Origin of the sequence: Heliobacterium mobile (assembly GCF_009720735.1) — a bacterium.
In the GTDB taxonomy this organism is placed as follows: Bacteria; Bacillota; Desulfitobacteriia; order Heliobacteriales; family Heliobacteriaceae; genus Heliobacterium; species Heliobacterium mobile.
This window is the reverse complement of sequence record NZ_WNKU01000002.1, coordinates 228,638-343,289: the sequence shown is the minus strand read 5'-3', so window position 1 is coordinate 343,289 and position 114,652 is coordinate 228,638. Positions and strand designations below refer to the sequence as shown.

Here is a 114,652-nt window from a genome sequence, read left to right as displayed (position 1 = left end):
AATGATTTGGAATGGGCGGTGGCTCTTCAACAACTTTGGTCGATTATTGATGATGTCGTTAAAAACTGCAACAAGAAGTTAGCCGCTTTGATTAAAAGTCAACTCCAGAAATGGATTGGCTCTTTACCCAACTATATCAAGGCTTACTTGCCTATTTCTGTGTGCGAAACTTGAGTACTTTATTTTTTTCATTTCAGATTATGCCTTATGAGGTTTCTTCCATAGTCTATTGCAAAGAGAGGGAACTGTTCGTCGTACCTATTCGTCATAGAATTAGAAGGGAGTCGTTCAAAGAAAGGTGGATATCATCATGAAAAAACTTTTGACCTCAAAGGGATGGTTAACAGGCATCCTCGCGTTAACCTTATTTAGCGCGGGTTGTATCTCATCGGTCGGGGCATCGGCCACGGCTGCCGACACACAGAAGGAACTCTCTGTCGTCGGGTCTTATGCAAACCTGAAAAAGCTGGTGGAAAAGGCGCGGACGGAAAACGATTTGACCTTGTACGGGGGGGTTCGAAGGGACCGTCTGTTCACGACAGCCGCCCCGACGCAAGCACCCAAAGCAGAAGCATCTAAATCGGCTGCTGCTGACGGTTCAGCTTTGGCTTCAGGCGATTATTCCAAGACCAACGTTCAGGTGGACGGCGTCGACGAAGCGGATATTGTTAAAACGGACGGACGATATATTTACCAGGTCAATAAGCAGCGCGTTGTAATCGCCGAAGCCTATCCCCCGGAAGAGATGAAGCTGGCTGCCACAATCAATCTGGAAGATCAACCCCTTTCACCACGAGAAATTTACGTGGATAAGGATTATCTCGTTGTCATTGGGGACAGCCGTTACGATACACCGGTGCTTGTTCCAGAAATAGGAGCCCAATCGAAAATGCTCCCCGGATGGAGAAGGCCGCCATATCATCCCTATCCCCTTTATGGCTCTGTGAAAGCTCTCATCTACGATATTCGAGATAAGGGAAATATTCGTAAGACACGGGAGGTTGAATTGGAAGGGAATTATGTATCGTCCCGGAAGATCGATGCTTCCTTATATCTGGTGACCGACCGTCAACTGGGGTACTACTTACCGGAGACGGAAGATCCGACCATTTTGCCTTGGTATAAGGATTCGGTGAGCGGAACCGAAAAGATCCTCATGAGCTATGACAAAATCCGTTGTTTTCCCGATTTTGTTCAACCGAATTACCTCTTAGTAGCCGGATTCGATGTGACGGATACTAGCAGAAAGGTTAACGTCTCCACTTATTTAGGTTCAGGTCAAGAGGTCTATGCGTCACTTCAGAACTTGTATGTCGCTGTGACACACTACCAAAGGCAGGCACACAGCGGCATTACCGTACCTTATGGGGGTCAGGCAGCAGAAAAAACCCGACTCTACAAGTTCCGGCTTAATCAAGCCAACATTAGCTATCAAGAGCAGGGAGAAGTGCCCGGACGGATTCTCAATCAGTTTTCCATGGATGAATCGGGCGATTACTTCCGGGTGGCTACAACTGTCGGCAGCCCCTGGGAACAGGGCGAAGGGACATCGAAAAACAACTTGTATATCCTCAATAGCCATTTGACGCAAGTCGGTAAATTGGAAGGAATAGCCCCAGGCGAACAGATTTATTCCGTTCGTTTCATGGGAGAACGGGCCTATGTGGTCACTTTCCGCACGGTCGATCCTCTATTCGTCATCGATCTGAAAGTTCCCCAGACACCGAAAATTCTCGGAGCTTTGAAGATCCCCGGCTACAGCAACTATCTTCACCCCTATGATGAAAATCACATCATCGGATTTGGCAAAGACACGGTCGAGCAGGTGCAAAAAGATAGCCAGGGGAACGAGGTAGGTGTCAGTGCTTTTTATCTCGGCATGAAAATGGCCATTTTTGACGTGACCGATGTCAATCACCCTGTGGAGCAATTCACCGCCAACATCGGAGATCGCGGCACAGACTCGGATTTGCTGCACAACCATAAAGCCATGCTCTTTGATAAGCAGAAAAATCTGCTGGCTTTCCCAGTTCGGGTGATGGTCGTGGACAGCAATCATCAAGAACAGAGTGGAATCCCGGAATACGGCACCTTTACTTTCCAAGGCGCTTATGTGTACCGCGTCGACTTGGAAAAGGGCTTTGAGTTGAAAGGGAAGATCACTCATTTAACCCAAGAGGATTACGATAAAGCCGGTATGTACTGGTATAACAGCGATAACGATATTCAACGGATCCTCTACGTAGGCGATACACTCTATACCCTGTCGAACAATAAGATCAAAGCCAATGCTATTGTCGATTTAAAAGACCAGGGGACGCTCACGATCAAATAATCGGGAAAAAAGTCCTAACCAAAAAGGATGCATAAGGCAGAGATCCTCCCCGGATACTAATTCCGGGAGGTGTCCTGATTTGATTAAAGATGTCGATCGCTATGAAGCACCGAGCAAGGAGTTAAATAAGCTGCCTGGTGTGCGGGACGGTCAGACGCCGGGGCTCATCTCGTCGGGAACAGTCGGTTTTAGCGGTGAGGGGAACTTCGGTGTCGGCATCCCGGGCATCAATGGAGCCATACCCGGGCAGGATGGGGAAGGACCGACGACGGACCAAGCCCTATCAAACCTGGAAGCTCGGGCAGGGGAAGATCTGCGCCATGATTCTCTCGGTAAAGCACGAGCGAATCTGGAAAAGATACCGGCTCAAAAAAGCGACTTGGAGACCTTTAACGCCACCGTCAAGAACCATGAGACCGAAGAAGGCTTTCACAACCGCATCACTGTCGATGGGATGGGAAATAAAGACCGGTATAAATAAAAACACAAAAAAGATCGCCCTTGCCCGTACATCGGTCAGGGCGTTTTTTTTGTAGCTCAGGCACGTCCACCGAGGATTTGACGGCAGCGAGTCAGCCGGTGGCGATAATACTTGATGACCTCAAGATTGGGATCCGGTTTCCGAATCTCTTCATCGAGCATCCGTTGGTAGTTCTTCATACTGTTCATGGCTTGAATTTTTTCAAAGGCCGAATATACCGGGTTGTAGCGCATTCCCATTCTCTCCTTCTGGTGCGTTGGCTCTGTGAGCCTAGTTTTCCCTACGGGACCATCTTTTTAAACCGTCACCGCATGACGCCTTTTCTCACACCCGCCCCTTTGGTACAATAAAGATTATGTTGGATGGCGTCGATAAAGGGGGACTACCGTTTGCCTAAAGACTTTTTGGGATCCTTGAATCCCGTACAGCGTGAGGCCGTCCTGCATCAGGAGGGGCCTCTTTTGATCCTCGCCGGCGCTGGTTCCGGAAAGACCCGGGTGCTGACCCACCGCATCGCCCATATGATTGAACAATCGCGCATTAGCCCGTTTCATATACTGGCGATCACCTTTACTAACAAGGCGGCCGGAGAGATGAAAGAGCGTCTCGGTCATCTGATCGGGCCGCGGGCCAAAGATGTGTGGATGTCCACTTTTCATTCTGCATGCATGCGTATTTTGCGGCGGGAAGGGGAAAAGATCGGCTATGATCGCAACTTCGTCATCTATGACAGCGATGATCAGCAGCGACTGATCAAGGAATGCTTGAAAGAATTGAATCTGGACGATAAGCGATTTAAACCTCAAGCCATCAGCGCCGGGATTAGTTCGGCCAAGAACATCCTTATGGATCCCATCGGATATGAACGACAGGCTTATGATTATTTTGCGCAAATCACTGCCAAAGTGTACCATGTTTACCAAAGAAAATTAAAATCAAACATGGCCGTCGATTTTGACGATTTACTCATGCTGACGGTTCGCCTGTTTCGAGAGTATCCCCAGGTTCTTGATTATTATCAGGATCGTTTTCAATACATTCATGTCGATGAGTATCAAGATACGAACCATGCTCAGTACACTTGGGTGAAATTGTTGGCCGAAAAGTATCGCAACCTCTGCGTCGTCGGGGACGATGATCAGAGCATCTACGGCTGGCGCGGGGCCGATATACAAAACATCCTTGACTTCGAGCGCGATTACCCGGAAGCAATGGTCCTCAAGTTGGAGCAAAACTACCGCTCCACCGCCAAGATCTTAGAGGCGGCCAACAGCGTTGTCGGCAATAACCGGGGGAGAAAAACCAAACGCCTTTGGACGGAAAACCAGGACGGGCAGCCGCTCGTTTCCTTTCAAGGAGATACGGAACACGACGAAGCTCGCTATATCATCCATAATGTCCGTAACCTTTCTGAGACCGATGGTCGTCCCTACCGGGATTTTGCCGTTCTCTACCGTACGAACGCTCAATCGCGAGTATTGGAAGAACATTTTATGTACGCCGGTATTCCCTACCGCATCTTCGGAGGTCTGCGCTTCTACGAGCGTAAAGAGATCAAAGACATCGTCGCGTACCTGCGCTTCATCTCCAATCCGGCTGATGAGATCAGTTTTCGCCGTATCGTCAACACGCCGAAGCGGGGTATCGGCGACGCCACTGTACAAAAGCTCCTTGATTACGGTGCGGAGAAGGGTTTGACGGCTCAAGAATGCCTCGAACGGGTCTCCGAAGTGCCAGGCATCTCGCGGGGAATCAAAGCTTTAAAAAGCTTTGCCCTTTTGATCGAGGAACTGCGCCGGGATGTGGCCAAATCACTGGTCACCAGCATTGTGGAGCAAGTCATCGATTTGACTGGCTACGTGCGGGAATTAGAGTCGGAGCATAGTGAAGAAGCGAAGAGCCGCATTGAAAACATCAAAGAATTCCTCTCGGTCACACAGGAGTTTGATCGCAACGCCGATGAAAAGACATTAGAGGAGTTCTTAGCCGGAGTCTCGCTCATCTCAGATATGGACAACTACAACGAAGCGGAAGATGCTGTCGTTCTTATGACCATGCACGCCGCCAAAGGGCTCGAATTCCCCGTCGTCTTTGTCGCTGGAATGGAAGAAGGCGTATTTCCCCACAGCCGTGTTCAGTTTGAACAATCGGAAGTGGAAGAAGAACGCCGCCTCTGTTATGTCGCTATTACCCGGGCACGGGAACGGCTCTTCCTGACGCGCGCATGGCAGCGAACAATTTTCGGCAATACTGTATATAATCAGCCTTCTCGCTTTTTAGAGGAGATTCCGACAGAACTTCTTCTCGAAGAGGATGATCGGCGTCCTTCAACTGGTTTTGCTACCAGAAACAGGTATGATCGAGGCTCAGATGGGTCGTCCCTTCAAAGCGCTTTTTCTACCTCTTCATCGCAGGGAGACGCGGCAAATGCTGATAGTTTCGACCTAAACAAAAGCTTCTTTACACCGTCCCAAAGGAAGTCGGCACCTTCAGACACAGAGGCGACTGGTGGACACTTTACCGTCGGTGACAAAGTTCAGCACGGCAAGTTTGGCACCGGTGTCGTTGTAAAGGTCAGTGGGGAAGGGGAGAACCAAGAAGTTCACGTAGCCTTTCCCCAGCAGGGAATTAAAAAATTGCTCCGTAAGTTTGCACCGTTGAAAAGAATCTAGGAGGTGTCTGCCCTCATGGTATCGCCGGATCTGCCGAAAAACCGGGTCGAGGCGGAAGTGCGTGTCAAGGAACTGCGCGAGATCATCCGCCATCACGAGTACCGTTATTATGTCCTGGATGCGCCCGAAATCACCGATGCAGACTATGATGCCCTGATGAGGGAACTGCAAGCGATTGAAGATACCTATCCTGAACTGGTCGAAGCCGATTCGCCGACTCGGCGAGTCGGTGGACAGCCGTTGGCTGCCTTCAATTCGGTGCGGCACCGGGTTCCCTTACTGTCTCTCGCGAACGCCTTTGACGAGCATGATCTGCGTGAATTTGACCGGCGGGCCCGGGAACGGGCCGGCCGCGACCTTACATATGTGGTGGAACCGAAGATCGACGGGCTGACGGTCGTCTTGACCTATGAACAAGGGCGATTCGTCCGCGGCGCAACACGAGGTGACGGTGAAACCGGTGAAGACATCACGGAGAACTTGAAGACGATCCGGACTATCCCCCTTCGCTTGAAGACAGACCTCCCGGTCTTAGACGTTCGAGGCGAGGCCTATCTGCCCAAAGGAGCCTTTGCGACTCTCAATGAAGAACGAGAAGAGCGGGGAGAGCCTGTCTTCGCCAATCCCCGTAACGCTGCCGCCGGCTCCCTTCGTCAATTGGATCCCAAAGTGACAGCTTCTCGTCCCTTACGGGCCTTTTTCTATAACATTCTTCTTCTGGAAGGTGCAGAAGCTCAGGAGCAACGGCAAGCCTTGGAACTGATCGAGCAGTGGGGGCTGCCTGTCAACAAAGAGCGGAAGTTCTGTCTTTCCATTGAAGAAGTGATCGCCTATTGCCGCTATTGGACGGAACACCGTCACGATCTTCCTTTTGAGATCGACGGCATGGTCGTCAAGGTCAACGAACTGGATGAGTATGAGCGGCTGGGAGTTACTTCGAAAAGCCCCCGTTATGCCATCGCATTTAAATTCCCGGCAGAGCAGGCCGTCACTCAGGTACGGAGCATCACCGTAAAAGTGGGGCGCACCGGTGTCATCACGCCCACGGCCGAATTGGAACCGGTCCGCGTGGCTGGTACGACTGTCAGCAGGGCTACCTTACACAATGAAGACATCATCCGTGAAAAGGACATCCATGTCGGCGATTATGTGATTATCCAAAAAGCCGGCGACATCATTCCAGAGGTCGTTTCCGTGCTCAAGGAGCGACGCACTGGGGAAGAGCAGCCCTTTAGCATGCCCCAAGCCTGTCCCGAATGCGGCAGCCCGGCAAGCCGGCTTGAGGGAGAAGTTGCCCTGCGCTGCACCTCATCGACCTGCCCCGCCCAGGCGAAAGAAGGACTGATTCATTACGCCTCTCGGGACGCGATGAACATTGAAGGACTCGGCCCGGCCATCGTCAACTTGCTCTGGGACACCGGTCTCGTCCACAATCCGGCAGACCTTTACGATCTAACGGTCGACCAGGTGGCCCCGCTGGAACGAATGGGGAAAAAATCGGCGGCAAACCTGATCGCCGCTATCGAACAGAGCAAATCCAGGGGACTGGCGGCCTTCACCTTTGCCTTGGGCTTACGCTTGGTCGGTCAGACGGCAGCCAAGACCTTGGCCAGTCATTTTGGATCCATGGAAAAATTGATGGCAGCGACCCAGGAGGAGCTACAAGCGATCCCAGAAATCGGTCCGAAGATGGCCGATTCCCTAAAAAACTATTTTTCCATCCCTGCCAACGTTGAAATGATCCTCCGGCTGGTTGAAAAAGGGGTACAAATGAATGCCCAGCAAAGTACAGTCGATTCGCCTCAAACCTTAGCCGGTAAGATGATCGTCCTCACAGGAACGTTGCAGTCCATGGATCGCCGGGAAGCCCAGCGGCTTTTAGAAGCGCGAGGTGCCAAGATATCCTCCTCTGTCAGTAAGAAAACGAGCATGGTCATTGCCGGTGAGGAAGCGGGCTCAAAATTAGAAAAAGCGCTAGAATTAAAGGTTCCTGTTCTCAGGGAGGAAGATTTTTTAAAACTCATCGACCATCACTAGCAGGGACGAGTCTACCGGCGGCGAAAAGAATAAAGATACACCTTTTTTGCTAAACCCATATCATGGAAATAAATGATGTTTAAGAAAGAAAGGTAGGCCTTCAACGTGAAGGTTGTTCCAATGTTTCGGTTTCACGCAAAAGCGGCACCATTTCGCCTGCAAGGAGTCATCTCCCTGATCCTCATTTGGGAGACACGGCGTATCGGCGCACAAGGCCTTTACGTCCACTTCGTTGTGGCCAATCCAGTGGAATCTCAAATCGACTGGCTCGATGGTGCTCCTTTCGGCCAAGGGGATCGCCTTCTGAATGGACTGCCCGACCATGACATAGAACTCTCTTACCGTGAAGCTTTTTACTTATTTGATTTTATACTTAAGGAATTGGAACGGGCCGAAGTGGAAGTGGCCCCTGAGATTGTCAGTCAGATTCAGTTGTTTCAAAAACCGGATCCGTTAAATCGCCATGAGTGGAACTCGATGATGATTCGACTCTTCGATCGCCCTCTCAAACCGAGGGAAGTGGTCCATGCCTATTTCCAAGCCAGGGCTGTCGAAGATTGGTCCCTCGTCTACCTGCTTCTTCCACACAAGGCTCAGGAGCGGTACGTCGATGGGGAAGACTATGGGCAGCGGATGAAGAAAAAACACCAAGGAGAAAGCCTGCTCCGAGGTGTCGTCGTCGAAGAAATCCTGAATAAAAGAGGGGTTCACTTAATCGCAGAGGTGTTGCTCGGCGAGGAACAGTATCTGCTGACCTATCGCTCTCATTTTTATCTGGTGGAAGAAGATGACCGGTGGGTGATCACCAGCATCCGGCAGGAGTCGTCGTCGAAAGTCCCCTTTGGTCAGGATCCCTTTTTTCAAGGCTTTTGGTACTGGCGCGTCTTTCCGACCCGCAATACCGATTTGATCCTAGAGACGTTGCGCCAAGAAGAGGGATGCCATGTCGAAGACGGTGAGCGCGGAACGGCTATCGTCTACTTGAGCCATGTCAACGACTCCATCGAAATGGGTCTCGATATCGCACGGGATGCCCGTGGGCAAGTCTGGGTCGGCCGCCGGGAAATCGTCGTGGGGACAGTCAGTGAAGAACGGCTCGTCCAACTGGTTCGAGAACTGCGCCGCAACAAACTCATCGGCCATAATCCGGGGCGCGGCCCTTACCGGCTTCCTGAAATCGCCAATTACGCTTTCAGGGAAGGAACCTACGCGAACTTTGAGGAGCTATTAGACGCCTGGGAAGTAAAGTTGGAAAATCCGCTCCTCGGACCGGAGGGATGGGGGCAAGACACGGAAGATGACCCTGTCGCGCGGACTGTTGCCGAGACATCCCAGATCGGTTCGCTGCTCACCCAATTTATCCATTGGCGTTTTGCGGAGCAATGGAAGCGGGAATGGAGCCACTTTGCCCGCCACACCGACGAGCCGGATACTCCCTTTACCGATCACCCGATGAGCTCACTTTTCTGGGAGTGGTTCGTTTTTGACCGCCGCCTGCGAGGGGGAACGACGACACTAGAAGCTTTCGAACAGGAAGTATCGAGTCACTTGCCGCCGTCCCTGCGCGAAGGCATCAAGCGATGGATGGAAAACCGTCCTGGTTTTTATGTGATCCACTCTCTAGAAGAAAAAGGTTACTCGGTGCGGGATCTCTTTGGAGATAACATTTTTTTTATTCGCGATCCTGAGTATAATCCAGAAAAGCCCCCTTATGAGGTGGGATATATTCTCTTTTGCCGGCTCATGCCCTGGGAAGGGGCCTACCGCTACGGCGGCATCGCCTTTTTTTTCCCGCCCTGGTACCGCTCCGACATCGTTACCTATGTTCGAGAGCTTGGACTGAACTCGGGCAGCGAAATCCCTCTCGATTGGCTCGATCTGTGGACACGGAAGTCCCGCCTGATCGTCAATTTCATCATGGAACTTCGCAAAAAGCTGATCCAACCGAAGCTGGTCACTGCCGAAGGCCACCGGGCCGGTGTCTGCCGTGCCGTCTACAAGGTCAATGATTTTCTTGGGCTCACAAGCGCCATCGAAAAGCTCCCCGAATTGGAGATCACCGATCGCGAAAAGCGTAAAGGCCAAGGAGAGATCATCCGGTATCTTTGGATGGAAGATGCCTTAACAGGTCAACTCATGGACGCCTTGCGATCCGGTGAATTGGAAGTTGTCGCGGAGGGGATTCCTCTGACAGACATCTTCCATGAGACCCAGCGAGGCGAAAACCTGCGCCAGATCGGCAACTTGACCATCACCCGGCAATACACCGTCATCGACACCATCTCCAAAGAGCGCCTTGATGTCTTAAAACGCGTTTTCGTCAAATACTGTGGTTTCTTCATCACCCACGAAGAGGACATTTTTGAAGAACCAGAGAATTTAATTCCGAATACGGCAAAGAAATCTTGATTCCAACAAGGCAGGTGAACAAAAGATGTCTCTTACAAAAGACGAAGTCCAACACGTAGCCATGCTGGCTCGCCTCGAACTGTCCGACAAAGAGGTCGAAAAATATACGACCCAGCTGAACGACATCCTCGGTTACGCCCAACGGCTGCAAGCCCTGGACACCGCGAATGTACCTCCGACAGCTCATGTCTTTCCCCTTCAGAACGTCATGCGCGACGATTGTGTCGATCCGTCCATGGCTCGGGAGAAGATCCTGGCTAATGCCCCCGATGAGGAAGATGGTTTCTTCCGCGTTCCTAAGATTGTCTAGTATTTCGACCCGAATGGAGGATCCCTGTGAAGCTGTATACAAAAAAGGCTCATGAACTGCATGACCTGTTGGTGAACAAAGAGATCAGCGCTGCCGAACTGGTCCGGGCCCAGGCTGAGCGAATTGAAGCTGCCGAGCCGAAAGTGCAAGCCTTCATCACCCGGACTTTAGATGATGCCATGGCTCAAGCGGCGAAGGTAGATGCCAAAATCGCCGCCGGCGAAGCGATCGGTCCCCTGGAAGGGATCCCTATGGCTTTAAAAGACAACATGTGCACTGATGGGGTACGCACCACCTGTGCATCAAAGATTCTGCACAATTTCGTACCGCCCTATGACGCTACGGTGGTGACGAAGCTGAAAGAAGCCGGCGCCATTCTCATGGGAAAATGCAATATGGATGAATTCGCCATGGGCTCGTCGACGGAAAACTCCCGCTTCTTCGCGACGCGCAACCCCTGGGATATCGAACGGGTACCCGGCGGGTCCTCCGGCGGTTCGGCCGCCGCTGTGGCCGCTGGACAAGCGGTCTTTACCTTAGGCTCTGATACGGGCGGGTCGATCCGGCAGCCGGCCGCTTTTTGCGGTGTTGTCGGCATGAAGCCGACCTATGGCGCTGTATCGCGTTTCGGACTCGTCGCCTTTGCGTCGTCGTTGGATCAAATCGGACCCTTTACCCGTGACGTTCGTGACAACGCCCGGGTCATGAACGCTATCGCCGGTTATGACCTGAAAGACTCCACTTCCGCCCCGGTCGATTATCCTGACTATGAGGCTCTCCTCGGACAATCGGTCAAAGGCTGGCGGATCGGTCTGCCAAAGGAGTACTTTGGCGAAGGCATTGATCCAGAAGTGAAAGCAGTCATCGAAAAAGCTGTGAAAGTGTTAGAAGGCCTCGGCGCAGAGATCGGCGAGTGTTCCCTGCCTCATACTGAATACGCCCTTCCGGTCTATTATCTGATCGCTCCGGCGGAAGCCTCCTCCAACTTAGCCCGCTATGACGGAGTTCGTTACGGCTACCGTTCCGAAGAAGCGCCTGATTTGATCACCATGTTTAAAAAGACTCGTGCCGAAGGCTTTGGGGAAGAAGTGAAACGGCGCATCATGCTGGGAACTTACGCCCTCAGCTCCGGCTATTATGACGCTTACTACCTAAAAGCCCAAAAGGTCCGCACCCTGATCAAAGGTGACTTTGATCAAGCTTATGAAAAATTTGATGTGCTCCTTTCGCCGACATCACCGACAGTAGCCTTTAAATTTGGCGATCGCACGGACAACCCCCTGCAAATGTACTTATCGGACATCTGTACCTTGTCGGTGAACCTGGCAGGTATCCCGGCCCTGAATATCAACGCCGGTTTTGCCAATGGCTTGCCCGTAGGTCTGCAGTTGATGGGCAAAGCCTTCGACGAGGCCAAGCTGCTGCAGTTGGCCTATGCCTATGAGCAGGCTACCGGATGCCACAGTCAGACGCCGGATCTGGGGGTGTAACAAATGAACAATGAGACCATGCAAATGGAACGTGATTTTGACTTTGAAATCGTCATGGGCTTAGAAGTCCATGTGGAACTGCATACGAAGAGCAAGATTTTTTGCGGCTGCACGACCGAGTTCGGCGGTGACCAGAATACGCATGTCTGTCCCGTCTGCTTAGGCTTGCCAGGGGTGCTGCCGGTCTTGAACAAGCAAGTCGTCGATTACGCCATGAAGGCTGGCTTGGCCTTGAACTGTGAAATCGCTGAATTCTCCAAGTTCGATCGCAAGAACTATTTCTATCCCGATTTGCCTAAGGCATATCAGGTTTCCCAATACGATCTTCCTATCGCTAAGGATGGCTATCTCGACATCGAAGTGGGCGGAAACCCAAAACGTATTGGCATCACCCGTGTACACATGGAGGAAGACGCCGGCAAACTGGTCCACGGCGGTGCGGCGAACCTGGCTGGCGCTGAATACTCTATGGCCGACTACAACCGCACCGGTGTTCCTTTAATTGAGATCGTTTCAGAACCGGACATCCGTTCGATTGAAGAGGCTGTTGCCTATTTGGAACGGTTGAAAGCGATTCTGGAATATACGGAAGTGTCCGACTGTAAGATGGAGCAAGGGAGCTTGCGCTGTGATGCCAACGTGTCCTTGCGTCCTTGGGGTCAAAAAGAGTTTGGCACGAAGGCCGAACTGAAAAATATGAACTCCTTCAAAGCGTTACAACGGGCTTTGGAATATGAGGTAGAACGTCAAGCCGAGATCCTCCGCGATGGCGGTAAGATCCTCCAGGAGACACGAATGTGGGACGAAGCGAAAGGCATGACAATCTCCCTGCGCAGCAAGGAAGAAGCTCATGACTATCGGTACTTCCCTGAACCGGATTTGGTACCACTGGTCATCTCCCGCGAATGGGTTGACCGGGTAAAAGCTACCTTGCCCGAAATGCCTCATGTCCGCAAGGAGCGCCTCGTTCACACCTACGGATTACCTGCCTACGATGCAGGAATCATTACCGGTTCCAAGGCGATGGCTGATTACTTTGACAGCGCCTGTAAGGCCTTTGGGGTAGATACTCCTTCTGGAGTCGAAGCCGATGATAAGGCGAAAGAGCGAGCTAAGCAGATTTCCAACTATATGATGGGCGAGCTCACCCGTCTGCTCAACGCTTCCGAATTTGGCTACTTGAACAGTCCCGTCACGCCGGAAAACCTCGTCGGACTCCTGCAATTGCTCGAAGCAGGAACGATCTCCACAAAAATCGCCAAAACGGTTTTTGAGGACATGTTTGCGACAGGCAAACCGGCGAAGGCGATCGTTGAAGAAAAAGGTCTTGTCCAGATTTCTGATGAAGGGGCTATCGCATCCATCGTTAGAGACATCTTGACAGCGAACCCAAGCGTAGTCGCTGATTTCAAGGCTGGCAAGGAAAAAGCTATGGGCTTCCTCGTCGGTCAGGCCATGAAGGCGACGAAAGGAAAAGCCAATCCCGGACTCGTCAACAAGCTGCTGAAAGAGGAACTGGAAAAACTGTAATCAAAATCAAGCGAAGGCGACCGTATACTGAGAAGTACGGCGCCTTTTTTCTTTAAAAAAGAAGGATATTGTATTACATAGAGCTGAAAAAATTTCCTTACCCCATATATCAAAGAATAAAACTATTTACACTGAGTTTATATACTCAATCGATATAAGTAATAAAAATAAAAATGTTGATATTATTGGGGTTTGGAATTATTATATATAGAAGGAAAGAGATGGGTTAAAATGCTTTATTAAGTATATACGTGCGAATACGTAGGGGGTAACCTCATGCGCTTAAACTCGTTAAAACACAAAATTATATGGCCAATCATGATCGTATTCGGTGTAGTCATCGTAGCTATGGCCACTTTTATCTACAACCAGACGGCACGCAACTTGCATATGCAAGGATTGGCCATGACGGAGACGGTCCGTTTAGGCATCGAAAACGCCACAGCAGCCCGTAAGATAACCGAAGAAGTGTTGGAGAAGGAGATGGTCGGGCAAGCCAGTATATTATCCTTGTTGCTAAGCAAAGGCACCAACTACGAACAACTGGTTGAATTATCCAAACGCTCTGGACTCGATGAGTTTTGGGTGACCGACAGTCAGGGACAAGTGCAATTGACGAGTATTGGGACAAATGTAAATTTTAACTTTGGCAGCGATCCAAAGGGACAGGCTTATGAATTTATGGACTTGATCACCGGAAAACGTCAGGTCGTCGCCCAACCGGCGCAAAAGCGGACAATTGATCCTGAAGTGTATAAATATGTCGGTGTGTCAGGATGGGACAGTCCACGGATCGTCCAAATCGGACGGAACGGAAAAAAACTGGTTGAACTGGATGAACAGTTGGGAGCTCCGTCCTTTATTCGACAGATGAGCGGTCAATTGCGTGAGGAGGTTCTCTTTACGGCTCTGGTTGATTCGAATGGACAAATTCTCGTAGGCAGCGATGCTAATATCGATACACTCTACCCTGAAATGAAACTCGGTCTGGCTAATGCGATAAAATTAGACGAGATCACATTTCAAAGCGGCAGCTTTGGAAGCATTAAAGCGACTCATTACATTGCACCCTTGTCAAACGGAAGATATTTGGTATTGACTTTATCGAATCACATCTTGACGAACATCCGTAACATCACTGTTGCCGCTGCATTGCTTGGCTTTGTCGTGACTGCTTTCGTGCTCCCTTATGTGGTCAACCGACAGATGAGCCGGCTCAATGATCTTGAACATGCCTTGATGACCATCAGCCGCGGTGAAGGCGACTTGACCCAACGCATTCCTGTTTCATCGGACGATGAGATCGGAAGCCTATCCAAAGCGGCGAACGGCATGTTGGAGTCGTTACAACAGACCATTACGAAGGTGGATGAAGCCGTTGAACGATTCCAGAAGGCTTCTTTTGGATTAAAGGAAATAACGGCGCAACTGACCGTAGCAAATCATCAAGTCTCAGAAGAGACTCAAAAAGTCTCTCAAGAAGCACGAGAATCGGATCAACAGTTAGAGCGAATGGAGCAATTAGTGGCAGAGATCGCGGCGTCCATCGAAGAGATGACTAGTTCAGCCCAAGAATCGGCCCGTTCGACCGAGGTTGCTTCTCGAACCGTTGATGACGGACGGAAGGTCGTCGACGGTGCGAGAGAAAAGATGCTTGAGATTCAGACCACGACCGACTCGAACAATCAAATCATCGACCAACTAGCGATGAAGTCTCAACAGATCGAGCAGATCTTGCAGATGATAGATCAGATTGCAAACCAGACGAATCTATTATCTCTTAACGCGGCTATTGAAGCTGCGAGAGCCGGCGAAGCCGGGAGAGGTTTTGCCGTTGTGGCTGGAGAGATCCGCAAGCTTGCTGAAAACTCGGTACAAGCGGCCAAAGATATTTCTGCGATTGTCGATAGCATCAAAGCAGAAATACAAAATGTCGTCTCCAACCGGGAGCAGCATAATCAAGGTCTGCAAGCCGGTATGAACGCCTTTAATCTCGTCGATAAAGTCTTTAATGAAATTACGACAGCCAGCAGGCAAGTGGTGGTCAGCATCGAGACGATTATCGATCAGAATCAATTGTTAGCTCAAGAGTGGAAGAACTTGAAGAGTGGGATTCACGTTGTCCGTCAGGGTTCGATGCGTAGTGTAGATAACTCGGAGACCATCGCTGCAGCAACGGAACAACAAGTTGCTTCGATGGAGGATATCGCGAATTCTGCAGCGATGCTGGCAAAGACATCAGAGGAATTGCAGCAGACCCTAGCGGGATATCGAGTATAAAAGTTCTTCTCATGTACTAGAAAATATCGATAATAATCCCTGGATAGAAAAGCGTCGCCCACTTGGCCGACGCTTTTTTTATGCGAAATATCATAAAAGCTGATAAAATGAAATTGAATACGATCAGAAGCAAGGGGAGGCGCAGATACTGATCTCATGAGATATATTAGAGGAGTATTTATTCCGATCATTGCTTTGTGCTTGTGGTGCAACTTATCCTTAATGGCACTGGCAAACTCCAGTACATATTTGGCTTCGAACAATGAGACAACTTCTGTAGAGAAACCTACAGAAAAACTAATTCAGGGAGAGCACCGGGTGACCATCAACGGTGCGACCCTCACCTATTATGTATCTGGGAACGGGCCTGTCTGTCTCGCCCATCCGGGCGGTCCCGGATTCGGGGGGGCCTATTTGAAGATGCCGGAAGTAGAAAAAGAATTCACTATGGTCTACCTTGATCCGGTAGGAACCGGAAAATCGGAACGACTGAAGAATTTAGCCGACTACAATTTCTCCCGGTATGTGGACGATATGGAAAAGCTTCGACAGTACCTTCAGTTGGACAAGTTTTATTTGCTTGGCCACTCCCACGGGGGAATGGTGGCCCAATTGTATGCGATTCAATATTCTGCTCATCTCAACGGTCTCATCTTGTACGGGACGACGCCGACTACAGATGACGCCTATAAGCGTGATGTTTCCGCGAATCTCTTCTGGTTCATCGATCGACCCTGGTTCTGGCAGGCTTTGATGGGGTTCCGGGAATCTACATTGGCGACTACTGATGAGCAAGCGGCTTCAGCTTTTCAAAAATGTGTAGGATTCTATTTTGCCGATTATGATAACCATAAAGGCGAAATCGACCCGGTCTTGAAACAGATACATTTCTCACTAGGGCCAAATAAAGGTTTCTATCAGAACATGGGCGTCTTTGATACCCGTGATCGCCTCTCTTTGATCGGAGTTCCCACATTGATTCTCACTGGTGTTAAGGATTTCGTCTGTCCCGTCAAGTACGCCGAGGAAATGCAACAACGAATTCCTGGTTCCAAACTGGTGCTATTTCAAAATAGTGGCCATATGCCCCATTTTGAAGAGCCTAGGAATTTTGCCAAAGCTATCGGTGAATTTCTATCTGACAAAAGCAATCATAGAATCAAATAAAGGAGGCTGTCTATGCGCATCGCAGTCATTGGAATGGGTGGCGTTGGAGGGTTTTTTGGTGGGAAATTGGCTTACGCCTTTGCTGATTCGAAAGAAAATGACGTGTTTTTTATTGCCCGGGGTGATCATTTAAAAGCGATGCAAGAGCAAGGGCTGACCGTGAAAAGCAGTGAAGAAAAGTTTGTCGCTTATCCAACAGAGGCGGTTCAAGACCCTAGCGAAATTGGAATGGTCGACTTCGTTCTCTTTTGTGTGAAGACCTATGATTTGGAGACAGCAGCCCAACAAATCGTCCCGCTATTGAAGCGGGAAACACTGGTACTTCCGCTTCTCAATGGCGTTGACCATGCAGAACGACTACGAGCGTTATTGCCGCAAGGAAAAGTTCTCAACGGTTGTTGTTATATTTTCTCGAAAATCGAATCACCTGGTGTAATCAGCCAAGGGGGAGGAGTACCTCGCATCGTTTTCGGGGCTGATAAAGGTGTCGGCCTTCCGGAAATCTCCCAAGATCAACTGGACTTGCTCGCTAATCTTTTTCGAGAAGCTGATATTTCAGCAAAATTTGTAGCTGATGCGGAAGTGGCAGTATGGTCGAAGTATCTCTTGATCTGCTCCTTAGGCGGGATTACGTCCTTCTTTCAAAAACCGGTAGGAGCCGTTGCGTCGAACCCGGAACAACGGGCCATGCTTTTGACTACGATGGAGGAAGTCTACGCTGTCGCCAAGGCTAAAGGAGTCCAACTTGATGAGGCCATTGTGAAAAAGACGATGGCGTCGGTAGATACATTCGCTCCCGAGAGCACCACATCGATGCAACGAGATTTTGAAAAAGGATCGAGAACAGAACTGGAAGCCTTCTCGGGCTATATTGTCCGAACGGGAAGAGGATTAGGGGTGCCGACGCCAGCCCATGAAAAGGTCTATGAGCAACTAAAACCATTGTCAAAGTAAATCGAAAAAACCTGCCCTGGAGCTGAGCTTCCGGCAGGTTTTTTTATTCGATTACATAATTTAGAATTTTTTAAAGAGGAAAATATTTGTCTACGGCGAATTAACTTTTAAACAGAATTAAACATTTTTAATAATTTAAGGAGTGGAAATGATGGGTATACGGGAAGAGATGGCTCAGTTAGCTCATTATGCATCCATTATGAAATCGATTTTGCCATATGATTGCGTCATCATGGTGACCGATAGACATAAGTATCTCAGTTGTGAAGCGAGCACATCGATCCATACTCGAATCCATCCAGGTGACCCGATCAAACCAGGCGATCCCCTTGAGCAAACGATGTCTTCTGGACAACCGATGACGAAAGTATTGACGAAAGAAGAGTACGGATTTCCAGTCAAACTGGTCACTTGGCCCATATCAGACGAGCAGGGTCAAGTCATCGGCGCGATCGCCTTCGCTCAAAACTTAGCCAATAATCTAGAAATGCAGGATGTATCGCAAACGGTGGCTTCATCGACAGAGGAAGTCACCGCGACGACGCAGGAAGTGGCTGCCAATGCCGGGAATCTGGCTAAACAGTTATCTGATTTGAAAGGTTCCAGCCAAACTGTATTGCAGCATCTCAAGAAAACCGATGATATCTTAAAGTTTATTACCGGCATCGCCTCAAGAACCAACTTACTAGGATTAAACGCGTCCATTGAATCAGCGCGGGCTGGTGAACATGGTCGAGGATTTTCCGTCGTGGCTGGTGAAATCCGGAAAATGTCACTCGACAGCGAGAAATCAGTCAAAGAAATCAAAGATATTCTACAGACAATTGCCGGTGAAATTCTCCATATGGTCGATAAGATCAACCACGCTGAGGGGCTTAGTTCTGCCCAAGCCCTGGCGACGCAACAGATTTCTGAAGCGATGGAACAACTGGCTACGGCAGCTGAGACGATACAAACGGTTTCGAAAGAGATATAACCTCCATTGTACCCGCGAACTCCTGTTTTCAATAGGAATGTTCATAGGCTGCCAGTTGTTATTCCCTTTTTGTGAAAAGTCTATTACGTCATAGCCTGTGATCCAATGGGTCATGAACCTTTTGTTTAAAAGATGAGGCAGTCTCCTCTGGACCTGTTTTTGTTATAATGATGGAATGAAGGAGGAGACAATATGGTCCTATCTACAGAAAAACAACGAGCCGGACGTAACCGCACAGTTACATTATCAGAAGCGGAATACATACAGTACGCCAGCCGGTTGGTAAGGGCACCCTTCAACAGCGAAAGCGTTTTATTGAATAGAATCGTCCATGGAGATATCATCGATGTCATCGACACTGTTCCCCGGAATTCGGTCGATTTACTTTTTCTCGATCCACCCTATAACCTGAGCAAAGACTTTCATGGTTTGACCTTTAACGGCACTGACGTGGATTCCTATACCCTATGGTTTGATTCATGGTTTGGTCGTTTAATGCCCACATTAAAACCAAATGCCTCGGTCTATGTCTGCGGCGACTGGAAGACGTCAATATCGATTCACACTGTTTTATCAAAATATCTGATCATCCAAAATCGAATTACCTGGGAGCGGGAAAAAGGACGAGGTGCCAAGGCGAACTGGAAGAATTCCTGTGAAGATATCTGGTTTGCCACAAAGAGCAAACAGTACACCTTTAATCCGGATGCTGTAAAGCTAAAACGGCGCGTCATCGCTCCCTACCGTGAAGATGGAAAACCAAAGGATTGGGAAGAGACCAAGGGCGGCAATTTTAGGGAGACTTATCCGTCGAACCTTTGGACCGATATCAGCGTTCCTTTCTGGTCGATGCCTGAAAATACGGACCATCCCACCCAGAAACCGGAGAAACTGGTGGCCAAAATCATTTTAGCCAGCACGAATGAAGGGGATGTGGTCTTCGATCCCTTTGTCGGTTCCGGCACAACAGCCGTGGTAGCTAAAAAACTCAACCGGAACTTCATTGCCGTCGACTGTAACGAAGGATACGGATGCCTAGCTCTGAAACGACTAGAGATGGCCGAAACAGACAAAAGCATTCAAGGTTATACTGACGGGGTCTTCTGGGAGAGAAACACCTTGGCCTTTCAAAAACAAAAAGAGAAAAAGGGTGAAGAATCGAATGAAGCATCGATTTTTTCGCTATAAACCCATGTTGACTGAAGTCTGGAAAGGCTGCTCAAAAATGTTTTTGAGCAGCCTTTTTTCTTGACGGGGACTATCGTCTACCGCCGAAAGGGAACGTAGGAAAGACATAACACTGAATTCCTTCAAAGACATAGCCGGAACGTCCGGGGCCGAGTTCATTGTAGTTCGTCGTATAGAAGTGATCGCCTAAAGCGGCATTCCAATAGCGGTAAAGAGGGACCGTTCGAGGTCTCTGCGTCGGGTACACATAACATTGGATTCCCTCGAAGATATAGCCAGATCCGCCAGCACCGAGCTCTCCGTAGTTGGTCGTATAAAAATGGTCGCCGATTGTAGGGTTCCAGTAACGGTAGAGCGGTACCGTTCCGCCCCGTTGCCTAGCTAGGACATAGCAGGCGATTCCTTCGAAGTTATAACCGTTCCGTCCGCGACCGAGTTCGCCGAAGTTGGTCGTATAGAAATGATCGGTGATGGTTGGATTATAGTAGCGGTACAAAGGAACAGTTCCCCCTTGACCAAATAGGTCCGGTCCTGGAGGGGGGACTTGTGTCACATAATAGTCGTCTTCATACATGAGGGGACACACTCTCCTTCATCTACCTTAGATTAAATGGTTTGCCATAGACTATGCGTGAACCTCGGCAAAGGTTAACAAAATTTGCCATGAATAAATCTTGTAAAAACGTCACCACTCGGATGAGACAGAACTATTTCATGGGAACTCGTTTGCCTTGGACATTGGCAGACCGTGACATCTGGGCAAAAACCCATCATCTAGGCGGCCGTATTTTCGTAGCCAGTGGTTTTGGGATGATCGCCATCGGTATGCTGACCCCATTTATTTCTGAAACGCTGGGTATGGCCTTATTCTTGACGGTAATTCTGTCTCTTCTATTGGTGCCGGCCATTTACGCATGGTGGATCTTCCAAAAAAGAGGCAAGGGTCAGCTAAACTAGCCAAAGTGGGTGTTTTCCAAAGTTCAATATGGAAGGCTGACTTGAAACCGAAAGATACCTCTAATCCCGCCGGTTCCTTTGATGGATACGGTGGGATTTTTTATTTCCCCTGTAAACAAGGGAAATAGAGATAAAGATTTTTATTTACTTTTGCTGAACTATCGAGTAAAATACGTAAGGTTTGTTACCAAGATAGTAGGGAGCGAGGGGATTCATATGACAACCAAGTTTGATGTAGCCATTATAGGAAGTGGACCTTCCGGTATTTTTGCAGCCTACGAGTTGATTTCCAAAAACGAGAACGTCAATGTCGTGATGATCGAAGAAGGTAGAGACATTTACACTCGAAAATGCCCCATCGCTGAAAAAAAAGTAAATCACTGCATAAAATGCAATCCTTGCGGAATTATGCGCGGTTTCGGTGGAGCCGGTGCATTTTCCGATGGAAAATATAATTTTACGACTGAATTTGGCGGTTGGCTCAGTGACTACATTGCTGACCAAGAAGTGCTCGAACTGATCGCATATGTAGATCAGATTAATATGAGCTACGGAGCACCGTCGGAACTCTTTAGCACAAAAAACAGCGGCCTCCGCAAACAAGCCCTGGCCTACGACTTGCATCTGCTGGACGCGCAAGTGCGCCACCTGGGAACAGAAAATAATCTTGAGATTTTAAAAAGCATCTATGAATTTCTGAAAGAGAAAGTCAAGATTATATTCAATACTCGTGTTCAGAAGATCCGTAAAGAGGGAGACCGATTCCGCCTCGATATCGGACAACCCGAATGGATCGACTGTGATTACCTCATCGCCGCCCCGGGACGGGCTGGTTCTGAATTGTTTGCAAACCAATGTAAAGAGTTGGGCCTCGGGCTTTACAATAATCAGGTTGATGTAGGTGTCCGCGTAGAAATTCCGGCAGAAGTGTTCCAGCATATCACCGATGAGGTATATGAAGCCAAACTTGTCTACCGTACAAAACAGTATGGGGACTTGGTCCGCACCTTCTGCATGAACCCCAAAGGATATGTCGTAGCCGAGAACACCGACGGCATTGTTACCGTCAACGGCCATAGTTACCGTGACGAAAAGCTGCACAGCAAGAACACAAACTTTGCCTTGTTAGTGAGCAACCGCTTTACCGAACCCTTCAATGAGCCGCATCAGTATGGCAAGCGAATCGCTTCCTTCTCGAATCTGCTCAGCGGTGGCGTTTTGGTCCAACGCTTCGGCGATCTAGTCAAAGGACGAAGAACGAATGAACACCGCCTGTCCCAAAGCTTTACCAAGCCAACCTTAAAAGCGACTCCAGGAGATTTGAGCTTGGTACTGCCGAAACGGCACTTGGACAACATCGTAGAGATGATCTACGCCCTCGATAAAATTGCCCCAGGCGTGGCCAACAACGACACACTGTTGTACGGGGTAGAAGTGAAATTTTATAGTTCCCGGTTAAAATTGACGAAACAACTGGAGACAGAAATTCCGAACATGTTTGCTGTCGGTGATGGCGCTGGTGTCACTCGCGGTCTCTCCCAAGCGAGTGCGAGCGGTGTCCATGTGGCGAGAATTATCTCGGAACGGCGAAAATAGAGACTGCCCTTTATGGCGCCCGGTATATCCGGGCGTTTTTTTCGTTCTGTTCCGGTTTCTCTGCAGGTAGTTACTAGAAAAATAAAAAGGGAAAATATGGGATAATATCTTAGTTTATCGAATAAATAATAACCAGTAACTGGAAAACGGAGGTAATTAATCGTGAATGCCGACGACAACGATATACTTCGACAAATCCAGGTAAAACGCAAGGAAGCACTTCGCCACATGTTGGCTCGACGACCCCAGAAGGCTGTGGCCATATCTCGCGAAGTCGACCGGTTGTTAAACGAATATTACCGAACGAAGACAAAGGGTCTTGTTCCTACCATACAAGAAGAACATCGACCACCATGGAAAAGCGGTGAAAAGGAAGGAAAATAACTGTAATTGGCGAAATAATTCTTATTTACAAATTTCATTGCTATCCGAAAGGAGTACCGATCTAATGGCATACCAAGTCAACGCCGATGGTTGTGTCGCTTGTGGCGCTTGTCAATTTGTCTGCCCTGCATCATGTGTTTCTGAGGTAGATGGCGGTATTCGAATCATCGACGAACCTGCCTGTACCGACTGCGGTTCTTGTGTAGACGCTTGTCCGGCTAACTGTATTTTTCAAGTCTGAAAAACTGGATATGCTACCCCTTAGGGGGTGGTAGCTTTTTTTGAACGATGGCGGAAACCTCGGGAACAACGCGAAACCAAGTCAATAGGGAATTCGCCCAAAGAGTTTTGTGATTTATTGGATCGCGTCATCATCTCCGGGTTCGATGTCCCCATTGAAGTCCATCAGATAGCAGCTGCCGATATGGGTGATTCAAAAGCCATGGTTCAAGTCAGCTTTCAGTGACCTCCGACAGCAAGGGCGAGGATATGTTGCCTCGCCCTTGCATTTTTAAAAGAAAAATATCGTCAACGATCTCGCCTTTTGCGGGATCGTTATTTTTTTGAAAAAGGGTAGTAAAGGAGGAGCCGATTCATATACATGAGGTAACAAGGGACAGGCAGACCAGGGGTAAAAAGGAGGAAAGGATTATGGTCATAGCAAGCTTGCAGCCCCGCTTTAAGGTGAAAAAGGATTTCCAACTGCTTTTTGAACAGATGGAAGAAGCCAAAAAAGAGTATAATCTTGCTGTTGAACGTCTTGAACATGCTGGTGAACGGTACCGGGAAATTGCTGCAGCTCAGGTAATGATTTGCCAAGACCAGCTTAACAGTCTGATTCAAGAAATCAAGGAGAATTATACAGAGGAAGCCTATTGGTCTATGTTTCGAGAACCGGAAAAAAATAAGTGGGAAAAGATGATCCAGCAATTACATAATCTTCTGATATACGGTCATTGGGACCGACTGATCGATGGTCCCTATTAAATAAAAGATGGTATCTGTAGACAGAATACGACTCTTTTCGACATAGGTGTCATGGTAATATGGTATAAACTATTCTTTTGGTATAGAACGTAGTATATACGGACCAGGTGATGCAGTTGTCCCATAAAATAACTTTTGATGGCAATGACGTATATGTAAAACTTGTCGGGAATATCACATTGATCAAAGCCAGAAAATTCAAAGAAGTGATCTTGGAATTTATTGATCAGGGAAAATTTAATGTGCATATCGATTTGAGCAGTGTTGACTTAATTGATAGTATGGCCATCAGTGCCTTGATTGCCCTGTTAAAGCGTACCCACGAATATGGAGGACAGTTGTATTTGAACAACCCTAATCGATTCGTGCTTCAAGTATTTAAGATTACCCGCCTGAACGAAGTATTTACGATACAATAAGTTAATTCATAGGCAATTGTATAGTAAGAACAAAAGCGTATATTTGTAGCAGGTATACGCTTTCGTGATCTATAAAAAGATCGAATAGCTCCTATAACATATTCCTCTTTGCCAAAAGAGCAGAAAATTTAGTAAAATAAGTGTCAGAGAACCGATTCCGAACATGACTAGGCAAACACCTTTTTAATCCCATTGAATATCGTCCTTCTCGCCCCTCCTTGGCAGGAGAGACCGTACCGTCTGCCAAGGGGGTTTTTTTATGTCATCACAAATATCGCTTATTTTATCAGACGGAAAATAAAAGGGTAGCGATAATGCTTTCCGTCGTTTACTTGTTCTGATGCGATGATAGTCAGGATTGCTTGAAGACTTGAACAAATCAAATTAATTTGATATATTAGATTTAGGAGTTGATCACTTATGGACACTGTCAAAGTGGCGAAGGCTCTCTCAGATCCATTGCGCTGGCAGATCCTTTTGCGCATCGCCAATCGAGAACAGTATTTTTTAGAAACCCATAAACCAGGGGTCTGTGTCTGTGATCTCGTGGAAGGGATGGGCTTGCTGCAATCGAAAGTCTCCTACCATATCAAAGAATTGAAGGAAGCCGGCTTGATCTCTGAAGTGGCTGAAGGAAAATGGAACTATTACTCTGTGAACCGAGATACCTTACGGAGCTATCTGTGCTCGGTTCAACAAGCTTTCCAGCTATAATATTTTTTTAGTCTCTTATATCAAAAAAAGTTGATTATAATGCCTGCTAATCGTCGTTACATAGGAAAAGGGGGATGATCGTAGTGTTTGCCTGGATCGCCGATATGATCGTCTATCGTTGGATGAATCTATCTCATGGAGAACACCTGACGGAAGCACTGCATTTTTTCATTTATGATGTACAGAAGATTCTTTTCTTGCTTGCGGTCATCATCTATGCCGTTTCTTTTATCCGCAGTTTTTTTCCACCGGAGCGGACAAAGAAGATGCTCTCCCATAAACGGGAATTCATCGGGAATATCGTCGCTGCTTTGTTAGGTGTGGTAACTCCCTTTTGCTCCTGTTCCGCCGTTCCCCTGTTCATCGGTTTTGTTGAATCGGGAGTACCCTTGGGCGTAACCTTTTCGTTCTTGATCGCTTCGCCTATGGTCAACGAAGTAGCCTTAGTGCTGCTCTTCGGTCTTTTTGGTTGGAAGATCGCCGCCATCTATATGGGCACAGGTTTGGCTGTCGCCGTCGCCGGGGGGATGATGATCGGCCGGGCGAAGATGGAAGATCAGGTGGCCGACTATGTCTATCAGATCAAGATGCCTGAGGTGGAGATCGCCTCTCTATCGTGGCGGCAACGTCATGACTATGCCTGGCAATATACCCAGGACATCATCAAGAAAGTCTGGATCTATGTGATTGTGGCCATCGGAATCGGCGGTCTGATCCATGGATACGCTCCGGAAGACTTTCTCGTGCGCTATGCCGGCAAGGACAACCTTTTTGCGGTTCCTTTGGCCGTTCTGATCGGCATCCCTTTATACTCTAACGCCGCTGGAACGATACCCATCGTCCATGCCCTGATGGAAAAAGGGATGGCTATGGGAACGGTGTTAGCTTTTATGATGGCCGTAACAGCCTTGTCATTGCCAGAGATCATCATCTTAAAACAAGTGTTGAAACCGAAACTCATCGGACTTTTCGTGGGAATTAACGCATTGACGATCACCTTTGTCGGCTACTTATTCAACGCTATTTTATAACCGAATCTGCTGATTTCGGTCTATGTAAAGCGGTGAAGGGAGGTGACGAAATGGAAGTCAAGGTTCTTGGCGCCGGATGTGCCAAATGCAATCAACTGGAAACGCTCGTCAAACAAACGCTCCAAGAACTCGGAAAAGAGGTGAAGGTGGACAAGGTCACCGATTTTCCGACGATTATGTCCTACGGTGTCATGTCAACGCCCGCACTGGTCGTAGATGGGACGGTGAAAGTGTCGGGCCGAATCCCTTCGGTGAGCGAATTAAAAATCATGCTAAGCTGAGCAAATGAAAAACAATTAAAGAAGAGAACAGCCCGGATGATATGTCTTGGGCTGTTTTCTTATTCTGGAAATAAGTTGAAAGGCTATTTGATGCCAAAGGAATTTCTCGCACAGTTGCAGAATTAGTTCTTTAATCACCGGGACCTTGGACCTCTTGGGAAAAAGTGAAGGAGTTGACTCCGTGCAACCTATCAAGCCCCAAAAACCTCGTATCTGGTTAAAAGACCTGAAAGCGGGCCAGGGAATAGACGATTTTTTTGTCGTTCGACGTTTTTCGCTGATGCCTTACCGGGATCCCTCGAAAGGTCATTACTTGACGGCTGTGCTGGAAGACCGTACCGGTAAGATGGAAGCCCGTGCCTGGGATCGGGGAGAGCAGTTTGCTCAAGTACTAAAGGAAGAGACGGTCTTTCGCATCCGAGGGCAGGCTACCGAGTATCAGGGAGTCGTCCAGTTACATATCCATGCCGTGGAGCCGGTCCATCCGCAGGATGTCGATTGGGAAGCCTTTCTACCTGTGACGCCGATGGACCGAAGTGCCTTGGAACAGGAACTGGACCAAGCTGTTTCTCGGATCGAGAATCCCTATATACGTACGCTCTTAACCACCCTGTTCGCCGATGGCCAGATTCGCCGCGCCTATGTGACAGCGCCGGCAGCGATGAGTCACCACCAAGCGTACATTGGCGGTTTGTTGGAACATTCGCTGGGCGTGTTAAAAACGGCCCTTCACTTGGCTGATAATGTGCCCGAAGCCAACCGAGACTTGCTCACTGCTGGGGCCATCCTCCATGACATCGGCAAGATTGCCGAACTTCAATACGATACGGTCATCGGTTATACGACAGAAGGAAACCTCCTCGGTCATATCGTCATCGGTATCAATTTATTAGACCGCTGGATGGAAGAGGTCGAAGGATTCCCCAAAGCGTTGCGCATAAAAATTGAACATCTCATCGCCAGTCACCATGGCGAGTATGAGTGGCAGTCGCCGAAGCGTCCTCAAATGGTGGAAGCCGTCATTCTACACTATGCGGATCGCTTTGACGCTGACATGTTTAAGATACGGCAAGCCCTAGCCGAGGCTAAAGATGGCTGGACCCCTTATCTCAAGAGTTTGGAGCGCCGATTTTATATCGGAGAGGGAGGCGACGAGCGGTGAGCCTTCGCTTCATCCTGGGCAGGGCTGGCGTCGGTAAAACGGAGACCTGCTTGCAGGAAATCACTCGAGAAATCAAAGGATCTCCCCAAGGTTCACCCCTTATTTTTTTAGTGCCGGAACAGGCCACCTTTCAAACGGAGCGATCCCTTTCGGCGATGCCGGAACTGGGCGGCATGATCCGCGCACAGGTGTTCAGCTTTCGCCGCCTCGCCTACCGGGTTCTCCAAGAGGTAGGGGGGAGTGCGCGCATTCCCATCGGTGAACTAGGCAAGCGCATGATTTTGCGCCAGTTGTTAGAGTCACATAAAGATGAATTGCGTCTTTTTCATCGCTCTGCCGGCCAGCCCGGGTTTGCCGATGCCTTAGCAGGAGCCCTGTCCGAGTTAAAAATATATAATATTGACATCGACCATCTGGAACGTTGTCAGTCCGAGTTGACGGCAGGGCAGGGCGGGAGCTTGTTGACAGACAAGCTTCACGACTTGGCATTGCTCAATAAAGCCTTAAATGCGTTTTTAGAAGGCAAGTATACCGATCCTGATGACTATTTGCACTTGCTGGCAGAACGGATTCCCCAGTCAGCGATGCTCTCGGAGGCGGAGATCTGGATCGACGGTTTTTCCGGTTTTACCCCGCAGGAATTGTCTGTCGTCGGGGCTCTCATGAAGACCTGCCGCCGGGTCCACATGGCTCTCTGCCTGGATCCGACTCAGTTGGATCTTCCGTGTGATCTGACCGATCCTTTTTTTCGCACTCGTGAGACTCAGGAAAAACTCCTGCAATTAGCGAAGGACCACCAAGTTTCGATAGAAAAGGCGCTCCATCTTACACCGGACGTAGCGCCACGTTTTCGGCAGGCGCCGGAGCTGCAGCATCTAGAATCCTGTTACTTCCGCCGGCCGGGTGTCCTCTGGGCGGTTGATTCACCGGGCCTGCAAATCTGTGCCGCCGTCAATCGCCGCAGCGAAGTGGAAGGGGCAGCGAGAGAGATGATCCGTCTTTGCCGGGATCAAGGCTATCGCTGGCGGGACATGGCTCTCTTCCTTCGTGATTTGGAGTCTTATCAGGAACTGCTTGCCTCCGTCTTTCAGGACTTCGGCATCCCCTTTTTCATGGACCGAAAACGACCTGTAGCTCATCATCCTTTGGTAGAGCTCGTTCGCTCGGCCCTAGAAACGGTGATCAAAGACTGGTCCTATGAGCCCGTTTTTCGCTATTTGAAGACTGATCTGGTGCCAATTAGCCGGGATGAAGTGGACCAGTTGGAAAACTACGTACTTTCCCATGGCATCCGCAGTTGGCGCTGGTGGGACAGTCAACCATGGATGTTTCGCCGCCGGCTCACCTTAGGGGACGATGACAGGGAATTCAACGATGCCGAATTGGCTCAATTGGCCGCCATCAACGACGCTCGAGATCGGGCTCGGAAAGGGTTATTGAACTTCCAAAAAGCTGTCCAAGGTTTAGCAGAGGTACGGTCTGTTACGGCGAGTCTTTACCAGTTGCTGGTGGAACTGAACGTGCCGGAGCAACTGGGCCAGTGGATAACAGCTTGTGAAGAAGAGGGACGACTGGAGGAGGCTCGGGCCCATCGTCAGGTCTGGTCGGCGATTATGGACCTTTTTGATCAAATCGTCGAATCGCTGGGAGAAAAGCCGATCGATCTAGCCACCTACGCCGTCGTCATGGAGGCTGGCCTCGACAGTTTGCGCCTCGGCCTTATCCCGCCGGAACTCGATCAGGTGCTCATCGGCACGCTCGATCGATCTCGCAGCCCAGAAGTGAAAGCCGCCTTTGTCCTGGGCGTCTCCGAGGGAGTGCTTCCGGCTCGGCCCAAAGATGACGGCATCTTTGACGATCGGGAACGGGAACGTATCCAGGAACAGACGGGACTGGAACTTGCTCCAGGGAGCCGCCGCCGCCTTTTCGACGAGGAATATCATGTCTATGTAGCTATGACACGAGCGCAGGAACGGTGTTATCTCTCTTTTCCCTTAGCCGATGAGGAGGGCCGTGCCCAACTGCCGTCGCCGGTCATCGCCCGGGTGCGGGAGATTTTCCCTAACCTTCAGGAAAAAGCTTGGAGCCTTGAACCCGGACTGGTTTCTACAGCCGGGACACAGGAATTGCGCAGCTTTGAAGAGGAACTGGCCTGGGAATACATCTGCCATAGCGGACGAAGCCTTTCCTATCTAATCCCCCAATTCCGGGAAGCCTTGACGGGCCGAGCGATCCCCCTAGTCTGGTGGGAGACCTATTCCTGGATGGCGGCACGCTCGGAATGGCGCGAACGGATGGGTCCAGTGCTCAGCGGCCTTTGGCATAAAAACCAGGAGCACTTTTTGCCAAAGCCCGTCAGCCGCCGTTTATATGGTGCACCATTAAAAGCCAGCGTCTCCCGAGTGGAGAATTTCCTGGCCTGTCCCTTCGCGCACTTCGTCTCCTATGGATTGCGCTTGAAAGAGCGCCCTGTTTTTCGTCTTCAAGCGCCCGATTTAGGCCAATTTTTCCATGCGGCCTTAAAACAGTTTGGAGACCGCCTTCGCCAGGAGAATCTTCATTGGGGCGCCCTGTCACAGGATCAGATGGTGAAGATGACAAAAGAGGTCGTCTCTGCGCTGGCACCGCAGCTGCAAAACGAGATCCTCCTCAGTACGGCCCGCTACCGCTATTTGACGGGACGGCTTCAGCAAACCCTATCTCAAGCCGTCCATGTGCTCGGTGAGCATGCCCGGCGAGGAGACTTTCAACCGCTAGGGTTGGAGATCGGTTTCGGTCCCGGTGAACTGTTGCCACCGGTACGAGTTCCCTTGACCGGGGGCCATTACATGGATCTGGTCGGCCGCATTGACCGCATTGACGGGGTGATCGCCCAGGAAAAGCCTTGGCTGCGAGTGATCGACTACAAATCCAGCCGAGCTGATGTGAAGCTTGCCGATATGGTCCATGGATTAAAGCTGCAACTGCTCACTTACCTTGACGTAGCCCTGCAGCACGGAAATAAGCTCATTCAACCGTTAATGAGTGGACGGCCATCACCCCTTACGCCCTGCCAGCCAGGCGGGATGCTCTATTTTGGCGTGCGCAATCCCCTCCTATCGTCAGGAGGTCCCCTCGGACCGGACGAAGCGGCTCAGGCTCTATTAAAAGAACTGAAAATGCGCGGCCATGTCCTAGCCGATCCCGAATTGGTCGCCCTCATGGATAAGGAAACGTCCAGCGGGTACTCGCCGCTCATTCCAGTAGGATTGAAAAAAGACGGTTCTTTCTACAGCGCCTCTTCGGTGCTCACTTTGGAACAGTTCAGCATGCTTAGAGGATATTTACAAAAAGTCTTTTCGCGGGTCGGCGATGCCATCATGGAGGGTTTTGTCGCTATCGAGCCTTACCGACGGGATGACCGCCTCGCTTGCAGTTTTTGCCCCTATAAACCGGTCTGCCAGTTTGACCGGCTTTTGCAAGATAACGGCTATCGCACACTCATCGATGAGGCGCCGGAGATCCTCTGGCAAAAAGTCGGCGACGGCTCCATTCCGATTCTACAGGGGGTGATCCGGTGATACGCGATCCCAAATGGACTGATGAACAGTGGCAGGCCGTGACAGCCCGGGGCAGTGACCTCCTAGTGGCAGCGGCGGCCGGCTCCGGCAAGACGGCTGTACTCGTAGAGCGGATCATCGGCATCCTCAAAGAAGGCGTCGACGTGGACCGGCTGCTCGTCGTCACCTTCACCAATGCAGCAGCTGCGGAGATGCGTGAGCGCATTGGAGCCGCCCTCACCAAAGAACTGGCGGCTCATCCTGAGCAGAAGCACTTGCGCCATCAACTGGTTCTCTTAAATCGAGCGCCCATCACGACACTGCATTCCTTCTGCCTCGATCTGGTGCGCCGTCATTATTACCGCCTCGACATCGATCCGGCTTTCCGAGTAGCCGACGAGACGGAAATCGCCTTGCTCCGGCAAGACGTGCTCGACGATGTCTTTGAAAGCCTCTATGAGCAGGCTGGCGAAATGTCTAGCGAAAACAGCCTTACCATAGAGGCGTCAGGCAACGATGGAACTGCCAAAAAAGCCTTTACGGTCCTGGCGGACGCCTATGGCGGTGATCGGGACGACATGGCCCTGCAGGAGATGGTCCTCCAACTTTACGACAAAGCGATGAGCCAGCCCTGGCCGGAACAGTGGCTTCAGGACATCCTGCAAGTGCTCCGGGAAGCGGTTCAAAGCCCAGCCTGGGAAGACTTGCCCTGGTTTGCCGCTTTGCGCCGGGAATTGTCCATCGATCTGGCCGAAGTAGAAGGAATGCTGATCCGGGCCTTGGCCTTGTGTCGGCTACCTGGCGGTCCGGCTCCTTATGCCGACGGACTGAATGCCGACATTCAGATGGTGCAGGACATGATGATGGCGGCCAAACACTCTTGGGGCCGGCTACATGAGCTCTTTAAGGACATGGCCTTCGCCCGGGCTAAAGCTGTACGGGGCCCCGTTGACGAAGGTTTGAAGGAAGAAGTGACACGCCGTCGCAATCAAGCCAAGAAAAAACTGACTGCGATCACAGAGAAATACTTTAACCGCAGTCCTCAAGATCTGCTTGCTGACTTGCAACTGGCTTTGCCGGCGATGGAGGCACTCGTTGAGGTGGTGCTCACCTTTCAACAGGAGTTTAGAAAAGCAAAGCTAGAAAAGCGCCTGGTGGACTTTAACGACTTGGAACATTTTTGCCTGCGCCTTCTGCTGGAGCCGGCATCGGAACGGTCCAATCCATCTGCCTCTTCCTTGGCATTCGATCTCAAAGACCATTTTCATGAAGTCTTGACCGACGAATACCAAGACACGAACATGGTGCAAGAAACCATGTTGCGACTCCTCGCGAATCAGAACCGTTTTATGGTAGGCGATGTGAAGCAGAGCATTTATCGCTTCCGTTTAGCTGAACCGGGGCTGTTTTTAGAAAAGTACCGAAGCTACAGTACCTATGGGGAGAGTACAGGCGAACGAGACAGCGGTCTGGTCGGACAAAGAATCGATCTGGCAAAAAACTTCCGCAGCCGGAGCAACGTAATCCACGGTGTCAACTTTATCTTCCGCCAAATCATGACGGAGCAAGCGGGAGAGATGGATTACGACGCGAAGGCCGAACTGGTTCACGGCGCTATTTTTCCGGCCTTGCCCGATGAAGAGAAGCGGGACATAGACCGGACGATCGAACTGCATCTGATCCAACGTCAGCCTGACGAAAATGATGAGGCAGCCCTGGCTAAGGAAGGCGGAACCGACGATAGTGGGGCACAGGTCGGCGATAAGACTGATGCAAACAACAGTGCTATGGATAGTGTAGAAGGCGCCGAAGAATCGGATTTGCAAGTGCTCGAAGCCGCTCAATATGAGGCGCGGATCGTGGCGAAACGCATTCAAGAACTCGTAGACAGCGCAATGCCTGTCTTTGACAAGGACCAAGGCGGTTATCGCCCCATCGCCTACCGCGATATCGTCATCTTGATGCGGGGGACGCGAGGCCGTGCCGACACCTTTCTCGAAGAATTCCGGGCTGCTGGTGTACCAGCATACGCTGAAGTGGGCACAGGCTATTTTGAAGCGACAGAGATCTCAGTCATGCTCTCTTTGCTGCGGGTTATCGACAATCCTCGTCAGGACATCCCTTTGGTCGCTACCTTGCGATCGCCTCTGTTCCAATTTACAGCAGAAGAACTGGCGCAAATCCGTCTGGCCGACAGCCGAGGGAGCTATTATGAAGCGGCGCGGGCATTTATCGAGAGAGTCGAGGGGGCTGGACCGACAGATTCGAATCCCAGTGACAGTACCCTTGCGCAACGGCTTTCCCGCTTTTTTAAACAGGTTGAAGACTGGCGGACCTTGGCCCGGCGAAATCCTCTTTCCCAACTCATCTGGCAGATTTACCAGGAGACCGGCTACTACGACTATGCCGGTGCCATGCCTGGCGGTGGCCAGCGTCAAGCCAACCTGAGGGCACTTCACTTCCGGGCTCGTCAATATGAAGCGACCAGTTTTCGAGGGCTCTTCCGTTTCCTCCGCTTTATTGAACGTCTTCAGGATCAAGGAGGCGACTTGGGAACGGCTCGTGCCTTAGGAGAAAAGGAAAACGTAGTCCGCATCATGAGCATCCACAAGAGCAAAGGTCTTGAATTTCCTGTCGTCTTTGTGACAGCCTTGGGGACTCAATTCAACAAAAAGGACCTCTATAAAGATCTGCTCATCCATAAAAACCTGGGCCTTGGTCCCATCGTAGTCGATACGAAGCTGCGTTTTCGCTACCCCACAGTGGCGAAACTCGCCATACAGCGCCGCCTCTACCGGGAAACCTTGGCGGAAGAGATGCGGATTCTCTATGTAGCCTTGACGCGGGCCAAAGAAAAACTCATCCTGGTTGGTACTGTCCGCAACATGGAGGATTCGGCCCGCCAGTGGGTGCAGGATGCTTCGGCGACCCTCGAAGGAAGCAAAGCAGAATCTACAGGAATCGGACCGCTCCCGGATGAAGTGCTTTTACGAGCGAAAAGCTACATCGATTGGATCGGTCCATCATTGTCTCGCCACCGTGACGGTAAAATCTTCGTTAAATGGGCTGCCGGTTTTTTGACCGCTGAGAACTCCGACGATTCAGCACCGAAGGGTTCGCTTAGCGAGGCAGACCTTGCCGTTCAAGAGCAGGCAGGGACTGAAACGGAGAAGGTACTCGACAAGAGCGGTCTGTCTCGATGGAAGATTCAATATTGGCCCAAAGCAAGTCTTCTCCGGCAAGAAGAGTTAGAGATGGCTCATAGGCCCCTAAACCCGGAATGGATAGAAAAACTGCACCGAATCGAACCGGTTACCGGCACTGACCTCGTTGACTCTTACTTGTCCTGGCAGTATCCCCATCGGGACGCCGCAGCTATTCCGGCCAAGGTAGCTGTGAGCAAAGTGAAAGACCGCTTTGACCAGATGAATCTAGAAAGCGATGAACTCCCTGGGGCCGATCGATGGCCCGAATCATCACAGGTAGAATGTCGGGACGTTCCCCAAAAATCGTCTGACCGTCTCATCGACATCCGTCCCCGTTTTCTCCAGCAGCAAACCCGTCTATCGGCGGTTGAACGGGGTTCGGCTGTTCATTTGGTCATGCAGCACTTAAATTACGCAGAAAACTTAACAAAAGAAGCGATTCAAAAGCAGGTAGACAGCCTGGTAGAGCGCGAAATATTAACAGGGGAGCAGCGGGATGTAATTGAACTAAGCGAGATTTTGCGTTTCGTTGAGAGTCCCCTGGGTCAACGATTAGGTCAGTCCAAACAGATCCTCCGGGAAGTTCCTTTTAGTTTGGCCCTTTCTGCGCAAGAGGTAGAGCCGAAGAGCCCTCCCGGAGAATTCGTTGTCGTGCAAGGGGTCATCGACTGCCTCTTTGAAGAACTTGACGGTTGGGTACTGCTGGACTACAAGACAGACCACCGCCCGGCCAGTCGAAGTAAGGATGACTGGATCGAAGACCTTTTCCAAAGATACCGAGGGCAAATCAACCTTTATCATCGAGCCATCGAGAAAATCATGGGTACGACGGTGAAAGATCGATACCTGTACATGATCTCCACCGGTCAGGAATTGGCTCTATAAAAAACTGCGGAGGTGTAACCTTGTGACCCAAGAAAAATCCTTTTCCCTTGAAACGGTCCGCCAAGCCTTTCAAGACCGAGCCACTTGGTTCTATCTGATGTTAGAAGAAGCAAAAAACCTAGGTTTTGATGCAGAGGCCATAGCGAAAAAATCGATTTTCCGTTACGGTCAGATGAAGGGGCAAGCCATGGAACCGACGTCGGACATGGAAGAACTGGTTAAACAGTTCGCCAAGCCCGTATCACAAGCGGTTTTCGAAATGAATATCGCCAAAGTCACCCCGGAAGAGGCGGTCATTGAATTTCATCATTGCCCCTTGGTAGTCGCTTGGCAGGAACGACACGGCTGCACCGTTGAACAGACCGATGTTCTCTGTGACTGGGCTGTTCAAGGGGACCGTGGGATTATGGCCTGCTTCCCTGATTTCGAATTCATCCCGGAGAAGCGCATCGGCGCTGGAGACGCCTGCTGCCGGATGGTTTTCCGAAAAAAGTAATCCTAGCTTTGGAGTTAGCCGGTAGGAACGGAACGACATTACTTCGCATTTAATAAATTCCCTATAAGCAGGTAGCATAGTGATACAGACATTCCAAGGAGGTTCAATTCCATGGCAGAATTAATTGCAGGTCAAATCGCTCCCGACTTTACCCTTCCGGCATCGAATGGGGAAGAAGTTAGCCTGAGCCAGTTTCGAGGCAGCTATGTGGTCCTATATTTTTATCCCAAAGACAACACAGCTGGCTGTACCACCGAAGCTCAGGAATTTCGAGATCTACATGGTCAATTTCTGGACAAAAACACGGTGGTCTTAGGTGTGAGCCGGGACAGCGTCACATCTCATGGTAAATTTATAACGAAACAGGAACTGCCCTTTCTCCTGCTCAGTGACGGCGACAGCACCCTTTGTAACCTCTATCAGGTGCTGAAAGAAAAGAACATGTATGGGAAAAAGTCCATCGGGATTGAGCGGTCCACTTTTATCATCGATCCCGACGGGGTCATTACCCATATTTTTCGTAAGGTAAAAGCGGCAGGACACGCTGCCAAAGTGCTCGATTCCATCGGCTAAAAAGGAAACCGAATGCAGGTCAAGGGGGTGTGCAACATGGGCTTGCACCGGAGCCACGTTTATAACATGTTAGAACAAGCGAAGACCTCGGAACGACAGGTCTATGTCTATTTTTCTGACGGTACGGTCAAGCGATATCAAGTTGTAGACATAGCTCCACCCTTGGCCTATGTACTTCCCGTTGATTTGGCCGAGCCGCAGCAGCGTCCGCTATTGATTGAAAAGATTGTTGCTGTCGAATGGGCCTAGTCAAGTGTCAAACGATGTCGTCAAATTAGCAAAAAACCCGTAAAATAGGCGGTTTTTCCTGTATACAGTATATGAGCTCCGCTATTCTTGCGTTAGCATGTATTTATGATAAAATATAATAGTCTTTACGTAAAATAACATAAATATGCATGAGGAGTGTGAGGGTGTTGACCAATAAGCAGGTATTTATCGTAGACACAACGTTACGTGATGGTGAGCAAACAGCAGGCGTTGTATTTGCCAACAAAGAAAAATTACGGATTGCACGTATGCTGGATGAGTTAGGGGTTCACCAGATCGAGGCAGGGATTCCCGTCATGGGCGGCGATGAAAAAGAAGCCATCAAGCAAATCTGCAAGATGGGTCTCAAAGCCAGCATCATGGGTTGGAACCGTGCTGTTATCTCTGACATCCAACACTCCATTGATTGCGGCTGTGACGCGGTAGCTATCTCCATCTCTACATCGGACATTCATATACAAGAAAAGCTGCGGACCTCTCGGGAGTGGGTTCTCGAATCGATGATGAAAGCCTGCGAATTTGCGAAATCGCAAGGCGTCTATGTCTCCGTCAACGCAGAAGATGCGTCTCGCTCGGATATGGATTTCCTGATTCAGTTTGCCCGTGAAGCGAAAAAAGTGGGCGCCGACCGGATTCGTTATTGTGATACCGTCGGAATCATGGAACCCTTTATCATTTACGATAGAATCAAGACACTTCGCGAAGCAGTCGATATCGATATTGAAATGCACACCCATGACGACTTCGGTATGGCTACTGCCAACGCCCTAGCCGGCGTGAAAGCCGGCGCGTCCCATGTCGGCGTGACCGTCAACGGTCTCGGCGAACGGGCCGGGAACTCGGCTCTGGAAGAAGTGGTTATGGCTCTTAAATATCTCGAGAACATCGATCTGAATTTCAAAACCGATAAATTCCATGAAGTTTGTGAGTATGTTTCTCGGGCTTCCGGTCGCTTCTTGCCTTCTTGGAAATCGATCGTCGGCTCCAACATGTTTGCCCATGAATCAGGGATCCATGGCGACGGCGTTCTGAAAAACCCGAAAACCTACGAAGTCATTTCTCCTGAAGAAGTGGGTCTTGCTCGTCAGATCGTTATCGGTAAGCACTCCGGCACGGCTTCCATCAAAGCCAAATTCCGTGAGTTTGAAATCGATATGACGGAAGTACAGGCTGCCGAAGTTCTGGCCCGCGTCCGTGAAACGGCTGTCCAATTGAAGCGTCCCCTCTTTGAAAAGGAAATCATGTACATCTATGAAGAGCTCTACGGGTATCCTGAACACTAAAAACATATTTTCCCGTGAGTTAATGTAATCTATTGAAAGGCCTGGAAGGAATTGCTCCCTTCCGGGCCTTTTTGCTTTTTCTCGAAACCTTTTCATCTAGACACAAATGGTTCCCCGAATGCTTTTATTTACCCTCTGTCCCGTTCATAGGCCGCAGAAAAGAGTCGCATACTAAGAGCGGCATCAAGATTCACTGTCCCCTGAAGTGGTCCCGAATAACGATGGCCCCGAAATCCAACGGAGGTGATTTATTTGGGAGACAAAAAGTATAGTAACTTCAGCGTGGACAACCGTCTAGAAGAGATGTCAAAAAACATCTACCCCGGTGGCGTTCGGATTGACCCCCTGCCCGCCACGGCTGGCCAGGAAGTCTGTATCCTTTACTCGGGCTTGCTCGCCAACAGCGGAGCCGATCAGGTCTATCTCCATGTCGGTTATGGCGATGCAAACCGGTGGCAAAAGGTACAGGATGTGGAGATGGATAAGACTGGCTACGGATGGGTCAAAGTTCTTCCCGCTCACGACTTGGGCACCATGAACTTCTGCTTCCATGATTCGGCCCAAAACTGGGACAACAACAGCGGCGTTAACTGGACGATTCAGGTGCACAACGGGTAAGGGGCCTTTAGGGCCCCTCCTAAACCTTTTCGGTGAACCTATGGAGGTGTTGATTTGAGAATCCTCATGCTCTCTTGGGAATACCCGCCCAACGTGGTCGGCGGCTTAGCTCCGCACGTCCATGGTTTGGCCGGTGCCCTCGTCAAACAAGGCCATCAAGTCCATGTGATCACCCAAGGTGGAGATGGGCTGCCCAGCGACGAAAGGGACCGCGGCGTTCATGTCCACCGTATTCAACCCTATTCCTTATGGTCGCTCGATTTCGCTGGTCACATTCATCATCTAAACTTCGCCTTCATGGAAAAAGCGCAAAAAGTTGCCTCCGAAGTAGGCGACTTCGATATCATTCATGCCCATGACTGGCTCGTCGCCTATGCAGGACGAGCTTTAAAACATGGATGGAAAAAACCGTTGATCGCCACCATCCACGCCACCGAGTGGGGGCGCCATAACGGTTTGCACAATGACCTGCAGCGCTATATCAGCCAGGTTGAGTGGTGGCTCGGATATGAAGCGTGGCGGGTCATCGTTTGCAGCCAACATATGGAGCGGGAACTGAGCCGGATCTTCCAAATTCCCGGAGACAAAATGGCCGTCATCCCCAATGGGGTTCATCCTGACGATTTTTCCGCCGAAAAGGCCCAAGGCTTTGAACGCAGCCACTATGCGACCGACCACGAACGGATCATCCTTTATGTGGGCCGGCTCGTCTGGGAAAAAGGTGTTCAAGTCCTGATTGACGCGATGCCGGAAGTGCTGCGCCACTATGATGCCAAATTGGTCATCGGCGGAACAGGCACCCAGATGAATTACTTAAAACATCTGGCAGAACGCCGGGGAATCTCTCATAAAGTTCACTTTGCCGGGTATATTCAAGGATCTACCAAAGTGGGTCTTTTACGAGGGGCTGACGTAGCCGTTTTCCCGAGTCTCTACGAACCTTTTGGCATCGTCGCTTTGGAAGCGATGGCGGCCGAAACACCATGTGTCGTCTCTGAAACGGGCGGGCTCACCGAAATCGTCAAGCATCGCCATAACGGGTTGAAGGCCTACCCGAACAATCCAGGGTCTCTGGCTGAACAGATTAAAACGGCCTTAGGCGATGAACTGCTCGGCAAGTCCATGACCAAAACAGGCGCTCGGGAAGTGCGGGAAATCTATTCTTGGGACGCTATCGCCGCGAGAACAGTCGATGTGTACAATTCGGTGGAAACGGTGCGAGCCGTTCCAGAACGGCGTCGTCCCGTCAATCGCCTTGCAGAACTATTACAGGTAGCTGTCCGGCACTAACGAACTGCATCGTTGTCAACCGAACCGGTAGTGTCGACAGGATGGATTCAACCTCTTGTCGATTGTCTGGTGTCGTATAGATGCTGTACCAACCTATATCGGGGTAAAAAGACACAATCATCGCCAGGTGGCTGTATCCTTCCATAATGCGCAAAAATAGGGACGCTTTTTGCGGTTCCTGCAAACGTACCAATCCCACCGGGCTGTCCGATGGGATTTCTTTATAAATATCGCTTAACTGTCGTTTCCCCTTATATCGTGACATGTCAAAAGCCTCCTAATTATAAATCCTAGCGATATCCTATTGATGAATCGACTCTGTCCACTTCACTCCAGGCTTTTACCGCCTTTTACCTTCTTGGTGTCCATTTATTACAACAGATTCTAACCTATTTAATTCAGCTGCCAAAAAATAATTGTTACTAACGATAAAAAAACCCTCCGGTTATATTGTAAACGGCGGGCTTTTTTCATCAAGCATTTCGAGTTGTCTTTAGGGCACTGATCGACTATACTCCCGAAAATCGACACGGGGAAAAACAGGGTTTCGATCTTCCAGATCGTTCACAAGGTTCTCGTCCATCGGTTTTTTCCCGGAGATCATATCTGATAAAGCGAGACAATTATTCAAATGGTACACCGAACGATTTACGGCGTAGTTAACTGCCGTATCCGTTTTCATGATAAAGGCCCAGTCGCTGCTTTGAGCCAGCAACAGTTCCCGAGCCATCTGGTTCAGGGCTCGCTGAGATAAGCCGTCGGCATGGTACTGTTCCCGGGACAGCTCATTCATTCGGTCCGCAGCTTGGTGCAGGTGGCGGTAAAGCCAGTGATTGCTTGCTTCGAGCCAGACTTCGTGATACCCCTCAGCACCCCAACTTGACTCGGAAGGCGTGGCCGGTTGAATGCGAGGATACCTCTGCAGGTACCGTGAGGGGGTGATGAATTCAATCCCTGGGTCGACTTGGGCACGACGGCGAATGACTTGATCCAAAAATCGGGGACCCTCATACCACCAGTGACCGAACAATTCGGCATCGTACGGGCAGAGGATCAGCGGTTCACGTTCTGGCATAAAGCCATTTAAGTATTCGAGCTGTTTAGAACGGTTAAAAAGGAAATTACCAGCGTGCTGGGCCGCTTTGGACTCAGCCCAGGTGGGTACGTAAGGTTCTTTATGGGCTCCTTCTCGATCGGTGATCCGGTGGTACTTAAAGCCTGTATGCAACCGGATTCCCTCGGGATGGATAAAGGGGCGCACATACTCAAAATCGAGATCAAAGCCGATGTCGCGATAATATTCCCGGTAATCACTATCGCCGGGATATCCTTCATCTTTGCTCCAGACTTGTTTGGAAGACTCCAGATCTCTACCAAAAGCAGCCACACCGGCTGGAGTCATAATCGGAGCGTAGGTGCCGTAACGCGGTTGAGGGGTGGCAAATTGGACGCCGTGAGCGTCGGTGATAAAATATTTTAGGTGAAATTCTGCCAAAATATTCTCCAGACCGGGGTGGTAGGCACACTCGGAGAGCCAGATCCCTTGCGGTGGCCGGTGAAAAAATCCTTCATACGTATTCACGGCGGTGGCAATTTGCACTCGCTGTGCTTCCCGGTAAAAACGCATAAATGGAAGGTAACCATGAGTGGCTGGGCAAGGGATGATCTCCACTATACCCCGGTCCATCAAACGACGAAAAGCTCCGATGAGATCACGATAGTAGCGGTCATTAAAGGAATGGAGAGCTTCGGAAAAACGGTGCCGGTACAAGTGAGCTAAGGCGGAGAAGGCGGGATCTTCCTGAGTTCGCTCGATCTCCAACTCAGCCAGCAAAGTCAGATTGGACATATGGTTCACATAGCGTTCCTGCATGAGCGGATCGGCGAGCATGGAGAGCAAGGTGGGACTCATGGTCAACGTCAGCGAACCCTGTAAATCATCTCGATCCCAGCCTTCAAAGACTTGCAGCAAAGGGAGATAACATTCGGTAATCGCTTCGAAGAACCAGCGCTCCTCCAAATAGTCCTCTCGATCATTATGGCGGATGTAGGGAAGGTGGGCGTGCAAAACAAAGGCGATCAAGCCTTTACTCATTTGGTTGTGCCTCCAGAAGATGCCTTATTCCAGGAAAGAGCGCTCCAAGCACCGGCCGGTGAGGTTAAGGGATTTTGTCTTTGGTACGGTTTGCCTTGAAGAGCCGCGATAGGTGGCCATTCGGGGTCGATGATGGGAGAAGGAGCCGCTGCAGGGGTTAAGACCGCTTCCGACAAAAGCAGTGGGACAAAACCTTCCCGCGTTAACCGGCCGACAGCTAACCGGTATCGATGGGAGGGGTTGACGCCATGAATGTACCAGTGGTCGGCGCCGTCCGGAATGGATATGTCCACATAAGGAGCTTCTGCAAAATCAGCCTGATCGGTCACATCAAAGAGACGCAATTTCCAAGGCGATTTCTCCCACTCTAGCGGATCAAAGGCGGAGGCGGCCGCCAACTCTGTCTCTGCCGAAACTTCCCAGTAGGCATATAATGAAAAGGGACTGCGGGGCAATAACCCCATGATATCTTGGCCATACCGGGGGGGCAGAAATGAAAGACCGCTATCAAAACGTGGGCGAAGGTTGAGGGGAGCCAACTCTTCCGAAAACTCTGGCATGACTTTTTTCAGAGGAACCGGTTGACGGCGGCTCTCCCGCTTAATCCAAGATATGATCAGGAGTATGGTCATGGCGATGACGAAGATGATCAGCAAAAAGAGGCCGAAGTTAAACCACGGCGCCAATCGAAAGCACCTCCTAGGTCTAATTGCTTCCCTAGTATTCCCGTGTACCCGTTTCATATTTAGTGAAGCCAGCAGGGATTTTTCCCCGGTACCCCGAATGAATTTATTATGGACATAACATGGGGAAGCATAGAACTAAATTTACTGAAAAGCATGGCGGCGAGTCTGCTGTTCATGGGATTGGCCTATGGGGGCAGCGCCTTGTTTCATCGATTTCGGCCGGCAAAGGGTTACCCCGAAGGGCTGCTCATCCCTTGGCGCTGGAGTACCGACATGGTCGGACAGGGTATCGTCCTTGGGGTGGGGATTTACGGAACGGTCACCTTTTTAGGTGCGCTGATCTTCTGGATCTTTCCCGGTCCGGAACATCCGATCCAACATCTCTTTCGAGAGGGCGCCGTCAACTCTGTTCAACTGGTCTTGCTTTTTCTAGCTGTGGCCGTCGTGGCACCGGTTACGGAAGAGTGCTTTTTCCGGGGCTTTCTTTTGCCCGCCATGGACCAGCGCTGGGGAGAGGGAATCGCGTCCCACCTAGCGGCCCTTTTGTTTGCGGCCATGCATCTCGATCCGTACCGGTTTGTTCCGCTCTATGCGGCCGGATACATGCTCAATCGGGGCGCTTTGCGAACCGGCAGTATTGTTCCTGCTGTGGTCGCCCATGCCCTTTGGAACTTGACAGGGTTTATTCTCATATGGATTAGCTCATGGGGAGGGATACGGTGAAACGCCTCATAGAAATCATCGGTGCTTTGCTTTTCTTATTTATCGCCACTTTTGTCGGGTTGTATTTCGGAAATCACTACTTGGAGAAAAAAGGAATTGAATTGGTCGACCGCCCGCTCCATTATGATTATGTCTTAAAAAATGGGACGATTGTGGACGGGACCGGGAAAGGCCGGTACAAAGCCGATATCGGCATCAAAAAAGGCAAGGTGACCTTTATCGGGATCATTCAGCCTCCAGAGGATGTCAAAGTCATCGACGCATCAGGATTGCTGATCCTTCCTGGCTTTGTGAACCTCTATTCCCGTCTCGATGGCACGGCGGACGGATCGACGGCCTTTGACGGTCTGGTCAAACAAGGCTATACGACAACGCTATCTGGTTACGGCGCCCTCGCCCAGGAAGATGTGACGAAACACCTGGAACAGGCAGCTCGATCAGGATTGCCGATTAACTACGCTGTCCTCGCCGGCCATCAGGGCCTCTTTAACTTGCTAAAGGATCAGCAAGAGAAGTCGGAGAAAATGGTGGAAGAGCCGGCTCTTGAGTATGGACAAGTCCCGCCGCCGCTGACGACATCAGGGCAGCCGAAACCGAATGTGGACGATTTGCTGCAAGAATTGTCCACGTCATTAGAGCAGGGAGCCTTCGGGTTGACCATCGATTTTGATGACCAACTGGGACGGCAGCTCACCTTCGAAGAAATGACGAAGCTGGCAAAGGCGCTGCAGGAAAAAGGGGCTGTGCTCGCCTTAACGTTGCCGCCGGCGTCGGCTAATCCAGACGTGTTGCTTCAACGGGTCATATCGTTACATAAAGAGACAAAAGTGCGTACACTGTTGTCGCCTTGGGGCTATTTTGGCAACGCTTCCGACGATAGGCTCACCGCGATGGAACAGGATTTGCGGGGAGCTTACCTATCGACCAAAGAGATCTACACCTGTCTATACCCCAGCACTCGGCAATCGGCTGGTGTCAAGCAGACACTACAGCGGGCTATGGCCCATTACCCGGCTGAACAGATAGAAATTCTTGAAGTCGGCGGAGAGAATCCCAAAACACTCGTCGGCAAGACGTTGGCTGAAATCGCCCAGGAGCGATCGCTCACCCCCGATGGAGCCGCCAAGGAGCTGACATCAGCCGGGCTGGTCCAAGTGACGATCCGATCTTCCAATCAAGAACGGATCCAGCGGCTGGCGTCGGATCCCTTTGTGGCCCTCACCGTCGATTCTGGTCAAGGCAGCGGATCGGAGTATAGTACTGATGCTGTAAAAGACTTTTTAGGCCGCTATGTGCAAGATCAAAACCTTTTTTCCTGGGAAGAGGCAGCCATGAAATTATCGGCAAGACCCTGTGCGATTCTAGGCATTGAAGACCGGGGTTCGATTAAAACCGGCAACTGGGCCGATCTGGTAGTGATCGATCCGGTGCTTCTATCGCCGAGAAGCCAAGTCAAAAAAAGCGGTATCCGTCATGTCTTTGTCAACGGCGCTATGGTCTTTTCTCAAGGGAAGATGCCCTCGGAAGGGCAAGGTAAAGGCCAACTGCTTCGCTTCAAGAGTAAGCCTCTCATGCCAGAACCGGTTCAAGAGCCCCAAACCACCCCAGTGCCTAGCACGGACGATGAGGAAGAGGAGTAACGGAACTAACGTTCTAACGGTTACCGAACCTCCGGGTCTGCCGTACATTGTTGCGGCAGACCCGAAGCGTTGGAGCAGTAATAGCGTTCGCCATCCCAGCAGAAATAGTCCTGGTATTGTTTAAATGGCGATAACAGAGGATTTCCTTGCAGGATATGGAGCCGTCCCTCGATGACCTGAAAAAGGATGGATGATTGTACAGTCATCTCCGGATAAGGGCGAGAGTGGTAACCGTCATCTTCTCTTTCGAGCTCGAAATCGTATTGAATGGGATGCTTTTCCCCCTGGGGAAACACGTACATGATGGCATGCACCAGGGGAGGCAGCGCGTCGGTACATTTTTGACGCAAGTTTTGGGAAATCGGGCTGTTTTCACAGAGACAGCCCAGCGGAATTTCTATGTTGCGCAGCAAAGGGACAGGCTTTCTCGTAATCGCATCGGGGGGAAAGGTGAGCCGCAACTCTCCCCATGCCATACATCCCACATCGGGGCAGTGAAAAAGGTAGAAAAAGTCGTCAAAGGATAGCTCCTGCTTAAGCCGAATTTCGCCTTCCGGGGTGATCACCAGGGCGAAGCGGGCTTGCTGGAGGATCGACTTGACCGATACGTTCACATAGCGGGAGAGGTAGGAGACGCTGCGTAGCCGGTGAGGCGGTGGGATGATCGGGTTAAAGAGAGGGTTTCCTGTCGGGTTGATGGTCTGCTGGAGCAACTGGCGGAAAATGAAGAAGTTTCCGGCGATGATCGCCACCAAGGCGAGTTGAACCCAAAAAGCGGCACTGATCGGTTGTTGCAGGGCCACGTAGAGAACGAAGACCCAGATCAAGCCGATCAACAAAAGGGTAAAATCCAGGTAAAAGAGGATGGTCCTGCCCGGACGATCGGGAAACAGATAATGGGTTTGGTATTTGCGAACCAGGTTGACCATAGGGCCAGCTAAGTTGCGGTTTTCCTGGTAAGGTAGTTCCAAAAACTCTTCCAGGATATCCTGCAGCCGTTCCATGCGCCGCTGGACGACGAGAGAGACGAAGATTCCCGTCGAGCCGAGCAAGGTGAGCAAGCCGCCGGTGACAGACCAGAGCAAGGCTAAAAAGAGTTCGGGGGAGAACATGCGTTGACCTCCGGGCTTTTTCTTATTAAGCCCGGAGGGGCGTGGTAAAATACTATGAAAGTTGCCTGTGTTTAACGGACAAACCAAATGAGTTTTCAGTTAAGGTTACATTGTGGCTAATCGGGGTGTAATGAATCCATTTGCTATGGGCTCCACGGCTGTTCGGCTCGGTTGCTACTCAATCATAGAAGCAGTAGGACTATAAAACATTAATTTATGTATCTTTGAAATTTTAGACGTGGTTAAAGAGAGGACGAGTATACGTGAAAGTTGGAGATATTGGCAATTACCATATTGAACGGGTAACCCTTCAAGGGGAGGGTGTGGCTCGTCCAGAAGGAAAAGTGATGTTTATTCCTGCGTGCCTTCCAGGAGAAGATGTGCAGGCCAAAGTCACACAGGTGAAAAAGAATTATTCCCGCGGGGAATTACTGAAGGTGGTTACACCAGCAAAAGGGCGTGTAGACGCACCCTGCCCGGTTTTTGGCGTCTGTGGCGGATGCCAATTGCAGATGATGGATTACCCTCTTCAGTTGTCTGTAAAAGAAGAAGGGGTAAAAGACGCGCTTCACCGGCTTGGACGCATTAAAGACGCTCCGGTTGGTCCTGCATTAGGGACAGACCACCCCTGGCGTTACCGGAACCGGGTCCAAATGCACTTGCAACGCCGAAGTGCTGGCTCGCTGGGAATGGGTTATTACCGCTATAATTCCCGGGAACTGATCGAGCATGATGATTGCCCACTTTTGCCGAAATCTTTTCCGCCAGTTTTAAAAGCAGTGCGCTCTTTGATTCAAGATATTGACCGAGAAGGAGAACTGCCTTTTCGCCATCTCGTCCTGAAGAGGGCTAATCCCTCGGAGGAAATAATGCTCATCTTCGTTTTGGCTGAATGGCGGTCCCAATACCATTCTAAGATAAAGTCTCTAGCTTGCCAGTTGATAGATAAAGAAAAAAAGCTTGTCTCGGTATATATCAATATCAATCAGAAAGAAGAAGGGGAAGTACTAGGCAGGGAGTACCCTTTGTATTTCGGAAAAGAACGACTCGAAGAACAGATGGCAGGAGGCTTAAGACTCCAAATCGGACCGGCTAGTTTCTTGCAAGTCAATCCTCGCCAAACGGAGGAATTGTACCGATTGACTGCTGAAGCCTGTGCTCTAACAGGGTTGGAGACGGTTATAGATGCTTATTGCGGTGTCGGTTCGATCAGTTTGTTCTTGGCCAAGCAGTGTAAAAAAGTGGTCGGGGTTGAGGAAGTGGAAATGGCGGTAGAAGATGCCCGTCAAAACGCTGCCTTAAACGGGATCGAGAATGCTGAATTTCTCGCCGGTACAGTGGAAGATATTTTGCCAGCCTATTTGAAAGATGGTAACCCTGTTAATGTAGTGGTGCTGGATCCTCCACGAAAAGGCTGCCATGAGCGGGTTTTGGATGCGATTGTCGATGCTCGACCAAGCCGGATCGTATATGTAAGCTGTGATCCCGCTTCATTGGCCCGTGATACATCACGGCTTGTAGAGCGAGGGTGGCAAATTGAGCAGGCTATCCCTGTTGACATGTTCCCGCAGACGGGTCATGTGGAAACTGTCTGTCTTTTATCCAAGTAAATCAAGGGTTTCGAGGTTCTTAACGCTTGAAATAATCGTTTTCCTACCCTTTGCCGAAGAAAATTTTTCCGTCGGTAATTGTTTTTACGATAATTAAGCAGTTGAATATAGGGACAAGTTCGGAGTGATAATGACATGACCGAAGCAGGGCGCCAATAACGTACAATCTGCGGCAAAATATGCAAGAACGACCGCCGATATGGCGAACAAAGCACAAAGTGCCGTAAATACTGCTACACAAGCAGCCGACCCAAATAACAAAACCGGAATGTAGTACCGTAAACATTACCATATCTGAGAAGCGGCATTTGCCGTTTCTCTTTTGTTAAATATAGCTAAATGACAAATGCGGAAATAGAATAGGAGGGAACGAAGAATAAATCGGTAAGAAATCTAGTCTACATACATTACAGAAAAAATCTCCGCGTCTAAGATATTTACTTAACCATTGAAAACAGAAGTTTCTATCTATTATTGTACCTTTAGTTACAAAACTATGGTAAAATATAGCCAAGCAGGGATTAGTTCTATAGGGAGGGAATATTAATGATTAAAAAAGTCCTCTTGGCTACCGATGGATCTGACCATGCCCTAAAAGCTGCCCGCTATGCTTGTCATCTTATGAAGTTAGATCCGGAAATTGAAACAACGGTCTTGTATGTCTATGATCTATCCCATCAATACCTGCTCGGTGCTGACGGAGCCGTTTTCTTTGACATTGATGCGGCCCGGGAAAAGATGGACGAGGTCGGTAAAACGGTCTTGGATAAAACCATGGAAGTTTTCTCCGAACAGGGCCTTGTCTGTCAACCGGAGGCGACCTTTGGTCACCCTGCCTTTGTTGTTGTGGACACGGCGGAAGAACGGGGTGTGGATCTGATTATCATGGGTTCCCGGGGTATGGGAGAATTCCGCAGTTTTCTTGCCGGCAGTGTCAGTGACCGCGTCTTCCACCTGGCCAAGTGCCCTGTGATGATCATTAAAGACGAATCAGACTGACGATTATACTTCGAGGTTAAAACGCAAATTTCGAGCAAGGCGGGCGATTTCACGTCCGCCTTCTCCTTTATCTCGGCATGTATTTTCCAAACGCCGCAGAAAGTGCTGCAGCGGCGCCGTTTGCAAGCCGCTGCGCGCCGCCTGCCGCCCCATGGTCGCCGTTTCCACAATCAATACCTGTAGCGATTCCCATTGGTTCTGTCCGGCCAAGGTGATGCCGACCGATTCCAGACAGGCGCTCAAATAGGTCCAAAGGCTTTCGGAGAAGGGGAAACTGGGGGAATGACCATACTCAAAGACCCACTGGATCATTTCCATATAACGCCGGGTAACGTCACCGGGATCGATTCCATTGCTCACATTGAAGATTCCTGTAATGCTCCGCAAATAATGCTTCAGCAGCTCGTTGATCCCGAAGCGCACCCGGAGCCAACGATGTTCTGCCATCGCTTGCAGCAGATGCTCAAAGGCGATCAACTCCCCGGAAATGGGCGGACGATCTTGCTCTAAGGCGGAGAGTTGTTCCGATGAGGGAGGGCCTTCATTCAAATCGATGTAAGTCGAAGGCGAGGGGGCAGGCAGCAGTTTTTGTTGAAACTGCCGCACCCAAAGGTAGAGTTCTTCGTCTGTCATCGAATTGCGCAAATGGTCATGCTCGTTCATATCGATAGTATTGGCTTTTTCGAAAAGACCATTTCAAAAATGCGAAGACTGGTTATGTTTTGTTTGGATAACAGGGGGATAGTTGATGATCGGCAGTGAAAAAAGGACGGTAGGACCACAGGCCGACAGCCATACTGGCGATGGCTGTGGCCGCTGTCAAAACGAGTTGGATAAGAAGCTGATACTTCACTGCTTCGACCGGGTTGGCCCCAGCGATGATTTGACCGGTCATCATGCCGGGAAGCTGTACGAGCCCTACCGTCTTCATCCCGTCGATGGTCGGGCTCATGCCGGCTTTGACCGCCGCCTTGATGGCTCTCGAAGCCGCCTGCCTGGACGTGGCGCCTAAGGTAAGGGCCGTCAGTACCAGTGGCTTTTGATTCAGCAATTCCGCTTGCAGTCGGCTCACGGTGAGTCCGGCTGCGATCATGGAATTACCGATGATCATGCCGCTAAAGGGAATGATGAAGCGCGGTTCCGCAGGCACGATGCCTAAGCCAAGCAGCAGTCCTAAAGTGAGCACTTCCGAAAGGATCAAGGCTCCGGCGATATAGAGAATCGACTGGGAACGGGGGAGTGCTGTGGCACGTTTGGAAGCGTTCTGTACGGCCACAACGACCATAACCGTTAAGATGGACAGAAGACCCGGCAGCGATCGAAGGTCAAAGACATACTGCAAGATATAGCCGATGATAAATAGCTGAATGATGGCCCGCACCGTACCAACCAGCATGTCCTTTTCCAGAGCTAGCTGTTCACGGTAGGAGAGGAATAGGGCGATGCCGATAAAGCTGAGACTGAAGGAAAGGGTCAATAAGCTCATGGTCCATCCCCCTTTATCTCCAAAAAAGTTCGCACGACCGCAGGGGCTTCATCGGAAAAGAAGACTTCTGTCGGCAGGCAAGCAGAGATCCGGCCTTCCGTTAATAAAAGGACTTGATGACTGACGCGCCGGGCTTGTTCTGGATCATGGGTGACCCAGAGGACTGCTATATTCTCTTGCGCTACCACGGTGAGAACGATTTCTTCCAGCTCTCTTGCCCCATGGATGTCCAAGGCCGAAGTAGGTTCGTCCAAAAGTAGCACATCGGGTTTTACGGCTAGGGAGCGGGCTAAAGATAGGCGCTGCTGTTGCCCGCCAGATAAGGTATCGGCCGGTTGGGATAAAAGGGAACGGTCCAGGTGAACCTTCTCCAGCCATAGAGGCGGGTTGATGGTCATACCCCAGAGTCGTGCCCCGAAGCCCAGATTTTCTTCCACCGTTCCCGGAAAAAAGGCGGGCCGCTGCGCCACATAGGCGACGCGTCGACGCAGTTCGGTGACCGGGTACATTTCGACGGGCTGTCCCTGAAAGCGAATCTCCCCTTCCGATAGGCGTTGGAGACGGTTTAGCGCTGTTAACAAGGTGCTTTTCCCCGAGCCGGAAGGGCCTAATAGGCAGAGGATCTCCCCAGGAGAGACCTTACCGCTCACGTGATGAAGCAGACGCCGTTCCGCCTGCGCCTCTGCAGTCTGTACCATGATGGATAAGGAGATATTCTGCCATTCGAGTACGGGTTCTACGGACTTATCGATGTTTACCACCACCTGACAGTGAGATTATAACGGTTTCCTTTAAAAACATAAAAGGTACCGGTAGAACCGGTACCTGAAGATAATTCAATTAATAAGAGCGGTGGTTTTGGAAGCAGTCACGGCAATAGACCGGACGTGCGCCAGAAGGCTTGAAGGGCACCGTCGTGGTAACGCCGCAGTCAGAGCAGATGACTTCATACATTTCCCGTTGAGGGCGGCTTTCCCCGCTTTGTTCACCCATACGGCGTTTCCGGGCAGCCCGGCAGTCAGGGCAGCGGCTCGGGTCGTTTTGAAAGCCCTTTTCAGCATAAAAGGCCTGTTCCCGAGCGGAGAACACGAACTCTACGCCACACTCTTTACAGACAAGGGTACGATCTTCGAACACCAAGTATCCCGTCCTTTCCTCGGACAAAATGAATTCCCCGGTCCGGGTCATAACCTCATCCCCCAAAACCAACCATTTCCCCGGACTAGATCCGAAAGAAGAACGGTTTGAACTTTTTGTGGAAGGCAGACGCAACGAACCCATGGTTGGTTTTATTATACGTACTCAAGTAAAAAAAGGCAAAAAGTTTTTTGCGCTTTTGGTAGACCTCCGGGGCATGCTATTCTATTGGCATATATCGGAGTTTCCATGATTCAGGAGTGATATGCATCTTGAAAAAGCTCATGTGCTGGAGCCTGTTGCTCCTTTGGATGGGGATCATGTTCTGGCTCTCGTCGATTCCAAATCTCCGGGTCCTTCCGGTGCTTTATCTTATCGTCGCTTGGCTTGACATCCCTTGGCCGGTGCTAAAAACCAGCGGATTTGCTCTTGAGTTTCTCCTTCGCAAGACAGCCCACGTGACTGAGTACGCTATACTCACCGGGCTGTGGCTGCAAGCAGCCAAGTCAACCTGGTTGTGGTCTCGGCGGAGACATCTCTGGACAGCCTTTTTCTTTTCCTTGGCCTACGCCATAAGCGATGAAATTCACCAGGAGCTAACCGGTTTTCGAGACGGCCGGCTCATGGATGTCGGTATCGACAGTTTGGGGATTTTCATCGCGCTGATCATCGGATTTGTTCTATTCAAATCGCTAAAGGACGGTGCTCACGATAAGCAGCCGAATTCATGACAACATTTTGAACTCTACAAGTAACTCAAAACAACACCATGACGATGAGGTTTATGCTGTACCCGAAAAAGACTGGGTGCTGAAGCTGCTTTCCTGGTATGACGTAAACAAACGTGATTTACCTTGGCGGAGGACAAAAAACCCCTACGCCATTTGGGTCTCCGAGGTTATGCTGCAACAGACCCGTGTAGAAACGGTCATTCCCTATTACGAACGATTTATGAACCAGTTTCCCGATCTGAAGACGCTGGCTGGCGCACCGGAAGAACCGGTGTTGAAAGCGTGGGAGGGTTTAGGCTACTACTCACGGGTTCGGAACCTGCAAGAAGCAGCCCGGCAGGTGATGGAACGCTTTGCAGGGCAAGTCCCTCCCGAACCAAAAGCTTTTCGAAGTTTAAAAGGGGTCGGGGCATACATATGTGGGGCCGTCTTATCCATCGCCTTTCAAATTCGGGAACCGGCTGTCGACGGAAATGTCTGTCGCGTCTTCGCCCGTTTTTTTGGCTGGGACGATCCTATCGGGAGTACGGTACTCTTAAAAAAGGCATGGCAGGCTTCATTGGATCAGTTGGCCTGGCTGCCCGATGAGCGGGTCCCCGATTGGACTCAAGGGTTGATGGAACTCGGCGCCCTGGTCTGCATACCTCGAAGCGCCCGCTGTGGAGAATGTCCCCTAGCTGATGGTTGTACTGCTCGCGCCCAGGGAAAAGTAGAAATGCTTCCGGTACGCAAACCCCGCAAAGAGAATCAAGAAGTGTATCGAAAAGCCTTGCTCCTGACCGATGAAAATGGCCGGGTCCTCTTGACACAGCGCCCCGATAAGGGATTGCTGGCGAACATGTGGGAACTGCCGACCTTTGAACAGGGATTTCACAGCTTGGAGCAGGTAAAATATGAACCGGAACGGAGCGAACAGTTTCGGCATGTTTTTAGCCATTTGACATGGATCGTCGATGTCACGCCTGCCCGGATCGATTTGGAGAAAACAAACCCCCTAGAAAGCAGAGGTCGTGTTGCTGAAGAATCTTCCCAATACGGCAGTGACAGCGGGCAAAGGTCGTGGTGTGACAGAGAAGCGTTGTCGCGGTTGCCCATGAACAACCTAACCCTGAAAATATTAAAAAAGTACGGAGTGCTCTAGGGGAGCACTCCGTAGGGTGTCGAAAAGAGGGATGGAGCTTGTCCAAGCGCTTGAAGTTAATCTACAACCCTGAAGCCGGGGCCGGTGCCTTTAAGCGATCCCTTGACGAGGCTATCGCCATTTTGCAGTCTGGCCAATGGCAAGTCCTCACATACCGAACGGAAGGTATCCCAGGCGAGACCTCGAAGGAAGCCGAAAAGGCCTTGCAGGACGGTTGTTCGGCCGTGGTGGCTGTCGGCGGAGACGGCACTTTGCATCAGGTGATGAACGGACTCATGCGCTTGGCCGATCGCGGGGAGACACCACCTGCATTAGGGATCATCCCAGCGGGGACGGCCAATGACTTGGCGACGACCCTGCGCATCCCCAGAAACGTGGAGGCCTGTTGTCGGATTATCGTCGAAGGCCATACCCGAGAGATCGACGTTGGTCAAATCGGCGACCGTCATTTCCTCAACGTGGCCAGCGGCGGTCTGATGACAGACGTGTCCCACAAGGTGAACCAGTCCCTGAAAAACAACATCGGGAAATTGGCCTATTACCTAAAAGCCTTGGAACAGCTTCCCGAGTTCCGGCCTTTTTCGCTGACGATCGAAACCACTTCCGGCGAGACTGTCTATTCCGGTGAAACTTTATTGTACCTGATTCTAAACGGGACGGGAGCCGGTAGTTTTCCTGTCCTTTCGCCTCATGCCTGCCTCGATGACGGGATCCTAGATCTGCTCGTTTTTCGGTCCTGCCGTATTCACGATTTCATCAGTCTCTTTGTTCGCGTGCTCCAAGGGGAGCATCTAAACTCCCCCTTGGTGACCTATCATCAGGCGTCGGCTTACATCATTCGTGGTCCTGAGTCGCTAGAGACCGACATGGACGGGGAAGTGGGACCGCCGCTCCCCTGGAAAGTCCAAGTTCGGCCTTCAGCCTTGTCTCTTTTCGTGCCTAAAGTAAGTGCTCATTCTTCAACCTGATAACAAGCCCTCAACCCTAAGCCAAAAAAGAGCAAAGCATATAAAGTCAGTGCGATAAAACTGTCCAGGGGGAATGTTTGGGTTAAGGATAGGGTCCTCAAGCCGTTCGTCGTGTGGGTGAGAGGAAGGATATATAGGAAGGCAGACAGGAACTGGGGAATGTTCTGTAGGGAGAAAAAGGTCCCGCAGAGAAAGGACATGGGGCTGATGACGAAGGCGTTAAATTTGTTGATCTCCGAGTGAGACTGAATGGTCAGAGCTGCCCAAAAACCGAACCCCGAAAAGACGAGGCAGTTCAAAAAGAGCAGGAGCAAAAAGAGCCCGCCTATATGGAGATGAACCCCGAAGACCATCGTCAAGGCAAGCATGACCAGGCCGGAAAACATACCGCGAAAGGCCCCCGCAAGAATCCGGCCGATGGTCAGGGAGATCATCGGAATCGGGGCCGTTAAATACTCCTCGAAAGTCTTATCATAAAGTCTCGATATGTTCAAAGGAGTCGCCACGGCGTTAAAGGATGAGGTCATCGTTGATAAGGCGACGATGCCGGGAATAACGAATTCAAGGTATGAGACGCCTTCAAACCGAATTCCCCGGCCTAAACCGAAGCCAAAGGCAAAAAGGTAGAGAATCGGTGTCACCATCGTGGAAGCAGTGTTCTTCCAAAAACGGCGGGAAAAGATGAGATATTCCTGCCAGAGAATCGTGCTGATACCTGCCCACAGAGGGGAAATAGATGGGTTCTTTGCTGCCTGTTGTTCCATCAATGAAATCACCTACGATATTTTCACCGCCACGCCCGGCGGTTTTCGTTTTTTAAAAGTCTTTCGCTCGATGGTTAATCGTCTTGGAATCCCTTTTCGACGTCCCCTCTTCCATGGAAAGGGAATCACCGGAAGTCAAATGGATAAAGACATCTTCTAAATTGGAAGCCCGCAGGGAGACGGAACTGCCTTTCCCGTCCTGCTGAAGGTCCTGAATAAACAGGGACCCCGCTTCTCGAGTCGGGAAGAAGTGACTTCGCCGCAAGCCCCCATCGTCCGTTTCCACGACAAAAGGACCGACTTTGGTTTTTAACTCTTCCGGTGTGCCTAACTCCACCAGTTTTCCTTTATTCATCAGAGCGACTCGGTTACACAAGGCTTCCGCTTCCTCAAGGTAGTGTGTAGTCAGTAAAATGGTCTGCCCACCCGTATTCAATTTACGAACCAAGTCCCACATGCGCCGGCGGGTCATCGGGTCGAGGCCGATCGTCGGCTCATCGAGCAGGAGGATTTGCGGTCGATGCATAAGCGCTCGCGCGATGAGGATGCGCCGCTTCATACCGCCGGAAAACTTGCGTACCGGTTCATTGGCCCGGTCGGGCATTTCTACGAATTCCAGCAGTTCTGTGATGCGAGATTTCCGTTCTTCCGGACGAAGGCCGAAGAGCCGTCCATGCATGTCCAGGTTCTCCCGAGCCGTCAATTCACCGTCTAAATTAATGTGCTGGGGAACGAGGCCGATCTTTGATTTCAAAGCCATAGCGTTTCGGGTCATATCCTGGCCTCCAATAATAATGCGGCCAGAGGTTGCCCGGGCCAAGGTCATGAGCATGCGAATCGTGGTGGTCTTGCCGGCGCCATTCGGGCCGAGCAGACCGAAGAACTCCCCAGGGCGAATATGTAAGGAAAGGTTATCGACAACGGTACGGTTATCAAAGCGTTTGGTCAGTGATTCAAGGACGATCATGCTTCGAAACTCCTCATATAAGAAAGTAAGAAAAGAATTCCACTATTGTTACTGATTTTATCATAGAATCAGTTTCCGTAAAGGGACAGAAAAAAGAAATAAACCTATTGACACTGAGAATTAAAATCAATTAGAATAAAGCCATAACGCAAAAGAGAGTCATTTTCAACGGAGTCTTTTGCCGAACCAATATAAAGAACCAAGTAAATTTGCGTAGACAGAGGGAGGGAGCAGCATGACAACATGTCACGGCGCTCCAATCAAATTGGACATCGGCAAAGGGGAAAAGAAGCTGGTACTCGCCGGTAACCCGAACGTGGGGAAGTCGGTCTTCTTTAACCACTTGACAGGGATGTATGTAGACGTTTCGAACTACCCCGGCACGACTCTAGACATATCTCATGGCCGCTATAAAGATTGGGTAGTCATGGACACGCCGGGGATTTACGGACTTTCTTCCTTTAACGACGAAGAACGCATCGCCCGAGATGTAATCTTGCAAGCCGACAAAGTGCTGAACATCGTCAATGCGCTCCATTTGGAGCGGGACTTGTTCTTGACACGGCAGATCATCGATACAGGCGTACCGGTGGTGGTGGCTGTGAACATGGTCGATGAAGCGAAACGGCGGGGGATTCAAATCAACTTTGACCGTCTTCAAGAGGAACTGGGCGTACCGGTCATTCCTTCGGTAGCGGTCAAGGGAAAAGGCTTAAAAGAAGTGGAAGCTGCACTGCCTCAAGCCTGCATAGGCCGAGTCAATACTGAACTGGCGGCGGAGATCGATAAATTGTCTCAGGCCATAGCCAACCGGGGAGAGGCTCTGCTGGCTTTGGAAGGAGACGAAGGGATTCGGGCTGCTTACGGCATCTCTCAGAAAGATAAACGGGAAGAGATTTACTTAAATCGGCGGGAATGTGTCAACGAAATCTTTCAAGCTGTCGTCACGGAAACGACCCAAGGGGCTAACTTCTCAACAAAGCTGGGCTATTGGATGGTTCGACCCATCACCGGCATTCCCATCTTGGCGGCTGTCCTGTACTTCATGTACCAATTGATCGGGGTGTGGGTCGCTGGCGACGTGGTCGGATTTACAGAAGAGACCATCTTCCAGGGATACTATGAACCTTTTGTCCGAGGCATACTGACCGGTTTCATCGCACCCGACTCCATCGTTGGGCAAATCCTCTACGGAGAATTTGGACTGGTCACGATGACGGTGACTTACGTGTTGGGGCTCTTGCTGCCCCTGGTAGTGGCTTTTTATTTCTTCCTGTCCACACTGGAAGACTCGGGTTATCTGCCACGGGTGGCCGCGCTGACTGATCGGGTGCTTAACTATGTCGGATTAAACGGAAGAGCTATCATCCCGCTGATCCTTGGTTTTGGCTGCGTCACCTTGGCCACGATTACGACTCGGCTGCTCGCTTCAGAACGGGAAAAACGCATCGCTATCTTCCTCCTCGGTTTGACCATCCCCTGTTCGGCTCAGTTGGGCGTCATTACAGGCATATTGGCCTCGATTGAACCTGGTTTTGTGCTCATGTATGTGCTCATCATCTTGTCCATTCTCATCGCTGTCGGTATGATCATGGACCGAGTCATTCCCGGACGGTCTTCCGATCTGTTGATTGAACTGCCGCCGATTCGCTTGCCTCGCCTTACTAACGTGTTGAAAAAAACGGGTATTAAATCCTTTGCCTTTGTCAAAGAAGCCTTCCCCCTGTTCGCATTAGGTTCACTCCTCATCAGTGTTCTTCAGGTCTCAGGCGCTCTAGATGTGCTTCAAGAGGCCCTTGCACCTCTGACAGTAGGCTGGTTGGGCCTTCCGAAGGAATCGGCTAATGTCTTTATTATGGGATTGGTACGGCGCGACTTCGGAGCCGCTGGTCTGGCCGACATGACCTTGGCCCCTTATCAAGCCGTAGTTGCTTTAGCCACGATCACCCTCTTTGTGCCTTGTGTCGCTTCGGTCTTAGTCATCTTCAAAGAACGCTCAAAAAAAGAAGCCCTGGTTATGTGGTTTTCTACCTGGGTGATCGCCTTCTTGGTGGGCGGTGTAGTCGCCCAGCTTTATGCCCGCCTTGAGCAAGTCTATCTTACGGTGGCCGCATTTACCGGTTTGATGGCTTTATTGGTAGGCGCATCGATGCTCTTTTCTCGTCGTAAAGCCGATGTGACCGCCCAATCGGCTCCCTGCTGTCACTCTGAACAATAATATCGTGGTTTCAGGATAAGGGGGTCCTTGGATTGGGATGGTTCAACAAAAAACAAAAAACTCCGGAATACTGCGGCGTTCCCGGAATTCATTTCAATGAGTGTCCCGACTGCGGGCTAGATGTGAAAGCCTGGTTCAGCGGTAAAGGGGGAGAGGCGATCCCTGATCGCTGCCCTCGATGCAATGCCTTGTTGCGGCCCCCGATGGGCTGCGGAGGCTGTGGCAACTGCGGGAGTTGTTCGAAATAGCTTGCACAAACTGAGGTCTTACGGGAGGGGTTACCATGACATTAGCAAACTCGGTAAAAGGACAAACCGTCTGTATCGCAGCCATTAAGCATCCCATGGTCCGTGCCCAGGCGATCCGCTTTGGCATCTCGGAAGGGGAGACCGTAATGATCCAGGAAATCATCCCGGCAGGCCCCGTGATCGTACGGAAAAAGCACCAGGAGTTGGCCATCGGACGAAAGATGGCCGAAGACATCCAAATAACCCTCGTCAGCTAAAAGAATAATAAGAGGCCGATCCGGTAAAAAAGGATCGGTCTTTTCGTTATTTGGAGAAGGAGAAATGAAATCCACATGGAAACTATTAGTAGAAAACCTTTGAATAAGGACGTGAATAGGAAACAGGGGTCCATAAATCAGTCCGATGCAAAAGTGAATTTTATCGATAGATAAATCGGAAGATTTGAAAAAAGACCAAAAAATAGAGTTGTCAAATGGCACTGAAAGGTAGCAAATTAAAAAGCCAGCACCTTTCGCGCTGGCTTTTATCGCCCCTGATGTAACATACCATCCCGGTTGTCAGTCCAGATTCATCTCGATAGATAACTTTTTCAGACGCCAAAGCGTATCTAGAAAAATCCGAATGGGGCCCTTTACAGTTAGGTTTTTCGACAGGTAAATTGTGATCCCCTCCTGTCGATGCTCCAGATATTTAGTGGTGGCACCGCGAGGAATCCCGATGTCGACAATCGGAATCACTTTGGCCACCGCTTTGGTCAGGTTAGGACCGGCTACGCCGATGTGGACAATGCCGCCACGTTCCACGATATACTCTTTCGCATCGGGATCAATAGAGAAGAGTAGGTCGATTTGTTCAGTGATCATCATAAACCTCCTGGAATTAGGAGTAATTACATAAAGATTGTACCAGTAAGAGGATGAGGGTTCAAGCATAAAAACGCCATCGGTGGGAGAAAGATGTAACAAGCTCACAGATAAAATCTTCATCGACAAGAATTTTTCCAATGATATAATAAGAATTGTTAAAGAGAGCCAAGATAATTACATTGTCCGAAAGGAGAAGACCAATGGAAGCTTATCTGGTAATGGCAATCATAGCTGCAGGGATCGGTTATTTTATCTTCAAGGGAAGACTCTCTGAAAAAATTCTCGATTCTCCAGGACCGGGCGGTACTCGGATTCCCGAGGAACTCGTCAACGGAGAATTTGGCGAAGATCCTTTGACTGCACTGATGCTGATGAATTTATTGAAGGCTGGTTATATCGACCGGTTCAAGGTTCAAAACTATCGCCAACTCTCTGCAGAAGAGTTGACCCTTCAAATGGTTAACGATGGAATCATGACGCAAGAACAAGCAGACCAATTTGCAGCACAACAACGGGAAATCATGGTGCGCCTGTCGACTTGCCAAAGCGTAGGCTAATCAGTACACTTATAAGCAGGAATACATAGAAAACCGGGTAGGCCCGGTTTTCTCTATTTTTTGCGTGTTAGGGGTGAACCGGGGCGTGTTTTCCGGTAAAAAACTGACCTATTTGAAACTGTTGATAACAGCTGGCCGCTACCAGGCTGCCATCAACAGCTTATTGCCGGAAGAAGATCCGGAAGAGGGGAAACTGGTCTTAGCCCTATGTTCACTATCCGGTGATTATCAAACTTTTTATGATGTGGCAGAACGGTGGGACAAGTTTTTCGAGGAAAACCATGACCCACTATGGTTGTTGCTCCGCTGTCATGGGGACATCGGTTATAAGGGTCTTCACCCCCGGTCGATGCCAATCTTCTTGGCTGCTGCCGCGGCGATACCGGAAGACCCTTTTGCCGTCTGGGCCGCTGCTGTAGCCTGCTCAGACCGGAATCGGTTAGACGAGGAAGCTATGAATCTTTATGAACAGGCTTTACGGATCGACGAAATCAGACTGGTCCAATACGATCCGTTGCCCCTGCTGGAACAAGACCCTGTCTTCACATCTTTCCCGAAAATCTGCACCCAATTGAGGCAGCTTTTAGGGAAAGACCTCTGGGAGGCGAACCGGTTTCCACCTCAGCAGGAACTCTACCGTACTTGGGAGGAGCGGCTGGTGACAGGGCGCCTGCGCAAGGACGAGCCTGATCTCGAAGATGTACGATGGCTGAAAGATTACTTGGAACAGACGCTAGCCAGGTACGCGACCGTCACCGACGAAGTCGTCCGCATTTACCGCTATCTTTCCAATTGGTTGTTAAAACATCAGCGAACCGATCAAGGCGCCTTGGCTTTTCTCGAGGAGTCGACCCGGTATCTGGTTCTTCGGGATAAAATTCGTGCGGAAGAGCATCTCGGGAAAAGCTACTACGACCGGCAGTTTTGGGATAAAGCCGTATATTGGCTGCAGCGTGTTACATTACGACAAAAGGGTCAATTGGAATGGCAGCTACTATACGCACAAGCCTTGTCGGCGTGGCAACATGAACAGCCTTCCAACTTAGAGTACCGCAAGGTCCGCCATGATGCCCGGGCTGCCTGGAATAAAGTGCTCCAAGTAGAACCGTTCCAAGGAGAAGCGTTATTGGAGTTAGGCGAGATGGCCGAGGAAGACGGTCGGTTCAAGGAAGCCAGGGAATTTTATCGCCAAGTCTTAGCTGCCGTAGATAGTATGAACGGAAAGAACGATGCAGCCTGGAGCTTGCAGGGGCGGGCCATGGTTCGATGGGGATTGTTATGTTTTCGCGGCGGAGAAATGGATCAAGCAGGCCAACTGCTGACGAAGGCGGCGGCCACACTCGTACCGGACAATGAAGAAAACCGAATCCATCTTGCCAGGGCTTTGTTTTATTTGGGTGAACTCTTCCGTCGGCAGGAAGACCTCTTTCAAGCCGATCAGTTTCAGCGGCAGGCCTTAACCTGGGATCCGGCTGTCGGAGGATATCTGCGAGGGGAATGGGAGCAGTTGCTGAAACTCGGCCAAGGGGGATTCGCCGAAGTCTGGCAGGTCCGCCATCGCAAGAGCGGTCAGATGGGTGCCATGAAAGTCCTCAAACCTAATTGTCTCAATTCCGAAAAAGGACGCAAACGGTTTAAAAACGAAGCTGCCTTGACGATGGCCTTCGGCGGCGCTCACAACCTTATTCAGGGGTACCCCGAAAGTGTTGATTTTAGCCGTTTCACCTTTGTGATGGAACTGCTCGACGGTTCCTTAAAAGACCGCATCTATCAATATGACCATCAAGGAAACATCGTTCGGCGATCTCCTCTGCCCGAAGCAGAAGTCCTTCGGGTTTTGAGCGCTGTCGGTGAAGCACTGATCTACTTACACGGATTCGGTCGTGAATTTATCCATCGCGATATCAAACCTGACAATATCCTTGTGGACCGGGATCTGGAACGGATACGCCTCGCTGATCTAGGTACACTGCGTGTGCCGAAACAATTGCTGCAAAATAAGGTCACCTTTGAACGCGGGGAGATTAGCCCAAAAGAGGCACGATGGGCTACTGATTACACCTTAATTGAAACCTTTGGCAATCTGGGTACGCCCACTTATACGGCACCTGAGGTGCTTAAGAGCCCCAAAGGATGGGCCAACAGCCGGCTGGATCAACGGGCCGATATTTTTTCCCTCGGCGTCACCCTTTACGAAATCGCCACCGGTTATCTGCCCTTTACGACGGGTCATGACAGTGAAGAGAACATTCAAGCGCTCATGGATCGTGTCATTGAAACTAATTTTATCGACCCTGCCGAGTTGGAATTGGATCCGGAGCGTCCTGGAGATCTTTCCCGTCTGCGCGATCTTCACGGTTCTGGACGGGTGGCTCTTCCGCCGAGAGCGCTCAACCGGGAAATCTCTGAAAAAATGGAGGCAGCCATATTACGGTGCCTCGAAAAAGATCCCAACCGCCGTTATCCTTCAATCAGGCAGCTGCTCACCGATTTGGAACTATTCTAAGTCCTGCAGCTCTTCCAAACTTTCGATGTTGCTTCGGTAAAAGCAGACACGGGCAGCAATGCTGAAGACGATGACGGCGATTAAAAAGAGCGCTTGTTCAGAGAAGACAGTAATCATATCAGTCCAACCGTCGTACCAGGAAGGGCCATTGACTGGTGATATAGCCGATTGGGCGATATGCTCAGGTGTCATTAGTGGCTGTAGTATACTAAAGGAGCTCAAAAGGGCCAGAAAGAGGCTGAAAAACCCTAGAGCGCGGTACAGGTTGCGTCGGCTTATCGGCATGAACTTTTCCTCCTTATGCTTTTGGCATAAGTATGTAACAGATGTCTGCCAAATATCCTTACGCAACAGACTGCAAATTGCTAAAGTAAGGTTGCTAAAGTAACCCTCTGAACCGATGATGATTTTTAAAAGAAAAAATAGCTCGTTTTTTTTCGTTGAATGAACCATCCGATGGTAAGGACCATACCGGCAAAGAAAACTCCGACGACTCTACCGCCGAGCAGGAATGGAGAGATGAGAAAATTACCGCTCAGTTCGTTCAACAGGGGATCCTTGCATAACATCTCTCCGGCTGTCCAACCGAGGATGGCTGAGCCGGCATAGGGAAGCCAGGGCCAGCGGAGCATCAGCAATAATAGCAGTCGACTGCCATAGACAACGAGGGGAATGCTGACGATCAACCCGAACCAGAGCAAGCCTGGTCTTCCATGTGCTGTACCAGCTAAGGCGATGACGTTATCCAAAGACATGACGGCGTCAGCGACGATAATCGTTCGAACGGCTTGCCAGAGACGCGTTGGCGCTTCCACTTTTTCATGGGGGTCACCCGGAATGATCAGCTTGACAGCTATCCAGCCGAGAAAAAGTGCCCCGAGGGCTTGCAAGAGCGGTACTTTTAACAGGAAAATCGTCATACTGCCCAGGATGAGCCGTAAGGAGACAGCCCCTGCTGTTCCCCAGATAATCCCTTTACGTTGCTGGTTCGCCGGAAGGTTCCGGCAGGCGAGGGCGATGAGAATAGCATTATCTCCGCTTAATATAAGATCGATAAAGATGATCGTCGCCACAGCCAACCAAAAAGACGGAGTCAATAGGTCCGAAGGTTGAATGCCGCTCAATTCATACAAAAAATCCAAAGCTTGAACCTCCTTTGGTTTTTTATATGAACGGGACTTGGCTGACCATTCAATGAAAAGGCGATTCGATTTGAGTATTTTTTCAGAGTGGGAAAAAGATTTTCATGTTGTGGGTTTTTTATGGTCTTAACCTTTGTAAATGTGACTTAAGTCCCAATTTAAACAGGTCTAACGTCTGAAGCGAGAAGCAAAAACTTACATTATACTTAAATTGCCTTCTTTTCAAATATCCATCTGCCTACCCTGGAGTCATGCTCCAGGGTCTTTTTTTGTCTTCGGAGATCGACGAAACCTAGGCTCCCGATCTGTTATAAGGCAGGGTGAAAAAAAATCTGGCGCCGGGACCGGCATTGTTCGAAGCACCGACCTGACCGCCATGACTTTCTACAATAGCCTTGACGATAGCCAACCCCAAACCGGTACCAGGGATTTTTCGGCTGCGCGATTTCTCGCCACGGTAAAACCGTTCCCAGACCCGGGCAATATCTTCTTCAGCCAGACCAGAGCCCCTATCGCTGACGATAAACCGGAGAGAAGATAATCCTTGTTCCACCTCCAAGGTGACTTGTCCGCCTGTGGGCGTATAGCGCAGCGCATTGTCAACGAGATTGATCAGGGCTTGGGTCAAGCGATCACCGTTTCCCATGACCATCGGTAGATGCTCGGGTGTATGAACGATCAGTTGAACAGACTTTTCTTCCGCAAGGGTCTTCATTTTGCGCAGGACTCGACGGGTCAGCTCTTCTGGATCCAAAGGTTCCAAATCTACAGGCATATAACCGGACTCCAACTGGGCTAATTGGAGCAGGTCCTGAACGAGACGCTGCATCCGTTCCGACTCTTCCAAAATGATTGCAGCCATCTCCCGTCGCTCCTCTGGAGTCTTTGGCATATCGTCTCGGAGAGCTTCCGCATATCCTTGGACCAGAAAAAGGGGAGTGCGCAGGTCATGAGAGACGTTTGCCGCGAGATCTTGCATGCTTTGCATCCCGCGAGCTAACTGGATATTTTTTGATTCCAACTCGGCCAAGCTTTTAGAGAGCTCTGATGACAAGGTATTCAAGGTCTGGCCGAGACGGCCGATTTCATCATCCGATTCAAGAGGGATCTTTTGTTCGAAATCACCTTGGCGCATTTTTTCGGCTGCGCCATGGAGAATTGTCAAAGGGCGGGCCACTTTTTTGGAAAGCAAATAAGCTGCCAAGGTGGATAAGAGCAGCGCCAGGGCACTAGCCCCGAAAACCCATGAGCGGATATGGCTGACCGTTTCATCCAGTGGTTCTAAAGCAGCAAAAACATAGAGGACCCTCAACACTTGCCCATCTTGTCGGGCCGGTACGGCTACCATGAGCGAGGGTATATTTAGGATTGACATATTCCCTTGCCGGGTGATGATTTCTCCTTGTTTCAGTTGCGTCAGTTCGGAGGAAGAAAGATCAACCTTCGCCGTTGATGAAGCATTACCATTTCCTGCCCACCAGGGGCCTTGTCCCATCATCGGACCCATTCGAGGACCGAGACCGTTCCCCCCACGGGGGCCCATTCCGTTTCCGCTGGGACCGCGGCCCCAGCGACCTGTGGTATTCTCATTGGTGGCATCGTCTGCACATTGGGGGTTACCGGAGCGACTCAATACCTCTGTAATATTACCGTCGCTGTCACCGAAGGCTGCCATGGCTGCTGATTCGCTGGTGAGGGATAAGGCCAACCGCCTTGCTGTGGCCGTATCCTCTTCCACTGCGATTAGACTCGCCTTATTCACCAGATCATCTATCTCGCGCTGCATGTAGAAGTCACTAAACATGGTGGAGAAAAACCAGCCCACCGGAAGCAAAAGGGCCAGAGAAAAACCGACGAGGGTCAGCCAGATTTTAAGTACGATGCTCCGGCCCCCAATCATGGTTCCACCTCAAATTTATAGCCTAGACCACGGACGGTGCTCACATAAGCGGCTACTTGGGGAGAAAGGCGCGATAACTTGTCTCGGAGCCGGCGCACATGGGTATCGACAGTCCGGCTGTCACCGCCATAGTCATACCCCCAGACTCGGTCGAGCAGAAGATCTCTAGTGAGGACACGGCCGGCATTTTGAACTAGGAAGAGCAATAGATCGTATTCCAAGGGTGTAAGGGAGAGGCTGTGACCCTCTACAACCACTTTTCGACCCTCCGGGTAGAGGATAAGTCCAGGGAATTGAAGAGCGGCCTCTGAGGGGCGCAGAGAGGCTATTGCCCCATTTCCTGCTGCGCCTGTTCCCCGTCGGCGAAGCAGGGCCTTTACCCGCAGAACAATTTCCCGGGGACTGAAAGGTTTAACGACATAATCGTCAGCCCCCAGTTCAAAGCCAAGAACCCGGTCCGATTCCTCGCCTCGAGCGGTCAGCATCAAGATGGGAAGGTCTGATCTTTCCCGGATCTTGCGGCATGTTGTCCAGCCGTCCAGTCCCGGCATCATCAAATCGAGAATCACCAGATCGACCGGTTGCTCCTTCAAAAGTTCCAAAGCCGGTTGACCCTCTTCCGCTTCGATGACGACAAGACCTTCCTGTTCCAAAAACAAACGGAGCATCCGCCGGATTTTGGCTTCATCTTCTACGATGAGAATCGTCGCTTCAGAGTTCATGTCTGAGAAGCTCATCTCCAAACACACCCCCCTGTATCTCCATTGTAACGGAAATGATAGAGTTGTTAAATGTTACCCCTATTTACATAACATAAAGAAATTATAGAACTATTTCATATTCTTGATACATTCTTGGAGAAAGTATTATAATTTTCTTTGTAAAACAACTGAAAGGAGATACATCACATGAAAAGGCCTCCCCAATGGATCAAAAGATTTGTTCTCTTCATGACTTTTTTCACGTTGTTACCATTACCTGCCGCATGGGCCGATATCGGGTCACCTTATCCGGGAATCAACTACTGGCCGGTACCGCAAATCGCAAAATCAGCCGGTCCGGCTGTAGTTTCTATAGCCAATCTGGAGAGCGATTTTTGGTCAGACCAATTGGTTGAGAGCTCTTCCGGCTCCGGAGTGATCATCGACGCACAGAATGGCTATATCGTTACGAACAACCATGTGGTAGAAGGGGCGAAGGCGCTGCAAGTCGGTTTGGCCGATGGGCGGACGACCCAAGGCCGGATCATCGGGCGAGATCCTCGCACAGACCTGGCTGTTGTAAAGATAGACTCGGAAGGTCTCACGTCGGCTCCCTTGGGAGATTCAGACGCCGTCGAAGTGGGAGAACTGGTAGTGGCCATTGGCAACCCACTAGGGAAAGAATTCGCCCGGACCGTTACCCATGGGATCATCAGCGCTACCGACCGGACATTAGATGTTGGTGAGACTCGCTTAAAGGTGCTCCAGACGGATGCGGCCATCAACCCCGGTAATTCAGGCGGAGGCCTCTTCAATATGCGCGGTGAACTCATCGGCATCAACAGCGCGAAAATTGCCTCATCCGGCGTCGAAGGCATGGGTTTTGCCATTCCCATCAATGTGGCGAAACCGATTGTTCAGCAATTGATTGAACAAGGTCACGTGGCCCGTCCGTGGTTGGGTGTATCCGGTCTGATCGTGACTGAAGCAGCTGCCAATTATTATGATCTTCCTCGTGGATTTTACATAAAGCAGGTCGTGGCCAATAGTCCCGCCGCCAAATGCGGTTTGCAACGTGGCGATATCATCACAAAAGTGGATGATAACGACATCACCACTATGCAGCAGTTTACGAATGTCATTAATAATCACGCCGTCGGTGATACCATGAATTTGACGGTCTACCGGAATGGGGAGACGGTCAGTTATCAGGCGACGTTAGAGCAATCGCCTTACACAAATTAATCTAAACTATGATTTCTCAAAAATGCCCGGCCTCTTTGCCCGGGCATTTTTCTTTTTTGCCACCGTTGAACTGCAAGGGCATTGAAGGAAGCGGAAGGCCAGTTTCCGCTATTCTAGCTGCAACAGATGACAAGCAAGTGACAAATGGGTGACAGTTTTGTTACAATGACCGACTTTCCGAAGAAAGTTGCCCTCCATTTGGTAGAAACACCGTAAGTGGCCATTGTATAATCTTTATTTAAGGTGCGTAGAGATTGTAATATTATTCACAAAGCCATAAAATAGAACTAAGAGGAAATGGATGCTATGTGAGGTGTATATATATGGTGGGTCGTTTGATGCTCACTTTGCTTTCCGGTGCCGCAGCGTACACGTACGCCGAAAAAAAGTACCAGGAAGTGACGGAACGGAAGATTGCCGAGGGGCTGAATAAACTGCGTCCCGTCGTCAACGCGCTCTATGAATCGGAAACGAAACGTATCGGAGTAAACTACTCTTCGGCAACGCAATAAACCTATGAGAAAAAACCCTTCACCCAGCCCAATCAAGGCTGTTTGGTGAAGGGTTTTTTTGTAAACGGGTTTAATTATCCTTCTTTGTTTTCTTCTTGATCGGCACTTCCTGATGATTCTGCCGGAACCTCGGCAACCGTTTCTACAGTTGCTTCAGAAGCAGGTTCTTCGACTGCAACTACAGAAGGGGTTTCGTTGCTTTCGGAGACGACTTCCGTTACTGCAGCTTGCTCGGTGCCTTCCGCTACTTGGCTTTGTTCAACTTCAGATGTCGCTTGTTCTTCTTTTTTGTCAAGCCCTAATGCCGCTTTGATGTTTTCGAGTTCGAGGAGTTCCGGTCTTTGCGTAACAACCATTCCAGCGCCCGCAATGATTAACAGTAAGATAATGCCCAACAGGGAGATGGTCATGGGGCTGTATTGTTCTGCATTGATGGCAATATGGTTTGTTTCACCGGCTTTGAGATCCCAGGTCAAAGATTTACCATTGTTTGAAGCACTGGTGGCGTTGCTGCTCATGGCGGCTACGGGGAGATCGACGGTGAGCTTCAGTTTCACTTGCTTCATCGCCGCTTGGACGAAGGGATTGAGTTTTTCATTAGCCACAAAGTTCAGGTCTGAGAGGTCGATATCGGTGTTCAGTTTGTATGTAGTCTTTAAGAAAGACTTTTGCAGCGTAAACCCTTCACCGATTTTGCCAAGGAATACGTCATTGGATGTTTCTTTGGCGATGTTCTTGACTTTTTTGGAAGCTTCAAAACCGATGTAACCTTCTTGCTCCAAGGGATTGACTGTAAAACCGGAGCTTTCGGCCCCTTGTTTTAAGTCACTGAGGGGATCGGACTCGTTCTGGGTGATCAAAGATTTGTCGACCAGGACTGCATACTTGAGGTCACCACTGCCATCGGGGTTCACTTTGACTTGGATGTCGGTCTGGGCACATCCGACCAGGACTGAGGCACAGAGGACGATCATGAGGATTGCCAATAAGGCCCGTTTCATTGTCCCGCGCACACTGAAACCCTCCTTTGAATATTTGTCTCTGAATATATACTCCAAAATTAAGAAAAAATGAGTGTTTTCTTGAAAAAATGTTATTAACAGGAAAGGTATTGCTCGTACCCATGCTGGATTTGGAAAGAAGGGTCTTTCTCATCGCCTTGTCATGATATACTAGAAAAAACTGGACGAGGAGGTCTTCGCCATGGGTCTAGCCGATGTGGACTTGACGGCCCGAATACCCGAGCGGGAATATCAACAAAAACTGCTTAAACTCCAGTTGGAATTACTCGAATACCAGTTCCAGATGATCGAGGAGAAAGTCCCCATTATCCTCCTTTTTGAAGGATGGGACGCTGCCGGCAAAGGCGGGGTCATTCGTCGTATAACTGAACAGTTTGACCCGCGTACATACCATGTGCACCCCATCGGCGCTCCCAGTCCTGACGAAATGCGCCATCATTATCTGCGTCGTTTCTGGCTGCGCTTGCCTCGAGCCGGTGAGATGGGTATATTTGATCGAAGTTGGTATGGTCGTGTACTGGTCGAGCGGGTAGAGAAACTCTGTCCGAAGGAAGCCTGGAAACGAGCTTACGGTGAAATCAACGATTTCGAAAAAATGCTTGTCAATGATGGTACGCTGCTCATAAAATTCTTCTTGCACATTACTAAGGAGGAGCAGTTGCGAAGATTCAAAGACCGCGAATCCAATCCCTATAAACGCTGGAAGATTACCAAGGAAGACTGGCGTAACCGGGAGAGATGGGACGACTACAAAGTGGCTATCGAAGAGATGCTGGAAAAGACCCATAAAGACTATGCGCCTTGGTACTTGATTTCGGGCGAACAAAAAAAATGGGCCCGTATTCAGGTGTTGGAAATTATTTTGGAGCATTATAAGCGTATTTTCAAACAGGGAAAGGGATGCATACCGACTGGCTGCCTAACCTAAAAAGAAAAGCCCTGCCCAACCTATAGCAGGTAGAGCAGGGGAAAAATATCGCTTCTGGTAAAGATAACGTATGAATTTTTCTGTCATACCTCTGAAAATGGCGGGAACTGAGAAATGAGGTCGTGATTCCATAATGACAAAAAAAGAAGTGGTCCTTTATACCGATGGTGCCTGCAGCGGAAATCCCGGGCCCGGTGGGTACGGCGTTGTGTTAATCTACGGCGAACATCGGAAAGAGATGTCCGGCGGTTATCAGGACACCACGAACAACCGGATGGAAATGTTAGCGGCCATTCGCGGACTGGAAGCGTTGAAAGAACCTTGCCGAGTGACCTTGTACAGCGATTCGCGCTACCTCGTTGATGCTGTTAAACAAGGCTGGGCACGGCGGTGGAAAGCGAACAACTGGATGCGCAACAAAAAAGATCCGGCACTCAATGTGGATTTATGGAAAAAACTGCTGGATTTGCTCGATAAGCATGACGTTGACTTTCAGTGGGTGAAAGGCCATGCAGGCCACCCGGAAAATGAGCGCTGTGACGTTTTGGCTACATCAGCGGCCGCGAAAGGCGATCTTCCGCCAGATATACGGGGTTAAAGCCTGGTGGTGGGTACACTATACCTGAGAACGATTCAGGGAGTGAGCCTTATGCGCCAGAGCGTCTTCTATATGGCTGGTGTGCTCGTCTATCTCTTGTTGCTCTACGGGGGAATGAATTTAATGCTTTGGTGGCTCATGGCCGACATATAGAACCCTTGACATGGAAAGGGAAGCCAGTAAATCATAGGCTTCCCTTTTTCCATGTTTGGTTATGTTCAGCTTACGGCTGTGGGTTGTAGAAAACTCCGGAACCAATGAGTAGCGCAAAGACGATAGACATATAAAATGCTAAAGCAGCCCCCATTTTCCAGGGCGTTTCCGTACGGAACCCTGGTATCTTGCGAAGAAGAGATTCCTTTTCCGGTTGTGAGGAAACCTGGATATTCTTTTGCTTGGCCATACCTGTATCCTCCCTATATGTAGTCGTGATTTTTTCCTTAGAAGCTGTCCAATGTTCTATCAAGAGAATACCATAATTGTGCTTGAGCGGGGTAGGGATGAGTAAGATCAAAAATAGATGATGTTTATCAAAAAAAGTCAAGGGATGTGATCCGGTGGGGAAAGTGAAGAAAATCAAATCAGGAAATCTTTTGCCTGATCGGATGGATGATGTAAGTCTTCCTATGGAGAATGCGCGGCGACTAAATTTAAATACCCTTAACGTCCCGCTGCGAGTTGATGTGCCTAATCCCCAGTCGGCAGAAATGATGCTGCATCGGCAGGCTTTTGCATGGGCTGCGGAGGCCATGGTACAGATCCGGCAGGCCGGTCTGGATGCTTTTTTAGAGCCTTTTCCTTGGGTGCAGCAAGGCGGGCTGGCTGAAACCGCTTGGAAACCAACAGACGTAACAGAGTGGTTCCAAAGGTGGGGCACCATTTGCCTGCAAGCGGCCAAGTTCGCCCAAGAAGAGCGCATCGGCACTCTCGTGATCTCCGATGGCATCGTCCATCTTGAACCATATCCCGACCAATGGATCCAGTTGATCAAAGAGATTCGCCGAATTTATGACGGCAAAATCACATACCGGACTCAGTGGTGGTACACATCTTTAATCAATCCCCTGGACCGCAAATTTCAAAAGAAACTGGAAAATCCGCTTTTTGGTCAGGTGGATTTCATTTCCATATCGGCCTATTTTGAATTGACCAACTCTCCGGAACCGACGGAAAAAGATCTGATTCGAGCTTGGCACCGTTCAACACGCTACATGCGCCGGCAGCCGATTGTCGATCAGATCGTTCAGATCCATCAACGTTGGAAGAAGATGATTTTTTTTGGTGAATTAGGTTACGTAGACTTTGTAGGCACCAATTGTATGCCCTGGAGCGTGAATCCTTCCGACGAAGCAAGCCCACAAGAGCAACGGGATTGTTTTTCCGCTTTTTATAAAGTTTTTTGGCACCAACCGTGGTTTTTAGGGGCATCGGTGTTTCAAGTGCATATGCCTGAGTCGGCCTATTACCCTGTTGGAAAACCGGCCGAAGAAGTGATCCGCAATATACCTTGGGAAATGTCCGGAAGCCCTTTACAGACCCGATGGCGGGACTTTTTACACCGATTGTAGTCTTCGTAGTAATATGTTTTAAAGTGTAATAGGCGAATCAGGGGAGGGGCTGACATTGTGGGGACTTTTGAAAAAATATAAAGCGCTGCTCCTTTTAATTTTGCTCATGCTTTTGCCGCTGGCAGCGACCTCCTTAGGTTTCGATTTCAAAGGGGCAGTCGACTGGATGCGTGCGCAGGGCTCCCGGGCCTTTTTATTTACGATCCCCGCACATATCCTGCTGAGTATATCCCCGATGAGTTCTGATCCCGTAGCGATAACCAACGGCTTCATATACGGTTTAACCCTTGGTTCCGTTGCGAATTGGATAGGCTCTTTAGGCGGTTCCATCGTTGGTTACTGGCTTATCTACTGGGGGACCGAAGAAGTGAGTTTGCCTGAGTATCTCGATAAGCTGCCCCGCTGGATTCGGAACATCCCCGTTGCTTCTCCGTTGTTTCTTATCGGTGTCCGTCTGATCCCATTTGTCGGCGGCGACATCGTAAAATATATGGCTCCTGTATACCGAGTTCCTTTTTACCGGTTTCTTTGGTGTTCAGCCATCGCCATCATTCCCTGGGCCATACTCCTAGCCGCCGTGGGTAGCGGAATGTCAGTTTTAATCGAAGAGTGGTTATAAATGTTTGCACTGCTGTGGCGATGAATGGTAAATTAATATCGGAACTTGCGAAGAAAACTATTCAATCGTTTTAAATGATAGGACGATTGCAATGAATAGCAAAATCATAAGACACAACGTTGTCTCTAGGAGTGGAAATACGTGAAAATCACCATCGCCCAGTTGGATCCCATCGTTGGAGATATCGACGGAAACTATGCGAAAGTGCTAGCGGCCTGGGACCAAGCGAGCCAGGAAGGATCAGACCTGGTCGTTCTCCCAGAACTGTTTCTCACTGGATATCCGCCGAAAGATTTGCTTGAGTTTCCCTGGTTTATCGAACGTGTCGAAGAAGCAGTGACGAAGCTGATCCGTCAATCCGTTGAATATCCTGCTACAGCGATTCTGCTTGGTGCTCCTCTTCCTTCCGGCTTATCTGCAGGTAAAGGTTTACACAATGCGGCCTTACTGATCTATCGCGGAGAGATTCTGCAGCGGCAAGCTAAATCGCTCTTACCCACCTATGACGTCTTTGATGAAGATCGCTATTTTGATGGAGCAGAGGAAGTAAAGGTCGTTTCCTTCAAAGGGGAACAACTAGGTATCTCTGTTTGTGAAGACGCCTGGAACGATGCTTCCTTCTGGCCCCAGAAGCGGTTTTATGATCGTGACCCTATCGAAGAACTGGTCAAGCAAGGTGCTACGATTCTCCTGAACATATCGGCATCGCCATTTACCATGGGAAAAGAAGAGATCCGCTACCAGATCATTCGGAATCATGCCGGCAAACATGGAGTGCCGATGATTTATGTAAACCAAGTTGGCGGCAATGATGAATTAGTATTTGACGGCCGCAGTATGGCCATCGATCGTCTGGGCCGGCCGCTGACGATCTGTCCCTCTTTCCGGGAACATCATGAGACTATTGATACGACTTCCTTAGGGACCGAGGGCCTCTTTGCCGCCGAGGAGCCAGTGTCCACCGTCTATGAGGCGCTTGTTTTGGGGATTCGGGACTACCTGTCCAAGTGCGGCTTTAAAAAGGCTGTCCTCGGTCTCTCCGGGGGGATTGACTCTGCTGTCACCTATTGCCTCGCCGCGGCTGCCTTGGGCACGGAGAACATTCTGGGAATCTCTATGCCGTCACCGTACTCCTCTTTTGGCAGTGTGGAAGATTCTCGCATTTTGGCAGAAAATCTACAAGCGCCTTTTCGGGTTATCCCGATATCTGACATTTATCACTCTTATCTTTTCACGCTATCCAAACAATTTGGTCAAACGAAACCGGATCTGACCGAGGAAAACCTGCAGGCCCGGATTCGGGGCAATATCTTGATGGCTTTCTCCAATAAATACGGTTATCTCCTGTTGTCTACGGGTAACAAAAGCGAACTGGCTACAGGCTATTGCACCCTCTATGGCGATATGAGCGGAGGGTTGAGCGTGCTCGCTGACGTGCCCAAAACACTAGTCTACCAATTGGCCGACTATATCAACCGGGAGCGGGAAATCATTCCTCAAGCCATCATCGATAAAGCACCCTCGGCAGAACTGCGGCCGAATCAGAAGGACCAAGATACACTGCCGCCTTATCCGGTACTCGATAAAATTCTCTACTATTACATCGAAGAAGGGTTATCGGCGGAACAAATCATCAAGCAGGGCTTTGAACCGGAAACCGTCCAATGGGTGATTCGAACAGTGAACCGGAATGAATATAAACGGCGCCAGGCGGCGCCAGGATTGAAGGTTACCTCCAAAGCTTTTGGCATCGGCCGCAGGATGCCCATGGCCGCGAAATATTAGATCAGACCTACCTGTACCCCTCGACAGTGAAGATGAAGCAGCAAAGGAGAGGTAACGATCATGATCACACGCAAATTGGGCCGGCTCGGCTGGCCCGTCTCTTTTATTGGCTTTGGCGGCATCGCTGTACAACGTCTTACGGAAGAAGAGGCCGCTGTTGTCGTACGAGCAGCACTGGATTCTGGGGTAAACTTCATCGATTCAGCCAGGGGCTACACCGATAGTGAAGTAAAAATCGGCAAAGGCTTAAAGGGTTTTCCCCGGGACAAGGTCTATCTCGCTTCGAAAACAATGGACCGGACGGCAGTAGGTTTTTTGGCGGATATCGCCAAAAGCCGGTCGAATTTTGGTGTCGAAACGATCGATCTCTATCAACTCCATAACGTAAAAGATGAACAGAGCCTGGCTCAGGTCCTTGGACCGGGAGGAGCCATGGAAGGGGCCGAAGAAGCCATCAAGCGGGGATGGATTCGATCGGTGGGGATCACCGGCCACGTCACCGCTATTTTAGAAAAGGCGATTGCGACGGGCCGCTTTTCCACGTGCCAGTTTCCCTTTAATGCTTTGGAAACGAGGGTGCTCGATCGTTTGCTGCCTGCTTGTGTCGAGCAGGATTTGGGCATCATTGTAATGAAACCCTTAGCCGGCGGTGCTTTTGGACCGGAACGGGCCGAAAAAGCGTTGCGCTTTTTCCTGGAGTATCCTGTGTCCGTCGTCATCCCCGGTATGGATTCGCTGGCCCAGGTGGAGGAGAATTGCCGCGTCGGCCGGGAAGAACGCTTGTTGACGGCGGCGGAAAAAGAAGAACTGCAAACATCCCTTCAGGAACTGGGCGAACAGTTTTGCCGACGCTGCGAATACTGCATGCCTTGTCCGAGCAAGATAAACATTCCTCTCGCTTTTTTACTCGACGGGTATTGGAGCCGGTACAATCTGCAGGGCTGGGCTGTCGAACGGTACATGGCTATGCCCGTGCGAGCCGATGCTTGCATCGAATGCGGCGTCTGTGAATCCCGTTGCCCTTATGACCTGCCGATCCGGGAAATGTTGAAAGAAGCCCATGTGCACATGGAAGATCCCGGCCTCTTGCAGGATAAATAAGAACAAGCATCGAATAGATTGATCTAGTAATGACATTTGGGAAAGGTGGTTGATATTCCATGTTCAAATGCGGTGTTTGCGGTTACATCCATGAAGGGGAAAATGCTCCGGAAAAGTGCCCCAAATGCGGAGCTCCTCAAGAAAAGTTCACTCAATTGTCAGAAGATGCCATGAATTTGATCGAACGGTCGCGGATTACCAATGACATTCATGTTCAATTGCTGAGTTTGCTGGAAAACGTCCAGTTCTTAGCTGAAGAGGGACGGGAAGAGGATTTGGACCCTGGCTGCAATAAGCTCTTTGACGGCCTGCGCACATTGGCTGTCGAGTACCGCCAGTCCATCAAGGCCGAATTGCAAGGCCACATCGGCAAAGGTAAATGGGGCTGATCCCAAATATAGTTAAATCGCACCCCTCGGTGAACTATCGTCGCCGAGGGGTGTTTTTTTACATATTCTCCGGTTGTCGAGGCAAGCTATTGCATGAGGTGAGACTTGTGAGCCATAAAAAAGAGAACGACCATCTTCGGACTCATCGCCAGATCAGCCGGTTGAAATGGGAAACCGCCAAAGAGATGGGTGTCAACAGTCCTTTAGACAACAGTGTGGAAGTGGGCGTTCGCCGGGACGGTTGTGAAACCAATCTGCGCGAGCAGATGGTTGAGTTTGCCGAAGCAGCCCTACAGGAAGAGGGAGACCGTAAGGCTCGCTTGAACTTGCAGGACAAAAAGGACTGAATTTGCTTTTATCCTAGCCGGGGATAACTATTTTTGCGTTAGGGGGTATTCTGCGATGGTCGATATTCAAGGATTTAGAGAACGTCTGGCCGCCCGGATTGAAGAAGGCAAGGACCATGGTATTTCAGACGAGGTGATGAGGGAGGGCATTGTAAACCTCGGAGATATTGCCATGCATTTCTTCAAAGCCGACCGACCGGAAGAAAAGTTGATGAAGGAATTATGGGAAATCAGTACGGAAGAAGAAAAAAAGACCTTGGCCAGCATTCTCCTGCGTTACGGGAAGCAAGCCCTTCACTAATCCCCGGTGGGTTTTTGCCTGCCGACGTTTTTCTAAAGGGAAACGAAAGCCGTCTCTAACCGGTTTAACGGGAAGAGACGGCTTTTTTATGGGCAATTGGTCAATAAAGACTAATGGGTGTGGGGCTTACCGGAGTGGTGCCCTGGACAGGAACAGGGGCTAGTCGGCCGAGTTTCCCCATCGGCTTCATTCGGATCATCTACAAATTCGACGCGATCCAGTGTGTCCTTCACTCGTGCTTTGATGGCGTCGAGGTACTGCCGGCGAACACGGGCCTGTTCCTCTTTCTCGGCTTCCGTAAGTCCTTCTGTACGGCTTTTACGGGAAAGATAATTGATGCGATCGATGAGCGACTTGTCGATGGACAAAGTATACGCCTCCCAGTTTTTACTGTGCTCTTTATCATAGCATGTCCCTGTTTTTTTTCAATCCAAGCTAATATAAAGGACAACCTTGCCATATTTATCAGGTATGGAGGTGGGTCGATGGTCAAAGCGATCTGTGAAGTCTGGATACGGTTTAAAAGGGTTCGACAATTGAAAATGCTAGAGGAAACGGAAAAGCGCAAAGCGGCGAAACGCTCAGCCAGTTTTGAGCCCTACTTTAATGGGACCTGGGATATTGTCAAGTAAAACGAGTCTACGAAAGTGTGTCAGAGGTGTGTAAAACTTTTCTTTATCTGAACATAACAGCATCGGTGGATTACTGTAGTTAGGAGGGGTGAAATGAAATCTACAGGAATTATTCGTAAAGTGGACGAACTGGGGCGTGTCGTGATCCCGATTGAACTGCGTCGGGTCTTAGGAATCGATGAGAGAGACCCATTGGAAATATACGTTGACGAAGAAAAAATCATCTTCAAGAAATATCATATGGCCTGTATCTTGTGTGGAAATTCAAGTCATGTCGAAAGCTATCGCGGAAAGAACATCTGCCGTGAGTGCGTCCTGACGATGACCCAGCATACGGGGTGAGAACTTCCTGAAAAATCTGCTCGGAAAAGAAATAATCCTATCATAAAATACTGGAAAATTAATACATATTAATAAGTTCCTCCTCTATCATAAACCTGCCCTAATCAGGCAGGTCTTTTTTTGTAGAATTTAGGCTTTCTCGTCGTAGGGATGGGGATCCTTTTGCGAAAATAGGATTTTTTTGTCCCCTGAAACCTCGGTAGTGGTGGACCTTCTTTAGGGTAAATGATAGAACGAGCAAAAAAAGAAAAGAGTGGAGCAATTCCAAGTCTAACCGATTACTCCCTGTCCATGGTATCTTAAATTAAAAAATAGGAGATGAAGAGGTGTATCGCAAAGAGCTTTTCTACATGATTCTAGAAGGCGATGACACCATAGACGACGGGCTTCAAAAGATGAACGCCGAACTTACCCAAGGTGATGTGAAAAAAGTGGTTTTTCATCGGGTCAAAAATATGGGCAAGAAACGTTATGCCGTAGAAGCTATTCATGAAATCGCGGAAAAACCCGACGACAAGGCTTATGTAATGGGCATCCAAGAAGGATACAGTTACTTCTCTAGTACCAGCAATGTCGTTTATACAGCATATATCTAAACAAAAACGGCACCGGCACTGGCGACAGTAACCGGGCCGTTTTTTATCGGATTAAAGTTTAATGAGTCCGATTATTCGTCCCCTTCGAACGATAGTTCCAATTCTTTCCGTTGTTGTTGTCCCAGTTATTGGCCGAATCTTTAAAGCAGAAGAAAAGATCCTCTTGCTCCATGTTTATGGTACATTGCCAACCTTCACTCGTCTTTTCCATCCGATGGTCATAGACCTTCTGCCAATTGCCGCCATAACCGGCATGAAGATAAATCGTCTGGGCACCCGCTTGAGCCAAGAGGCCGTTGTAGACAATCGTTACATCGCGACCGTCATCCAAGAGGGGACGGATCTTGATGCCATGGCTTCTGGAACTGGTCATCGCAGGGGTGAAAGCTTGAGTCTGGTTCCCAAAAGCATATTGTTTCATCGCTATCAACCTCCTCTTTTACGCTGAGACGGTCTTAGTATGGGTTACAGCCATGAGGAATACAAACAAAAACGGCGAAATACATGGTAAAAGTCTTGGATGAAGAGGAAATCATAAGCCCTATCAGGATCTTCTTTCTCAAATTTTAAGGATGTGGTAAACTAAGAATCTGAATATTAAATTTTTCACGATAACTCCCGGAGGTGGGACGGCTGAACCGCAACGAATCGATTTTGACGACGTTAGCAGAAATGTATCCCGATGCAAAATGCGCCCTTATTTTTCGCAATCCCTTTGAACTGTTAATCGCGACCATCTTAGCCGCCCAGGCGACCGATAAATCGGTCAATAAAATCACGCCGGGCCTTTTTTCCCGCTTTCCCACGCCTGAAAGCATGCTCTCGTTGACGCAGGAAGAATTGGAGCAGGAAATCAAAAGCATCGGACTCTATAAGAATAAAGCACGAAATATACTAGCTACCTGTCGACTATTGGTGGAAAAATACGGCGGACAGGTTCCTAGCGTTAGGGTAGATTTAGAATCCCTTCCTGGAGTAGGGAGGAAAACGGCTTCTGTGGTGCTCGCTGAAGCTTTTCAGATACCTGCAATTGCTGTTGATACCCATGTCTTTCGCGTTTCCAATCGCTTAGGGCTTGCCCAGGGAAAAGACGTAGTCAAGACGGAAGAAGATCTGATGAAAAACATTCCCATGGACCAGTGGCGGATCGCCCATCATTGGCTGATCATTCATGGAAGACAAGTTTGTCATGCCCGTAAACCAGCTTGCGGTGATTGTGCTTTGACAGCATATTGTCGGCATCATACTGGAAATGATTATGATGAGGAGGGGGAAGCGAAATGAAAGTTCTCACAACTATGCTGATTCCGGAGTGGCATCGAGAGCGGTTAGAACGACTTTACCCTGCTGTCCAGTGGCGTATTTGCCGTTCGACGGGAGAGGCCTTGCAATACCTGCCTGGTGCCGATTGCCTCGTCACCTTTGGCGATGGATTGACACCGGATCTGCTTCGGAGAGCTGGCAAACTACGGTGGATTCAATGTATGACCGGAGGATTGGAGCAGATACCGATCGAGGTCTTAAAAGAACGTGAAATTATTCTGACCAATGTGAAGGGGATCCATGGCATTCAGGCGGCTGAACACACCCTCGGTGTCATGCTCGCTTTTGTCCGCCAATTGCCTTTCTTTCTCCGCATGCAGGAAAAGCGACAGTGGGAAGATCATGTTAAGCTTGATGAACTTTATGAGAAAACCGTCTGTATCATCGGCTTAGGTGCCATGGGCTTGGAGATCGCCGCCCGGGCCAATGTTTTCGGGATGCGGGTTATCGGTGTAAACTCTGACGGCCGTGATGTACCTGGTGTACATAAGGTCTATCCGAGAGATCAAGTGCACCGTGCCGTCAGCGAGGCCGATTTCATCGTCTTGGCCATGCCCTTGACAAAGGTTACGGAACAAGGCTTTGGCCAAGCCGAATTGTCGGCAATGAAAAAATCGGCTGTTCTGATCAACATTGCCCGAGGAAAAGTACTCGATGAAAAGGCACTCATTCAAGCGTTGAAGCACGGACAGATCGCTGGTGCTGCTTTGGACGTTTTTGTCGATGAACCGCTGCCCGCTAACAGCCCCTTGTGGAAGATGCATAACGTGATCATCACCCCGCACGTGGCCGGTCGATCCCCACGCTATATGGAGCGAGCCCTGGAAATTTTTGAGGCTAATCTACAGGCCTTTTTGGAAGAACGTCCGATGCCCCTCGGTGTTGTCGATCCGGAAAAAGGGTATTGATCCCGAAAAGACATTTCAGCCTGATAAAAAAGACTGCCCGAAAGTCATGGCAGTCTTTTTTCACAGGCCCAGCAGTTTCAAGTCTTTTTCGGTGACTCGAAAGGGCTCTCGTGGCAGTTTATCGATAGAAAATAATTGAATGAGATCTTTCGGTGCAAGTGGCTCAGGCGAGGGCAGAAGTCCGGCTGTAGCCGCCAGAAAACCAGTCACCGCTTCCGATGAGATACCTTTGGCACGGAGGCTTTCGAGAGATGTACCGTCATGCCGCTTTGAAAGCCTGACTCCGTCAGGACCTAAGACGAGGGGGACATGGTAAAAGCGAGGGACTGACGCTTCAAGGGCTTGATACAGCAAGATCTGTCTCGGCGTCGATGAAAGCAGATCATCACCGCGTAGAACATGGGTAACACCCATGAGCGCATCGTCGACAACGACGGCGAGTTGATACGCCGTTACCTTGTCTGCCCTTCGGATGACAAAATCGCCCACAACCGCTTTCACATCTTGGCAGACCGTTCCGTAGACGCCATCGGTGTATGTAAGAAGACCTTCTGGTGCTAGAAAACGGTAGGAGGCTTGTCCTTTTTTTTGATATTTCTCCCGCCAGGCTTCTGGTGAGAGCTGGCGGCAGAGACCGGGATAGGGAGGCCCTTCTTCTGCGGGTCCATGGGGGGCTCGGGCCAGGTTTGCCAAATCTTTACGGCTGCAAGCACAGGGATAGATACGTTCCTGTGCTAACCATGTAGCTAAGACTTGCTCATATAAGTGATTACGGAGACTTTGGACGTAAGGAAAACAGGGACCGCCTACGTCGGGGCCCTCATCCCAATCGATCCCCAGCCAATGTAGGTCCTCCAGGATTTGCAGGGCATATTCAGGTACAGAACGGGCAGGGTCTAGATCTTCCATGCGCAGAATAAAGATGCCCTTCAATTGACGAATCTGTAACCAAGCCAACAAGGCGGTACGAGCGTTGCCTAAATGCAGTTTTCCCGTGGGACTCGGTGCATATCGACCGACTGGTCTCGAACGGACGGGACGGTTAGCGAGAAGTGACATAGCAGTAGGCCTCCAGACCAGTTTATATACTACGTTTGGAAGGGAAAAGTAGAAAATAACGATATATTTTAAATGGGTAGTCTGGAAATATCCGTTGATAGGTGCTTAACATTAAAGGCAAAAAGGGAGGGATAAGAGCTGCAGCAGGTGGATTCCGGCGGTATCCCTATTTCCTATACGACCAGCCTAGAGGAGTTGCCATCACCATTTGTTCAGGTGGTGCAAAAAAGTCGCTCCCTAAACCGTTTACGGGTCCTCGCCGGAGGGGAGTTGCTCATCACGGTTCTTTGCCCGAGCCACGACGGGACGATGCTGCCTGTATATATCGGCTGGGATAGGGAACAAGTCATCCTTTATTCCCAGAGGCCGGTGCAGGTTATTGAACGGCACATGGTCGTAGCTGATCAAGGTGATTTTCAACATACCCACCGAATCGTCTTCTTTTTTCTTACCGAGTTGTTTGATCTGAACTTTCATGCCTTCGCCCGGCTGGAACGAGAAATTGAGAAACTGGAAGAGAGGATCGTCCTCCAGGAAACGTCTATTTCCGTTACCCTGTTGTTTGAACTGCGGAAGAGGCTGCTCAGCTTGCACCGCGACACTTTTGCCAAACGCAGGCTGATCAATAAGCTGATCGAATACCTCCACCTGCATGGGCAAGAGCAGGCTGAGATGATCATCGGTTTACGGGATCTCTTAGAAGATATTAGCGAACTCACCTTGGAAATTCAAGGCCTCCGGGAAGCCCTACACGGTCTGTTAGAGATTCGCCTGTCCCTGCAGGGGCAGAAAACGAACCAAATCATGCAGAAGTTGACTGTGGTCACGTCGATCTTCATGCCTTTGACTCTGATCGCCGGCATTTATGGAATGAACTTCAAAGTCATGCCCGAGTTAGAATGGTCTGCCGGATATTTCTTAGTTCTTGTCATCATGACGGTCATTGCCGTCGGTTTGCTGCTAGTTTTTCGTCGCCGCAAATGGATATAACTTGGATTAGACTTGGATATAACAAGGAAGGTGTAACTCGTGATTCTAGTTAGTTCTTGCCTCTTAGGGATTCGATCAAAGTACGATGGCTCAGTCAATACGGTAGAGAAGTTGCTCGATCTATGTAGGGAAGGTAAGGTAATTCCTGTATGCCCGGAGCAGTTAGGCGGTTCACCGACACCAAGACCGCCTGTCGAATTGATCGGTGATGGAGGCGGGCAAGCTGTCTTATCTGAAAAAGCCCAGGCCAATACTGACGCCGGCGATGATGTCACCGCGATCTTTATCGAAGGGGCTGCTCAGGTCCTGCGCATCGCCCAACTCTATGACGCAAACATTGCGATTCTGAAAGAGCGCAGCCCCTCTTGCGGCGTTCACTACATATATGACGGTTCATTTACCAGCCGAAAGATAACCGGGCAGGGCGTCACAACTGCCTTGCTTAAGCAACATGGGATTCAAGTGTACTCGGAGGAAGATCTGGAGAGTGGAGTTTTGGCTTCCATCTTGGAGAAAGAGAAACGGCGTTAGCGAGTCGACAAGTGATAAACGCCGCCGATCGGTACGGGAACGATACGATCGGAAACGCCTTTAGCTTCGGCTGCTCTCATCAGCCGTTTCAGCGGTTCATCGACCGGTTCGAGCGAGAGAATGAATGTTTCGTAATGCATAGGGAAGATTTTTTTTGCCTCCAAAACAAGGGCCATCTGCAGCATTTCCTCCGGTGTACCATGGTCCTGGTGAAACAACTCGGGTTTATATGCGGCGATGGGAATGAAAGCGGCGTCCACACCGCCTGGGCAGTTCTGACGAATCTCGTCGACTACGGCGGGAGCGTATGCACTATCGCTGAAAAAGACGATGGTGCGGTTGTTTTTTTGCAGGAGATATACAAGGGTTTCATTGGTCGTCTTATCTGGATTGCTTTTTCCCTGGTGTCTCGTCGGGAAGACTTTGATTACGATATCGCCGATTCGATAGCTTTGAGACCCCTGTAAAGGGACTTTGGGTTGAGGCAACTCTTTTACCGCAGGCAGGTCACCTGACGGGAGTAATAAGGGCGTCCGAAAGGGCAGCGCTCGCAAACTATCTACATCAAGATGGTCATAATGAGCATGGGTAAGCAAGATCCCATCGAGGGTTGTGATCTCATGAGGATGGATGGATGGAGCGACGAGGCGTCTGGGGATAAAGGCCCGGTTCGAAAAAATCGGATCAGTAATGAAGCGAAAACCTTGAAATTCGATAATCCAAGTGGAATGACCGACCCAACCAAAAGAAATCTCATCTTCTCCGCCTAGGGGGAGTTGAAGTTTCCGTGGTGCTGGAGCCATGGGGTGAACAAGCTCGTAGCTTAAATTTAGGGCCAGCATACGAAGGGTAGGTGGATAATCGGGAACGACGAGTAGAAAAGCGGCGATCAGTACGATCAACAACCAGAGCCATTTTAGGCGCTTCATCTCTAAAAGCATTCCTTTTATGGGTTCGAGTCGCCTTCATCAAGAGGCTGTCAAAGTATTGTTCCCAGTCTTGCGTAAACTTACAAAGGAGTTCGATAGTTTAATCCCATATTTAGCTGTAGTGACGTCGTTATACCCGGATTTACCGCCCTTTAACTACATTAGAAGGGTATATTGACCTCCACATACTTTTGGTCGTATACTACCCTTAGGGGGTATGAAGAAGTGTTGGAGATAGATTACAATAAATGTGACCGGCTGAGAGGTTGTTCTGCGGCCAAAGCTTGTCCTGTAGAGGCCATGATACCGGTAGGCAAAGGTTTTTTACCTTGGAAAGTGGAGCGTTGGGAATTCGATGAGCAAAAATGTATTGGCTGCAACAAATGCGTAAAGGTATGCCCGCAACAAGCCATTATCGTGAAGTAATCGAAGTCGATAAAAAGAGACATTCCTGAGTTTTGCTCAGGAATGTCTCTTTTTATGTCGAATCCTCAGGGGACAAGATCTTAGTCCGGAAGAACTGACTCTGTTGAATTAGTTTCTTTCACCATAAAAAGATAGCTGATAAAACCAGCCATCACGAAAGCGGTCGTTGTAATCATGATGGTAATGGGAATCTGCTTTTTCGTAGCCATAGTCAAAAAAGCGACTCCCGAGAACATGAGCAGGTTCTCCACAAAATTTTGAATGGCCACAGTCTTGCCCGTACCGATCGTTTCATGACCTCGATGTTGGAGGACCGTATTCATCGGGACGATAAAAATACCTCCCAAAAAACCGATCAGAAGCAAGGCAGCTACTGTTGCATATAAGCTGTGGATAAAGGTGAAGGTCAAAATCATCGCCGCCATAGACAAGCCGTACCAACGGCATTTTGGGTAATCTTGAAAACGAATGAGCATAGGTGTGATCAAGGCTCCCGCTACGATGCCTACGGCTGTGACGGAAACGAGCAGCGATACATCTCTATTGAAGGTGATTCCTAAGGTGACGGGGATCCAGGCGATGATCACTAAGCGCAGCACTGCCGACGAGAACCAGAAGGCCCCCGTACCCAGCAGCGAAAATCGGCACGATGGGATACCCCATAAGGTGGAGATGTCAGAGAAAAACTCACTTACCGCCCTGCCATAAATGATCTGGCGATTTCCAGGTTTTCGAGGGATAAACAGGACCAGTGCCATCGATAACCCGTAGAGGACGGCGCAGGCGATGAGGGACAAGGGGATGGAACGATCCGACAGTATTCCGCCGGCGACAGATCCCGTTAAAATCGCCAGGATGGTAAAGCTTTCTATCTTCGAGTTGGCCCGCAACAACTCTTCTTCACCGTCGGTCATTTCAGGCAGGATGCCGTATTTGGCCGGTGAGTAAATCACAGCACCAACGCCGACGACAGCGTAACTGAAGGCTGGATTCATACCAGCCAGCAGCAGCCCGATACCAGCCATCTTGATCACATTGCCGATGAGCAGTACCTGGGATTTCGCATTTTTGTCGGCAAAAGAGCCCACCCAGGGAGCGAGGACGACATAAGCAAAAAGGAAAGCTCCCTGTACCAAAGGCAGGTAATAGTCAGGGAGTCCCTGCGTATTAATGATGGCGACGGTGATAAACAGAATCATATTGTCCGCGAAAGCTGAGAAAAACTGGGCTGTCAGCAGCGCTGTAAGGGGACGAAGGAATCGGGGAGGGTTAGGCACTGAATTCGGCCTCCTTCTCCTCAAAGAGTTCGTCTTCGTCCGGTTCGGAGGTCCCTATGACTTCCCCATAGTTGGTTCTCAAGGATACATAGTCCGTCTTTCCATTGCCCAACAGGGGAAGTTTGTCTAGGTGGCAGATCCGGGAAGGAACCATCAAGGGCGAATGACCTGCTTGGACAATAAAATCACGGAGGACCGATTTGGAGGTATGCTCTAAAGTGGTGAATAAGATGATCTGTTCGCCTTTCCGACCGCCTCCTAGAGAAACAGCAGCCATTTCGGTGCTTTGAAAACACTTGGCGGCCAGTTCTTCGACTAAGTTTAATGAGATCATTTCACCGCCGAGCTTGGCAAACCGCTTGATCCGGGAGAGGACCGTGATAAAGCCCTGCTCATCCACGTCGACGAGGTCACCGCAATCATACCATTCTTCCGCCGGAATAAATCCTTGGTGATGGATGAGGTAGCCTTCCATGATGTTTGGACCCTTGATCAGCAGCTTCCCACCCTTGTCGATACCTTCAACCGGCTCGAGACGGTATTCGATATCAGGCAAGAACAGCCCTACCGTACCAGTTTTGTAGTTCAGTGGTGTGACGATGCTGATAAAGGGAGACGCCTCGGTACATCCATACCCTTCCAAAGGACGCAAACCGAATTTATCCAAGCAAAGGCGGCGAGTTTCTTCTTTCAGTTTTTCACCGCCCACGATGAGGTAGCGAATCGAATAAAAATCGAAGGGATGGGCGTTTTGACCGTAGCCGTGGAGGAACGTGGCCGTGGCAAATAACAAGGTAGCGCTGCGGTCATAAGCGATTTCCGGAATGATCTTGTAATGCAACGGCGAAGGATACAAATAGGACTGAAACCCGTACAGCAGTGGAATCAAGGCCCCTTGGAGACCGAAACTATGAAACATGGGCAAGGCATTGAGCAGTTTGTCTTTGTAGGTCAGGTCAACGGCACCAACAGCCTGTAGAATATTGGCCCGGATGTTCTCATGACGCAGTATGACCCCTTTGGGTTTGCTCTCACTACCTGATGTAAAGAGAATGAGGGTATCCTTCTTTTCGACGGCCCGCTCTTTGCGCATATAAGCGCTTAAAGCCTGGATTTTATTGGAGAAGCTGATGGACGCTTTTACATCCTCCAAGTAGATGATGCGCACCTTTGTCGTTAGACCTTTTACCGAGGCTTCTAATCCAGCCTTTTCGATAAAGAGACGAGATGTGAGTACGGTCTTCAGTTCTGCCGTTTCACAACAGTCGAGCAACCCTTGCGGGCCTGTAGTGAAGTTGAGAATCGCTGGGGCTACATTGATACGAAAAAACGCAAATAAGGTCACCACATGAGCGATGGAATTAGGCAGCAGGACGCCCACCCTGCTTTCATTGACGAGAAGGGTCTTAAGCTGGCCGCCTAGGCCATAGGTCCCCAGGATCAACTGTTTATAGGTGGATTTCTGATTTAGATCTTCGACGATTTCCCGGTTCCATCCGACGATCTTGCCGATACGGAGCAGCTCATTAAACAAGTTGATCCCTTTACGATGGCGGCTACGGAAGACGGCCCTTTGCAACGCTTGCAATATCTTGCGGGTCGCTGCTGCCTTTTGGTCTTTGGCGCTTTGTTTTCGTGAAGGGAGGATTTGAAAAGGTTCATCTACATACAGGGTGATCGGAGAAAACCACCGGGACGGCATTTTATCTTGGAGCCGGGTGAATTTTGAGTACTCGGCGCCGTCAATCCCAACAGGGTAAACGGTGGCTCCCGTCTTCAAAGCGATAAAACCGATGCCGTCATAGATCTTCATGATGCCGTTAGTCTTTGTCAGTCGTCCCTCCGGAAAGATGACGACACTCATACCTTCTTTAATAGCGGCAATTATTTCACGAACTGAATAGGGGTTTAGTGGATCGATAGCGATGGATTGGCGTAGTTTTAGAACGGGCCGGATTTTCTCGGCCATCTCGCTGTTGATGACGAAGACGATGTCTTTTGGTAGAAAGAGCGCCAAGATGACAGCGTCGAGAAAGGAAACATGGTTTGGCATAATGATAGCGGGGGTGTCTGTTTTTATCCGGTCAAGGTGGATCAAACGAAGTTGAAAAAGTTTCAAAAATAACAATCGTAGGCAAGCGTGTAGAAACGACATAGCGAACCCCCTCTCGTACTTGTACAGGTTAAGTATAACAGGAGTAGGGAACGCAAAAAATAATTATTCATGGAAACTCTATGACTGAAGAGTGAACAAAACCCCGACGAACACGATAACGCCAGAGAGAACCTTGGAGAGGTTCTTCCGAGTAGTTAAGGTGATTTTCCGGGAGAAAAAGAAGAGAAAAGCAATTAAAAAGACGAACCAGATAAGGGTTCCGAGCAAGTTCCCCAGATAGGCCACAGCTTTATCTTGGATGGCTATTAAGGATGACATATACAGTAGAATGGGAAAGTAACCGAGTGGATTTAAGATAGAGCCGATCACTCCCAGCCAAAAGCCTCCCGAGTCAAAAGCGACGATTTTAAGATTTAACATCGATGAGATACCAAAGAGAATCAAAAAAAGGCCAGAGAACTGTTTGAGTACTGTTCCCGGGTTCCATTCCACATTGATGTACCAAGTGATGAAGCTGAGTGCCAAAAAGATCAAGTTGTCTGTCAGAAGTGTCGCCAAGGCCAGTTTGGCCGCTTCTTTGCGAGAGTAGCTTAGTCCCGACTCTAGGATGCATAAGTTGGGTAGGTCGGGAGCGGCGGAGATGGCGATGCCTAAACAGACGCCGGTGAGCAATTCATTCAACGGGACCACCTCGTTCCTCCAAAAATGACTATGGAAGGAACGAGAGGATCATGACAGGGAAAGCTGATCATTTCTTTTCTTTTGCTGTACAATATAGATGACGAAAAAAGAAAGGTGACTGCGATGAATCAAATGAAGATTTTTCCACCTGTTTTAGAAGACGTTAATCACGCATGGAGTTCCTTTGGATTTTACAGTGCTTTGCTTCAAGACGAAACCATTCAATTGGCTAAAGAGCTTTGCCAAGCTTTTCACTCTGGTCAGGCCGACAAAGGAAAAGTTAGCAGTGATTATTGGTCACTTTTCGAGCGATTAGTTCGGTATGGTGAATTAAGCTGTGCCCCAGTGATCGGTGACGGTTGGCAAAACTACTTTCTTGATCGAATGATTGAAATAGAAACGGCAGTATCTTTGAAAGCCCAGTTTAGCGATGTTCCTATGGGGTCCTCGATAAGGACCGGGGTGGCGATAGAGTTGGCCAATCTGCAGGTTCTCTACGATCTACCAGCTGCCTGGTGGCAAGGGCAGGCCCAAAGGATCACAGGGCGGACTTTTCCAGCTTGGAACGATATTCAACCGATGACGGAAGAGACGAGCAATCCCTTGGCTAAGGCACAGCTGGGGTTAAAAAGATTGATGGCCGCCTGTACCGACTGGCGCGATGAGGCCGACTCCCTCATCGGCTTTCACCGGCAATTCGGCTCCGGTCTCTTTGCTCGGTATTTAGCGTTTCGTTGGGAAGGATGCCTGCGCGGCGTTGAACAGCCTGATCCGATCCGCTTGGAAGACCTGGTCGGCTACGGGCGGCAAAGAAACGAAGTGGTCGACAATACAAAACGACTCTTGTCAGGCTTGCGAGCCAATAATGTGTTGCTCTATGGCGATCGGGGAACAGGGAAGTCCTCAACAGTCAAGGCGCTTATTCATCGTTTCGGCCTCGAGGGTCTGCGGTTGATCGAGGTTCCCAAGAGCCGGTTGGCTGATTTTCCGGCCATGATCGATCTGCTCAAAGACCGGCCTCAAAAGTTCATCCTCTTTATCGACGATCTGTCCTTCGAGGATGGCGAAGAGTCCTATAAAGAAATGAAGGCCCTTTTGGAAGGGGGCGTGGCCGTCCGTCCCGACAACGTGGTCATCTATGCAACCTCCAATCGCCGACATCTGATCAAAGAAACTTTTGCTGACCGGCAAGTCACCCTTAACGAAGCCGACGAACTACATCCCGGAGATACATATCAGGAAAAGATGTCCCTGGCAGACCGTTTTGGTATCACCGTTACTTTTTTAGCGCCCGGTCAAGAAGCCTATTTAGAAATCGTAGAAACCTTGGCTGAGCAGCGAGGTATCGAGATGGAAAGGGAGACCCTCCGTCGACAAGCCCTACAATGGGAGCAACGGCACAACGGCCGATCGGGACGGACTGCTCGCCAGTTTGTCGATTCGCTGATACGATAAATACTAATAAAAAAACCTCCTTCTCGGAAGAATAACCGCAAGAGGAGGTTTTTTTATGGGTGAAAAGACGATTCTTGCCTATTTTCATGGACCTGATGAAGCACAAAAAGCGAAGGAACAGTTGGTCAATCAAGGGTATGAAACAGTTCAAGTGGATAACTTCAGTCATTTTCCTGGCCCCGAGTCGGCGGAACGGTACTTTAACCCATTGACCGGTGATGAGCGGCGAAGCCTCACCTCCCTGATCGAGGGAGTTGAGACCGGCGACGACAGTCGAGTCATGATGGCGGCGATGCCTACCGCATCGGGAATGGCCGATAATGCCTCTTTTATTTCCGGAAGAAATTATCTGGTCACTGTCGTCTGTGATGAAAGTAAATATGACGAAGCGAAACAACTGCTGTCCGCTCATGGCGGCTATACAGAAGCGTGAGGAGGACCCAAGTATGGATCGTTGGCTGGGATGGCCCATCGATCGTGTGTTAATCTTTTTTACCTCTGTTGCCTTTGTTTTAGTCGCTGTTCAGGTTACCTTGTATCATTATCGTCAAAATTTTCGTCACTGGGCCATGTGGGGGCCCGTTTTGGGTTTACCTCTCGCGGCGGCAATTGGAATCGCTTTGACCGTATGGGATTCGGTGCTTTTGCGATGGTTATTTCTTTTTGCTTTGATCGGTGAGTTGGCATCAGGGCTGATGGGTTTTTACTACCACAGCAGGGGCATCAGCCAGCGTGTGGGCGGATGGGAAGTACACAATATCATGGTCGGACCGCCGCCAATCCTGCCGGTCGTGGTTTCTGCCTTATCCCTCTTGGGCCTGCTTGCCCTTTACCTATAACCATGGAGGGGGAAATATGACCGTTCGAACGATTTACCCTGATTACAACGTGATGGAATTGTCAGAGCACTGGGATGAGAATACGCGCAGGCTCGTGGAAAGCCGGCTTCAGCCTCCGTCGACGCCGCATTTTTTTACGGCCCTAGAGTTTTCCATCCTAAAAGTCGTGGTCGGGCGTCTCGTTGACGAAGATAATGAAGAACTGTTGGCTCGTGTGTCTGGACAAATCGATGAGCATTTACTTCAACGGCAGGGCCAAGGCTACCATAAAGCCGGTGTGCTGCCCGGGGAACAATTGCTTCGTCAAGGTCTATCTTGGCTCGATGCTACAGCGCTGCAGTTCTATCAGCGTGCATTTATTCAACTGTCTTCCTGGGAGATGGACGATATTCTCGGAAAAGTGCAGCGAGGGGAAGTGACATGGACAGGGTTAGCTTCGAAAGACTTTTTTACTGAGATCTTAAAAACGGCTGTCGATTTTTTCTATTCACAACCGGAAATCTGGTCGGAAATAGGTTACGGCGGTCCAGCCTACCCCCGAGGATATTATCGTATCGAATATGGGTTGAAAGATCCCTGGGAACCGCGGTTGGACAAGGAATTAGTGGAAAAAAGGGCCGAAGCCGGTTTGGGTCCTGGACCTGTGCGGAGGGTTGACCGATGAATCACTCTACCGGGATTCCTTGGAAATGGGTGAATGAGGAGGTTGACGCAGTTATCATCGGTGCCGGTGCAACTGGTGCTGTGGTGGCGAGGGAATTGGCGCAGGCAGGGCTGCGGATCGTTCTTATGGAGGCCGGTCCCTATTGGGAAGTGAGCCGCGATTTTGTCAGCGATGAATTGCACATGCGCCGAACGGCTTGGCGCTTCAAGCGCTTGACGGCAGGGACCAATCCGCCTGAACTGGGCCATAACGTTTCTGCGTCCGGTGTGGGTGGAACGACGTTACACTTCACGGCAGTGGTGCCGCGATTTTTTCCGTCTGATTTCCGCACTCGTTCCATAGACGGAGTGGGTGAAGACTGGCCCATAGAGTATCATGACATTGAACCCTATTATCGTAAGTTGGAAGAGGAAATACCTGTTTCAGGTCCTAAACATTATCCCTGGGGAGCTTTTAAGGGTCCTTATCCCTATCCGGAGCGGGAACCGATCGCGGCGAACCACCAGATATTGCGTATCGGTTGTGAGAAACTAGGTATTCGCAGCTCTGTCGCTCCCTTGGCCATCTTGTCCGCCCCGTATCGGGGGCGTCCGCCTTGTATTAATCGGGGTTTTTGCGGGCAAGGTTGCCTGCCGAACTCCAAGTTCTCCACGTTGATTCATCATATCCCACAGGCTTTGGACGCCGGAGTAGATCTGCGACATGGATGTATGGTCAACCGGATCTTATGCCGTACGGACGATCAGATCGAAGGGATCACCTTCCTATTTGACGGTCAAGAATATCGGCAGAAAGCACGTGTGGTGATTCTTTGCGCCTCAGCCATTGAAACACCTCGCCTATTGCTGATGTCGTCCGATGGTCGTCATCCGCAGGGGTTATCAAACAGCAGCGGCATGGTAGGTAAATGTTTTATGCTGCACTCTGGTCATGAGACGGTCGCCCGTTTTTCCGAAGAAGTTCTTCCTTACAAAGGAACGCCGATTCTTTCCACTACACAGGAATTCTATGAGACTCCCGCAGACGGCTCGCGGGCACGAGGCTTTTCTATCCACGCGAATGGTGCCCGGCCGCTGGCATTTATGAACATTGTCCGGAAAGCGACGGGTAGTTGGGGTAAGAACTTACGGGAAATCGGAAGAGACTACAACTACTTCGCCCGGTTGACCATTGTTGGAGAAACCTTGCCGAGCCTGAACAACAGCGTATCTCTATCGGATCAGAAAGACGAAACGGGTTTGCCGGCACCGCTAGTCACATTTTCCTTTGAAGACAACGATCACAAGGTCATTGCCGCCGGCGTCGAGATGAGTAAACGGATTTTAGAGGCGGCCGGTGGCCGAGTGGAATTTGTCAGCGAAGATACATCTCACATGCTCGGTGGTTGCCGGATGGGGAATGATTCTCGCCAATCTGTAGTGGATAAATGGGGAAGAAGCCATGATCACCCCAATCTGTTTATCGCCGATACATCCCTTTTTGTCACTTCTGGGGCTTCGAACCCCACATTGACAGCCATGGCCTTAGCTTGGCGCACAGCAGATTTTATTAAAGAGCAGTTTCGACAGGGAACCTTCTAAAACATCTTTTGAAACAGGTCACGAAGACCTGTTTCTTTTTTTGCGGACCAAAGGAGTGCTAGTGGAATATGTTGGGAGCAGAAAGGAGTGATACTTTTTGGTCATCTATTATGTCCGCCCAGGCGATACAGTCTATACCATCGCTCAAAGGTACGGGCTAACGATGGAACAGATCTTAGCCGTCAATCCGTTGCCTGATCCCAACGGCCTGCAAGTGGGGCAGAGCTTATGGCTCCCTGTCCCCAGCAGAGAATCCGTGGGACCTTGTCCGACTTTGACAGAAGGCACCCGCGGTCCTTCTGTCAGCCGCCTGCAACAGTTGTTGACTCGAGCAGGTCTTAACCCTGGTCCGATTGACGGAATTTTCGGCACTCAAACCCGAAATGCCGTGGTTCTTCTACAGCGCCGTTCGAATCTTCCTCAAACAGGAAATGTGGGGACTGCTGAGTGGCAGGCTTTAGGAGTGAACTGTCGCCCGCTCTTACCACCTTTTCCAAGACCGGCGGAACCTCGCCAGCCGTCCCCGTCCCGTCCCCGCCAGCCAATTCAGATTCCGCCAAGTACCCAGCCTCTGCCGCAGCCTCAACCCCTGCCTCAACTCCAAACTCAACCTCCGACCCCGACTGAATCTCAAAGTCAACAGAAACCTCTTCCGAAGCCAACTCCGCCAACTCCGCCAACGCCACCTACCCCGCCTCCGCCAGCACCTCCCCAATGTCCGGAGCTGGCCGAAGGGGCTACCGGCGAAGATGTACGACGTTTACAACGGTTGCTCGATGCGGCTGGGTATCCGGTGACGGTGACAGGTGTCTTTGATCAGGCCACTTTGAATGCCTTGAGGACGTTTCAATCGGAAGTGGGCATCAATCCAACAGGAAGAGCTGATCTTGAGACATGGCTGGCATTGGGCGAACCTTGTGGTGATTTACCGCGACCGCCTCGGCATCGCATTACCCGGGTCTTTGAAGGCTTACGGTACACCTTTTATACCGATAAGGCCGTTTATCGGCAAGGGGAACCGGTAATCATGACCTTTATCAAACGCAATGTCTCCGACGAACCGATTACGATTAGTTATACGACGACACAGCGTTTTGATTTTTTCATTGAACTTGGTCAAAGCGGCATTGAAGTGTGGCGGTGGTCTCGAGGTCGATCCTTTAACCCGGCCACAGCCCAGGTCACCTTACAACCGGCTCAGATCCAGGCCTTTCAAGAAACCTGGGACCAATCAAGCAATACGGGTCAAACTGTTCGTTACCCTGGGCGGTATTTGTTGACAGCGACAAACGTGGGAACCGATCGTTCGATAAACATTGAGATTGAACTGCAACCGACTACGACATCGGATGCAGTAACGATGGAATAGGAAAAAGGCCATAGCGGCGACCTCGCAGACAATGTTTGTGAGGTTCTTTTTTTACATAAACTACGAGTAATTTCAATTGTATGCTATTTGACAGATTGACTTGACACAGGTATTCTTTTATCACGAGAGATAACCAGGAGGGAATAGGTTGCGTCGTGTAAAACTGGCCATTCTACATATGCTTCCTCAAAGATGGCTATCACGTCAGAGTGGGCGTTGGGCGGCCTCTAAGTGGAGTCGAAGAGCCATCCCCTGGTTCATCCGGCGTTACAATGTCGCTGTAGAGGAAGCCGAAAAAACTTGGCAGGAATACGGGTCATTAGCCGACTTTTTTTGTCGTCGTCTAAAACCAGGTCTACGCCCCATATGCGTAGATTCTGAAGCGATCGCCAGTCCCGTTGATGCTCAAGTCTCTCAAATGGGAACCGCCTCTGCCGGTCGTCTGATTCAAGCAAAGGGGATTAATTACTCACTTGAACAGCTTCTGGGAGATCGGACGAAGGCGGAGTCCTTTGCTGGCGGCGAATTTGTCACCTTATATCTCAGTCCTCGGGACTATCATCGCATACATGCCCCCTTGAAAGGGCGTGTCAGCGGTTACGCCTATTGGCCGGGACGTCTCTATCCGGTGAATGACTTAGGAGTACACGGTGTTCCCGGTCTTTTTGCTCGGAATGAACGGTTGATTACTTATCTGCAAACTGATGTGGGACAAGTTGCCGTTGTTAAAGTGGGCGCTATGATGGTCGGAAGTGTCCGGGTGACCTATTCCAACGTTGTTTCGAATCGTCGTAAGCCTGCACAACTTGTTTCACTGGAAAAAGGCCCCGAGTTGGAGAAAGGAGAAGAAGTAGGCTTTTTCCAATTCGGTTCCACCGTAATTTTGCTTTTTGAGCCAGGAGCGATTCGTTGGCGGGAAGATCTGACGACGGGAACTACGTTGAAAATGGGAGAAATGATTGCGCAGAAAATTATTTAAAGCCTGAGTAAAATTTACTCAGGCTTTTTTTAGCTCCTTTTTAAAATTGTATGGCATAATTCGCTATTGTAGTGTCATAAAGTAGGAACGAATGGGCAATTGGTTGTTTTTCGCCAGCCAAAAGGGCTAATTAGGTAATATTATTCAAATCTTCCGAAAAAGTAAGGCTCGTTGTATAATGTCGAACTAGGAGAATAGGCAAAACTTATAAAAAGATATAACAAATACACAACGGTGTTGCCTTAGATTCTCCAAGACCGGTTCAGGTTTACGTGCTCAGTTTCTGCTGGAACGTGCCATCTAATAAACCGGCTTTGCTGCAACCATATACGGAGGTGTCATTATGCATCCATTTCGTCAGCTCCTAACGCCTGGCCGGGTTATCGATAACCCTTCTGCGGAAGAGTTACGTCAAATGGCCAAGGGGGAAGAACACACAACCGAGTTTAGCAGCGCCTGCTACATTTCGGGAGCTCGCAACCGAAGCGCTAAAAAAACATACGTTGTAGAAGACGGAGTCAAGTTAGGCGTACACCAGCAGGGGATTTCTTTGGAAAGAGCCAATGAACTAGTCAAAGAAGTGCACCGTTACCTTGCTGACAAAACAGTCATCCGTTTAGATCGCCAGATGGGCATGAATGAGAGCCATACATATCACTGCCGTGTTTATATCACTGAACCTTATGCCCGAATTCCAGCCATGTGGATTCACTCTTTGTTTGCTCCAAAGGATAAGGATAAAGAACCTGATTTTATCAGTGTCTACGTTCCTGAGTGGCCGGAACGAGTTATCTTTTGCCATCCTCTCGCTGGCGTAACCTACATCCTCGGCACAGACTACTTCGGTGAGTGTAAAAAATCCTTCCTTCGTAAGGCTATGTTCCGGACGAAGCAAAAAGGCGGCCTCGGATTGCATGCAGGATCCAAAGTGCTGCGTATCCGGAGCAAAGAAGACAAACTGACTGATGTGGGCTTTATACTCTTCGGATTAAGCGGAACCGGAAAGACTACCTTGACGATTCATGATCATGGCCTTACCGGCGATGAGCGAGTCATTATCCGTCAGGACGATGTTGTGCTGATGGACGCCGACGGTTTTTGTGCTGGCACCGAAGATGGCTTCTACATCAAAACAGACGGACTCGACAAATCACAAAAAGTACTCTATGATGCTGCTGTTTCACCGAACGCCATCTTTGAAAATATTAAAGTATTTGAAGGCGGAAAGATCGACTTTTTCAATCAGGAACTCACCTCAAACGGGCGCGGCATCGTGCTACGTTCTGAAGTAGCTGGTTCCGATGATTCCATCGACCTGCCGAAAGCGAACAAGCTTATTTTCATCACCCGCCGAAACGATATCGTTCCTCCTCTCGCCCGGCTGAGCCCGGTGCAGGGTGCCGCTTACTTCATGCTTGGCGAGTCCATCGAAACCTCTGCTGGCGATCCGACCAAAGCGGGTCAGTCCAAGCGGGAAGTGGGCACCAACCCATTTATCGTCGGTCCTGAGGAAGATGAGGGACAGCGACTGCTTGACATCCTTCGGAATAATCCCGATATGCAATGTTATCTGTTAAACACAGGTTCTATCGGCGCCAAAGAGGGCGATGCTGGCGTGAAGCTCTCCATCAAAGTCTCAACGACGCTGATGAAAGAAATCGCTCGCGACAGCATCGAATGGACCGTTGATCCCGATTGGGGTTATGAGGTTCCCAAATCGGTTCCCGGTTTGGATATCCAAGAGATCATGCCAAAAGGGTTCTATTCAGAAGAGGTATACCAAGAAAAGGTGGAGAAGCTGCGGGCTGAACGTCGCCAGTGGCTCGAACAGTTCCCAGGTCTCGCTGACGAGATTCGTCAAGCGATCGAAAAGCCCTAAGAACATTCGTTCATTTGGCATCGTGCAAAAAAGAATCTATAGAATATTTGCTGCTCCAGCTTAGCTGGAGCAGCTTTATTCATTGTGGCACACCTCCTGCTTTCATTCCATAAAATGGAAATCAGCTAGAGGAGGTGTGCGACTTGTTCTCTTTAGGTACGGCTTTATTCGTTCCCTTCCTAAAAGGACTTACTTTTCTCACCGGCGCTCTGAACAACAACTCATTCCCGAAACCTCTGCCTTCCCGTGAGGAATCGGAGTGCTTGGCCCGGATGGCTAAGGGAGATGAGAATGCTCGCGATAAACTAGTGTTACACAATCTTAGGTTGGTCGCTCATATATGCAAAAAATATAATAATCATAATCAAGAAGAGAATGAAGAACTGATCAGTATCGGAACAATTGGTCTGATTAAGGCGATCAATACCTTCAAGGTGGAAAAGCAGGTGAAGCTGAGTACCTATGTATCTCGATGCGTTGAAAATGAGATTCTGATGCACTACCGAGATAAGAAAAAGGAATCAAGGGTCGTGTCTTTTGATGAACCCGTAGGAGTTGACAAAGACGGGAATGTGATGACCTATCTTGAGGTCTTAGGTACAGACTCGGAAGAGATCACCGAAATGGTAGAGAAAGCCTTTGAGAGAAGTGAGTTGCGGAAGAAAGTTCAGACGGTTCTCAATGATAAGGAAAAGTACATCATGGTCCTCCGCTATGGTCTCCACGGCGGTAAACCTTGGACGCAGCAGGAGGTTGCCGATAAGATGGGGATATCTAGGAGTTATGTAAGCCGGATTGAAAAACGAGCTGTTCAAAAGCTGATTAAAGAGTTGGGGGCGGGGAAAGGGATGTAAAAATCCCAAAAGGGTAGTGGGAATAAGCGCCTCTATAGCCTGAGGCGCTTAAATAATCACCGTGACAATCAGCGTGTAAAGATGTGCTTTCCAATGGTGAGGATCTGTGGTCGACCCCAGATCCAGGCGCTCGTCGCCGTAGCCGGATTAAAGTAATAGAGAGCACCGCCGCTCGGATCCCAGCCAGCCAATGCATCCCGTGCTGCTTTCAAACAGGTCGGATTGATTTCCATCCAGATTTGCCCGTCATCAACAGCGGTAAAGGCACCCGGTTGGAAGATGACGCCAGATACCGTATTGGGGAAAGAGGGATGGCGGACGCGGTTGAGCACGACAGCCCCTACAGCCACCTGACCCACATAAGGTTCGCCACGAGCTTCTCCTGTAATAGTACGAGCAAGCATCCAAAGGTCGTATTCACGGGGCCAGCCCACTCCAATTGCTTGCGCTTCAGCGATTTCCGTCGCAAATTTCACCTTGAACTGATCAAAGGTCATCGGCAATGTGGGTTCAGCGATGGGCCAAGGGAAGATGAGCAAGGTAATGAGCAGTAAGATGAGGCCCCTTTTTCCTCGTTTCCGCATGTAATACCCCCTTTTGTTCAGACTTCTTCATGTACATGGCTAGTATGGTCTGAAGTGGGTATGACCATGCAAAAAGACTATTCTTTTCAATTTCTAAGGGGAAGGTTTTTTTTATGAAAAGAGAAAAGGTATAATAGTGTAGAAGTTCTTTACTTTAGGAAGAACGATCGATTTGGAAGATGTCGGGTGAAAAGGTTGAACAACAACATAGGCTGCAGACGACAAAGCTCTATAATTTTCCTCATGCTCATCTCGATTTTTCTGGGATCAACACTGTCGCCTCTAGCTCTTACAGCTGGAGCAACCCCGATTCCTGAAAAAAAACTAGTCAAAAGTGTCTTGATTGTTTACCCTGACGGACGCGCATTCCGGGGAACGACGGCCCGCCAAGAGCAGGATTGGGCACAAATGATGCAAAACCTGCTTGGTCACTTCGAGGTAAATATTTCCCTCTGCACCACTGCTGATTATCATGAGGGTCAGCTGGAATCCTTTGACGGCCTGATATATCTAGGGACTTTTGAAGAAAAAGTTTCGCCGCGATTGCTCCAAGACATCGCTCAGACTGCAAAGCCAGTCATGTGGTTAGGGAAGAATATCGATGAACTGGGAGACGCCGGCGGTCCTCGCTTTGTAACGAAGCTGATGGCACGACAAAAGAGCAACTACGAATACAAAGGAAAAAGTCTGACGAACCCCAAAGAAGTTACTTTGAATCTGATCGAAAAATATCCCCAAGACAGCCAAATATGGGCTTGGGTGGATTCACCGCAGGGACGGCACCCATTCGGGTTGCAGAGGCAAAATTTCTGGTATGTAGCCAATACGGATCTACATAGTAAAACGTACCTCCTCGTTGCCGACCAGCTTTTCGATTTCATGGGGAAACAAGCACAGACAGAAAAATGGGCCACCCTTCGGATCGAAGATGTTCATCCGCTGCGATCTCCAGAAACGTTGCGGGAGATCGCCGATGTGTTAAAAGCCCGTCAAATCCCCTTTATGGTTACCGTGATCCCTGTCTATGTAAACCCACAGACGAACAGCCGTGTTCTCCTAGCGGAGAAACCTGAACTGATCGAAGCCCTCCGATACATGGAAGCTTGTGGGGGGACAATTCTTATTCACGGTTTTACCCATCAAGTGGGAAATGACGAAACCGCCTTAGGTTTTGAATTCTGGGACGCTGCCCATGAACGTGCCATCGTTCCTCCAGAGCGGCCTCAATGGGCGGAAGAGCGGCTAAGTCAGGGAATTTTTGATTTACGCTCCCTCGGTTTGCACCCCTTTGGAATGACTGTCCCACACTATGCTATGGGGAGTGAAACCTACAAGGCCATGAGACGACAGGTGACATTGCTGGCTGGCAGTCCGCAGATCTCTGATCAGTCTCGTCAAACGCAAAAAATTCCTTACATTTTGAAAAAAGACCAATATGGCTACCTTGTTGTGCCGGAGAATCTCGGTATGGTAGACATGAACCTTGCCGACCCAGTTACGCCGATGTTGGAAGAAGCCCGAGATATTGCACTTGTTCGAGAATGCGCAGCTGGAGCTTTTTTTCATTCCTTTTTGGAACCGACTTCCCTCGCCAAGCTCGTCGATGGCTTGAAGGAGCAAGGTTTTGCCTTCTTAGACGTGCGCTCTTTGCCGGTCCAAGAAGTTAATGCAGATCCAAGCAAGTTAACTGGACAAGACCTTTTTTGGGATCCTTTACTACAGGGTTCTTTTCGGTCGGAATCGGGATCAGGACTTGCCCCGGCAGTCAAAGATACGGTGGAATCTACACTGGCGGTCTTGTTGACAGGAATAGGCATCGGTTGGGCGATTCGTCGTCGAAACGACGAGAAAAGATAAATTGAATAGGGGGTTTTTACGAGTCATTAAACGCTAGAAAGGCGTGGTGCCTTAGTGAGTTACCTCTCTGAACAAACCGATTATATTCTGTTCATCTACGCAATAGGATTTACACTGTTCACTTACGTATGCCTCCTTTTGCGGCGTAGCTCAGATGAGGAGCTGCCCTGGCTTTGGCTAAAATATGTCGGGACCTTCCATGCTTCGGCAGCCTGGCTCGACTTAATCGCATGGGAATTTGGGTCGGGGACTTTTCTGGGCATAGTCTGTACAGGATTACATGGTCTCGCATTTTTGTGCTTGGCTGAATTTGGACGTCGAAGTTGGGCATCTTGTAGCGGAAAAAGGCATGAACGGATCGGCTATTTTTTACTTCTATGTATAGTCGGAAGCTCTGTGTTCGGATATTTAGGGGCGTTGACGATAGCCTTACAAATCCCCTTTGTTTTTGTCGGCACTGTTTACCTGTGGCACCGCAGCCGCTTCAAAAATAGGCCCTATTCCCTCAGCGAATCAATGCCCCTGTTCTTCCTTACAGGACTTTTACTTCTAGGCTGGACTATTACGGAAATGCTGGAGGAGCACGGTGAGGCTATCGCGAGAAATCATCTTCTTTCTCGAGCAGCAACGGCAGCAGCAGCCATAGACTGGCATCATGTATCCAGTTTAACTGGCTCCTCGGAAGATGTGGGAACAGAGAGCTACCGTTATCTTCGAAGCCAGTTGACGGCTTTGCATGAGGCAAACCCGGACTGCCGTTTTGTCTATCTGTTAGGAATGAGAGAAGGGCAAGTGTTTTTTTTCTTAGATAGCGAACCGGAAACTTCTGAGGGCTACAGCCCGCCAGGCGATGAATTTTCCGAGGCAACAGAGGAGTTGATTTCCTCCTTTTCTACCGGTCAGTCATTCGTGGAAGGGCCGGTAACTGATGATTGGGGAACATGGGTCTCCGGATTGGCCGCTATTCGGGACCCTCAAAGCCACCGCATTCTAGCCATATTCGGTTTGGATATTGACGCCAAGCAATGGAATTTAATGATAGCCACCTACCGTTTTATCGGTCTTAGTGCCACACTCGTCGTCTGCATAATTGTAATCATTTTTTATGTTGCCCTGCAGTCATCGCGGGAATCGGCCGAACGGCTCCGCCGGCAGGGAAGCCTGCTTCAAGGTTCGGCTGACACGGCCTATCGATTGCTGACGGTCACTGATTATGAGCAGGCGACCAAAGAGGCTATCGGCATGCTCGGAGAAGCGGCAAAAGTCGATCGGGTGTACATATTTGAAAACCATCGCCATCCTGAATCAGGGAAAATGTCCTTTAGCCAGCGCTCCGAATGGATAAATGGAGCCAGGGAGGAGCTTGGTGCAAAGCTTGATTTACAAAATGTTTCCTATCAGGACTGGGGCTTGATCCGTTGGTATGAAACCCTCTCCCATGGAGATCCCATCGGTGGTTCCATCGACGAATTCCCGACGTTGGAGCAGAAGTTTTTTCGTTATTTAAGGATTAATTCGATTCTTCTCGTCCCTATTCAGACGAGGGACCGATTCTGGGGTTTTGTCGGCTTTGGGGAGTCACAGCCTGAACGGCAATGGAGTGATGATGAAAGGACAATACTACAGGCTGTCGCCGCCAGTATCGGCGGTGCGATAGAGCGAAAAAGAGCTGAAGAGCAACTAGCCTTGGCAAGGGATGAAGCCCTAGAAGCGTCTCGCGTAAAATCCGAATTTGTGGCTAACATGAGCCATGAAATACGCACGCCTATGAACGGTATTATAGGTATGAACCAACTGTTGCTGGATACTTCCCTCGACGAACAGCAGCAAGAATATGCACTCATCGTTCGGGACTCGGCCGAGGGCTTGATGCGAATCATCGACGATATCCTAGACTTTTCCAAAATCGAAGCCGGAAAAATGGAATTAGAAGAGATTGAGTACGAACCGCTTAAAGTGATCGAAAGCGTTGCCGAGTTGTTAGCACCAAAGGCCTTAGAAAAAGGACTATCTTTAGACACATTTATAGACCCTTTGACTCCCGACAAATTGTTCGGGGATCCCTTACGGCTAAGACAAGTTCTGCTTAACTTAGTGAGCAACGCGATTAAGTTTACCGACCGTGGGGGAGTCGGGATCTTTGTGACAGCGGGACCGACTAAGACAGGCATCGTACATCTGAAAGTGGAAGTCAAGGATACAGGTATTGGTTTAACGGATGCGGCACGGAAACGTCTTTTTCAACCTTTTACGCAAGCCGATGGAACAACGACACGCAAATACGGTGGTACCGGTCTCGGACTGACGATATCGAAACGAATCGTGGAGATGATGGGTGGGCAAATCGGCGTTGAAAGTCAAAGGGGAGAGGGATCTTCCTTCTGGTTTACCTTCTCTAGCAAAGTATCTGATCCCCCAAGGACCTTCGTAGGCCCTAAGGAGATTCAGGGGTTACGTGTCTTGATTGTTGATGGATGTCCCTTTACAAGGGAGGTACTGTGTCGCTATGGAGAAGCCTGGGGCGTTGACTGTACGTCCCAAGAAGACGAAAAAGAGGCCTTTCGCTTGCTGCAAAACGCAGAAAGGGAAAAGGCCCCCTATGCACTCGTCTTTATGGATGTATCCAAAGTGAATCACAGTGAGTTCCCGACGAAGGGGACGGCTCGTTTTATCCTGTTGGCTGGCTTTGGTTTACCCGGTAAAACAGAAGAAAGCAGTAAAAGTGGTTTCTCTGACGTTTTGATAAAACCGCTGAAACGAATTCAAATCCTGCATTGCTTTTTGGAAACGGCTAAAGGAAACTGGACGGAACCGATTATCGCAGAAAAAAGCCGGGAATCTGCCATCCGAAGCCGACAAAAGCAACCCATATCTAAAGAGACATCGTTGGAGCCTGCGAAAGATCGGCTCGTATTAATCGTCGAAGACAACAAGGCGAACCAAAAGCTGATCACTATACTGTTGCAACGAGCAGCTTATCAAAGCCACATCGTCAACAACGGTCAAGAGGCGTTGCAAAAGCTGGAGCAAAACAAATATGATCTCATTCTCATGGATTGCCAGATGCCTGTAATGGACGGTTTTGAAACGACCAGGGCAATTCGCAACATCGAGGCAGAGACGGGAGGGCATGTGCCGATCATCGCCATGACAGCCAATGCGATGCCTGGCGATCAAGAATTGTGCTTACTCGCGGGTATGGATGATTATATGAGCAAGCCGATCAGTCCCGATAAACTGAGCCGCTTGTTAGAGCGCTGGCTTGCGTAAAGTCATGATCAGTCTAATACTTTTATGATATGAAGTGTAGCGTTCATCGGGTCACCCAGATCGATTTCCAGTTCTTGAGTGACTCGATTACGATTTTTGTCATAAAGTATAAGAATGATAGGTCTTGCTGATATGTATTTTGATATGTTTGTGACCATCCCGATCTGCCCATCGGACACTTTTACAAGGCTGCCTAGTCGGTAGATCGAAATATTCTCAACAAAATGACGGACTGTTTTGGCGTCGAAAAAATAATTTCCTGAACCGAGCAAAAATTCCAATGCCTCATGGGGTGAATGCTGCTTTCGGTAGGCTCGATTTTCTGTGAGCGCATCAAAAACGTCGGCTACAGCGACAATTTTGGCCAATTCGTTGACGTTATGAAAAGTAAGACCTTGGGGATAACCGCTGCCGTTATAGCGCTCGTGATGTTGATAAGCGATTTCAATCACGTCAGGGTGTAAGTTTGGTATAGATCGAAGAATGTTAGCGCCAAAACTTACATGATTGCGAATCAGCTTAAACTCCTCAGGTGTTAAAGGTTCTTTTTTCAACAATATTTCAGGAGGAATCGACGTTTTCCCTATATCGTGAAGCAGGCCGCCGGTCCCCAGAACAAGGAGCTGAGTTGCCGATAAGTTCATACTTATGCCCACGATGAGGGATAAGACGGTTACGTGCACACAATGAGTATAGGTGTGATCCTCTATGCTGCGTAAATCCGTTAACAAATTCAGTACAGTTCGATCCTGCAGGATTTCAGTAAAGATGGACTCGACAGTGAACATGGCGTCTTCAAAACCTTTATTGAGTCCGTTCGGTCGAACGTACTTGCGCAGCGTCCGGTTGACCAAAAGCATTGTCGAGTCGATTATCGTTTCATATACGTCGACTCTGGAGTATTGGTCCATCACATAGACTGAATCAATGCCGAATTGTTTCAAACGTTCAATGAACATGGGGGTTAGTGTTACTCCTCGGGCCAGCAGAACACGTCCATCTTCAATATATACGTCTTTCGCGACGATGAACCCAGGCCGTAGTTTGCCTAACTCCAGACGAGGCATCGAATCAACTCCCAGAAGACAATTAGAAATTCAAAAAAAATCCTGTGAATTTAAGTGTACCATAGCTTTTTCCATTCCCAAACTATCTTTTCTTCTACATCTTAAAAAGATATTTTTAACAAGGCGATCATGAGTGATTAAAATATTGACAGAAACTGTAGACGTAGTCTACTATAAAGTTTGTTGGGTAGGAAAATAGTCTGAATAATCAGACCAAATTACAAAATTCACACCCTACCGAACTGTTATATTGAGGTGATAAAAAGATGTCTGCTGTTGCCGAAACGACACAACAAACGCCGATAGCAATCAATCTAAGCTGGTGCAAAGCCTGTGGGATATGTTACGCCCTCTGTCCGGTCAAAGTGCTTGGTCCTGACGAGTTGGGTAAGGTCACGGTTATTCAGGCGAATAAGTGCACTCACTGCAAGATTTGTGAAAATCATTGTCCCGATTATGCCATTTCCGTTGTTGGGGGGAAAAAGAGTTGAACGTCACATCCATCAACGCTCGTCTGATGCAGGGAAACCAAGCTTGCGCCGAAGGCGCCATCTATGCGGGAGCCCGTTTCTATGCCGGATATCCGATCACCCCATCGACGGAGATCGCCGAAGTCTTGGCAGAACGCTTGCCTCAGGTAGGCGGTAAGTTTATCCAAATGGAAGATGAAATCGCTAGTATGGCCGCCATCGTCGGAGCTTCCCTGACGGGGGCCAAGTCGATGACTGCCACTTCTGGGCCGGGTTTTTCTCTGAAACAGGAAAACCTCGGTTATGCCGTCCTTTCCGAAGTACCTTGCGTCGTCGTAAACGTACAACGTCTTGGCCCGTCGACTGGGGGGCCTACAGCTCCCTCTCAAGGGGATATTATGCAAGCTCGCTGGGGGACACATGGCGATCACCCTATCATCGCCGTTAGCCCCAGCTCTGTGCAAGAGTGTTTTGAACTGACTGTAAAAGCATTTAATCTTTCGGAACGATTCCGAATTCCCGTTCTCATGATGCTTGACGAAGTCATCGGACATATGAGGGAGCGTATCGTCATTCCGGCTCCTGGAGAACTGGATATCTTCGAACGGAAAACACCAGAGGTTGCTCCCTCCCAGTACGTTCCGTATGAACCGCAAGATGATTCACTCGTTCCTCCCATGGCCAATTTTGGTGAGGGCTACCGTTACCATGTGACCGGTTTGCTTCACGACGACACCGGTTTTCCCTCCAACAGTCCTGCTGTGATGGGAGCTCACCAGGATCGTCTCCATGAAAAAATTCGTCGAGGCTTGAACGAGATCATCATGGTGGAAGAAGCAGAGACGGAAGACGCTGACGTCCTGCTGGTCGCCTTTGGCTGCATGGCCCGTTCGGCTGCCCGAGCCGTCAAGGAAGCCCGTGCGAAAGGGCAGAAGGTGGGCATGCTTCGCCTCATCACCATCTGGCCTTTTCCCGAAGAAGCTCTCCGTCAATTAGCCGAAAAAGTAAAAGCCATTATCGTTCCCGAGATGAACCTGGGCCAAGTGGTCGATGTCGTCAAAAGTGCCGTTGAGGGAAAGGTTCCCGTCTACGGGATCTGTCAGGCTGATGGGGAAATCATCCCACCGGAACGGATACTGGAAAAGATAGAGGAGGTTCTCTAAGTGTTTGCCGAAATCGAGCAATATTTTCGCACTGAAAGACTGCCCCATATCTGGTGTCCGGGCTGTACCAACGGCATTATCGTCAAATCAATTGTCGAAGCCATTCAAAAAGCAGGTCTGGATCAGGATAAGACAGTGATCGTATCGGGTATCGGTTGCTCTTCCCGCGCTACCGGATACTTGAATTTTAATACGCTTCATACCACCCATGGTCGGGCATTAGCTTTTGCTACCGGTGTGAAACTGGCCAACCCCGAGTTAAATGTCTTTGTTATTACCGGCGACGGTGACTGCACATCCATTGGCGGCAACCATTTCATCCATTCTGCACGCCGGAATATGGATCTAAACGTCATTCTTTTCAACAATAACATCTATGGTATGACTGGTGGTCAATATTCGCCCATGAGTCCCAGTGGTGCAAAAGCGACAACAGCTCCCTATGGCAATATCGAACGGCCTTTTGATATTTGTAACTTGGCCATCGCTTCTGGCGCTACCTATGTAGCCCGTGGCAACTCCTTTAATACTCGTCAATTGACTGATATCATCTATAACGGCATTGCCAACAAAGGATTCTCTTTCGTAGAAGCGATCGCTTCCTGCCCTGTATACTATGGGCGCAAAAACAAATTGGGCAATGCCGCTGATATGCTCAAATGGCAGCGTGACAATTGCATCACGAAGGAAGCTGCCGACCGCTTACCGCCTGAGAAGAAACAGGGTAAAATCGTGACAGGTATTCTTCACCATGAACCGGCACCCGAGTATACGACGGAATACCAAAAAATTATCGATAAATTCCAAGGAGGCGAGGAATCGTGAGGGATAGTTGGGAAATTCGCCTAGGTGGTTCCGGAGGGCAAGGTCTGATCACCGGAGGCATCATCTTGGCCGAAGCGGCCATCCTGGAAGGGAAACAGGCCGTTCAATCCCAAAGTTATGGACCAGAATCCCGTGGTGGTTCCTCGAAAGCTGAGGTCATCATATCCAAAGAGAGTATCGACTACATGAAAGTCCGTGCAGCCGACTTGCTCTTGGTGATGAGCCCGGAAGCTGCTAAGAAATATGTGGATGATGTCAAAGAAGAGGGCATCATCATCCTTGACAGCACCTATGTAAAAGACTGTGAGCCGAAAAAAGGTAAAGTCTATAAAGTGGACATCAGCCGGATCGCCCGGCAAGATGTGGGCAGAGAAGTAGTCGCCAACATCGTCGCCTTAGGTGTGATTGTCGGTCTAACCGGTGTCGTTTCTCGGGAAGCTTTGGAAAAGGCCATCCTTGCCCGCGTGCCGAAAGGTACCGAGGAAATGAATAAAAAGGCCTTGGCTGCCGGGTTCCAGGCGATAAAATCTGCTGTTAGTGCCGCATAAAAAGCCACTCCTGAAGGAGTGGCTCGGAGGCTAGCGACCTTTGAGGCTGTCGCGGATATCGACAACAGCCTCTGAGATCGTCCGCAGTTCCCGAATAAACCAGGCGACAAGACCAATATAGGCTACGAAGGCGAAATGGGCCACGTTGGCATGAGTCTCTCGAAAGCCACGGTTGTCATACATGGAACCACCTCCTTCGAATAGAGTGCCCCTAGTCCATAAAATCTTGCTAAGAAGAAACCGCCAGGAGAATGACTCCTGGCGGTTTTGTTATACCCCCGTATATAGGTTTCCATAGGGTCTCTTGTTAAAAGGAATCAGTTTGCTGAATGGTTGCGCAAGGATTGCCTCTTTGTCGCAGCCGAAATAGTCGGCATAACGGCTTACATAGCGTTCTAAGACGGATTCATCTTCAGCAGTCATATCGACGATTTTGACCTCTTTACCGAGCTTGTATTCTTCCACCTGACCGCGGATATACATGACACCGCCATGCATGCCGGTGCCGCAATAATCCCCTACGATTGGATAGCCTTCCCGCCCGGAAAGACCGAGCAGAATCAAGATACCACCGGCCATGTACTCACCGAAGAAGGCACCGGCTTTTCCACCGACGACGATGACCGGGTTTTTCTTCAAGTACTCTTTCATGTGAATGCCTACGCGGTAACCGACAGAGCCCTTGATAAAAATCTCGCCGCCGCGCATGGCATAACCGACCGTATCGCCGGCATCGCCGTGGACGACGATAGTTCCTTCGTTCATCGTATTTCCGGTAGCATCTTGTGCGTTGCCGCGAACAACGATCTGAAGACCATTCATATAGGCGGCCATGTCATTGCCAGGTGTGCCATGAATGATGATCGATCCGTCGCTGGAAATACCGTCGCCGAGATAGCGTTGTCCATTGACGTTATCCAATACGACCTCGGTAACGCCTTCGGAAAAGGCTTGCCGGACCAGTTGGTTCAGTTCTTTATAATAGAGCCCTTGGGCGTCAATCCTACGAGACACGGTATACACCTGCTTTCCCTTTACGCTTTTTACTCACCGGCGTGTTTGACGCCAAGAATCGACAGTTCTTTCTCGGTCAGCCCAATCCCGCGCAGCATCAAACGGTTGCCACGGAGGCTTTCTAAGGCGTTAATGCCCATTCCGCCGAGCATCTCTTTGATTTCATGGGACCAAGCTTTCAGTAAGTTGGCAGCTCGTTCTGCGCCCACAACCGGATCTAGTCGTTTAGTCAGGCTGGGGTTTTGGGTGGCTATACCCCAGTTGCACTTGCCTGTGTAGCACTTTTGACACATATGACAGCCGAGAGCCATAAGGGCGGCAGAGCCGATGTAACAGGCATCAGCGCCGAGTGCGATGGCTTTGATCACGTCTGAAGAGCAGCGAATGGAACCAGCTACCACTAAAGAAACTTGGTGGCGGATACTTTCTGAACGTAAACGGGAATCGACAGCAGCTAGAGCCAATTCAATCGGAATGCCGACGTTATCGCGGGTCCGCAGAGGAGCAGCGCCGGTACCGCCGCGGAATCCGTCGATGACGATGATGTCGGCACCAGCCCTAGCGGCTCCAGAGGCGATGGCGGCAATATTGTGAACGGCTGCGATCTTCACAGCGACAGGCTTGCTGTAATCGGTAGCTTCTTTTAAGGAGTAAATAAGTTGGCGAAGGTCTTCGATCGAATAAATGTCATGATGAGGAGCCGGAGAGATGGCGTCACTCCCCTCAGGGATCATCCGGGTGAGGGATACATCGAGTCCCACTTTTTCACCGGGAAGGTGACCGCCGATACCCGGCTTGGCCCCTTGTCCGATTTTAATCTCGATGGCAGAACCGGCCCAAAGATAATCGGTATGCACGCCAAAGCGACCGGAAGCCACCTGGACGATAGTGTTTTTACCGTATTTATAGAGGCTGCTGTGGAGACCGCCTTCACCGGTATTGTAGAAGGTTCCCATCTTTTCTGCGGCGATCGCTAACGATGTCATGGCGTTTAAGGAAATGGCGCCGAAAGACATGGCCGCAAACATGATCGGTGTCTCCAGTTCCAGTTGGGGCGGCAGTTTTTCTGCTAATTCGCCATTCTCGATTTTCAGACTGTCCGGTTTGCGTCCGAGGAACGTCTTTAGTTCCATCGGTTCCCGCAAAGGGTCGATGGACGGGTTGGTCACTTGCGAAGCGTTGATCAGCAGATGATCCCAGTACACCGGATAAGGTTTATCAGTGCCCATGCCAGCTAAGAGCATAGCACCGCTCGAGGCTTGCTTGAAAATGGATGTGATGTAATGAGGTGTCCAGTGGGCATTCGGCTTAAATTCAAGTGGATAGCTGCTGATGGACAGAGCCCGGGTAGGGCAGGTCAGTACACAGCGATGGCAGTTCACACATTTAATGTCATCGGCTAGGACTTTTTTCTGTTTTTCATCCCAAAGGTGAGCTTCGTTGGCACACTGGCGTACACAGATCCGGCAGTTTGTACACCGTTCCCCTGCACGATGGATGGTATATTCTGGTGTGCGGAAATCGATATTCACAGTTGATCCACCCCTTCCAACATAGCGATGACTGGCTCTCCACCAGCGACAGCCCAGACCTTATCGGGCTGTGGGCACACTTCGCGGATGGCCGATTCTTCACTGGCTACATAGACGTAGTCACCTTTTTCGGCAGCGACGAGGGCGCGCAGTTTGATGCGGTCATTGAGGGCAACAAAGCCTTTACGGCTGCCGAGAATGATCGAGAAGGGGCCGTTGACCAGCAGGGGTCCGAAGACGGTGCGGATAGATTTGACTAGTTCACGCTTCTCCGGTTCCATCCGTTCGATAGCACTCCAGAAGGGTGCTGCCATGGCCGTGACGACGACATCCAAGGGAAGATTGTGCTTGCGAAGCAGCAGGTCAAAGATGTAGGTGATCGCTTCGGTGTCTGTTTGCAGGGAACATTTATAACCAAACATCTCTAAATACCGACGGTTGGCATCGTAAGAGGAAATCTCACCGTTATGGACGATCGACCAGTCGAGTAGGGTAAAGGGATGGGCCCCGCCCCACCAGCCGGGTGTATTGGTTGGGAAACGGCCATGAGCTGTCCAGAGGTATCCTTTGTATGTATCGAGCTTGTAGAATTCACCCATGTCTTCCGGATAACCGACCCCTTTAAAGGCGCCCATGTTTTTACCGGAAGAAACGACAAAAGCACCGCTGTACTCGGAATTGATGCGCATCACACATTGCGCCACGTACTCATCGACTTCTAATCCCGATTGCAGCAGACGGTCCGGTTTTGGCTGGACGAAGTATCGCCAGATGATGGGAGCGTTCGTTACAGAGGCAACTTTGCGAGTGGGGATTTTCCCGCCAATCTCAATCTCAAAATGTTCATTGAGGAATGTTTCGGTGGTCTCGCGGCAGGCACCGCTTTCATAAAACATGTGAATCGCATAAAAATCAGCATACTCAGGATAGATGCCATAAGCGGCGAATCCACCGCCTAGGCCGTTCGATCGATCATGCATCAAGGCGATCGATTTAATGATGTCGTTTCCGGAAAATAGATTGCCTTTGCGGTTCATGATCCCGCTGATGGCACAACCGGAAGGAATCCGTACTTGGCCTTCTCGAAACTGCACGTAGGTGACCTCCCTCTTTTGATATAAACCCCATGGTGGAGCATAAAAAAAGACGTACCCCACGAGTGTCAAATCATACTCGTGTCGAGAACGCCAGTCGTCCTCTTTTGTGGGATGCTCCGTCGCCTTTGTTCAGGCATGTGCGACCTTTATAAAAAGGTCGAAAAAAGATTCAACGATATATATAGCATAGGAACGTAAGCGGTACAATAGTTTTTTGAATTATACATTGTATTCATGGATGATAGAGACAAAAAAGAGCGACAGCTCGCATGCCGTCGCTAATAATAAGGAGCAATTATAATTTGGCCTATCCGCTAGGGTTAAATGTTTAGAATGGGGAGATATAAACCTTGCTACCGTCCACACCGGATAAGCGTGTTGCCGTGGTAGACTCCCATATTTTTTGCCGAGTTAGTTGATCAAGGTCGAAAGTATACATTTCATATTTAGGTTTTTCTCCGCCTGCTGCAGGCTGTTCAACCATAAACAGCAATTTGCCATCTTTACCCCATTGATAAGTAAAGGGAACGCTAAGGGGAAGTGTCTGCAATTTAGCCATTCGCCAAGAGAAGAAACCTAGTTCCCGGTTGACGGCAATCAAATCAAAGCTGTTGGCACCATTTTGCCCGGAAGGGTCAATATGTTTCAATAAGGCAAAACGCTCATTCGGTGAGGCACAAATCAAGCGGTTTGATTCAGAACGATCGAAATCAGTGAGCCAATGGATGCTGCTTTCGGAATGAGGACGAATTTCGCCCACATGATGACGTCCTGAGTCGACATCGTTGGCATTGGCCTCGGTTTCGATAACGATCGTGGAAGGGTATTTTAACCAAGCTAAAGGAGCTGCTGCTTTGCCGAGGCTGGTGATCTGCAGTATTTCACGAGTATCTAGAGAATAACGGTATACTTCACAGCGGTCTGGTGAAGTGAATTGGCTGAAGATGAGGTACCGGCTGTCGGGCGACCAGTGGGGGAATCGGTTATCGTTACCCATCCCTACGGGCACGCGATTTTCCGTCTTCAGCTCATAGACAAAGAGGGGATTGTCCAACACAATATATTGACCGTCCGGTGACCAAAGGGGAATGTTGGGCGGGCGGTTGGTTTGATGAATGTTTTTCACTTCTCCGCTGCTCAATTTCACCAGGCTAAGGCTGTACATGGTCCCGGCATCGGGCTGGCTTCCTGGCTGAACTTGGCCGAAAGTTAAGATGGTATCATCGGGATTCCAAGAGATAGCTCGATAAAACTCGCTCTTTTTATCTTCGTCGGGGATCGAGAAAACACGAACCGATTGTTGCGTCTTTAAATTGACGACATAAAGACCCCGTTGGCTGTAAAAGGCGATGCGGTCTTTTTTATTGCTAAAGGTGATGCTGGACCATTGGATGTTTTCGGTAGAACTGTTCGTTCCGGCAGGTGGGTTTTTCAAATCCGTTACGGCGCCAGTGCGCCCATTTTGGGCAACAGCTTGCTCGCAGATCTCACGCAAGTCGATGAGCTGGATGCCGCTGATCGGTGTTGTAGATACGTTGACAGAGGGAAGGTTTTTAACTTCTCCCCATTGGGTGTCCTGAGCAGGTGGAATACTGTCGGCCATAGTTATGGGAAACCGTTGTGCTGTAGCTAGGTGATAGGCAGCGACGGATACGATGAGCAGAGCGGCAATAAAGGGGATACCCGGTAAAAGTCGTTTCATGTTGACCTCCTATGATGAAATGCCGGCTTTTCCATTGTGGTTGACTAGTGATAATTTGACAAAAGCTTTCGGATTCCTGCTCGTCCCATAAAACTTGTAATCTTGATAATTTTACGCCGATGAGTAAACTTGTGGGAGGGAGGATTGAAATAATTGATATTAACTTATTTTACACGGTACAAGGGGATTCGCAAATTCTTTCTGATGAGCCTTCTCCCTATGCTGCTAGGAGCTTACCTTTGGATCGTGATTCCTTTTGCCTGGACAAAAGTGGACCTGGCAACGATTCAACGGCAATCGGGCGGATATGCTGTAGTCACGTTGAATGCAAAAGAGGATCGAGATCTCATAAAAGATATCTTTTCTCTTCTGGTTGGGGCCACACCGACACTAAAATATGCGGGAACTCTCGGCGAACCTCTATGGGTAGTTACCTTGCGATCTGGAAATAGATGGATCTATTACCAGGCCATGGACGACGGGTATGTGTATCGTAAAGTTTGGGGGACCGATCTCTCCGATGGTCCCAGTTGGTATTTATGCATTCCAGGAGACGCTGTCACGAAGGAACTAGAGCAGCAGATTTTCGGTTCCTTCGATGATCCGCAACGGGTACTTCCTGTCAGCGCTCAAGAGACGGCCCCGCGACAGGAGGGACAGTTGGCCCGTTTTGTCACGGGAACCTTGATGAATGATCAAGGAGGCGTCTATACCAATTTCCATGACGATCGCCCAGAAAAGCAAGATGAAGCCCGCAATCACGACATCTTGTCCGAATCGACTGGGTTGCTCATGGAATACGCGTTGCAGACGAATGATCAAGAATTGTACCGACAACAGGTCGCTTACACTCGAAAATACCTTTCTAGTCCCTGCGGTGTTCTTTCCTGGAAAGTGAGAGATGCTGATGGGATCTCTCAACCGTCGAGCGCCTTAATTGATGACCTTCGCATCGCTGCAGCCTTGATTCAAGGCTGTGAGCGTTGGCAGAATCGTCAAGATCTGATGCTCGCCCGGGGAATTTTGGAGGGGGTCTACCGGTTTGAACAATTGAATGGCTCTTGGAGACCCTGGTACGACTGGTCTGGTGTAGAGAAGAGCTGGAAAAGTTGGCATGAAAACTTAATGCCTAACGGTGCGTCGGTGCTTCCCGTGCGTTATCTGGCACCTGATTACATCGCGATTGCGGCGACAGTGGACGAGCGTTTTGCCGATCTTGTTCCACAAGCTACCGAAGTCATCAAGGCAGCCGATCTGCAGAACGGCCTTTTCGCCACCGATGTTGACCCGGCAAACGGCCCATTTCAGGAAAAACTTGAGGTAAACATGATCGACTCACTGCTTACCGCATGGAATGGTGCCCGGGGCGGATACGTATCGAAACCGACGGTGGAGTTTCTAAAGAAAGAGTTAAAAAAGGGACATATCTATGCCAGCTATCACCGAAACCAGCAAAAGAAAGCCATTCCGATGACGCAGGTCGAGTCGCCGGCTGTCTATGCCTTGGCCGCCCTTTTTTTATGGCATGCCGGTGAACCTGACTGGGCCAACAGGGCCGTCGATCACCTGCTCCTGCATCGCATCAGCAATATTCAGTCTCCCTTTTTTGGCGGATTTGGAGATCCTCGTACGGGTGATTGTTACTCTTTTGATAACCTGATGGCGCTGCAAGCTTTGGCCGTAGTAAGAAAACAATAGGTGCTCGTCCTCTTTTTGCCGATCCTGACATAATGATAATGAGAAAAGGTTACGGAATCGGCTATCGGGGAGGGTTTGAAAAATGGCATCCGTCTGGTTTTGGAAACCGGTGTGGATGGGGATGCTGCAATCGGCTGTTGTCATCGCCGGTGGAATTTTGATCACCATCCTGCTGATCTATCGTTTATCGGGTCCTGTTTACTATTTAAGTCCCTGGATCTACGGACTGTTGGTCTTAGCAGCTTTCGCCGGCGGTCATAAAGC

Annotated in this window: 112 protein-coding genes and 1 pseudogene (1 of these 113 only partly in view); 79 read left to right on the top strand and 34 right to left on the bottom strand. The window is 49.8% G+C overall.

The window, feature by feature from the left end:
- Nucleotides 1-310: 310 nt before the first annotated feature.
- Together GJ688_RS04175 and GJ688_RS04170 are read left to right on the top strand one after the other, a co-directional pair.
- Nucleotides 311-2,335, top strand: coding sequence for a beta-propeller domain-containing protein (locus tag GJ688_RS04175; protein ID WP_155475256.1), 2,025 nt, complete (start codon nt 311-313; stop codon nt 2,333-2,335).
- A gap of 79 nt (nt 2,336-2,414) precedes the next feature.
- On the top strand, nt 2,415-2,816 hold the full coding sequence (locus GJ688_RS04170; RefSeq protein WP_155475255.1) for a hypothetical protein: 402 nt from the start codon (nt 2,415-2,417) through the stop codon (nt 2,814-2,816).
- Between the two features lie 56 nt (nt 2,817-2,872).
- Here the strand turns inward: GJ688_RS04170 and GJ688_RS04165 are convergent, their stop codons facing one another.
- On the bottom strand, nt 2,873-3,049 hold the full coding sequence (locus GJ688_RS04165; protein ID WP_155475254.1) for a hypothetical protein: 177 nt from the start codon (nt 3,047-3,049) through the stop codon (nt 2,873-2,875).
- 156 nt (nt 3,050-3,205) lie between these two features.
- On the opposite strand from GJ688_RS04165, the gene pcrA reads away from it, so the two are divergent.
- The 11 genes from pcrA (at nt 3,206) to GJ688_RS04110 (ending at nt 19,829) form a co-directional block, all read left to right on the top strand.
- Entirely contained in the window at nt 3,206-5,488 is a 2,283-nt protein-coding gene (gene pcrA, locus GJ688_RS04160; RefSeq protein WP_235910745.1) for a DNA helicase PcrA, read from the top strand.
- A 15-nt stretch (nt 5,489-5,503) separates the two neighbouring features.
- Nucleotides 5,504-7,525 carry an NAD-dependent DNA ligase LigA gene (gene ligA / locus GJ688_RS04155; protein ID WP_155475252.1) on the top strand — a complete coding sequence of 674 codons (2,022 nt, stop codon included), beginning with the start codon at nt 5,504-5,506 and terminating at the stop codon, nt 7,523-7,525.
- 120 nt (nt 7,526-7,645) lie between these two features.
- On the top strand, nt 7,646-9,934 hold the full coding sequence (locus tag GJ688_RS04150; protein WP_155475251.1) for a hypothetical protein: 2,289 nt from the start codon (nt 7,646-7,648) through the stop codon (nt 9,932-9,934).
- Nucleotides 9,935-9,959: 25 nt separating this feature from the next.
- Nucleotides 9,960-10,244, top strand: coding sequence for an Asp-tRNA(Asn)/Glu-tRNA(Gln) amidotransferase subunit GatC (gene gatC / locus GJ688_RS04145; RefSeq protein WP_155475250.1), 285 nt, complete (start codon nt 9,960-9,962; stop codon nt 10,242-10,244).
- A gap of 26 nt (nt 10,245-10,270) precedes the next feature.
- Entirely contained in the window at nt 10,271-11,734 is a 1,464-nt protein-coding gene (gene gatA, locus GJ688_RS04140; protein ID WP_170291643.1) for an Asp-tRNA(Asn)/Glu-tRNA(Gln) amidotransferase subunit GatA, read from the top strand.
- Nucleotides 11,735-11,737: 3 nt separating this feature from the next.
- On the top strand, nt 11,738-13,264 hold the full coding sequence (gene gatB, locus GJ688_RS04135) for an Asp-tRNA(Asn)/Glu-tRNA(Gln) amidotransferase subunit GatB (RefSeq protein ID WP_328597309.1): 1,527 nt from the start codon (nt 11,738-11,740) through the stop codon (nt 13,262-13,264).
- A 276-nt stretch (nt 13,265-13,540) separates the two neighbouring features.
- Nucleotides 13,541-15,544 carry a methyl-accepting chemotaxis protein gene (locus GJ688_RS04130; RefSeq protein ID WP_155475249.1) on the top strand — a complete coding sequence of 668 codons (2,004 nt, stop codon included), beginning with the start codon at nt 13,541-13,543 and terminating at the stop codon, nt 15,542-15,544.
- Nucleotides 15,545-15,862: 318 nt separating this feature from the next.
- Nucleotides 15,863-16,711, top strand: coding sequence for an alpha/beta fold hydrolase (locus GJ688_RS04125; RefSeq protein ID WP_170291642.1), 849 nt, complete (start codon nt 15,863-15,865; stop codon nt 16,709-16,711).
- Nucleotides 16,712-16,723: 12 nt separating this feature from the next.
- Complete coding sequence (locus GJ688_RS04120) at nt 16,724-17,665, top strand: ketopantoate reductase family protein (protein WP_155475247.1); 942 nt, start codon at nt 16,724-16,726, stop codon at nt 17,663-17,665.
- A 151-nt stretch (nt 17,666-17,816) separates the two neighbouring features.
- Nucleotides 17,817-18,641, top strand: coding sequence for a methyl-accepting chemotaxis protein (locus tag GJ688_RS21260; protein WP_328597308.1), 825 nt, complete (start codon nt 17,817-17,819; stop codon nt 18,639-18,641).
- Nucleotides 18,642-18,833: 192 nt separating this feature from the next.
- The gene (locus GJ688_RS04110; protein WP_155475245.1) at nt 18,834-19,829 is read left to right on the top strand and encodes a DNA-methyltransferase; all 996 of its coding nucleotides are present in this window, start codon (nt 18,834-18,836) and stop codon (nt 19,827-19,829) included.
- A 70-nt stretch (nt 19,830-19,899) separates the two neighbouring features.
- Here the strand turns inward: GJ688_RS04110 and GJ688_RS04105 are convergent, their stop codons facing one another.
- Complete coding sequence (locus GJ688_RS04105; protein ID WP_155475244.1) at nt 19,900-20,403, bottom strand: hypothetical protein; 504 nt, start codon at nt 20,401-20,403, stop codon at nt 19,900-19,902.
- A gap of 53 nt (nt 20,404-20,456) precedes the next feature.
- Here GJ688_RS04105 and GJ688_RS04100 point away from each other — a divergent pair, with 53 nt between their 5' ends.
- From GJ688_RS04100 to GJ688_RS04075, 6 genes are all read left to right on the top strand, one after another.
- A complete protein-coding gene (locus GJ688_RS04100) occupies nt 20,457-20,786 on the top strand; it encodes an SdpI family protein (RefSeq protein WP_155475243.1) in 330 nt (109 codons plus the stop codon).
- A gap of 216 nt (nt 20,787-21,002) precedes the next feature.
- The gene (locus GJ688_RS04095; RefSeq protein ID WP_155475242.1) at nt 21,003-22,382 is read left to right on the top strand and encodes an NAD(P)/FAD-dependent oxidoreductase; all 1,380 of its coding nucleotides are present in this window, start codon (nt 21,003-21,005) and stop codon (nt 22,380-22,382) included.
- Between the two features lie 162 nt (nt 22,383-22,544).
- Nucleotides 22,545-22,766: an aspartyl-phosphate phosphatase Spo0E family protein gene (locus tag GJ688_RS04090; RefSeq protein ID WP_155475241.1), complete on the top strand. Its 222-nt coding sequence runs from the start codon at nt 22,545-22,547 to the stop codon at nt 22,764-22,766.
- 64 nt (nt 22,767-22,830) lie between these two features.
- The gene (locus GJ688_RS04085; protein WP_155475240.1) at nt 22,831-23,007 is read left to right on the top strand and encodes an indolepyruvate ferredoxin oxidoreductase subunit alpha; all 177 of its coding nucleotides are present in this window, start codon (nt 22,831-22,833) and stop codon (nt 23,005-23,007) included.
- A gap of 410 nt (nt 23,008-23,417) precedes the next feature.
- Nucleotides 23,418-23,753 (top strand): hypothetical protein, encoded by a 336-nt coding sequence (locus GJ688_RS04080; RefSeq protein WP_155475239.1) that lies wholly within the window; start codon nt 23,418-23,420, stop codon nt 23,751-23,753.
- A 116-nt stretch (nt 23,754-23,869) separates the two neighbouring features.
- Nucleotides 23,870-24,172, top strand: coding sequence for an STAS domain-containing protein (locus GJ688_RS04075; RefSeq protein WP_170291640.1), 303 nt, complete (start codon nt 23,870-23,872; stop codon nt 24,170-24,172).
- Nucleotides 24,173-24,450: 278 nt separating this feature from the next.
- Here GJ688_RS04075 and GJ688_RS21510 read toward each other — a convergent pair whose 3' ends face one another.
- Nucleotides 24,451-24,657: a DUF4870 domain-containing protein gene (locus GJ688_RS21510; RefSeq protein WP_407928934.1), complete on the bottom strand. Its 207-nt coding sequence runs from the start codon at nt 24,655-24,657 to the stop codon at nt 24,451-24,453.
- Between GJ688_RS21510 and GJ688_RS04070 the strand changes: the two genes are divergently transcribed.
- The 12 genes from GJ688_RS04070 to GJ688_RS04015 all read left to right on the top strand — a co-directional run bounded on the left by GJ688_RS04070 (nt 24,593) and on the right by GJ688_RS04015 (nt 39,520).
- A complete protein-coding gene (locus tag GJ688_RS04070; protein WP_155475237.1) occupies nt 24,593-24,886 on the top strand; it encodes an ArsR/SmtB family transcription factor in 294 nt (97 codons plus the stop codon). The genes GJ688_RS21510 and GJ688_RS04070 overlap by 65 nt on opposite strands.
- 74 nt (nt 24,887-24,960) lie before the next feature.
- A complete protein-coding gene (locus GJ688_RS04065) occupies nt 24,961-25,917 on the top strand; it encodes a permease (protein ID WP_155475236.1) in 957 nt (318 codons plus the stop codon).
- Nucleotides 25,918-25,967: 50 nt separating this feature from the next.
- Nucleotides 25,968-26,198, top strand: a complete 231-nt coding sequence (locus GJ688_RS04060) for a thioredoxin family protein (protein ID WP_155475235.1) — start codon at nt 25,968-25,970, stop codon at nt 26,196-26,198.
- 181 nt (nt 26,199-26,379) lie between these two features.
- The gene (locus GJ688_RS04055; RefSeq protein ID WP_155475234.1) at nt 26,380-27,360 is read left to right on the top strand and encodes a 3'-5' exoribonuclease YhaM family protein; all 981 of its coding nucleotides are present in this window, start codon (nt 26,380-26,382) and stop codon (nt 27,358-27,360) included.
- The gene (gene addB, locus GJ688_RS04050) at nt 27,357-30,920 is read left to right on the top strand and encodes a helicase-exonuclease AddAB subunit AddB (RefSeq protein WP_170291638.1); all 3,564 of its coding nucleotides are present in this window, start codon (nt 27,357-27,359) and stop codon (nt 30,918-30,920) included. Before GJ688_RS04055 ends, addB begins: the two co-directional genes overlap by 4 nt.
- The gene (locus GJ688_RS04045; protein WP_170291653.1) at nt 30,920-34,990 is read left to right on the top strand and encodes a UvrD-helicase domain-containing protein; all 4,071 of its coding nucleotides are present in this window, start codon (nt 30,920-30,922) and stop codon (nt 34,988-34,990) included. The genes addB and GJ688_RS04045 overlap by 1 nt, the downstream gene beginning before the upstream one ends.
- 22 nt (nt 34,991-35,012) lie before the next feature.
- Nucleotides 35,013-35,486: an L-2-amino-thiazoline-4-carboxylic acid hydrolase gene (locus GJ688_RS04040; protein ID WP_155475231.1), complete on the top strand. Its 474-nt coding sequence runs from the start codon at nt 35,013-35,015 to the stop codon at nt 35,484-35,486.
- A 111-nt stretch (nt 35,487-35,597) separates the two neighbouring features.
- Nucleotides 35,598-36,059, top strand: a complete 462-nt coding sequence (gene bcp, locus GJ688_RS04035) for a thioredoxin-dependent thiol peroxidase (protein WP_155475230.1) — start codon at nt 35,598-35,600, stop codon at nt 36,057-36,059.
- A 36-nt stretch (nt 36,060-36,095) separates the two neighbouring features.
- Nucleotides 36,096-36,308 (top strand): hypothetical protein, encoded by a 213-nt coding sequence (locus GJ688_RS04030; RefSeq protein ID WP_155475229.1) that lies wholly within the window; start codon nt 36,096-36,098, stop codon nt 36,306-36,308.
- Nucleotides 36,309-36,457: 149 nt separating this feature from the next.
- Nucleotides 36,458-37,612, top strand: a complete 1,155-nt coding sequence (nifV, locus tag GJ688_RS04025) for a homocitrate synthase (protein WP_407928933.1) — start codon at nt 36,458-36,460, stop codon at nt 37,610-37,612.
- 252 nt (nt 37,613-37,864) lie between these two features.
- The gene (locus GJ688_RS04020; protein ID WP_235910743.1) at nt 37,865-38,230 is read left to right on the top strand and encodes a carbohydrate-binding protein; all 366 of its coding nucleotides are present in this window, start codon (nt 37,865-37,867) and stop codon (nt 38,228-38,230) included.
- 54 nt (nt 38,231-38,284) lie between these two features.
- Nucleotides 38,285-39,520, top strand: a complete 1,236-nt coding sequence (locus GJ688_RS04015) for a glycosyltransferase family 4 protein (protein WP_155475227.1) — start codon at nt 38,285-38,287, stop codon at nt 39,518-39,520.
- Here GJ688_RS04015 and GJ688_RS04010 read toward each other — a convergent pair.
- The 3 genes from GJ688_RS04010 to GJ688_RS04000 form a co-directional block, all read right to left on the bottom strand.
- Complete coding sequence (locus GJ688_RS04010; protein WP_155475226.1) at nt 39,477-39,785, bottom strand: DUF4911 domain-containing protein; 309 nt, start codon at nt 39,783-39,785, stop codon at nt 39,477-39,479. The genes GJ688_RS04015 and GJ688_RS04010 overlap by 44 nt on opposite strands.
- A gap of 228 nt (nt 39,786-40,013) precedes the next feature.
- Nucleotides 40,014-41,615 carry a glycoside hydrolase family 57 protein gene (locus GJ688_RS04005; RefSeq protein WP_155475225.1) on the bottom strand — a complete coding sequence of 534 codons (1,602 nt, stop codon included), beginning with the start codon at nt 41,613-41,615 and terminating at the stop codon, nt 40,014-40,016.
- Entirely contained in the window at nt 41,612-42,301 is a 690-nt protein-coding gene (locus GJ688_RS04000; protein WP_170291637.1) for a DUF4912 domain-containing protein, read from the bottom strand. The genes GJ688_RS04005 and GJ688_RS04000 overlap by 4 nt, the downstream gene beginning before the upstream one ends.
- A gap of 108 nt (nt 42,302-42,409) precedes the next feature.
- Here GJ688_RS04000 and GJ688_RS03995 point away from each other — a divergent pair, with 108 nt between their 5' ends.
- A complete protein-coding gene (locus GJ688_RS03995) occupies nt 42,410-43,024 on the top strand; it encodes a CPBP family intramembrane glutamic endopeptidase (RefSeq protein WP_155475223.1) in 615 nt (204 codons plus the stop codon).
- Entirely contained in the window at nt 43,021-44,664 is a 1,644-nt protein-coding gene (locus GJ688_RS21255) for an amidohydrolase family protein (RefSeq protein ID WP_170291636.1), read from the top strand. Before GJ688_RS03995 ends, GJ688_RS21255 begins: the two co-directional genes overlap by 4 nt.
- Nucleotides 44,665-44,684: 20 nt before the next feature.
- Here GJ688_RS21255 and GJ688_RS03985 read toward each other — a convergent pair whose 3' ends face one another.
- Nucleotides 44,685-45,776 (bottom strand): hypothetical protein, encoded by a 1,092-nt coding sequence (locus GJ688_RS03985; protein ID WP_155475221.1) that lies wholly within the window; start codon nt 45,774-45,776, stop codon nt 44,685-44,687.
- A 263-nt stretch (nt 45,777-46,039) separates the two neighbouring features.
- Between GJ688_RS03985 and rlmD the strand changes: the two genes are divergently transcribed.
- Nucleotides 46,040-47,386, top strand: a complete 1,347-nt coding sequence (gene rlmD, locus GJ688_RS03980; RefSeq protein ID WP_155475220.1) for a 23S rRNA (uracil(1939)-C(5))-methyltransferase RlmD — start codon at nt 46,040-46,042, stop codon at nt 47,384-47,386.
- 546 nt (nt 47,387-47,932) lie between these two features.
- Nucleotides 47,933-48,385, top strand: a complete 453-nt coding sequence (locus GJ688_RS03975) for a universal stress protein (protein ID WP_155475219.1) — start codon at nt 47,933-47,935, stop codon at nt 48,383-48,385.
- Between the two features lie 3 nt (nt 48,386-48,388).
- Here GJ688_RS03975 and GJ688_RS03970 read toward each other — a convergent pair whose 3' ends face one another.
- From GJ688_RS03970 to GJ688_RS03955, 4 genes are all read right to left on the bottom strand, one after another.
- Nucleotides 48,389-49,030 (bottom strand): hypothetical protein, encoded by a 642-nt coding sequence (locus GJ688_RS03970; protein WP_170291635.1) that lies wholly within the window; start codon nt 49,028-49,030, stop codon nt 48,389-48,391.
- 70 nt (nt 49,031-49,100) lie between these two features.
- Entirely contained in the window at nt 49,101-49,871 is a 771-nt protein-coding gene (locus tag GJ688_RS03965; protein WP_155475217.1) for an ABC transporter permease, read from the bottom strand.
- Complete coding sequence (locus tag GJ688_RS03960; RefSeq protein ID WP_170291634.1) at nt 49,868-50,632, bottom strand: ABC transporter ATP-binding protein; 765 nt, start codon at nt 50,630-50,632, stop codon at nt 49,868-49,870. Before GJ688_RS03960 ends, GJ688_RS03965 begins: the two co-directional genes overlap by 4 nt.
- Nucleotides 50,633-50,711: 79 nt before the next feature.
- Nucleotides 50,712-51,008: a zinc-ribbon domain containing protein gene (locus tag GJ688_RS03955; RefSeq protein ID WP_170291652.1), complete on the bottom strand. Its 297-nt coding sequence runs from the start codon at nt 51,006-51,008 to the stop codon at nt 50,712-50,714.
- Nucleotides 51,009-51,280: 272 nt separating this feature from the next.
- Between GJ688_RS03955 and GJ688_RS03950 the strand changes: the two genes are divergently transcribed.
- From GJ688_RS03950 to GJ688_RS03940, 3 genes are read left to right on the top strand one after another with little or no spacing between them, the layout of a single operon-like run.
- Nucleotides 51,281-51,739, top strand: coding sequence for a VanZ family protein (locus GJ688_RS03950; RefSeq protein ID WP_155475214.1), 459 nt, complete (start codon nt 51,281-51,283; stop codon nt 51,737-51,739).
- Nucleotides 51,711-52,880 carry an A/G-specific adenine glycosylase gene (gene mutY / locus GJ688_RS03945; RefSeq protein ID WP_170291633.1) on the top strand — a complete coding sequence of 390 codons (1,170 nt, stop codon included), beginning with the start codon at nt 51,711-51,713 and terminating at the stop codon, nt 52,878-52,880. The genes GJ688_RS03950 and mutY overlap by 29 nt, the downstream gene beginning before the upstream one ends.
- A gap of 38 nt (nt 52,881-52,918) precedes the next feature.
- Nucleotides 52,919-53,848: a diacylglycerol/lipid kinase family protein gene (locus tag GJ688_RS03940; protein ID WP_155475212.1), complete on the top strand. Its 930-nt coding sequence runs from the start codon at nt 52,919-52,921 to the stop codon at nt 53,846-53,848.
- Here GJ688_RS03940 and GJ688_RS03935 read toward each other — a convergent pair.
- Together GJ688_RS03935 and GJ688_RS03930 are read right to left on the bottom strand one after the other, a co-directional pair.
- The gene (locus tag GJ688_RS03935) at nt 53,833-54,612 is read right to left on the bottom strand and encodes an ABC transporter permease (RefSeq protein ID WP_155475211.1); all 780 of its coding nucleotides are present in this window, start codon (nt 54,610-54,612) and stop codon (nt 53,833-53,835) included. The two genes, GJ688_RS03940 and GJ688_RS03935, sit on opposite strands and share 16 nt — an antisense overlap.
- Before the next feature lie 52 nt (nt 54,613-54,664).
- Nucleotides 54,665-55,579 (bottom strand): ABC transporter ATP-binding protein, encoded by a 915-nt coding sequence (locus tag GJ688_RS03930; protein ID WP_155475210.1) that lies wholly within the window; start codon nt 55,577-55,579, stop codon nt 54,665-54,667.
- Nucleotides 55,580-55,814: 235 nt separating this feature from the next.
- On the opposite strand from GJ688_RS03930, the gene feoB reads away from it, so the two are divergent.
- Genes feoB through GJ688_RS03915 form a run of 3 tightly spaced genes read left to right on the top strand, consistent with a single transcriptional unit; the run spans nt 55,815 to nt 58,302 of the window.
- Complete coding sequence (gene feoB / locus GJ688_RS03925) at nt 55,815-57,797, top strand: ferrous iron transport protein B (protein ID WP_155475209.1); 1,983 nt, start codon at nt 55,815-55,817, stop codon at nt 57,795-57,797.
- Between the two features lie 32 nt (nt 57,798-57,829).
- Nucleotides 57,830-58,045: a hypothetical protein gene (locus GJ688_RS03920; protein ID WP_155475208.1), complete on the top strand. Its 216-nt coding sequence runs from the start codon at nt 57,830-57,832 to the stop codon at nt 58,043-58,045.
- Between the two features lie 35 nt (nt 58,046-58,080).
- Nucleotides 58,081-58,302 carry a FeoA family protein gene (locus tag GJ688_RS03915; protein WP_155475207.1) on the top strand — a complete coding sequence of 74 codons (222 nt, stop codon included), beginning with the start codon at nt 58,081-58,083 and terminating at the stop codon, nt 58,300-58,302.
- Nucleotides 58,303-58,602: 300 nt separating this feature from the next.
- Here the strand turns inward: GJ688_RS03915 and GJ688_RS03910 are convergent, their stop codons facing one another.
- Nucleotides 58,603-58,908, bottom strand: a complete 306-nt coding sequence (locus tag GJ688_RS03910) for a CC/Se motif family (seleno)protein (RefSeq protein ID WP_155475206.1) — start codon at nt 58,906-58,908, stop codon at nt 58,603-58,605.
- Nucleotides 58,909-59,111: 203 nt separating this feature from the next.
- Between GJ688_RS03910 and GJ688_RS03905 the strand changes: the two genes are divergently transcribed.
- Together GJ688_RS03905 and GJ688_RS20505 are read left to right on the top strand one after the other, a co-directional pair.
- Entirely contained in the window at nt 59,112-59,468 is a 357-nt protein-coding gene (locus GJ688_RS03905) for a hypothetical protein (RefSeq protein ID WP_155475205.1), read from the top strand.
- A gap of 85 nt (nt 59,469-59,553) precedes the next feature.
- A complete protein-coding gene (locus GJ688_RS20505; protein WP_155475204.1) occupies nt 59,554-61,974 on the top strand; it encodes a protein kinase domain-containing protein in 2,421 nt (806 codons plus the stop codon).
- On the opposite strand, the gene GJ688_RS03895 is transcribed toward GJ688_RS20505, so the two are convergent.
- From GJ688_RS03895 to GJ688_RS03880, 4 genes are all read right to left on the bottom strand, one after another.
- Nucleotides 61,966-62,259 carry a hypothetical protein gene (locus tag GJ688_RS03895; RefSeq protein ID WP_155475203.1) on the bottom strand — a complete coding sequence of 98 codons (294 nt, stop codon included), beginning with the start codon at nt 62,257-62,259 and terminating at the stop codon, nt 61,966-61,968. The two genes, GJ688_RS20505 and GJ688_RS03895, sit on opposite strands and share 9 nt — an antisense overlap.
- A 125-nt stretch (nt 62,260-62,384) precedes the next feature.
- Nucleotides 62,385-63,116, bottom strand: a complete 732-nt coding sequence (locus GJ688_RS03890; protein ID WP_235910742.1) for a TerC family protein — start codon at nt 63,114-63,116, stop codon at nt 62,385-62,387.
- 292 nt (nt 63,117-63,408) lie between these two features.
- Nucleotides 63,409-65,016: a sensor histidine kinase gene (locus tag GJ688_RS03885; RefSeq protein ID WP_155475202.1), complete on the bottom strand. Its 1,608-nt coding sequence runs from the start codon at nt 65,014-65,016 to the stop codon at nt 63,409-63,411.
- On the bottom strand, nt 65,013-65,753 hold the full coding sequence (locus GJ688_RS03880) for a response regulator transcription factor (protein ID WP_407928932.1): 741 nt from the start codon (nt 65,751-65,753) through the stop codon (nt 65,013-65,015). Before GJ688_RS03880 ends, GJ688_RS03885 begins: the two co-directional genes overlap by 4 nt.
- 171 nt (nt 65,754-65,924) lie before the next feature.
- On the opposite strand from GJ688_RS03880, the gene GJ688_RS03875 reads away from it, so the two are divergent.
- On the top strand, nt 65,925-66,962 hold the full coding sequence (locus tag GJ688_RS03875; protein ID WP_155475201.1) for a S1C family serine protease: 1,038 nt from the start codon (nt 65,925-65,927) through the stop codon (nt 66,960-66,962).
- A gap of 323 nt (nt 66,963-67,285) precedes the next feature.
- Nucleotides 67,286-67,474 (top strand): hypothetical protein, encoded by a 189-nt coding sequence (locus GJ688_RS03870; RefSeq protein WP_155475200.1) that lies wholly within the window; start codon nt 67,286-67,288, stop codon nt 67,472-67,474.
- A 74-nt stretch (nt 67,475-67,548) separates the two neighbouring features.
- Here GJ688_RS03870 and GJ688_RS03865 read toward each other — a convergent pair whose 3' ends face one another.
- Nucleotides 67,549-68,487, bottom strand: a complete 939-nt coding sequence (locus GJ688_RS03865; protein WP_155475199.1) for a DUF3153 domain-containing protein — start codon at nt 68,485-68,487, stop codon at nt 67,549-67,551.
- A gap of 190 nt (nt 68,488-68,677) precedes the next feature.
- Here GJ688_RS03865 and GJ688_RS03860 point away from each other — a divergent pair, with 190 nt between their 5' ends.
- The gene (locus GJ688_RS03860; protein WP_155475198.1) at nt 68,678-69,424 is read left to right on the top strand and encodes a polyphosphate kinase 2 family protein; all 747 of its coding nucleotides are present in this window, start codon (nt 68,678-68,680) and stop codon (nt 69,422-69,424) included.
- A gap of 133 nt (nt 69,425-69,557) precedes the next feature.
- The gene (gene rnhA, locus GJ688_RS03855; RefSeq protein ID WP_155475197.1) at nt 69,558-70,022 is read left to right on the top strand and encodes a ribonuclease HI; all 465 of its coding nucleotides are present in this window, start codon (nt 69,558-69,560) and stop codon (nt 70,020-70,022) included.
- Nucleotides 70,023-70,245: 223 nt separating this feature from the next.
- Here the strand turns inward: rnhA and GJ688_RS03850 are convergent, their stop codons facing one another.
- A complete protein-coding gene (locus tag GJ688_RS03850; RefSeq protein WP_155475196.1) occupies nt 70,246-70,425 on the bottom strand; it encodes a hypothetical protein in 180 nt (59 codons plus the stop codon).
- 154 nt (nt 70,426-70,579) lie between these two features.
- Here GJ688_RS03850 and GJ688_RS03845 point away from each other — a divergent pair, with 154 nt between their 5' ends.
- The 7 genes from GJ688_RS03845 (at nt 70,580) to GJ688_RS03815 (ending at nt 76,132) form a co-directional block, all read left to right on the top strand.
- Nucleotides 70,580-71,590, top strand: coding sequence for a glycoside hydrolase family 113 (locus GJ688_RS03845; RefSeq protein WP_155475195.1), 1,011 nt, complete (start codon nt 70,580-70,582; stop codon nt 71,588-71,590).
- Nucleotides 71,591-71,645: 55 nt separating this feature from the next.
- Nucleotides 71,646-72,209, top strand: a complete 564-nt coding sequence (locus GJ688_RS03840; RefSeq protein ID WP_170291632.1) for a TVP38/TMEM64 family protein — start codon at nt 71,646-71,648, stop codon at nt 72,207-72,209.
- A 141-nt stretch (nt 72,210-72,350) separates the two neighbouring features.
- Nucleotides 72,351-73,994: an NAD+ synthase gene (locus tag GJ688_RS03835; RefSeq protein WP_170291631.1), complete on the top strand. Its 1,644-nt coding sequence runs from the start codon at nt 72,351-72,353 to the stop codon at nt 73,992-73,994.
- Nucleotides 73,995-74,054: 60 nt separating this feature from the next.
- Nucleotides 74,055-75,095 carry an aldo/keto reductase gene (locus GJ688_RS03830; RefSeq protein WP_155475193.1) on the top strand — a complete coding sequence of 347 codons (1,041 nt, stop codon included), beginning with the start codon at nt 74,055-74,057 and terminating at the stop codon, nt 75,093-75,095.
- A gap of 59 nt (nt 75,096-75,154) precedes the next feature.
- Nucleotides 75,155-75,484, top strand: coding sequence for a rubredoxin-like domain-containing protein (locus tag GJ688_RS03825; protein WP_155475192.1), 330 nt, complete (start codon nt 75,155-75,157; stop codon nt 75,482-75,484).
- A 107-nt stretch (nt 75,485-75,591) separates the two neighbouring features.
- Nucleotides 75,592-75,831, top strand: a complete 240-nt coding sequence (locus GJ688_RS03820; protein WP_170291630.1) for a small acid-soluble spore protein — start codon at nt 75,592-75,594, stop codon at nt 75,829-75,831.
- A 55-nt stretch (nt 75,832-75,886) separates the two neighbouring features.
- On the top strand, nt 75,887-76,132 hold the full coding sequence (locus GJ688_RS03815) for a DUF3243 family protein (RefSeq protein ID WP_155475191.1): 246 nt from the start codon (nt 75,887-75,889) through the stop codon (nt 76,130-76,132).
- 110 nt (nt 76,133-76,242) lie between these two features.
- Here the strand turns inward: GJ688_RS03815 and GJ688_RS03810 are convergent, their stop codons facing one another.
- Nucleotides 76,243-76,500, bottom strand: coding sequence for a DUF896 domain-containing protein (locus GJ688_RS03810; protein ID WP_155475190.1), 258 nt, complete (start codon nt 76,498-76,500; stop codon nt 76,243-76,245).
- A gap of 117 nt (nt 76,501-76,617) precedes the next feature.
- On the opposite strand from GJ688_RS03810, the gene GJ688_RS03805 reads away from it, so the two are divergent.
- From GJ688_RS03805 to GJ688_RS03795, 3 genes are all read left to right on the top strand, one after another.
- On the top strand, nt 76,618-76,764 hold the full coding sequence (locus tag GJ688_RS03805) for a hypothetical protein (RefSeq protein ID WP_155475189.1): 147 nt from the start codon (nt 76,618-76,620) through the stop codon (nt 76,762-76,764).
- A gap of 93 nt (nt 76,765-76,857) precedes the next feature.
- A complete protein-coding gene (locus tag GJ688_RS03800; RefSeq protein WP_155475188.1) occupies nt 76,858-77,106 on the top strand; it encodes an AbrB/MazE/SpoVT family DNA-binding domain-containing protein in 249 nt (82 codons plus the stop codon).
- Between the two features lie 326 nt (nt 77,107-77,432).
- The gene (locus GJ688_RS03795; RefSeq protein ID WP_155475187.1) at nt 77,433-77,702 is read left to right on the top strand and encodes a hypothetical protein; all 270 of its coding nucleotides are present in this window, start codon (nt 77,433-77,435) and stop codon (nt 77,700-77,702) included.
- 58 nt (nt 77,703-77,760) lie between these two features.
- Here GJ688_RS03795 and GJ688_RS03790 read toward each other — a convergent pair whose 3' ends face one another.
- Nucleotides 77,761-78,123, bottom strand: coding sequence for a carbohydrate-binding protein (locus GJ688_RS03790; RefSeq protein ID WP_155475186.1), 363 nt, complete (start codon nt 78,121-78,123; stop codon nt 77,761-77,763).
- Between the two features lie 212 nt (nt 78,124-78,335).
- On the opposite strand from GJ688_RS03790, the gene nth reads away from it, so the two are divergent.
- Both nth and GJ688_RS03780 read left to right on the top strand, forming a co-directional pair.
- Nucleotides 78,336-78,986 carry an endonuclease III gene (gene nth / locus GJ688_RS03785; protein WP_207708748.1) on the top strand — a complete coding sequence of 217 codons (651 nt, stop codon included), beginning with the start codon at nt 78,336-78,338 and terminating at the stop codon, nt 78,984-78,986.
- The gene (locus GJ688_RS03780) at nt 78,983-79,933 is read left to right on the top strand and encodes a D-2-hydroxyacid dehydrogenase (RefSeq protein ID WP_155475185.1); all 951 of its coding nucleotides are present in this window, start codon (nt 78,983-78,985) and stop codon (nt 79,931-79,933) included. Before nth ends, GJ688_RS03780 begins: the two co-directional genes overlap by 4 nt.
- 60 nt (nt 79,934-79,993) lie before the next feature.
- Here the strand turns inward: GJ688_RS03780 and gluQRS are convergent, their stop codons facing one another.
- A complete protein-coding gene (gluQRS, locus tag GJ688_RS03775) occupies nt 79,994-80,992 on the bottom strand; it encodes a tRNA glutamyl-Q(34) synthetase GluQRS (RefSeq protein WP_155475184.1) in 999 nt (332 codons plus the stop codon).
- 147 nt (nt 80,993-81,139) lie between these two features.
- Here gluQRS and GJ688_RS03770 point away from each other — a divergent pair, with 147 nt between their 5' ends.
- Nucleotides 81,140-81,982 (top strand): magnesium transporter CorA family protein, encoded by an 843-nt coding sequence (locus GJ688_RS03770; protein ID WP_155475183.1) that lies wholly within the window; start codon nt 81,140-81,142, stop codon nt 81,980-81,982.
- Between the two features lie 39 nt (nt 81,983-82,021).
- Nucleotides 82,022-82,513, top strand: a complete 492-nt coding sequence (locus GJ688_RS03765; protein WP_170291629.1) for a DUF523 domain-containing protein — start codon at nt 82,022-82,024, stop codon at nt 82,511-82,513.
- On the opposite strand, the gene GJ688_RS03760 is transcribed toward GJ688_RS03765, so the two are convergent.
- Nucleotides 82,510-83,442, bottom strand: coding sequence for an MBL fold metallo-hydrolase (locus GJ688_RS03760; RefSeq protein WP_170291628.1), 933 nt, complete (start codon nt 83,440-83,442; stop codon nt 82,510-82,512). The two genes, GJ688_RS03765 and GJ688_RS03760, sit on opposite strands and share 4 nt — an antisense overlap.
- A 225-nt stretch (nt 83,443-83,667) precedes the next feature.
- Here GJ688_RS03760 and GJ688_RS20405 point away from each other — a divergent pair, with 225 nt between their 5' ends.
- Nucleotides 83,668-83,868 carry a 4Fe-4S binding protein gene (locus GJ688_RS20405; RefSeq protein ID WP_207708744.1) on the top strand — a complete coding sequence of 67 codons (201 nt, stop codon included), beginning with the start codon at nt 83,668-83,670 and terminating at the stop codon, nt 83,866-83,868.
- Between the two features lie 80 nt (nt 83,869-83,948).
- Here GJ688_RS20405 and lplT read toward each other — a convergent pair whose 3' ends face one another.
- The 3 genes from lplT to GJ688_RS03740 all read right to left on the bottom strand — a co-directional run bounded on the left by lplT (nt 83,949) and on the right by GJ688_RS03740 (nt 87,951).
- Entirely contained in the window at nt 83,949-85,145 is a 1,197-nt protein-coding gene (gene lplT, locus GJ688_RS03750; protein ID WP_328597306.1) for a lysophospholipid transporter LplT, read from the bottom strand.
- Complete coding sequence (locus GJ688_RS03745) at nt 85,138-87,300, bottom strand: AMP-binding protein (protein WP_155475180.1); 2,163 nt, start codon at nt 87,298-87,300, stop codon at nt 85,138-85,140. Before GJ688_RS03745 ends, lplT begins: the two co-directional genes overlap by 8 nt.
- Before the next feature lie 78 nt (nt 87,301-87,378).
- Nucleotides 87,379-87,951: a hypothetical protein gene (locus GJ688_RS03740; protein WP_155475179.1), complete on the bottom strand. Its 573-nt coding sequence runs from the start codon at nt 87,949-87,951 to the stop codon at nt 87,379-87,381.
- Between the two features lie 114 nt (nt 87,952-88,065).
- Between GJ688_RS03740 and GJ688_RS03735 the strand changes: the two genes are divergently transcribed.
- The 9 genes from GJ688_RS03735 to sigK all read left to right on the top strand — a co-directional run bounded on the left by GJ688_RS03735 (nt 88,066) and on the right by sigK (nt 97,561).
- Nucleotides 88,066-89,397 carry an ATP-binding protein gene (locus tag GJ688_RS03735; RefSeq protein ID WP_235910740.1) on the top strand — a complete coding sequence of 444 codons (1,332 nt, stop codon included), beginning with the start codon at nt 88,066-88,068 and terminating at the stop codon, nt 89,395-89,397.
- Between the two features lie 55 nt (nt 89,398-89,452).
- Entirely contained in the window at nt 89,453-89,830 is a 378-nt protein-coding gene (locus GJ688_RS03730; protein ID WP_155475178.1) for a hypothetical protein, read from the top strand.
- A gap of 13 nt (nt 89,831-89,843) precedes the next feature.
- Nucleotides 89,844-90,236 (top strand): hypothetical protein, encoded by a 393-nt coding sequence (locus tag GJ688_RS03725; protein WP_155475177.1) that lies wholly within the window; start codon nt 89,844-89,846, stop codon nt 90,234-90,236.
- 16 nt (nt 90,237-90,252) lie between these two features.
- A complete protein-coding gene (locus GJ688_RS03720) occupies nt 90,253-90,900 on the top strand; it encodes a gluconate 2-dehydrogenase subunit 3 family protein (protein WP_155475176.1) in 648 nt (215 codons plus the stop codon).
- Nucleotides 90,897-92,480 carry a GMC family oxidoreductase gene (locus tag GJ688_RS03715; protein WP_155475175.1) on the top strand — a complete coding sequence of 528 codons (1,584 nt, stop codon included), beginning with the start codon at nt 90,897-90,899 and terminating at the stop codon, nt 92,478-92,480. The genes GJ688_RS03720 and GJ688_RS03715 overlap by 4 nt, the downstream gene beginning before the upstream one ends.
- A gap of 97 nt (nt 92,481-92,577) precedes the next feature.
- Nucleotides 92,578-93,849 carry a peptidoglycan-binding protein gene (locus GJ688_RS03710; protein ID WP_155475174.1) on the top strand — a complete coding sequence of 424 codons (1,272 nt, stop codon included), beginning with the start codon at nt 92,578-92,580 and terminating at the stop codon, nt 93,847-93,849.
- Nucleotides 93,850-93,997: 148 nt separating this feature from the next.
- Nucleotides 93,998-94,828, top strand: coding sequence for an archaetidylserine decarboxylase (gene asd, locus GJ688_RS03705; protein WP_207708743.1), 831 nt, complete (start codon nt 93,998-94,000; stop codon nt 94,826-94,828).
- Nucleotides 94,829-95,171: 343 nt separating this feature from the next.
- Nucleotides 95,172-96,707, top strand: coding sequence for a phosphoenolpyruvate carboxykinase (ATP) (locus tag GJ688_RS03700; RefSeq protein WP_155475173.1), 1,536 nt, complete (start codon nt 95,172-95,174; stop codon nt 96,705-96,707).
- 134 nt (nt 96,708-96,841) lie between these two features.
- Entirely contained in the window at nt 96,842-97,561 is a 720-nt protein-coding gene (sigK, locus tag GJ688_RS03695; RefSeq protein WP_328597305.1) for an RNA polymerase sporulation sigma factor SigK, read from the top strand.
- Nucleotides 97,562-97,629: 68 nt separating this feature from the next.
- On the opposite strand, the pseudogene GJ688_RS03690 reads toward sigK, so the two are convergent.
- Nucleotides 97,630-97,974, bottom strand: a pseudogene (locus GJ688_RS03690) (cell wall hydrolase); the annotation flags it as partial.
- 579 nt (nt 97,975-98,553) lie between these two features.
- On the opposite strand from GJ688_RS03690, the gene GJ688_RS03685 reads away from it, so the two are divergent.
- Together GJ688_RS03685 and GJ688_RS03680 are read left to right on the top strand one after the other, a co-directional pair.
- Complete coding sequence (locus GJ688_RS03685) at nt 98,554-100,002, top strand: polysaccharide deacetylase family protein (protein ID WP_170291627.1); 1,449 nt, start codon at nt 98,554-98,556, stop codon at nt 100,000-100,002.
- A 396-nt stretch (nt 100,003-100,398) separates the two neighbouring features.
- Nucleotides 100,399-103,272, top strand: coding sequence for a hybrid sensor histidine kinase/response regulator (locus GJ688_RS03680; RefSeq protein WP_155475169.1), 2,874 nt, complete (start codon nt 100,399-100,401; stop codon nt 103,270-103,272).
- A gap of 8 nt (nt 103,273-103,280) precedes the next feature.
- On the opposite strand, the gene GJ688_RS03675 is transcribed toward GJ688_RS03680, so the two are convergent.
- Complete coding sequence (locus tag GJ688_RS03675; protein WP_155475168.1) at nt 103,281-104,339, bottom strand: HD-GYP domain-containing protein; 1,059 nt, start codon at nt 104,337-104,339, stop codon at nt 103,281-103,283.
- Between the two features lie 266 nt (nt 104,340-104,605).
- On the opposite strand from GJ688_RS03675, the gene GJ688_RS03670 reads away from it, so the two are divergent.
- From GJ688_RS03670 to GJ688_RS03655, 4 genes are read left to right on the top strand one after another with little or no spacing between them, the layout of a single operon-like run.
- Nucleotides 104,606-104,830, top strand: coding sequence for a 4Fe-4S dicluster domain-containing protein (locus GJ688_RS03670; RefSeq protein WP_155475167.1), 225 nt, complete (start codon nt 104,606-104,608; stop codon nt 104,828-104,830).
- Nucleotides 104,831-104,856: 26 nt separating this feature from the next.
- On the top strand, nt 104,857-105,972 hold the full coding sequence (locus GJ688_RS03665; RefSeq protein WP_155475289.1) for a 2-oxoacid:acceptor oxidoreductase subunit alpha: 1,116 nt from the start codon (nt 104,857-104,859) through the stop codon (nt 105,970-105,972).
- Nucleotides 105,973-106,797, top strand: coding sequence for a 2-oxoacid:ferredoxin oxidoreductase subunit beta (locus tag GJ688_RS03660; RefSeq protein ID WP_170291626.1), 825 nt, complete (start codon nt 105,973-105,975; stop codon nt 106,795-106,797).
- Nucleotides 106,794-107,345 (top strand): 2-oxoacid:acceptor oxidoreductase family protein, encoded by a 552-nt coding sequence (locus tag GJ688_RS03655; protein ID WP_170291625.1) that lies wholly within the window; start codon nt 106,794-106,796, stop codon nt 107,343-107,345. The genes GJ688_RS03660 and GJ688_RS03655 overlap by 4 nt, the downstream gene beginning before the upstream one ends.
- A gap of 30 nt (nt 107,346-107,375) precedes the next feature.
- Here GJ688_RS03655 and GJ688_RS03650 read toward each other — a convergent pair whose 3' ends face one another.
- The 5 genes from GJ688_RS03650 to GJ688_RS03630 form a co-directional block, all read right to left on the bottom strand.
- The gene (locus GJ688_RS03650) at nt 107,376-107,528 is read right to left on the bottom strand and encodes a hypothetical protein (protein WP_155475166.1); all 153 of its coding nucleotides are present in this window, start codon (nt 107,526-107,528) and stop codon (nt 107,376-107,378) included.
- A gap of 87 nt (nt 107,529-107,615) precedes the next feature.
- On the bottom strand, nt 107,616-108,359 hold the full coding sequence (locus GJ688_RS03645) for a GltB/FmdC/FwdC-like GXGXG domain-containing protein (RefSeq protein ID WP_328597304.1): 744 nt from the start codon (nt 108,357-108,359) through the stop codon (nt 107,616-107,618).
- 29 nt (nt 108,360-108,388) lie between these two features.
- A complete protein-coding gene (locus tag GJ688_RS03640; protein WP_170291623.1) occupies nt 108,389-109,891 on the bottom strand; it encodes a glutamate synthase-related protein in 1,503 nt (500 codons plus the stop codon).
- Nucleotides 109,888-110,928: a class II glutamine amidotransferase gene (locus GJ688_RS03635; RefSeq protein ID WP_155475285.1), complete on the bottom strand. Its 1,041-nt coding sequence runs from the start codon at nt 110,926-110,928 to the stop codon at nt 109,888-109,890. The genes GJ688_RS03640 and GJ688_RS03635 overlap by 4 nt, the downstream gene beginning before the upstream one ends.
- Nucleotides 110,929-111,316: 388 nt before the next feature.
- Entirely contained in the window at nt 111,317-112,690 is a 1,374-nt protein-coding gene (locus GJ688_RS03630; RefSeq protein WP_155475164.1) for a TolB family protein, read from the bottom strand.
- Between the two features lie 153 nt (nt 112,691-112,843).
- Between GJ688_RS03630 and GJ688_RS03625 the strand changes: the two genes are divergently transcribed.
- Together GJ688_RS03625 and GJ688_RS03620 are read left to right on the top strand one after the other, a co-directional pair.
- Entirely contained in the window at nt 112,844-114,388 is a 1,545-nt protein-coding gene (locus GJ688_RS03625; RefSeq protein WP_155475163.1) for a hypothetical protein, read from the top strand.
- 82 nt (nt 114,389-114,470) lie between these two features.
- On the top strand, nt 114,471-114,652 hold the 5' portion of the coding sequence (locus tag GJ688_RS03620; protein WP_155475162.1) for a TIGR04086 family membrane protein. 232 nt of this gene lie beyond the right edge of the window; 182 of the gene's 414 nt are visible here — the first part of the coding sequence; it begins with the start codon at nt 114,471-114,473; its stop codon lies off the right edge, out of view.

Excerpts from the sequence above, each read along its gene's own strand:
- GJ688_RS03915 (WP_155475207.1), top strand. The coding sequence starts at position 58,081 with ATGACATTAGCAAACTCGGTAAAAGGACAAACCGTCTGTATCGCAGCC.
- GJ688_RS03850 (WP_155475196.1), bottom strand. The coding sequence starts at position 70,425 with ATGGCCAAGCAAAAGAATATCCAGGTTTCCTCACAACCGGAAAAGGAA.
- GJ688_RS04065 (WP_155475236.1), top strand. The coding sequence starts at position 24,961 with ATGATCGTAGTGTTTGCCTGGATCGCCGATATGATCGTCTATCGTTGG.
- rnhA (WP_155475197.1), top strand. The coding sequence starts at position 69,558 with ATGACAAAAAAAGAAGTGGTCCTTTATACCGATGGTGCCTGCAGCGGA.
- GJ688_RS03815 (WP_155475191.1), top strand. The coding sequence starts at position 75,887 with ATGGTCGATATTCAAGGATTTAGAGAACGTCTGGCCGCCCGGATTGAA.
- GJ688_RS04175 (WP_155475256.1), top strand. The coding sequence starts at position 311 with ATGAAAAAACTTTTGACCTCAAAGGGATGGTTAACAGGCATCCTCGCG.
- GJ688_RS03880 (WP_407928932.1), bottom strand. The coding sequence starts at position 65,753 with ATGAGCTTCTCAGACATGAACTCTGAAGCGACGATTCTCATCGTAGAA.
- bcp (WP_155475230.1), top strand. The coding sequence starts at position 35,598 with ATGGCAGAATTAATTGCAGGTCAAATCGCTCCCGACTTTACCCTTCCG.
- GJ688_RS03685 (WP_170291627.1), top strand. The coding sequence starts at position 98,554 with ATGATGCAAAACCTGCTTGGTCACTTCGAGGTAAATATTTCCCTCTGC.
- GJ688_RS03910 (WP_155475206.1), bottom strand. The coding sequence starts at position 58,908 with ATGATCACTGAACAAATCGACCTACTCTTCTCTATTGATCCCGATGCG.
- GJ688_RS04165 (WP_155475254.1), bottom strand. The coding sequence starts at position 3,049 with ATGCGCTACAACCCGGTATATTCGGCCTTTGAAAAAATTCAAGCCATG.
- GJ688_RS03895 (WP_155475203.1), bottom strand. The coding sequence starts at position 62,259 with ATGCCGATAAGCCGACGCAACCTGTACCGCGCTCTAGGGTTTTTCAGC.
- GJ688_RS03860 (WP_155475198.1), top strand. The coding sequence starts at position 68,678 with ATGGGTCTAGCCGATGTGGACTTGACGGCCCGAATACCCGAGCGGGAA.
- GJ688_RS03735 (WP_235910740.1), top strand. The coding sequence starts at position 88,066 with ATGAATCAAATGAAGATTTTTCCACCTGTTTTAGAAGACGTTAATCAC.
- GJ688_RS03725 (WP_155475177.1), top strand. The coding sequence starts at position 89,844 with ATGGATCGTTGGCTGGGATGGCCCATCGATCGTGTGTTAATCTTTTTT.
- gatC (WP_155475250.1), top strand. The coding sequence starts at position 9,960 with ATGTCTCTTACAAAAGACGAAGTCCAACACGTAGCCATGCTGGCTCGC.
- GJ688_RS04095 (WP_155475242.1), top strand. The coding sequence starts at position 21,003 with ATGACAACCAAGTTTGATGTAGCCATTATAGGAAGTGGACCTTCCGGT.
- GJ688_RS03670 (WP_155475167.1), top strand. The coding sequence starts at position 104,606 with ATGTCTGCTGTTGCCGAAACGACACAACAAACGCCGATAGCAATCAAT.
- GJ688_RS03790 (WP_155475186.1), bottom strand. The coding sequence starts at position 78,123 with ATGAAACAATATGCTTTTGGGAACCAGACTCAAGCTTTCACCCCTGCG.
- GJ688_RS03885 (WP_155475202.1), bottom strand. The coding sequence starts at position 65,016 with ATGATTGGGGGCCGGAGCATCGTACTTAAAATCTGGCTGACCCTCGTC.
- GJ688_RS03760 (WP_170291628.1), bottom strand. The coding sequence starts at position 83,442 with ATGAAGCGCCTAAAATGGCTCTGGTTGTTGATCGTACTGATCGCCGCT.
- GJ688_RS04085 (WP_155475240.1), top strand. The coding sequence starts at position 22,831 with ATGGCATACCAAGTCAACGCCGATGGTTGTGTCGCTTGTGGCGCTTGT.
- GJ688_RS04060 (WP_155475235.1), top strand. The coding sequence starts at position 25,968 with ATGGAAGTCAAGGTTCTTGGCGCCGGATGTGCCAAATGCAATCAACTG.
- GJ688_RS03930 (WP_155475210.1), bottom strand. The coding sequence starts at position 55,579 with ATGATCGTCCTTGAATCACTGACCAAACGCTTTGATAACCGTACCGTT.
- GJ688_RS03675 (WP_155475168.1), bottom strand. The coding sequence starts at position 104,339 with ATGCCTCGTCTGGAGTTAGGCAAACTACGGCCTGGGTTCATCGTCGCG.
- GJ688_RS04070 (WP_155475237.1), top strand. The coding sequence starts at position 24,593 with ATGGACACTGTCAAAGTGGCGAAGGCTCTCTCAGATCCATTGCGCTGG.
- GJ688_RS03720 (WP_155475176.1), top strand. The coding sequence starts at position 90,253 with ATGACCGTTCGAACGATTTACCCTGATTACAACGTGATGGAATTGTCA.
- GJ688_RS21510 (WP_407928934.1), bottom strand. The coding sequence starts at position 24,657 with ATGCGCAAAAGGATCTGCCAGCGCAATGGATCTGAGAGAGCCTTCGCC.
- ligA (WP_155475252.1), top strand. The coding sequence starts at position 5,504 with ATGGTATCGCCGGATCTGCCGAAAAACCGGGTCGAGGCGGAAGTGCGT.
- GJ688_RS03805 (WP_155475189.1), top strand. The coding sequence starts at position 76,618 with ATGGTCAAAGCGATCTGTGAAGTCTGGATACGGTTTAAAAGGGTTCGA.
- GJ688_RS03630 (WP_155475164.1), bottom strand. The coding sequence starts at position 112,690 with ATGAAACGACTTTTACCGGGTATCCCCTTTATTGCCGCTCTGCTCATC.
- GJ688_RS04150 (WP_155475251.1), top strand. The coding sequence starts at position 7,646 with ATGTTTCGGTTTCACGCAAAAGCGGCACCATTTCGCCTGCAAGGAGTC.
- GJ688_RS03875 (WP_155475201.1), top strand. The coding sequence starts at position 65,925 with ATGAAAAGGCCTCCCCAATGGATCAAAAGATTTGTTCTCTTCATGACT.
- GJ688_RS03745 (WP_155475180.1), bottom strand. The coding sequence starts at position 87,300 with ATGTCGTTTCTACACGCTTGCCTACGATTGTTATTTTTGAAACTTTTT.
- GJ688_RS03780 (WP_155475185.1), top strand. The coding sequence starts at position 78,983 with ATGAAAGTTCTCACAACTATGCTGATTCCGGAGTGGCATCGAGAGCGG.
- GJ688_RS03870 (WP_155475200.1), top strand. The coding sequence starts at position 67,286 with ATGGTGGGTCGTTTGATGCTCACTTTGCTTTCCGGTGCCGCAGCGTAC.
- feoB (WP_155475209.1), top strand. The coding sequence starts at position 55,815 with ATGACAACATGTCACGGCGCTCCAATCAAATTGGACATCGGCAAAGGG.
- GJ688_RS03700 (WP_155475173.1), top strand. The coding sequence starts at position 95,172 with ATGCATCCATTTCGTCAGCTCCTAACGCCTGGCCGGGTTATCGATAAC.
- GJ688_RS03730 (WP_155475178.1), top strand. The coding sequence starts at position 89,453 with ATGGGTGAAAAGACGATTCTTGCCTATTTTCATGGACCTGATGAAGCA.
- GJ688_RS04100 (WP_155475243.1), top strand. The coding sequence starts at position 20,457 with ATGCGTGAACCTCGGCAAAGGTTAACAAAATTTGCCATGAATAAATCT.
- GJ688_RS03985 (WP_155475221.1), bottom strand. The coding sequence starts at position 45,776 with ATGTTCTCCCCCGAACTCTTTTTAGCCTTGCTCTGGTCTGTCACCGGC.
- GJ688_RS03965 (WP_155475217.1), bottom strand. The coding sequence starts at position 49,871 with ATGAGCTTATTGACCCTTTCCTTCAGTCTCAGCTTTATCGGCATCGCC.
- GJ688_RS04105 (WP_155475244.1), bottom strand. The coding sequence starts at position 20,403 with ATGTATGAAGACGACTATTATGTGACACAAGTCCCCCCTCCAGGACCG.
- GJ688_RS03800 (WP_155475188.1), top strand. The coding sequence starts at position 76,858 with ATGAAATCTACAGGAATTATTCGTAAAGTGGACGAACTGGGGCGTGTC.
- GJ688_RS03650 (WP_155475166.1), bottom strand. The coding sequence starts at position 107,528 with ATGTATGACAACCGTGGCTTTCGAGAGACTCATGCCAACGTGGCCCAT.
- GJ688_RS03825 (WP_155475192.1), top strand. The coding sequence starts at position 75,155 with ATGTTCAAATGCGGTGTTTGCGGTTACATCCATGAAGGGGAAAATGCT.
- GJ688_RS03715 (WP_155475175.1), top strand. The coding sequence starts at position 90,897 with ATGAATCACTCTACCGGGATTCCTTGGAAATGGGTGAATGAGGAGGTT.
- GJ688_RS04120 (WP_155475247.1), top strand. The coding sequence starts at position 16,724 with ATGCGCATCGCAGTCATTGGAATGGGTGGCGTTGGAGGGTTTTTTGGT.
- nifV (WP_407928933.1), top strand. The coding sequence starts at position 36,458 with ATGAGGAGTGTGAGGGTGTTGACCAATAAGCAGGTATTTATCGTAGAC.
- GJ688_RS03995 (WP_155475223.1), top strand. The coding sequence starts at position 42,410 with ATGGACATAACATGGGGAAGCATAGAACTAAATTTACTGAAAAGCATG.
- GJ688_RS03935 (WP_155475211.1), bottom strand. The coding sequence starts at position 54,612 with ATGGAACAACAGGCAGCAAAGAACCCATCTATTTCCCCTCTGTGGGCA.
- GJ688_RS04110 (WP_155475245.1), top strand. The coding sequence starts at position 18,834 with ATGGTCCTATCTACAGAAAAACAACGAGCCGGACGTAACCGCACAGTT.
- GJ688_RS04005 (WP_155475225.1), bottom strand. The coding sequence starts at position 41,615 with ATGAGTAAAGGCTTGATCGCCTTTGTTTTGCACGCCCACCTTCCCTAC.
- GJ688_RS04010 (WP_155475226.1), bottom strand. The coding sequence starts at position 39,785 with ATGTCACGATATAAGGGGAAACGACAGTTAAGCGATATTTATAAAGAA.
- GJ688_RS21260 (WP_328597308.1), top strand. The coding sequence starts at position 17,817 with ATGGGTATACGGGAAGAGATGGCTCAGTTAGCTCATTATGCATCCATT.
- GJ688_RS03665 (WP_155475289.1), top strand. The coding sequence starts at position 104,857 with ATGCAGGGAAACCAAGCTTGCGCCGAAGGCGCCATCTATGCGGGAGCC.
- GJ688_RS03975 (WP_155475219.1), top strand. The coding sequence starts at position 47,933 with ATGATTAAAAAAGTCCTCTTGGCTACCGATGGATCTGACCATGCCCTA.
- gluQRS (WP_155475184.1), bottom strand. The coding sequence starts at position 80,992 with ATGTCACTTCTCGCTAACCGTCCCGTCCGTTCGAGACCAGTCGGTCGA.
- GJ688_RS03905 (WP_155475205.1), top strand. The coding sequence starts at position 59,112 with ATGGAAGCTTATCTGGTAATGGCAATCATAGCTGCAGGGATCGGTTAT.
- GJ688_RS04080 (WP_155475239.1), top strand. The coding sequence starts at position 23,418 with ATGGTCATAGCAAGCTTGCAGCCCCGCTTTAAGGTGAAAAAGGATTTC.
- GJ688_RS04130 (WP_155475249.1), top strand. The coding sequence starts at position 13,541 with ATGCGCTTAAACTCGTTAAAACACAAAATTATATGGCCAATCATGATC.
- GJ688_RS03830 (WP_155475193.1), top strand. The coding sequence starts at position 74,055 with ATGATCACACGCAAATTGGGCCGGCTCGGCTGGCCCGTCTCTTTTATT.
- GJ688_RS03635 (WP_155475285.1), bottom strand. The coding sequence starts at position 110,928 with ATGAACCGCAAAGGCAATCTATTTTCCGGAAACGACATCATTAAATCG.
- gatB (WP_328597309.1), top strand. The coding sequence starts at position 11,738 with ATGAACAATGAGACCATGCAAATGGAACGTGATTTTGACTTTGAAATC.
- GJ688_RS04030 (WP_155475229.1), top strand. The coding sequence starts at position 36,096 with ATGGGCTTGCACCGGAGCCACGTTTATAACATGTTAGAACAAGCGAAG.